This window comes from Streptomyces sp. NBC_01429, from assembly GCF_036231945.1.
Classification (GTDB): Bacteria; Actinomycetota; Actinomycetes; order Streptomycetales; family Streptomycetaceae; genus Streptomyces.
In genome coordinates this window covers 7,225,293-7,340,122 of record NZ_CP109599.1, presented here as the reverse complement: position 1 = coordinate 7,340,122, position 114,830 = coordinate 7,225,293, and the positions used below count along the sequence as shown (strand labels likewise).

At 71.6% G+C, this 114,830-nt stretch carries 100 protein-coding genes and 4 pseudogenes (2 of these 104 cut by a window edge); 61 read left to right on the top strand and 43 right to left on the bottom strand.

All coding sequences use genetic code 11. The features are described from left to right. The 3 genes from OG627_RS32350 to OG627_RS32340 form a co-directional block, all read left to right on the top strand. Positions 1–25 carry the end of an ABC transporter permease gene (locus OG627_RS32350; RefSeq protein WP_329071233.1) on the top strand. 797 nt of this gene lie to the left of the window's left edge, so 25 of the gene's 822 nt are visible here — the last part of the coding sequence; its start codon lies beyond the left edge, outside the window; it ends in the stop codon at positions 23–25. 157 nt (positions 26–182) lie between these two features. Next, positions 183–1,421 (top strand): sensor histidine kinase, encoded by a 1,239-nt coding sequence (locus OG627_RS32345; protein WP_329071231.1) that lies wholly within the window; start codon positions 183–185, stop codon positions 1,419–1,421. Further along, on the top strand, positions 1,418–2,080 hold the full coding sequence (locus OG627_RS32340) for a response regulator transcription factor (RefSeq protein ID WP_329071229.1): 663 nt from the start codon (positions 1,418–1,420) through the stop codon (positions 2,078–2,080). The genes OG627_RS32345 and OG627_RS32340 overlap by 4 nt, the downstream gene beginning before the upstream one ends. A gap of 375 nt (positions 2,081–2,455) precedes the next feature. Here OG627_RS32340 and OG627_RS32335 read toward each other — a convergent pair whose 3' ends face one another. Genes OG627_RS32335 through OG627_RS32315 form a run of 5 tightly spaced genes read right to left on the bottom strand, consistent with a single transcriptional unit; the run spans position 2,456 to position 8,199 of the window. Further along, on the bottom strand, positions 2,456–3,289 hold the full coding sequence (locus OG627_RS32335; RefSeq protein WP_329071227.1) for a carbohydrate ABC transporter permease: 834 nt from the start codon (positions 3,287–3,289) through the stop codon (positions 2,456–2,458). Further along, a complete protein-coding gene (locus tag OG627_RS32330; RefSeq protein ID WP_443073577.1) occupies positions 3,279–4,259 on the bottom strand; it encodes a carbohydrate ABC transporter permease in 981 nt (326 codons plus the stop codon). The genes OG627_RS32335 and OG627_RS32330 overlap by 11 nt, the downstream gene beginning before the upstream one ends. Beyond that, positions 4,256–5,518 carry an ABC transporter substrate-binding protein gene (locus tag OG627_RS32325; RefSeq protein WP_329071225.1) on the bottom strand — a complete coding sequence of 421 codons (1,263 nt, stop codon included), beginning with the start codon at positions 5,516–5,518 and terminating at the stop codon, positions 4,256–4,258. Before OG627_RS32325 ends, OG627_RS32330 begins: the two co-directional genes overlap by 4 nt. A gap of 39 nt (positions 5,519–5,557) precedes the next feature. After that, entirely contained in the window at positions 5,558–7,144 is a 1,587-nt protein-coding gene (locus tag OG627_RS32320; RefSeq protein WP_329073130.1) for an FAD-dependent oxidoreductase, read from the bottom strand. A gap of 5 nt (positions 7,145–7,149) precedes the next feature. Beyond that, positions 7,150–8,199: a LacI family DNA-binding transcriptional regulator gene (locus OG627_RS32315; RefSeq protein WP_329071223.1), complete on the bottom strand. Its 1,050-nt coding sequence runs from the start codon at positions 8,197–8,199 to the stop codon at positions 7,150–7,152. A 165-nt stretch (positions 8,200–8,364) separates the two neighbouring features. On the opposite strand from OG627_RS32315, the gene OG627_RS32310 reads away from it, so the two are divergent. Beyond that, complete coding sequence (locus OG627_RS32310; RefSeq protein ID WP_329071221.1) at positions 8,365–10,698, top strand: hypothetical protein; 2,334 nt, start codon at positions 8,365–8,367, stop codon at positions 10,696–10,698. A 4-nt stretch (positions 10,699–10,702) separates the two neighbouring features. Here the strand turns inward: OG627_RS32310 and OG627_RS35590 are convergent. Beyond that, positions 10,703–10,880 (bottom strand): annotated as a pseudogene (locus OG627_RS35590) (IS630 family transposase); the annotation flags it as partial. 25 nt (positions 10,881–10,905) lie between these two features. Between OG627_RS35590 and OG627_RS32305 the strand changes: the two are divergent. The 6 genes and pseudogenes from OG627_RS32305 to OG627_RS32280 all read left to right on the top strand — a co-directional run. Continuing rightward, positions 10,906–11,025: pseudogene (locus tag OG627_RS32305) on the top strand (transposase); the annotation flags it as partial. A gap of 295 nt (positions 11,026–11,320) precedes the next feature. Next, a complete protein-coding gene (locus OG627_RS32300; protein ID WP_329071219.1) occupies positions 11,321–11,677 on the top strand; it encodes a hypothetical protein in 357 nt (118 codons plus the stop codon). A gap of 370 nt (positions 11,678–12,047) precedes the next feature. Further along, positions 12,048–13,040 carry a dihydroxyacetone kinase subunit DhaK gene (gene dhaK, locus OG627_RS32295; protein WP_329071217.1) on the top strand — a complete coding sequence of 331 codons (993 nt, stop codon included), beginning with the start codon at positions 12,048–12,050 and terminating at the stop codon, positions 13,038–13,040. Positions 13,041–13,128: 88 nt separating this feature from the next. Continuing rightward, the gene (dhaL, locus tag OG627_RS32290) at positions 13,129–13,791 is read left to right on the top strand and encodes a dihydroxyacetone kinase subunit DhaL (RefSeq protein WP_329071215.1); all 663 of its coding nucleotides are present in this window, start codon (positions 13,129–13,131) and stop codon (positions 13,789–13,791) included. Beyond that, a complete protein-coding gene (locus OG627_RS32285; RefSeq protein WP_329071213.1) occupies positions 13,788–14,198 on the top strand; it encodes a PTS-dependent dihydroxyacetone kinase phosphotransferase subunit DhaM in 411 nt (136 codons plus the stop codon). Before dhaL ends, OG627_RS32285 begins: the two co-directional genes overlap by 4 nt. A gap of 152 nt (positions 14,199–14,350) precedes the next feature. Next, on the top strand, positions 14,351–15,928 hold the full coding sequence (locus OG627_RS32280; protein ID WP_329071212.1) for an SDR family oxidoreductase: 1,578 nt from the start codon (positions 14,351–14,353) through the stop codon (positions 15,926–15,928). 25 nt (positions 15,929–15,953) lie between these two features. Here the strand turns inward: OG627_RS32280 and OG627_RS32275 are convergent, their stop codons facing one another. The 5 genes from OG627_RS32275 to OG627_RS32255 all read right to left on the bottom strand — a co-directional run bounded on the left by OG627_RS32275 (position 15,954) and on the right by OG627_RS32255 (position 20,207). Next, positions 15,954–16,961, bottom strand: a complete 1,008-nt coding sequence (locus OG627_RS32275) for a M56 family metallopeptidase (protein ID WP_329071209.1) — start codon at positions 16,959–16,961, stop codon at positions 15,954–15,956. A gap of 5 nt (positions 16,962–16,966) precedes the next feature. Next, entirely contained in the window at positions 16,967–17,449 is a 483-nt protein-coding gene (locus tag OG627_RS32270) for a BlaI/MecI/CopY family transcriptional regulator (RefSeq protein ID WP_329071207.1), read from the bottom strand. A 257-nt stretch (positions 17,450–17,706) separates the two neighbouring features. Continuing rightward, positions 17,707–18,990 (bottom strand): cation:proton antiporter, encoded by a 1,284-nt coding sequence (locus OG627_RS32265; RefSeq protein ID WP_329071205.1) that lies wholly within the window; start codon positions 18,988–18,990, stop codon positions 17,707–17,709. Between the two features lie 6 nt (positions 18,991–18,996). Then, a complete protein-coding gene (locus tag OG627_RS32260; protein ID WP_114625400.1) occupies positions 18,997–19,482 on the bottom strand; it encodes a cation:proton antiporter regulatory subunit in 486 nt (161 codons plus the stop codon). Between the two features lie 428 nt (positions 19,483–19,910). Then, entirely contained in the window at positions 19,911–20,207 is a 297-nt protein-coding gene (locus OG627_RS32255) for a DUF3040 domain-containing protein (RefSeq protein ID WP_329071202.1), read from the bottom strand. A 371-nt stretch (positions 20,208–20,578) separates the two neighbouring features. Between OG627_RS32255 and OG627_RS32250 the strand changes: the two genes are divergently transcribed. From OG627_RS32250 to OG627_RS32240, 3 genes are all read left to right on the top strand, one after another. Next, a complete protein-coding gene (locus OG627_RS32250) occupies positions 20,579–21,691 on the top strand; it encodes a HAMP domain-containing sensor histidine kinase (RefSeq protein ID WP_329071200.1) in 1,113 nt (370 codons plus the stop codon). Then, positions 21,688–22,347 (top strand): response regulator transcription factor, encoded by a 660-nt coding sequence (locus OG627_RS32245; RefSeq protein ID WP_329071198.1) that lies wholly within the window; start codon positions 21,688–21,690, stop codon positions 22,345–22,347. Before OG627_RS32250 ends, OG627_RS32245 begins: the two co-directional genes overlap by 4 nt. Before the next feature lie 137 nt (positions 22,348–22,484). Beyond that, a complete protein-coding gene (locus OG627_RS32240; protein ID WP_329071196.1) occupies positions 22,485–23,369 on the top strand; it encodes an ABC transporter substrate-binding protein in 885 nt (294 codons plus the stop codon). A gap of 43 nt (positions 23,370–23,412) precedes the next feature. Here the strand turns inward: OG627_RS32240 and OG627_RS32235 are convergent, their stop codons facing one another. After that, positions 23,413–24,120, bottom strand: coding sequence for a TetR/AcrR family transcriptional regulator (locus tag OG627_RS32235; protein WP_329071194.1), 708 nt, complete (start codon positions 24,118–24,120; stop codon positions 23,413–23,415). 84 nt (positions 24,121–24,204) lie between these two features. On the opposite strand from OG627_RS32235, the gene OG627_RS32230 reads away from it, so the two are divergent. Continuing rightward, entirely contained in the window at positions 24,205–25,146 is a 942-nt protein-coding gene (locus tag OG627_RS32230) for an aldo/keto reductase (RefSeq protein ID WP_329071192.1), read from the top strand. Between the two features lie 60 nt (positions 25,147–25,206). On the opposite strand, the gene OG627_RS32225 is transcribed toward OG627_RS32230, so the two are convergent. After that, positions 25,207–25,686 (bottom strand): ATP-binding protein, encoded by a 480-nt coding sequence (locus tag OG627_RS32225; RefSeq protein ID WP_329071190.1) that lies wholly within the window; start codon positions 25,684–25,686, stop codon positions 25,207–25,209. A gap of 400 nt (positions 25,687–26,086) precedes the next feature. Between OG627_RS32225 and OG627_RS32220 the strand changes: the two genes are divergently transcribed. The 4 genes from OG627_RS32220 to OG627_RS32205 all read left to right on the top strand — a co-directional run bounded on the left by OG627_RS32220 (position 26,087) and on the right by OG627_RS32205 (position 30,985). After that, entirely contained in the window at positions 26,087–28,276 is a 2,190-nt protein-coding gene (locus OG627_RS32220) for a discoidin domain-containing protein (protein ID WP_329071187.1), read from the top strand. Positions 28,277–28,380: 104 nt separating this feature from the next. Continuing rightward, the gene (locus tag OG627_RS32215; protein ID WP_329071185.1) at positions 28,381–29,310 is read left to right on the top strand and encodes an oxidoreductase; all 930 of its coding nucleotides are present in this window, start codon (positions 28,381–28,383) and stop codon (positions 29,308–29,310) included. A gap of 198 nt (positions 29,311–29,508) precedes the next feature. Then, the gene (locus OG627_RS32210) at positions 29,509–30,003 is read left to right on the top strand and encodes an NUDIX domain-containing protein (RefSeq protein WP_329071184.1); all 495 of its coding nucleotides are present in this window, start codon (positions 29,509–29,511) and stop codon (positions 30,001–30,003) included. 202 nt (positions 30,004–30,205) lie between these two features. After that, a complete protein-coding gene (locus tag OG627_RS32205; RefSeq protein ID WP_329071183.1) occupies positions 30,206–30,985 on the top strand; it encodes a glycoside hydrolase family 75 protein in 780 nt (259 codons plus the stop codon). Positions 30,986–31,059: 74 nt separating this feature from the next. Here OG627_RS32205 and OG627_RS32200 read toward each other — a convergent pair whose 3' ends face one another. Together OG627_RS32200 and OG627_RS32195 are read right to left on the bottom strand one after the other, a co-directional pair. Further along, positions 31,060–32,598 (bottom strand): amino acid permease, encoded by a 1,539-nt coding sequence (locus tag OG627_RS32200; protein WP_329071181.1) that lies wholly within the window; start codon positions 32,596–32,598, stop codon positions 31,060–31,062. Between the two features lie 183 nt (positions 32,599–32,781). Then, positions 32,782–33,789 (bottom strand): hypothetical protein, encoded by a 1,008-nt coding sequence (locus OG627_RS32195; RefSeq protein ID WP_329071179.1) that lies wholly within the window; start codon positions 33,787–33,789, stop codon positions 32,782–32,784. Positions 33,790–34,895: 1,106 nt separating this feature from the next. On the opposite strand from OG627_RS32195, the gene OG627_RS32190 reads away from it, so the two are divergent. Beyond that, the gene (locus OG627_RS32190) at positions 34,896–36,638 is read left to right on the top strand and encodes a TIGR03767 family metallophosphoesterase (RefSeq protein ID WP_329071178.1); all 1,743 of its coding nucleotides are present in this window, start codon (positions 34,896–34,898) and stop codon (positions 36,636–36,638) included. Here the strand turns inward: OG627_RS32190 and OG627_RS32185 are convergent. Next, positions 36,628–37,212: a TetR/AcrR family transcriptional regulator gene (locus OG627_RS32185; RefSeq protein WP_329071176.1), complete on the bottom strand. Its 585-nt coding sequence runs from the start codon at positions 37,210–37,212 to the stop codon at positions 36,628–36,630. The genes OG627_RS32190 and OG627_RS32185 overlap by 11 nt on opposite strands. After that, entirely contained in the window at positions 37,209–38,690 is a 1,482-nt protein-coding gene (locus tag OG627_RS32180; RefSeq protein WP_329071174.1) for an MFS transporter, read from the bottom strand. The genes OG627_RS32185 and OG627_RS32180 overlap by 4 nt, the downstream gene beginning before the upstream one ends. 242 nt (positions 38,691–38,932) lie before the next feature. On the opposite strand from OG627_RS32180, the gene OG627_RS32175 reads away from it, so the two are divergent. Further along, positions 38,933–40,186, top strand: coding sequence for a DUF4032 domain-containing protein (locus OG627_RS32175; protein WP_329071172.1), 1,254 nt, complete (start codon positions 38,933–38,935; stop codon positions 40,184–40,186). A gap of 58 nt (positions 40,187–40,244) precedes the next feature. Here OG627_RS32175 and OG627_RS32170 read toward each other — a convergent pair whose 3' ends face one another. From OG627_RS32170 to OG627_RS32160, 3 genes are read right to left on the bottom strand one after another with little or no spacing between them, the layout of a single operon-like run. After that, positions 40,245–41,288, bottom strand: coding sequence for an NAD(P)/FAD-dependent oxidoreductase (locus OG627_RS32170; RefSeq protein WP_329071171.1), 1,044 nt, complete (start codon positions 41,286–41,288; stop codon positions 40,245–40,247). Positions 41,289–41,297: 9 nt separating this feature from the next. Continuing rightward, positions 41,298–41,849: an isoprenylcysteine carboxyl methyltransferase family protein gene (locus OG627_RS32165; protein ID WP_329071169.1), complete on the bottom strand. Its 552-nt coding sequence runs from the start codon at positions 41,847–41,849 to the stop codon at positions 41,298–41,300. A 45-nt stretch (positions 41,850–41,894) separates the two neighbouring features. Beyond that, a complete protein-coding gene (locus OG627_RS32160) occupies positions 41,895–42,965 on the bottom strand; it encodes a type III polyketide synthase (RefSeq protein WP_329071167.1) in 1,071 nt (356 codons plus the stop codon). Positions 42,966–43,145: 180 nt separating this feature from the next. Between OG627_RS32160 and OG627_RS32155 the strand changes: the two genes are divergently transcribed. Both OG627_RS32155 and OG627_RS32150 read left to right on the top strand, forming a co-directional pair. Continuing rightward, complete coding sequence (locus OG627_RS32155) at positions 43,146–44,042, top strand: UbiA family prenyltransferase (RefSeq protein WP_443073576.1); 897 nt, start codon at positions 43,146–43,148, stop codon at positions 44,040–44,042. A gap of 122 nt (positions 44,043–44,164) precedes the next feature. Continuing rightward, on the top strand, positions 44,165–44,341 hold the full coding sequence (locus OG627_RS32150; protein ID WP_329071163.1) for a hypothetical protein: 177 nt from the start codon (positions 44,165–44,167) through the stop codon (positions 44,339–44,341). Between the two features lie 57 nt (positions 44,342–44,398). Here the strand turns inward: OG627_RS32150 and OG627_RS32145 are convergent, their stop codons facing one another. After that, positions 44,399–45,103 (bottom strand): dienelactone hydrolase family protein, encoded by a 705-nt coding sequence (locus OG627_RS32145; RefSeq protein ID WP_329071161.1) that lies wholly within the window; start codon positions 45,101–45,103, stop codon positions 44,399–44,401. Between the two features lie 188 nt (positions 45,104–45,291). Between OG627_RS32145 and OG627_RS32140 the strand changes: the two genes are divergently transcribed. Then, positions 45,292–45,747 carry a tellurite resistance TerB family protein gene (locus OG627_RS32140; RefSeq protein ID WP_329071159.1) on the top strand — a complete coding sequence of 152 codons (456 nt, stop codon included), beginning with the start codon at positions 45,292–45,294 and terminating at the stop codon, positions 45,745–45,747. 89 nt (positions 45,748–45,836) lie between these two features. Here the strand turns inward: OG627_RS32140 and OG627_RS32135 are convergent, their stop codons facing one another. After that, positions 45,837–46,958, bottom strand: coding sequence for an acyltransferase family protein (locus OG627_RS32135; protein ID WP_329071157.1), 1,122 nt, complete (start codon positions 46,956–46,958; stop codon positions 45,837–45,839). 198 nt (positions 46,959–47,156) lie between these two features. On the opposite strand from OG627_RS32135, the gene OG627_RS32130 reads away from it, so the two are divergent. Next, positions 47,157–47,957 carry an MgtC/SapB family protein gene (locus OG627_RS32130; protein ID WP_329071155.1) on the top strand — a complete coding sequence of 267 codons (801 nt, stop codon included), beginning with the start codon at positions 47,157–47,159 and terminating at the stop codon, positions 47,955–47,957. Positions 47,958–47,965: 8 nt separating this feature from the next. Here the strand turns inward: OG627_RS32130 and OG627_RS32125 are convergent, their stop codons facing one another. After that, complete coding sequence (locus tag OG627_RS32125; RefSeq protein ID WP_329071153.1) at positions 47,966–48,940, bottom strand: SRPBCC family protein; 975 nt, start codon at positions 48,938–48,940, stop codon at positions 47,966–47,968. Between the two features lie 229 nt (positions 48,941–49,169). On the opposite strand from OG627_RS32125, the pseudogene OG627_RS32120 reads away from it, so the two are divergent. Continuing rightward, positions 49,170–49,577, top strand: a pseudogene (locus OG627_RS32120) (hypothetical protein); the annotation flags it as partial. 175 nt (positions 49,578–49,752) lie between these two features. Here OG627_RS32120 and OG627_RS32115 read toward each other — a convergent pair. Then, positions 49,753–50,700, bottom strand: coding sequence for a M56 family metallopeptidase (locus OG627_RS32115; RefSeq protein ID WP_329071151.1), 948 nt, complete (start codon positions 50,698–50,700; stop codon positions 49,753–49,755). Further along, positions 50,697–51,071: a BlaI/MecI/CopY family transcriptional regulator gene (locus OG627_RS32110; RefSeq protein WP_329071149.1), complete on the bottom strand. Its 375-nt coding sequence runs from the start codon at positions 51,069–51,071 to the stop codon at positions 50,697–50,699. Before OG627_RS32110 ends, OG627_RS32115 begins: the two co-directional genes overlap by 4 nt. A 115-nt stretch (positions 51,072–51,186) precedes the next feature. Between OG627_RS32110 and OG627_RS32105 the strand changes: the two genes are divergently transcribed. From OG627_RS32105 to OG627_RS32095, 3 genes are all read left to right on the top strand, one after another. Beyond that, positions 51,187–51,849: a DedA family protein gene (locus OG627_RS32105; protein WP_329071147.1), complete on the top strand. Its 663-nt coding sequence runs from the start codon at positions 51,187–51,189 to the stop codon at positions 51,847–51,849. Continuing rightward, positions 51,846–52,490 (top strand): phosphatase PAP2 family protein, encoded by a 645-nt coding sequence (locus OG627_RS32100; RefSeq protein ID WP_329071144.1) that lies wholly within the window; start codon positions 51,846–51,848, stop codon positions 52,488–52,490. Before OG627_RS32105 ends, OG627_RS32100 begins: the two co-directional genes overlap by 4 nt. Before the next feature lie 94 nt (positions 52,491–52,584). Beyond that, positions 52,585–52,956 carry a VOC family protein gene (locus OG627_RS32095; protein ID WP_329071142.1) on the top strand — a complete coding sequence of 124 codons (372 nt, stop codon included), beginning with the start codon at positions 52,585–52,587 and terminating at the stop codon, positions 52,954–52,956. Positions 52,957–52,968: 12 nt separating this feature from the next. Here OG627_RS32095 and OG627_RS32090 read toward each other — a convergent pair whose 3' ends face one another. Then, positions 52,969–53,457, bottom strand: coding sequence for a GNAT family N-acetyltransferase (locus tag OG627_RS32090; protein WP_329071140.1), 489 nt, complete (start codon positions 53,455–53,457; stop codon positions 52,969–52,971). 218 nt (positions 53,458–53,675) lie between these two features. On the opposite strand from OG627_RS32090, the gene OG627_RS32085 reads away from it, so the two are divergent. After that, a complete protein-coding gene (locus OG627_RS32085; protein ID WP_329071138.1) occupies positions 53,676–54,032 on the top strand; it encodes a PRC-barrel domain-containing protein in 357 nt (118 codons plus the stop codon). 56 nt (positions 54,033–54,088) lie between these two features. Here the strand turns inward: OG627_RS32085 and OG627_RS32080 are convergent, their stop codons facing one another. Next, entirely contained in the window at positions 54,089–54,607 is a 519-nt protein-coding gene (locus tag OG627_RS32080) for a nuclear transport factor 2 family protein (protein WP_329071136.1), read from the bottom strand. 173 nt (positions 54,608–54,780) lie between these two features. On the opposite strand from OG627_RS32080, the gene OG627_RS32075 reads away from it, so the two are divergent. The 5 genes from OG627_RS32075 to OG627_RS32055 all read left to right on the top strand — a co-directional run bounded on the left by OG627_RS32075 (position 54,781) and on the right by OG627_RS32055 (position 59,445). Next, complete coding sequence (locus OG627_RS32075; RefSeq protein ID WP_443073575.1) at positions 54,781–55,953, top strand: hypothetical protein; 1,173 nt, start codon at positions 54,781–54,783, stop codon at positions 55,951–55,953. 77 nt (positions 55,954–56,030) lie between these two features. Next, entirely contained in the window at positions 56,031–56,681 is a 651-nt protein-coding gene (locus OG627_RS32070; protein ID WP_329071132.1) for a DUF1796 family putative cysteine peptidase, read from the top strand. Beyond that, positions 56,678–57,427: a PIG-L deacetylase family protein gene (locus OG627_RS32065; protein ID WP_329071130.1), complete on the top strand. Its 750-nt coding sequence runs from the start codon at positions 56,678–56,680 to the stop codon at positions 57,425–57,427. The genes OG627_RS32070 and OG627_RS32065 overlap by 4 nt, the downstream gene beginning before the upstream one ends. 86 nt (positions 57,428–57,513) lie before the next feature. Beyond that, entirely contained in the window at positions 57,514–58,401 is an 888-nt protein-coding gene (locus OG627_RS32060) for a YhjD/YihY/BrkB family envelope integrity protein (RefSeq protein ID WP_329071128.1), read from the top strand. Positions 58,402–58,524: 123 nt separating this feature from the next. Then, positions 58,525–59,445, top strand: a complete 921-nt coding sequence (locus tag OG627_RS32055; protein ID WP_329071126.1) for a DMT family transporter — start codon at positions 58,525–58,527, stop codon at positions 59,443–59,445. Positions 59,446–59,520: 75 nt separating this feature from the next. Here the strand turns inward: OG627_RS32055 and OG627_RS32050 are convergent, their stop codons facing one another. From OG627_RS32050 to OG627_RS32040, 3 genes are all read right to left on the bottom strand, one after another. Beyond that, positions 59,521–59,976, bottom strand: a complete 456-nt coding sequence (locus OG627_RS32050) for a tellurite resistance TerB family protein (RefSeq protein ID WP_329071124.1) — start codon at positions 59,974–59,976, stop codon at positions 59,521–59,523. A gap of 122 nt (positions 59,977–60,098) precedes the next feature. Further along, positions 60,099–60,677 (bottom strand): TerD family protein, encoded by a 579-nt coding sequence (locus OG627_RS32045; protein ID WP_329071123.1) that lies wholly within the window; start codon positions 60,675–60,677, stop codon positions 60,099–60,101. 70 nt (positions 60,678–60,747) lie between these two features. Further along, positions 60,748–61,323, bottom strand: coding sequence for a TerD family protein (locus OG627_RS32040; RefSeq protein ID WP_329071120.1), 576 nt, complete (start codon positions 61,321–61,323; stop codon positions 60,748–60,750). 185 nt (positions 61,324–61,508) lie between these two features. Between OG627_RS32040 and OG627_RS32035 the strand changes: the two genes are divergently transcribed. The 6 genes from OG627_RS32035 (at position 61,509) to OG627_RS32010 (ending at position 68,131) form a co-directional block, all read left to right on the top strand. Further along, the gene (locus tag OG627_RS32035; protein WP_329071118.1) at positions 61,509–62,000 is read left to right on the top strand and encodes a BlaI/MecI/CopY family transcriptional regulator; all 492 of its coding nucleotides are present in this window, start codon (positions 61,509–61,511) and stop codon (positions 61,998–62,000) included. 3 nt (positions 62,001–62,003) lie between these two features. Beyond that, a complete protein-coding gene (locus tag OG627_RS32030) occupies positions 62,004–62,933 on the top strand; it encodes a M56 family metallopeptidase (protein ID WP_329071117.1) in 930 nt (309 codons plus the stop codon). A 90-nt stretch (positions 62,934–63,023) separates the two neighbouring features. After that, positions 63,024–64,475: an LCP family protein gene (locus tag OG627_RS32025; protein ID WP_329073125.1), complete on the top strand. Its 1,452-nt coding sequence runs from the start codon at positions 63,024–63,026 to the stop codon at positions 64,473–64,475. 209 nt (positions 64,476–64,684) lie between these two features. Continuing rightward, positions 64,685–66,019, top strand: coding sequence for a hemolysin family protein (locus OG627_RS32020; RefSeq protein ID WP_329071115.1), 1,335 nt, complete (start codon positions 64,685–64,687; stop codon positions 66,017–66,019). Next, positions 66,016–67,047, top strand: coding sequence for a hemolysin family protein (locus OG627_RS32015; RefSeq protein WP_329071113.1), 1,032 nt, complete (start codon positions 66,016–66,018; stop codon positions 67,045–67,047). The genes OG627_RS32020 and OG627_RS32015 overlap by 4 nt, the downstream gene beginning before the upstream one ends. Positions 67,048–67,234: 187 nt before the next feature. After that, positions 67,235–68,131, top strand: coding sequence for an ion transporter (locus OG627_RS32010; RefSeq protein ID WP_329071111.1), 897 nt, complete (start codon positions 67,235–67,237; stop codon positions 68,129–68,131). A gap of 38 nt (positions 68,132–68,169) precedes the next feature. Here OG627_RS32010 and OG627_RS32005 read toward each other — a convergent pair whose 3' ends face one another. After that, positions 68,170–68,925 carry an SAM-dependent methyltransferase gene (locus OG627_RS32005; protein ID WP_443073662.1) on the bottom strand — a complete coding sequence of 252 codons (756 nt, stop codon included), beginning with the start codon at positions 68,923–68,925 and terminating at the stop codon, positions 68,170–68,172. Between the two features lie 411 nt (positions 68,926–69,336). Here OG627_RS32005 and OG627_RS32000 point away from each other — a divergent pair, with 411 nt between their 5' ends. The 3 genes from OG627_RS32000 to OG627_RS31990 all read left to right on the top strand — a co-directional run bounded on the left by OG627_RS32000 (position 69,337) and on the right by OG627_RS31990 (position 72,162). After that, positions 69,337–69,972 (top strand): RNA polymerase sigma factor, encoded by a 636-nt coding sequence (locus OG627_RS32000; RefSeq protein ID WP_329071108.1) that lies wholly within the window; start codon positions 69,337–69,339, stop codon positions 69,970–69,972. 5 nt (positions 69,973–69,977) lie between these two features. Beyond that, complete coding sequence (locus tag OG627_RS31995) at positions 69,978–70,721, top strand: hypothetical protein (protein WP_329071105.1); 744 nt, start codon at positions 69,978–69,980, stop codon at positions 70,719–70,721. 202 nt (positions 70,722–70,923) lie between these two features. Next, entirely contained in the window at positions 70,924–72,162 is a 1,239-nt protein-coding gene (locus OG627_RS31990) for an MFS transporter (protein ID WP_329071103.1), read from the top strand. Positions 72,163–72,224: 62 nt separating this feature from the next. On the opposite strand, the gene OG627_RS31985 is transcribed toward OG627_RS31990, so the two are convergent. The 3 genes from OG627_RS31985 to OG627_RS31975 all read right to left on the bottom strand — a co-directional run bounded on the left by OG627_RS31985 (position 72,225) and on the right by OG627_RS31975 (position 78,368). After that, on the bottom strand, positions 72,225–73,244 hold the full coding sequence (locus OG627_RS31985; RefSeq protein ID WP_329071101.1) for a glutathione S-transferase family protein: 1,020 nt from the start codon (positions 73,242–73,244) through the stop codon (positions 72,225–72,227). Positions 73,245–73,428: 184 nt separating this feature from the next. Then, positions 73,429–74,985: a M4 family metallopeptidase gene (locus OG627_RS31980; protein ID WP_329073123.1), complete on the bottom strand. Its 1,557-nt coding sequence runs from the start codon at positions 74,983–74,985 to the stop codon at positions 73,429–73,431. A 425-nt stretch (positions 74,986–75,410) separates the two neighbouring features. Continuing rightward, a complete protein-coding gene (locus OG627_RS31975; RefSeq protein ID WP_329071099.1) occupies positions 75,411–78,368 on the bottom strand; it encodes a glycoside hydrolase family 48 protein in 2,958 nt (985 codons plus the stop codon). Between the two features lie 259 nt (positions 78,369–78,627). Between OG627_RS31975 and OG627_RS31970 the strand changes: the two genes are divergently transcribed. The 6 genes from OG627_RS31970 to OG627_RS31945 all read left to right on the top strand — a co-directional run bounded on the left by OG627_RS31970 (position 78,628) and on the right by OG627_RS31945 (position 88,772). Then, positions 78,628–80,100 (top strand): cellulose binding domain-containing protein, encoded by a 1,473-nt coding sequence (locus OG627_RS31970; RefSeq protein ID WP_329071097.1) that lies wholly within the window; start codon positions 78,628–78,630, stop codon positions 80,098–80,100. Further along, the gene (locus OG627_RS31965; RefSeq protein WP_329071096.1) at positions 80,097–81,830 is read left to right on the top strand and encodes a glycoside hydrolase family 6 protein; all 1,734 of its coding nucleotides are present in this window, start codon (positions 80,097–80,099) and stop codon (positions 81,828–81,830) included. The genes OG627_RS31970 and OG627_RS31965 overlap by 4 nt, the downstream gene beginning before the upstream one ends. 186 nt (positions 81,831–82,016) lie before the next feature. Beyond that, positions 82,017–84,704 carry a class III lanthionine synthetase LanKC gene (lanKC, locus tag OG627_RS31960; protein WP_329071095.1) on the top strand — a complete coding sequence of 896 codons (2,688 nt, stop codon included), beginning with the start codon at positions 82,017–82,019 and terminating at the stop codon, positions 84,702–84,704. A 15-nt stretch (positions 84,705–84,719) separates the two neighbouring features. Beyond that, positions 84,720–84,848, top strand: a complete 129-nt coding sequence (ramS, locus tag OG627_RS31955) for a mycelium formation morphogenetic lantipeptide SapB (protein ID WP_114622539.1) — start codon at positions 84,720–84,722, stop codon at positions 84,846–84,848. Between the two features lie 190 nt (positions 84,849–85,038). Continuing rightward, a complete protein-coding gene (locus OG627_RS31950; protein ID WP_329071094.1) occupies positions 85,039–86,865 on the top strand; it encodes an ABC transporter ATP-binding protein in 1,827 nt (608 codons plus the stop codon). A gap of 62 nt (positions 86,866–86,927) precedes the next feature. Beyond that, entirely contained in the window at positions 86,928–88,772 is a 1,845-nt protein-coding gene (locus OG627_RS31945; protein WP_329073121.1) for an ABC transporter ATP-binding protein, read from the top strand. Between the two features lie 104 nt (positions 88,773–88,876). Here OG627_RS31945 and OG627_RS31940 read toward each other — a convergent pair whose 3' ends face one another. Beyond that, the gene (locus tag OG627_RS31940; protein ID WP_329071093.1) at positions 88,877–89,482 is read right to left on the bottom strand and encodes a response regulator transcription factor; all 606 of its coding nucleotides are present in this window, start codon (positions 89,480–89,482) and stop codon (positions 88,877–88,879) included. A 389-nt stretch (positions 89,483–89,871) separates the two neighbouring features. Here OG627_RS31940 and htpX point away from each other — a divergent pair. Beyond that, positions 89,872–90,734, top strand: a pseudogene (gene htpX / locus OG627_RS31935) (zinc metalloprotease HtpX). 111 nt (positions 90,735–90,845) lie between these two features. Then, a complete protein-coding gene (gene pspAB, locus OG627_RS31930; RefSeq protein WP_329071092.1) occupies positions 90,846–91,430 on the top strand; it encodes a PspA-associated protein PspAB in 585 nt (194 codons plus the stop codon). 24 nt (positions 91,431–91,454) lie between these two features. On the opposite strand, the gene OG627_RS31925 is transcribed toward pspAB, so the two are convergent. After that, on the bottom strand, positions 91,455–92,024 hold the full coding sequence (locus tag OG627_RS31925; protein ID WP_329071090.1) for a TetR/AcrR family transcriptional regulator: 570 nt from the start codon (positions 92,022–92,024) through the stop codon (positions 91,455–91,457). Between the two features lie 116 nt (positions 92,025–92,140). Between OG627_RS31925 and OG627_RS31920 the strand changes: the two genes are divergently transcribed. Continuing rightward, the gene (locus OG627_RS31920; RefSeq protein WP_329071088.1) at positions 92,141–92,878 is read left to right on the top strand and encodes an SDR family oxidoreductase; all 738 of its coding nucleotides are present in this window, start codon (positions 92,141–92,143) and stop codon (positions 92,876–92,878) included. 22 nt (positions 92,879–92,900) lie between these two features. On the opposite strand, the gene OG627_RS31915 is transcribed toward OG627_RS31920, so the two are convergent. Further along, positions 92,901–93,752, bottom strand: a complete 852-nt coding sequence (locus OG627_RS31915; RefSeq protein WP_329071086.1) for an SMP-30/gluconolactonase/LRE family protein — start codon at positions 93,750–93,752, stop codon at positions 92,901–92,903. Positions 93,753–93,880: 128 nt separating this feature from the next. Here OG627_RS31915 and OG627_RS31910 point away from each other — a divergent pair, with 128 nt between their 5' ends. Next, on the top strand, positions 93,881–94,504 hold the full coding sequence (locus OG627_RS31910) for a DUF2975 domain-containing protein (protein ID WP_329071085.1): 624 nt from the start codon (positions 93,881–93,883) through the stop codon (positions 94,502–94,504). Then, entirely contained in the window at positions 94,504–94,746 is a 243-nt protein-coding gene (locus OG627_RS31905; RefSeq protein WP_329071083.1) for a helix-turn-helix domain-containing protein, read from the top strand. The genes OG627_RS31910 and OG627_RS31905 overlap by 1 nt, the downstream gene beginning before the upstream one ends. Before the next feature lie 48 nt (positions 94,747–94,794). On the opposite strand, the gene OG627_RS31900 is transcribed toward OG627_RS31905, so the two are convergent. Then, positions 94,795–95,790: a LacI family DNA-binding transcriptional regulator gene (locus OG627_RS31900; RefSeq protein ID WP_329073120.1), complete on the bottom strand. Its 996-nt coding sequence runs from the start codon at positions 95,788–95,790 to the stop codon at positions 94,795–94,797. Positions 95,791–96,129: 339 nt separating this feature from the next. Here OG627_RS31900 and OG627_RS31895 point away from each other — a divergent pair, with 339 nt between their 5' ends. The 5 genes from OG627_RS31895 (at position 96,130) to OG627_RS31875 (ending at position 103,752) form a co-directional block, all read left to right on the top strand. Then, positions 96,130–97,053 (top strand): carbohydrate ABC transporter permease, encoded by a 924-nt coding sequence (locus OG627_RS31895; protein WP_329071081.1) that lies wholly within the window; start codon positions 96,130–96,132, stop codon positions 97,051–97,053. A 2-nt stretch (positions 97,054–97,055) separates the two neighbouring features. Beyond that, a complete protein-coding gene (locus OG627_RS31890) occupies positions 97,056–98,003 on the top strand; it encodes a carbohydrate ABC transporter permease (RefSeq protein ID WP_329071080.1) in 948 nt (315 codons plus the stop codon). An 88-nt stretch (positions 98,004–98,091) separates the two neighbouring features. Then, the gene (locus tag OG627_RS31885; protein WP_329071078.1) at positions 98,092–99,435 is read left to right on the top strand and encodes an ABC transporter substrate-binding protein; all 1,344 of its coding nucleotides are present in this window, start codon (positions 98,092–98,094) and stop codon (positions 99,433–99,435) included. Positions 99,436–99,549: 114 nt separating this feature from the next. Continuing rightward, entirely contained in the window at positions 99,550–101,601 is a 2,052-nt protein-coding gene (locus tag OG627_RS31880) for a beta-galactosidase (protein WP_329071076.1), read from the top strand. Positions 101,602–101,712: 111 nt separating this feature from the next. After that, positions 101,713–103,752, top strand: coding sequence for an RICIN domain-containing protein (locus OG627_RS31875; RefSeq protein ID WP_329071075.1), 2,040 nt, complete (start codon positions 101,713–101,715; stop codon positions 103,750–103,752). Between the two features lie 80 nt (positions 103,753–103,832). On the opposite strand, the gene OG627_RS31870 is transcribed toward OG627_RS31875, so the two are convergent. The 5 genes from OG627_RS31870 to OG627_RS31850 form a co-directional block, all read right to left on the bottom strand. Then, a complete protein-coding gene (locus OG627_RS31870; protein WP_329073118.1) occupies positions 103,833–106,316 on the bottom strand; it encodes a CBM35 domain-containing protein in 2,484 nt (827 codons plus the stop codon). 114 nt (positions 106,317–106,430) lie between these two features. Continuing rightward, on the bottom strand, positions 106,431–107,246 hold the full coding sequence (locus tag OG627_RS31865; protein WP_329073116.1) for a carbohydrate ABC transporter permease: 816 nt from the start codon (positions 107,244–107,246) through the stop codon (positions 106,431–106,433). 92 nt (positions 107,247–107,338) lie between these two features. After that, positions 107,339–108,262, bottom strand: a complete 924-nt coding sequence (locus OG627_RS31860; protein ID WP_329071074.1) for a carbohydrate ABC transporter permease — start codon at positions 108,260–108,262, stop codon at positions 107,339–107,341. Positions 108,263–108,375: 113 nt separating this feature from the next. Next, positions 108,376–109,698: an ABC transporter substrate-binding protein gene (locus tag OG627_RS31855; protein ID WP_329071072.1), complete on the bottom strand. Its 1,323-nt coding sequence runs from the start codon at positions 109,696–109,698 to the stop codon at positions 108,376–108,378. A gap of 45 nt (positions 109,699–109,743) precedes the next feature. After that, positions 109,744–110,802, bottom strand: coding sequence for a LacI family DNA-binding transcriptional regulator (locus OG627_RS31850; protein ID WP_329071071.1), 1,059 nt, complete (start codon positions 110,800–110,802; stop codon positions 109,744–109,746). Positions 110,803–110,857: 55 nt separating this feature from the next. Here OG627_RS31850 and OG627_RS31845 point away from each other — a divergent pair, with 55 nt between their 5' ends. Continuing rightward, positions 110,858–113,278, top strand: coding sequence for a glycoside hydrolase family 36 protein (locus OG627_RS31845; protein ID WP_329071069.1), 2,421 nt, complete (start codon positions 110,858–110,860; stop codon positions 113,276–113,278). A 137-nt stretch (positions 113,279–113,415) separates the two neighbouring features. Further along, a protein-coding gene (locus OG627_RS31840; RefSeq protein ID WP_329071068.1) for a glycoside hydrolase family 43 protein crosses the window boundary here: on the top strand, positions 113,416–114,830 show its 5' portion. 382 nt of this gene lie beyond the right edge of the window; only the first 1,415 of its 1,797 coding nucleotides appear in the window; it begins with the start codon at positions 113,416–113,418; its stop codon lies beyond the right edge, outside the window.

Sequence of the window (114,830 nt, the reverse complement as noted above, 5' to 3'; positions counted from 1 at the left end):
TGCGCTGAAACGGCGGGACGCGTAGTGGTCGGCATGGGCGCGGCCGGATTCGGCAACCGACGGGGGCGGGCAGGCGAGGACAGGCGAGGACGCCGCCTCCCGACCGCCCGGACACCGGAGCGAGTCAACAGGGGGCCTGTCGCCGGAATGCTGGCCACAGGCCGGTCCAGGCCGGGCAGCCGATGACGGCGACCGCGCCCGCCACCACGCGGGCCAGGCGTCTGTGGCGCACCCTGGCCCGGCGGGCCCGGCTGCTGCGGGCGCGTGCCCAACTTCCGCCGGTGGCGGTGGACTCGACTCTGGTGTCCGCGCTCTTCATCCTCACCGCCCTGGCCGTCCGCATCGACCTGTACGACCGGCCCTGGCTCCTGATATTCCAGGCGGGCCTGCTCCTGCCCCTGCTGTGGCGGCGCCGGGCGCCCCTGACAGTGTTCGCCGTGGTGGCCGCGGCAGCCTTCGCCCAGTGGCTCGTCGACGTCCAGCTACCGGCCGACGTCGCCCTGCTGATCGCCCTCTACACGGTGGCCGCACACGCCGGCCGCCGGCAGGTGCTGCTGGCTGGTGCCGTTTCCGAAGCGGGAATCCTGATGGCCTCCGTGCGCTGGTCGACCGAGGGGAGGTTCCTGGGCGCGGCCGTGACCCTGAGCGTCGTAGCCACCGCGGTCACGGTCATCGGCACGAACATGCGCACCAGGCGTGCCCACCTCGCGTCCGTGGAGGACAGGGCGGTACGGCTGGAGCGTGAGCGCGACCAGCGGGCTCAGCTCGCGGTGGCTGAAGAACGGGCCCGTATCGCCCGAGACATGCACGACATCGTCAGCCACAACTTGTCCGTGATGATCGCACTCGCGGATGCCGCCGTCTTCGCCCAGTACCGCACCCCCGACAAGACGACCACCGCCATGCGGCAGGTCTCCGACAGCGGGCGGCAAGCCCTCACCGAGATGCGAAGATTCCTCGGGATCCTGCGTGCCGGGGAACCGGACGCACTGCGCCACCCGATGCCCGGCATCGCCGAACTGCGGTCCCTCCTCGACCAGGTGCGCGCTGCCGGGCTGCCGGCCCGCCTCCGTCTGGCAGGCGATCCCTCCCACGTCCCCACGGCCGCTCAACTCACCGTCTACCGCCTGGTACAGGAAGCCTTGACCAACACCCTCAAGCACGCTCCTCCCGGTACCCGCGCCGAGGTCCGGGTGCACTGCTCTCCCGAGAGCATCTCCATCGACGTCACCGACGACGGCCACGGACGCACCGTGCGGGCTCCCGACCCGCGGCACGGGCACGGAATCCCCGGTATGCGCGAGCGCACGGCCGTGTACGGCGGAACGCTGCGGGCCGGCCCGCTCCCGGGCGGCGGCTGGCGGGTCTCGGCCCACCTCGACCTGAACGCGGCCGGAACAGCGGGGACCGGTGCCGCATGACGATCCGTATCCTGCTCGCCGACGACGAACCACTGCTGCGCATGGCGTTCACCATGGTCCTGGAGGCCCAGCCGGACATGGAGCCGGTCGGGGAGGCCGGCGACGGAGCCGAAGCCGTGCGACTTGCCCGACTGCTCCGCCCCGATGTCGTCCTGATGGATGTCCGGATGCCCGGTACCGACGGCATCGAGGCGACCGGCCGGATCATCCGGGACTGCCCGCGGACCCGGGTCCTCGTCCTCACCACCTTCGACCTCGACGAGTACGCCTTCGCCGGACTCAAAGCCGGGGCATCGGGCTTCCTCCTGAAGAACGCCCTGCCAGGGGAACTCCTCGCGGCCATCCGAAGCGTCGCCGCCGGCGACGCGGCGGTCTCCCCGCGCATCACTCGTCGCCTGCTGGAGAGCTTCGCCCACCTGCTCCCCGTAGACCGCGAGCAGGTGGAGGACGAGCGTCTGGAGCGGCTCACAGCACGCGAACGCGAAGTACTCGTCGAGGTGGCCCGCGGCCTGTCGAACACCGAAATCGCCGCCGCTCTGCACCTCGCGGAGGCCACCGTGAAAACACACCTGAACCGGATCCTGACGAAGCTGGAACTGCGCGACCGGGTGCAGGCCGTCGTCTTCGGCTACGAGACCCGGCTCATCCGCCCGGCATGAGGAACGGCCGGGGCGGCGGTGGATGAGCAGGACCGGCATCAGGCGCCGTGCATGGCTGTCGGACGGCCCGCCGCGTTCTCGGAGGAGCGCAGCACCGCGGACGATCCCACCGTACGGCGGCCTGCGACGCCTCAGCTGTCGTCGGCGGTGTCCGTACTGTCCGTCGCCTCGCCCGCCGGCCGTTCTCGACGGCGGTGCCGTCAGGTGCGGTGAGGACCGTGTCCGGCCGGCGCACCGTGGACGTCCGGCCGTTCGCCCGTCGAGCTTCGTCCGGCGCGGACACCGCAGCCGTGCGGAGCAGCAGACGGGCCTCGGCGGGCGCCCGGCGGTCCGAGGGTTTCGTTCTCCCGGCACGAGGTGGCCGGTGGCGTGGTGTCATTTGAGGCCGGAGTGGGACAGCCCTTCGATGAAGTGGCGCTGGGCCAGGACGAAGACGATCAGCATCGGCAGGACGGTCATGGTGGCGGCGGCGAGTTGGGTGTTCCACATCGGGCCGCCGTAGGAGTCGGTGAAGCGGGTCAGTGCCTGCGGCAAGGTGAAGAGGTCTGGTGAGGTGAGGTAGACCGTGGGTTCCAGGTAGAGGTTCCAGGAGGCGAGGAACGTCAGGATCGCCACCGCCGACAGGGCCGGTCTGGCCAGCGGCAGGCAGATCCGCCACCAGATCGCGGGACGGCCGAGGCCGTCGAGGCGGCCGGCCTCCTCCAGTTCGACGGGGAGGGCGATGAAGAACTGCCGCATGATGAACGTGGCCAGCACGCACGGTCCGGCCAGTGCGGTCACCAGGATCAGCGGCCAGTGCGTGTTGATCAGGCCGGCCGATTTGAACAGCTGGAACAGCGGCACGATCGTCACTTCGCTCGGTACCAGCATCCCGGTCAGCACCACAAGGAACAGGGCGTTCGCGCCGGGGAAACGGATCCGGGCGAAGGCGTACCCGGCCAGACTGGACACCAGCAGAGTGATCAGTGTGACCAGCACGGCGATGTAGATACTGTTGAAATACTGCCGGGCAAAGGGCTGGAAGCTGAATGCCTCGCGGTACGCGGACAGTGTCGGCGAGTCTGTCCACAGCGACGGCGGGGCCTTGAAGATCTCGGCCAGTGGTTTCACCGACGCGGCGACCATCCAGATCGTCGGCACCACGAACGGGATCGCCAGCACGCTCAGAGCGACCACCAGCACTACCGACCGGACTCTGTCAGTCCTCATAGAACACCCACTTACGGCGCAGCTGCCATTGCAGCAAGGTGAGCAGCATGACGAAGGACAGCAGCATCAGGGCCAGCGTCGAGCCGTAGCCGATGTTGTTGAACTCGAAGGCCTGCTGGAACACGTAGTACACGAGGACGGTGGTGGACAGCCCTGGCCCGCCACCGGTCAGGACGGCGATCTGGGCGAAGGACTGCAACGCCCCGGCGACCGTGACGATGACGGTCAGCAGCACCGTCGGTGAGATCATCGGCAACGTGATCCGGGCGAAGACCGTGCGGCTGTTCGCGCCGTCGATGCGGGCGGCCTCGTACAGTTCCCGCGGCACGCCCTGCAGGGCTGCCAGGAACAGCACCATGTTGACCCCGACGCCGCGCACCACTTGGGTGAGGATCACCGACAGCATCGCGGTGTCGCCCTTCTGCAGCCAGTTCGGCCCGTCGATCCCGACCGTGTCCAGCAGGGCGTTGATGCCGCCGTTGTCCTGGAGCAGGAAGCCCCAGACCAGGGTCCAGGCGACCACGGAGACCACCACTGGGGAGAAGAACAGCGTCCGGAACACCGTGGCACCGCGGAACTTGCGGTTGAGCAGGACGGCGATCAGCAGCCCGAGTGTGACGTTGGCGATCACCACCCCGCCCGAGAAGAGCGCTGTCGCCAGCAGCACCTTGGGCAGTTGCGGGTCGTGAGCCAGGGCCGCGTAGTTGTCGCCGCCGACGAAGGTCTGCTTGCCGGTGAAGACGTTCCGCTTGTTCAGGCTGTACCAGATCGCCATGCCGACCGGCAGCAGGACGAACACCGCCACTCCGAGGAGCTGCGGCAGGATGAACAGGTAGCCGGTCAGTACGTCCCGTCGGCGGGTCGTCCAGAAGCCTGGCCCGGATGCGCGTGCGGTCTCGGCGGCAGTCTGCGCGACCGCCTGCCCGGTGACCTGCGGGGTGGCCCGCTCTGCGGCCTCTGTCCTGGTCACTTGGCCAGAATCGGATCGAGCGCGGCGCAGACCGACTTCAGGACGGCCGGGATGTCGGCATCAGCGCGCCACATCGCGTCGAGCGCCGTCTTGCCCTTCTGGGCGATCTCCGCCGGGCTGGTGTGGTTGGGCAGTGTGACGGCGTCCGGCAGCTGGTCCACCACCGCGTCCTGGAGCTGGGACGCGCTCAGGACCTTGTTGTTCGCGGCGAGCTTGTCCCCGGTCAGCAGCGACTTCCGCGGCGGCGGGAAGTACTGGGCCAGCTTGGCGGCATTCTCCGGATCGGTCAGGTAGGCGAGGAAGCCCGCCGCCTGCTTCGGGTGCTTACTGGAGGCCAGCACGCCCATCCCGGCCTGGCCGAGGACGGAGTAGGTGCCCTTGGGGCCCGCGGGCAGCGGGTACAGCCCGAACTTGAACTTGCCGGTCAGCAGTGAGGCGCGGGAGACCTGCGCGACGGTGAAGGCGGCGTCGCCGGCGAAGAAGTCGGCGGTGGTGCCCGGTCCTGGCATCGCCCGGGTCTTGAACGCCGCGTCGTGCAGGAAGGTGAATGCCTTCTGCATCTCGGGGCTGTCGAAGGTGCAGGTCTTGCCGTCCGCGCTCCACGCCGACCCGCCCCAGCCGGTCCACACGGTGGCCAGTGTGTTCCACGCCTTGTAGTCGAAGTCGCGGATGACGAAGCCGGCATTGCCGGTCTTGGCGTGGGCAGCCGCTCCGGCTGCGGCGACCTGGTCCCAGGTCAGGGTGGCCGGGTCGATCTTCTGTCCGGCCTTGGCCAGCAGGTCGGTGTTCACGTAGAGCGCGTACGGCGAGTTGGAGAACGGGTAGGCGTACAGCGTGCTGTCGTGGCTGTACTCCGCTGTCGCGCTGCCGAGCAGGTCGTCGTACTTCCAGCCGGGGGTGGACTTGAACGTGTCGGTCAGCCCGACGAGGGCGTCGGAGGCGATGAGGTCCTGCGACAGGTCGCCCATCCAGGCGAGATCCGGGGCGTTGCCGCCGGCGATCTGTGTGGTGAGCGTCGTGTTGTAGTCCTCGAACGGGAGGCTCTCGAAGGTGATCTTCGAGACGTCGGGGTGGTCAGCGCGGTAGGCGGCGGCGATGCTGTTGAAGAGCGCCAGCTGGGCTTTGTCCGAGGTCCAGACCGTCATCCGCAGGTCCACTGCCGTGTCCGAGGTGCCGGACGAGGACCCGGAGCAGGCGGCGCAGAGTGCGAGAACCGTCGTCATGGCGACGGCGCCCAGCACCTTTCTGGTTCTGATCATGGGGTGGTTCCCTTCGATGTACGGGGTGTCCGGTCCGGCTCAGTAGCCGACGACCTCGGGCCAGTGGAGTTCGACACCGGCCTCGGTCAGGCGGCGTTGGAGCTGATCGACGAGTGCGGGGTCGGTGGCGACCTGCCGTGGGCTCAGTCCGCGGTCGAGGCAGAACGCGGCGAGTTCGCCCGCGGACTCGCCGACGTTCCACTCGACCGGGTGGAGCCGGTAGGCGCCGTTGGTGATGTGGGTGGTGCCGATGTTCTTGGCGGCGGGGATCAGGTTCTGGGTCCGGACCGGGACCAGGGCACCCAGCGGGATCTCGAACGGTGCCGACTCGACGTCGATGTAGTTGTCGCCGCCAGTGGAGGGGTGCAGGTCGATCCGGTACATCCCCACCCCGACGGACGCGTCGAACCGGGCCGGCGCGCCGGACCCGCGGGATGCGACCGAGATGTCCTGCTCGCGGACGGTGGTCAGCGCCTTGATCCGGCGGGATTCCCGGATGTACGGGGCCTGCGCGAAGCCGTCGTCGGTGCCCACCAGGTCCCCGCGCAGCCTCAGTCCCGGCCAGCCCCGGCCGCCGTCGGGGCGGGGCGCCTCGGTCTGCAGCCAGTGGACGTAGGCCCGGGACTGCGCCTTCGCCGCGGCCAGGTGCCGCTCTCGTTCGTCGGTGTCGATGATCGAGCCGCCGACGTAGTCCAGCTGAGGCCAGTTGGCCAGCACGATGTCGCTGTCGTACAGGCCGTCGATGAAGGTCTGACGGGCGGCGATCCGCCGGAACTGCCACAGGTCCTGGTCCCCGGCGTCGAACCGCGGATCGCCGGAGACGTCCTGCGCCGGGTTCACGATCATGGTGCGCTGCTCCGGTGCCAGGGTGCGCGGATTGGGCGCGGTGAACGACAGCATCGGTGCGCCCCAGTAGGGCAGTTCGAACGAGCGCCAGTCGTCGTAGTCGTCGGGCCGGGCGATCGTGTGGTCCCCGGGGGCATGGTCGAAGACGAAGCACCACGCGATCGACTGCACGTTGGCCGGGTCGGCGACCTCGGGAGCGCCCGGCTCACCGGTGTCGGACCGCGCCTCGGCGCCGACGACGTACTCGGTGCCGGTCAGCGGCAGCAGGTCACCGGTCTCGGTGCCGTCCAGCACGAACTCCGCGGTGATCACGCTCTGCGCCCCGGTCCGCGGATCCTCGACCGTGACCGTGCGGACCACCCCGTCCACGGTGTCGGCGCCGACCGGGACCGCCGGTTGGAGTACGGTCAGCCGGCCGCTCGACCGGTAGGGCGCGAGGAGTGCGTCGATCACCGCGAGCGCCACCCGCGGCTCGTGGCACAGCCGGCTCACCCGGCCGCGCCCCGGGTTGAGTTCACGGTCCGCGCGGGCCGCGTCCGAGAGCGGGTAGTGGTCCCGGTAGTAGCGGCGGATGTTCTCCCGCAGGCTCCGGTAGCGGGCGGTCACGCCGAACTGCTCCACCCAGATGTGCTCGTCCGGCGGCACCGCCTGGGACGTCAACTGGCCGCCCAGCCACGGGTACTCCTCGGTCATCACGACCCGGTGTCCGCGCTGGAGCAGCGCGAGGGCAGCTGCCACCGATCCGAGTCCGCCGCCTATGACCGCCACCTCTGTGGCGATCCTGTTCACGACTGTCCTGCCGATCGGACGGCGATGGTGTCGCCCGCTTCGACCTCGGCCACCAGGAGCCGCTGGATGTCCAGTCCGGCCCACTCCTGCGGGTCAGTGGTGATCAGCTGCTGGAGCAGTTCCAGTGCTTCGGCGGCGACCTGTTTGCGTGGCACGCGAAAGCCCGTCAGTGCTCGTCCGTCGGAGCGATGACCGCGGACCTCACCGAAGGCGGCGACCGAGATCTCGCCGGGTACATCCACCCCGGCACCGACCAGCGAGAGGATGACGTCCTCGGTGAGGAAGGCGTCCTCGGCGATGATCAGCGTGGCGTCCGTGGACCGGGCCAGCCGGGGCAGCTCGGCGACGCGCTCCTCGCCCACCAGCATGAACGCCATGCGGCCCGCCGCCGAAGCGGCCTCGACCGCGCCGCGCCGGTCCCGCGCGGTGGCGGTGTCCCGGCCGCGGTGCACGTACAGGGCCTGGCGGTGTCCGCTGTCCGCGGCCAGGTCGATCAGGGCGTGCGCCGGAGTGACGTAGTCGACGCCGACGTACGGCACGGCCGCGGCCGTCTCGTCCCTGCGGCCGACCGCGACGAACGGGAACTGCTCGGCGACCAGCCGTTCCAGCTCGGAGCCGACCATCTGCTGGCCGAGCAGGACGCAGCCGTCGGTGAGCCGCAGCCGGGTCTTGCGGTGGAACAGGCTGCGGGTGCCGTTCTCGACCGGCGAGGACGTGAAGAACAGCAGGTCCCAGCCGACCTCCTCGGCCGTACGCTCGATCCCGTTCAGCAGCGGGCCGTAGAAGTCGAGGCTCTCCGGCGACAGGGCTTCCTCGTAGGTGAAGACGCCGATGATCTGGTTGTCCAGACCGGCCAGCCGGCGGGCCGCGGGATCGGCGACGTAGGTCGCCTGCTCGATCGCCGCCTTGACCCGCGCCCGGGTCTCTTCCGGGATGCGCACGTTCGTGCCGTCACGGTCGTTCAGCACCACCGAGACGGTGGTCTGACTGACCCCCGCGATCTCGGCGATCTCGCGCTGGGTGACCCGGCGCGGCTTCGTTGGCATCGATCCTCCGTGATAATGCGTAACTTCATCGGACGCCGGTGACGTTAAACCGCCCGAAACAAAAGCGCAATACCCCTTGACCAACGGCCTGTGTGGTTGAGACCGTCCGTGTCACGCTTTTGAAGATACGCATTATCGCAATGCGTGCCCAGACAGGAGCAGACGATGACCACTCCCCATGCCGAAGGCGCCCACCTCAGCCGTCGCCGCCTTCTCGGCGCGGCGCTCGCGGCCGGCGTCGTACTGATCGCCGAGCCCACCGCCGTGACGGCCCACGCCGCGACCGGCGATGTCACCCTGACCGCAGGCGGGATCAGCCTGCTGGCGAGCGTCGGCGGCCGACTCGCCATCCGCGACGCCGCCGGTGTCACCCGCAGCGCCGGGTCGAAGTTCCAGATCAAGGACCAGGTCACCGGCATCCACCTGTCGACCGGCGGCACCCCCGCACTGGCCGCCCTGCCGGACGGGACACCGGCGATCCGGATGGACTACACCTTCGACGCCGCCGCCGGGGCGACCGCCATCACCGGCTGGTTCAGCGTCAGCACCGGTCACGCCCGGCTGGAGTGGCGGATCACCGGCGCGGACACCCTGGTGCCGGACGGCTTCCTGTTCAGCCGGGCGGTCCAGGCGCCGACCGCGCCCGACGACTACATCGCGATCACCGAATGGGTCCGCGACACCGGCGGCGGCATCCCCTACGAGGAAACCGCCGGCGTCGCCCACACCTCGACCTGGGGCAGCCTGCACGGGCTGTTCCTGCTGGACCGCTCGCGCCAGGCCTGGACGAACGCGACCTGGATCCACGCTCCGGGAACGGCCGACCCGGCCGGCGGGTGGACCAGCGCGGCCGACTTCTTCTTCTCCGAGACCCGACCGTCGGCCACGGCCACCATCGGCCGGGGCGTCGAACTCGGCCTGGAGCTGACCACCGACAGCGACTTCAACCTCTACGACGCACCCGGCGAGCCGATGCGGCTCACCGCCCTGGTGGCCAACGGCGGGGCCGCCCGTACGGCCGAACTGAAGCTGTCCGTAAGGGACTTCGACGGCGCGCAGCTCGCCGCCACCACGGTGACCGGCAGCATCACCGCGGCGGGCACCTGGCAGCACACCTTCACCGTGCCCGCGCCGGCCGCCGGCATCGCGTTCGCCGAGGTCGTCGTACGGTCCGCCGGCGACGAGGCGTTCGCCCGGACCAACCTCGCGACCCTGCCGACGTTCACCTACCAGGCCGGCGCGGACAGCATGTTCGGGGTCGCCAACTACCCCTGGCTGCAACGGCCCAGCGCCGACGCCGTACTCGACCTCTGGCAGCGGGCCGGCATCTCGCTGGTCCGGATCGCCTACGACGGCGGCCCGGGCCTGCCGCCCTCGGCCTTCGACGCACGGGGCATGCGCCACAACATCGAACTGCAGCCGTCGCTCGACGCGACCGACACCGAGGCCACGGCCTGGGCGGCCGACAAACTGGCCGTGGCAGAAGGCGCCGGAGCCCGCTATTTCGAGGTCGGCAACGAACTGAACCGGCCGTTCAACACCGGAACAGCCGCCCAGGCATACCTGGACAAGGCATTGCGCCCGGTCTTCGACCGGCGGGCCGTGACCGGCGACGCCGTCAAGCTGATGAACAACGGACTCGCCGGGATGGACAAGCCCTGGGTGGAGAACTTCATCGCCGCCGGCGGCTGGGACCTGATCGACGCGTTCGCCTACCACCCCGGCCGCGGCAACTTCACCCCGGACTACATACCGCCGGGGAGCGACTGGGACACCGGCGCCGAAGGCACGTACTGGAACTTCTACGGCGGTCTGAAGCAACTGAAGGCGCTGATGGCGCAGCACGGCGAGAAGGAGATCTGGCTGACCGAGGCCTACGCGCCGACCAAGCCGAACAGCTGGTGGCACGACACCTACCGGCACGCCGCCGAGAACGTCCTGCTCACCCTGGCACTGGCGAAGGCCGAAGGCGTCACCTGCGTGTGCTGGTACCAGTTCCACGACAGCGTGCTGGGCATGCCGCAGGTCGCCGACCCGGACAACGCCGAATACCACTACGGGCTGATGAACCGCGACCTCAGCCCGAAGCCGTCCCTCCTGGCGTACGCGACCGCGGCCCGCGCACTCGACCAGGCCACGTTCCAGGGCCACTTGGCCTTCCCCGACCCGCAGACCTTCGGCCTGTGGTTCGACACGCCCGACGGCCCGGCGGTCGTCCTGTGGAACCGGGCCGACGGCTATCTGCTGAACACCTCCGGCACACGCACCGACTGGCACTTCCCCGCGCCCGAGGTCTGGACCGACCCGTGGCCGACCAAGACCCTCCTCAAGGTCACCGCAGACGACTCCGTGCGCGAGGTGGACGCCATCGGCCGCAGTCGGCAACTGCCACCGGCCCGGGGCCAGGTGACACTCACGCTCGACGGCGCGCCGCGCGTCTTCTACGGCCTGACGCCCATAGCCGGGCCCAGCGCCAACACCCTGCCGGGCTGCTGCTGACGACAGTGCCTATGAGGCAGCCGTCGATGAGGTGTGGTCGGTACTGGGTCTTCTTGAGGCTGGACTCCACGGCGGTGACGAGCTGGTCAAGGCCCGCCTTCCTGCGGGTTGAGGTCAGGTGCGTAGGACGGAAGGTGGAAGACGGTCAGCCAGTCCTCGTTCGCTGCGATGAATTCCTTCATCTGCGGCATGTGAGGTTCCCCCGTCCAGTGGCAGGCCGGGAACCCGGACTTCGTGATCGTGGGCGATGCGGGCTATGACGTCACCCGCCTGGCCTGGGTCCTGCGTGACCTGCCGGTCGAACTGGTCGGCCGCGTCCGCTCCGATTTCTCCACCACATACGGCCACGACCTCACCAACTGGCCGGGCCTCCCCGTACTCACCAGCCTCCGCGACCTCCACACCCTCGGCACCTTCATCCGCCGCACCGAACAAGGCGACACCGAGGCCGCTGCCCAGCTCGCCGTCCGGCTGAACACCCTGGATCACGGCCATCGCACGGCAAGCTGGGCGACGCGCTGAGGGCCCTGCGCGGGCACCCCACAGTCAGCCTCGGACCTCCCTGACCACGGGCTCCCTGCTCCGCCCGTCCCTGTTCAGGGCGGCGTGAAAGCCTCCGGGTATGAGCTACGACCTTGCTGTCCGGGAAGGCGAACGGCCGGCGGACGACAAGACCGCCGGTCAGGTCTTCAGCAATCTGTACGACCGCTACATCGACGGCGAAGCCGAGGAGTCGGCGTCCGAACGCATCACGGCCTACGTCACCGCGCTTCCTCAGCGGTGGTCCGACATTACCGAGGACGAGGAGGACACCTCGCCCTGGTCGTCCGGCCCGTTGACCGACGAGGCCAGTGGCCCGTTCATCTACTTCGCGATGCGGTGGAGCATGGCCGAGGATGCCTCGGCCTACGCGGCAGCCCTGGCGAATTCGATGGGGCTGATCTGTTTCGACGTCCAGCAGGACCAGCTCCGGCCCTGAGCGGCAGGTACTGAGCAGGGTGGCCACTCGGCGGTAACCGATGAGCAACGCAGCCATGCCGACCTGTTCACGGTCGATGGGCCCGTGGGAACCAGCCGACACCTCGCCCCGCGACCAAACCCTGACGTCGTATGCCGTGCCACTCGGCCGGGTTCGATCGATACTGGAACCGGGCGGCAAACCGCCGCGCCGCACCGCCTCCCAGGGAGCTGACCATGCACCAGAGAAGTCGGCACGAGGTCAGCACCGATACCGCCGGACCCGGCTCCGCAGCACCGGGCACCGCCCAGAGCACAGAGCGCCCACACACGACCTGACCTGCGCGAAGTCTGGCCATAGGCACAGCCGTCAACCTACCCAGGAGGCACCCATGAAGATGCTCATCAATGTGCCGGAGACCGTCGTCGCGGACGCGCTGCGCGGGATGGCCGCCGTGTATCCGGGGCTCACCGTCGATGTGGACAACCGGGTGGTGGTACGGCGGGACGCGCCGGTGGCCGGGAAGGTGGGGATCGTCTCCGGGGGCGGTTCGGGGCATGAGCCGTTGCACGGGGGGTTCGTGGGGCCGGGGATGTTGTCGGCCGCTTGCCCCGGGGAGGTCTTCACCTCGCCCGTACCCGATCAGATGGTGCGTGCCGCCGCGGCGGTCGACAGTGGGGCCGGGGTGCTGTTCATCGTCAAGAACTACACGGGCGACGTACTCAACTTCGACATGGCCGCCGAGCTGGCCGAGGACGAAGGCGTCCAGATCGGAAAGGTGCTGGTCAATGACGATGTCGCGGTGACCGACAGCCTCTTCACGGCAGGACGGCGCGGTACGGGCGCGACCTTGTTCGTGGAGAAGATGACCGGGGCGGCGGCCGAGGCGGGGGCGCCGCTGGAACGGGTCGAGGCGATCGGCCGGCGGGTGAACGCGAGCGCGCGGAGCTTCGGGGTCGCCCTGAGCGCCGTCACCACGCCCGCCAAGGGCAGCCCCACCTTCGACCTGCCGCAGGGCGAGCTGGAGCTGGGCATCGGAATCCACGGCGAACCGGGCCGCGAACGTCGCGCGATGATGACCTCCCGCGAGATCGCGGACTTCGCCGTGGACGCCGTACTGGAGGACCTGCGCCCGTCGGGTCCGGTGATCGCCCTGGTCAACGGCATGGGCGGGACGCCGCTGCTGGAGCTGTACGGGTTCACGGCCGAGGTGCACCGGGTGCTGGGCGAGCGGGGAGTCGCGGTGGCCCGTACGCTCGTCGGCAACTATGTGACCTCGCTCGACATGGCGGGCTGCTCGGTGACCCTCTGCGAGGTCGACGAGGAGCTGCTGCGGCTCTGGGACGCGCCGGTGGAGACCGCCGCGCTCCGCTGGGGCCGCTGAAGCCCGCTGCGGCCGGACGGAGAGGGCAGCAGCACCCGCAGGAGCCGCGAAGACGACACGGACGGACCGTACGGGGCGAGGAGATCACGTGGCCGACCAGACAGCAGACCAAGAAAACGAACAAGCGCTCGATACCGCCTTCTTCCTCCGCTGGCTGACCACCGCCGCGGAGGCCGTGGAACGCGAGGCGGCCCAGCTGACCGAGCTGGACTCCGCCATCGGCGACGCCGACCACGGCAGCAATCTCCAGCGCGGCTTCCGGGCGGTCACGGCCACGCTCGCCGAGGAGCCGCCGGCCTCCCCCGGCGCTGTGCTGGCGCTGGCGGGCCGACGGCTGATCTCCACCGTGGGCGGCGCGTCCGGACCGCTGTACGGGACGCTGCTCCGGCGTACGGGCAAGGCCCTCGGCGACGCGGCCGAGGTGACGCCCGCGCAGCTGGCCGAGGCGCTGCGCGTGGGCGTGGCGGCCGTGGCCCAGCTGGGCGGCGCGAGGGCCGGGGACAAGACGATGCTGGACGCGCTGGAACCGGCGGCCGGGGCGCTCGGCTCCTCGTACGCGACGTTCGCCACGGCGGCCCGGGCGGCCCGGGACGGCGCCCTCGCCACCGTGCCCCTCCAGGCGCGCAAGGGCAGGGCCAGCTACCTCGGTGAGCGGAGCATCGGCCATCAGGACCCGGGGGCGACCTCCTCCGCCCTGCTGATCACCGCGCTGGCCGATACGGCGGAGGCGCCGGAGGATGAGAGCCGATGAGCATCGAGGCGCCGGTCGGGATCGTTCTCGTCTCCCACAGCGGTCCGGTCGCCACCGCCGTCGCCGCGCTGGCGCGCGGGCTGGCCGGTGGCGGGGAGACCGCCCCGGTGGCGGCCGCGGGCGGCACGCGGGACGGCGGACTCGGCACCAGCTCCGACCTGATCGCGGCCGCGGCGGCGCAGGTGGATCGCGGCGCGGGCGTGGCGATCCTGGTCGACCTCGGCAGCGCGGTCCTGACCGTGAAGGTGCTGCTCGCCGAGGGCGACGAACTGCCGGAGGGGGCACGGCTCGTCGACGCGCCCTTCCTGGAGGGAGCGGTGGCCGCGACGGTCACCGCGACCGCGGGCGGGGATCTGGACGCGGTGGAGGCCGCCGCCGCGGAGGCGTACCGGTACCGCAAGGAGTGACCCGCCGCGCGGTGAGCCGGTACGGAGCAGCGTGCAGGTACGGAGCCCCGTACCCGCCACCGCTCCCCCGGCACCCGCATCGCCCGCCTTGCTGATCGTCCGTTCCGGGCTCAGGCTCGGTCTGGGGCGACGAGACGGGAGAGTGTGCGCGCATGAGGTCGGCCGGAACGTCTGACGGATCACCGGGCGGGCCGTTGCGCTGCCTGGTCACCGGAGCCACCGGGTACATCGGGGGCAGGCTCGTGCCCGAGCTGCTGGACGCGGGCCACACGGTGCGCTGTCTGGCCCGTACCCCGCAGAAGCTGCGCGACCACCCCTGGGTGGAACGCACCGAGGTGGTACGGGGCGACGTCACCGACACCGCGTCGCTCGCCGCGGCCATGGAGGGCGTCGACGTCGCGTACTACCTGGTGCACGCCCTGGGCACCGGACCGGACTTCGCGGCCACGGACCGGCTGGCCGCCAGGACCTTCGCCGAACGGGCGAAGGCCGCCGGGGTCGGGCGCGTCGTCTATCTGGGCGGGCTCACCCCCGCCGGGGTGCCGGAACGTGCCCTCTCCCCGCATCTGCGCTCGCGTGCGGAGGTCGGCCACATCCTGCTCGGCTCCGGGCCGCCGACCGCGGTGCTGCGGGCGGCGGTCATCATCGGCTCCGGTTCCGCGTCCTTCGAGATGCTGCGCTATCTGACCGAGCGCCTGCCGGTGATGGTGACGCCCAGCTGGGTGCGTACGTCCATCCAGCCGATCGCCGTCCGGGACGTGCTGCGTTATCTCGTCGGCTGCGCCACGCTGCCCGGCACGGTCCACCGGGCCTTCGACATCGGCGGGCCCGAGGTGCTGACGTACCGGGACATGGTGCAGCGGTACGCGGCGGTCGCCGGGCTGCGCAAGCGGCTCATCGTTCCCGTCCCCGTGCTGACACCGACCCTCTCCAGCCACTGGGTCGGTCTGGTCACCCCGGTCCCCCGGTCGATCGCCCGGCCGCTGACCGAGTCCCTGCGCCACGAGGTCATCTGCCACGAGAAGGACATCGCGCGCTACGTGGCCGATCCGCCGGGTGGTCTCATCACCTTCGACCGCTCGGTCGAACTGGCGCTGCGCCGCATCCAGGACGCGCGGGTGGCGACCCGCTGGTCGTCCGCCGCGCTGCCGGGCGCGCCCAGCGACCCGCTGCCCACGGATCCGGACTGGGCGGGCGGCAGCCTGTACACCGATCGCCGCCGGATGACCGTGGCCGCCTCGCGGGCGGCGCTGTGGCGGGTGATCGAGGGCATCGGCGGGGAGAACGGCTGGTACTCCTTCCCGCTGGCCTGGGCGGTACGGGGTTGGCTCGACCGGTTCGCGGGCGGTGCGGGGCTGCGCCGGGGGCGGCGGGACGCCCAGCGGCTGCGGGTCGGTGACTCGCTGGACTTCTGGCGGGTGGAGGAGATCGAGCCGGGCCGGCTGCTGCGGCTGCGCGCGGAGATGCGGCTGCCGGGGCTCGCGTGGCTGGAGTTGCGGGCGGACCGGGACGACGACGGCCGTACGGTGTTCCGGCAGCGCGCGCTGTTCCATCCGCGGGGGCTGCTGGGGCACGCCTACTGGTGGAGCGTATGGCCCTTCCACGCGGTGGTGTTCGGCGGGATGGCCCGCAATATCGCGCGAGCGGCCGGTGCGGCGGAGAACGGGGCCGGAACCGGCGGTGGTCCGGCCGGCGGTCCGGGCTGCGGCCCGCCGGCCGGACCGGTGTGAGCGGCGCACACCGTCCGGGACCAGGTCACAGCTGGGTGGCGGCCCGCAGCACGAGGAAGAGGGCCACGGCCGCGTTGGCCGAGGAGAGCGCGGACGAGAGCGTCCCCGCCGCCGCCGCCCACACGGCCAGGCCCGCCGCCGTACCCACCGGCGGCCAGCGCACCGCCGAGGGCGCCGGTCCCAGCAGGGCCGCCACCCGGCGCGGGACGGGTCCCGGTTCCGGCGGGGCGACGCCGGCGAGCGTCGGCGCGGGCGCGGGCCGGGAGACGAGGGCGGCCTTGCCGATGGCGCGCGCCACCACCGTACGGTTCTCGGTCGCCCCGGCCGCCTCCTCGTCCGCCCACCGCTCCGTGGTGTAGGCGACGGCCGAACCCAGCGGGCGCAGCAGCGGGTTGGCCCGCGCGGCGAGCCGTACGGTCAGCAGGAAGCGGTGGTGGCGCCCGGCGAGATGCGCGCGTTCGTGCGCGACCAGCGCCTCCCGCTCCCTGGCGTCGAGACACGCGAGCATGGCCGTGGACACCACGATGCGCCCGCGTCCGCCGGTCGCCGTACGCGGGCGGGCTCCCGTGCCCGGTCGCGTACCTGGTTCCGTGCCCGGTCCCGGTAGGGCGCCGGGCAGCGCGTAGGCGTACGGCGCCTCGTCGGTCAGTACGGCGAGTTCACCGGCGGGCAGCCCGGCGAGGGCCGCCCGCGCCCCGCGCAGGACGCGGCGGTGGCGCAGGACGACGGCCGCGCAGCAGACGGCGACCGCGGCGAGGGCCGCCATGGCCGCCTTGCCCGCTATCCGGTCGTACGGGACGGCCCGCCGCACCTCCGGGTCGGACCAGGCGTCGGGCAGGGGGTTGCCGGCCAGCTGCGCGGTGCCGACCACCACCAGCAGCCCCAGACAGAGCGTGCTGCACACCGCGAGGACGGCGGCGAGGACGGAGAGCAGCCGGGTGGCGAGGCGGGGGTGCAGATGCAGCTCGGCCAGGCGCGCCACGGGCAGCGCGGTCAGGGGCAGGACGAGCGGAAGGTAGACGAAGACCCCCATGCCCGTCAGCCCTCCGTTCCGTCCCCGTGCAGCCCGGGTCCGTCCCCGTGCAGCCCGGGTCCGTCCTCGGGGAGCCCGGTTCCGTCCTCGGGGAGCCCGGTTCCGTCCTCGGGGAGCCCGAGCAGGTCGCGCAGCAGCCGTTCGTCGTCCGGGGAGAGCGTGGTGACGAACCGGGCCAGCACGGCGCCGCGATCGGCCTCCGCGTCCAGCACCTTGCGCATACGCAGGGCGGCCAGCCCCGCTCCGTCGGAGGCCGCGCGCCACTGGAAGGAGCGGCCCGCGCGCTCCCGGGTGACGGCGTGCTTGGCGTGCAGCCTGGTGAGGATGGTCATCACCGTGGTGTAGGCCAGGCCGCCGCCGAGCCTCCCCCGCACCCAGGCCGCGTTGACGGGCCCCGGTGCCTGGCGCAGCGCGCCGAGGACCTGGGCCTCCAGCTCGCCCTGGCCGCGCCTGCGGGGACGTTCGTCCCGACTCGTCTGCGTCCTCACGGTCGTCTCCCTCCGGCCACGTGGCCGCACACCACGGGCAAGCGGTACATGGTACGGAGGCGGCGGGCCGGCGGGCGGAAGCGCACCGGACGTGCCGCCGGTGGCGGCCGTACCTCTCCTGCCGACCGTACCGCCCTACCGTCGTACCGCCGCGTCCGTACGGCCCGTACCGCCGTTACACGCGACAAGCCGTGCGCGGACGTCGACGGAAGTGTTCGCGTCGGTGCCCGCGCACGGCTCGGCGGTTCTGGCCGCGGTCAGCCGTGGCTGGGTGCCGTGTCGTTCGGCTCCGGCGCGGCGCTCTCCGCCACACCGGTGTCCGGCAGGGGCTTCTCCAGGATGGAGGGCTCGGCGGCAGCGGCGGCCGGAGCGAGGGGCGCCGCGGGGGCGGGCGTGCGCGTCAGGCGCCGGGCCAGCGGTTCCGTCCAGCGGGCGGCCAGCGGGCCGAGGATCACGAGGATCAGTACGTACGCGGTGGCCAGCGGCCCGATCCGCGGTTCCACGCCCACGGCGAGACCCGCGATGACGATGGAGAACTCACCGCGCGCCACCAGGGTGCCGCCGGTGCGCCAGCGGCCCGCCGTTCTGACTCCGGCGCGCTTCGCCGCGTACCAGCCGGTGCCGATCTTCGTCAGCGTGGTGACGGTCGCCAGGATGAGCGCCGGGACCAGCACCGGCGGAATGGCGGCCGGGTCCGTGTTGAGACCGAAGAAGACGAAGAAGACGGCCGCGAACAGGTCACGCAGGGGCGCGAGCAGATTGTGCGCGCCCTCGGCGACCTCGCCCGAGAGCGCGATGCCGACGAGGAACGCGCCGACGGCCGCCGAGACCTGGAGCTCCTGGGCGACTCCGGCGACCAGCACGGTCAGGCCGAGCACGACGAGGAGCAGCATCTCCGGGTTGTCGGAGGACACGGCGCGGCTGATCAGCCGGCCGTGCCGCAGGGCCACGTAGAGGACCGCGCCGACCGTACCGAGCGAGATCAGCAGGGTGAGGCTGCCGCCCGCGAGGCTGAGCCCGGCGAGCAGGGCGGTGAGCAGGGGCAGGTAGACGGCCATCGCCAGGTCTTCTATGACCAGGACGCCGAGGATGACGGGGGTTTCCCTGTTGCCGAGCCGGCCGAGATCGCCGAGGACCTTGGCGATCACCCCCGACGAGGAGATCCAGGTGACACCCGCCAGGGCCACCGCCGCGACCGGGCCCCAGCCCAGGATCAGCGCGGCGGCGGCGCCCGGTACGGCGTTCAGTACGAAGTCGACGATGCCCGAGGGGTACTGGGTCTTGAGGTTGGAGACCAGTTCGGACGCGCTGTACTCCAGACCCAGCAGGAGCAGCAGCAGGATCACGCCTATCTCGGCGCCGGTGGCGACGAACTCCTCACTGGCGTTGAGCGGGAGCAGGCCGCCGTGCCCGAAGGCGAGTCCGGCGAGGAGATAGAGCGGGATGGCCGAGAAACCCACGCGGCCGGCGAGCCGGCCAAGGATTCCCAGGCCGAGGATGATGGCCCCGAGTTCGATGAGCAGTGCGGTGGTTTCGTGCACGGGCGCTTATCCTCCGGTGATCAGTTCGGCGACGGCGTCCACGCCTTCCCTGGTGCCGACCACGACGAGCGTGTCCCCCAGAGCGAAGCGGAAGTCCGGGGTGGGCGAGGGGAAGGCGTCGGTGCGGCGCAGGACGGCGACGATGGAGGCGCCGGTGCGGCTGCGCACCTGGGTGGCACCGAGGGTCCGGCCCACATAGGGGGACCGCTTGGTGACCGGGATGTGCTCGGTGAGCAGGTCGATCTCGAATTGCTGGTGCAGGTGCGCGACGGGGTCGGGCGCCAGCAGCTTGGAGAGCGCGCTCGACTCGTGCGGTGCGAGCGGCGCCGCGTCCCGGCAGTTGTCGTCGTCCTCGGGGTCGTGGAAGGCGAGGATGCGGCGCCCGTCCTGGTGCACGACGACCGACAAGTGCTTGCCCGCTTCGGTGTTCAGGTCGTAGCGGGTACCGACCCCGGGCAGGGCGGTCTTGCTGACGTGAGCTGTGGGCTCCATAGGAAATGCTCCATGCGGGCGTGGGCGTGACGGTGTACGGGCATGACGGCCCCCGATGCGGCGGGCGGGCGGTGGGGCTGGATGCGTTGCCCACCGCCGGACAGGGATTCTCCATCATGCGCCGCGGTGAAGCACCGGTAAGGGCACCCTCGACGGGATCGACGCGGCACGGGCCGACCTGGTGCGGCGGTACAGCAGGGGTGCGCGCATGTGGAACCGCCCCTCCGCCCCCGCGTAAGTCGACTGTCAGCTCTGCGATCCGAGTAATGGGGAAGCCATCGCTCAAGGCAGCGTTGGTCACCCGAACGCCATTTTAACGTAAAATAATTTGTACGCGTTGGTCGGCTATACGACGAAAAGGGCCTCGGTGTCGAGGCCCTTACCGTCAATTTCCCGTATGAAGTCTTGCTCGTCCTACGGAGCGGTGCTCATCTCTCGTCGGGGTGCGGCGCGATGCCCTGCCGGACCAGGTCCCGGTCGGGGTCGAAGAGGTGCGCGGCGGCTCCTGCCAGTACGAGCCCGGCCGCTATCAGCAGTCCATGACCGATGACGATGCCCAGGGCGAGTCCGGCGAGCGCGACGGCGAGCATGGTCCAGGCCGTGCCGCGGCGGTATTCGCGCGGGCTGCACGGGGTGCCGGTCCGCAGGGCGTGCGCCAGGCGGGGGTCGTCCCGGCGCAGCCGCTCGGCCAGGTCGCCCAGCCGCTGGTCCTCGTTGGTCGTCATGACCCGTCCTCCCCTGCCCGTCTCCATCTGCCGTCGTCGGTGCCGTCCCGTGCCGCCCTGTGCCGTGCCGCCCTGTTTCGCCCGCTCGCCCGGCCGTACGTCGCGTGGCCCGCATCCCGGCCGCCCACCGCGTTCCCGTACACCCGTCCGCCCCGCTGTTCCCGTAACTCCGCCCCTACACGATCACCCGCCGGGGCGTCCGGGCACCATCCGCACCGGCACCCAAATACGGGGGTGGCCGACATGTAGACGAGGGGGGTGGGACCCCCATCGCGGCGGGCGCGGCGGGCGGGCCCGAGGAGCCGTTGTCGGGACGGCCGCCCCGGGCGGGCGATAGTGGGGGGCCACCCACTGTGAGGAGGCCGTGCCCCGTGTCCCTGTTCTGGCGGATCTTTCTGCTCAACGCCGCGGTGCTGTTCGCGGCGACCGCCCTGCTGCTCCTCGGCCCCGTCACCATCTCCGCCCCCGTCCTGCTGACCGAGGCGCTGATCATGTCGCTGGGGCTGGTGGCCATGCTGGTGGCCAACGCCGCGCTGCTGCGGATCGGGCTCACTCCGCTGCAACGGCTCACCCGGGCCATGACCACCACCGATCTGCTGCGTCCCGGACGCCGTCCCGTGGTGTCGGGACACGGCGAGATCGCCGAACTGATCATGACGTTCAACACGATGCTGGACCGGCTGGAGGCCGAACGGGCGGCCAGCAGCGGCCTCGCGCTCTCCGCCCAGGAGGCCGAACGCCGCAGGATCGCCCAGGAGTTGCACGACGAGATCGGCCAGACCCTCACGGCGGTCCTGCTCGAACTCAAGCGCGTCGCCGACCGGGCGCCCGCGCCGCTCAGGGCCGAACTGCACCATGTGCAGGAGACCACGCGGGGCAGTCTGGACGAGATCCGCCGGATCGCCCGGCGGCTGCGCCCCGGGGTGCTGGAGGAGCTGGGGCTGATCAGCGCGCTGAAGGCGCTGACCAACGAGATCACCACGCACAGCCGGCTGACGGTCCGGCACGGCTTCGACAGCGCGTTGCCGCCGCTGGGCGAGGACGTGGAGCTGGTCGTCTACCGGGTGGCCCAGGAGGGGCTGACCAATGTCGTACGGCACGCCGACGCGCGTCAGGTCGAGTTGACGCTCCGGCGCACGCCCTCGGGCGTGGAGCTGCTGCTCAGGGACGACGGCCGGGGCATCGGTACGGCGACGGAGGGCGCGGGCATCCGCGGGATGCGCGAACGGGCCCTGCTCATCGGCGCCGACGTCTCCGTGGAACGGGGTCCGGGGCGCGAACGCGGTACGGACGTACGGCTGTGTGTGCCGATCAGCGCCGCGGGCACCGGCACAGGCCCCGGCACCGACACCGGCCCCAGCCCGGACCCCGGCACACCCGGGGAATCACACCGTGCGCACGGGCCGGCCGCTCTCGGCGGACCCGGCCCGCTCGGCCGGGACACGAACGGAAACAGCACAGGAAACGGGGACAACCGACCATGACCGAGACGACACCGACCCGCATCCTCCTCGCCGACGATCACGCGCTGGTCCGCCGGGGCGTCCGGCTGATCCTCGACAACGAGCCGGACCTGACGGTGATCGGGGAGGCCGGCGACGGCGCCGAGGCCATCGAGATGGCCCGCGCCGACCGGCCCGACCTGGCGATCCTGGATATCGCGATGCCCCGGCTGACCGGACTCCAGGCCGCCCGGGAACTCTCCCGGCTGCAACCGGAGACCCGCATCCTGATGCTGACGATGTACGACAACGAGCAGTACTTCTTCGAGGCGTTGAAGGCCGGGGCCAGCGGCTACGTCCTGAAGTCCGTCGCCGACCGCGACCTGGTGGAGGCGTGCCGGGCGGCCATGCGCGACGAGCCGTTCCTCTACCCCGGGGCGGTGACGGCCCTCATCCGCAACTACCTCGACCAGGTTCGGCAGGGTGACAGCGTGCCGGACAACGCCATCACGCCACGTGAGGAGGAGATCCTCAAGCTGGTCGCCGAGGGGCACACGTCCAAGGAGATCGCCGGAATGCTGCTGATCAGCGCCAAGACCGTCGAACGGCACCGCGCCAATCTCCTCCAGAAGCTGGGCCTGCGGGACCGGCTGGAACTGACCCGTTACGCGATCCGATCCGGCCTCATCGAGCCGTGAGGTTTGACGGGCGTTTCCCGGCGCGCGAAAAAGGGTCCGCGCGCCTCGTGTTGGGCAGAGAGTGGGTGGCGCCCGTACGAACCCACGTACGGATGCGCGCTCAGCACCGCACCAACACAAGCGGAACGAGGCGAGGCATGAACCCGGGCACCAGTTGGGAGTTCACGGACGACCGTGGCCATCTGACCGTGGCTGACCACCATCCGGCGCGGGTGGTGGCCTATATACAGGCGGGCGCGACGCTGTGGGACCACGGTCTGCGTCCACTGGGGATCTTCGGTTCCCACCATGACGGAGACACCCCGGATCCGGCCAAGGCCGGCGACCTGCCCCTCGCGGAGCTGCGCCACTTCGGCGCGGGCAGCGCCCTCGACCTGGACGCCCTGTACGCGGCCGAGCCGGACCTGGTGGTCGCCGTCAGCTACGGCGGCGGACAGGTGTACGGCATCGACCCGGAGGCGGCCAAGCATCTGGAGGAGCGGATCCCGGTGGCCGTCATCGAGGTGGGCAAGGACCGCTCGCTCGACGGCGTCAGGGACCGGTTCAGCGCGCTGGCGCGCTCGTTGCGCACCCCGCTGCGGCCCGCTGAGGCGGACCTGGAGCGCGCGGAGCAGCGGCTGCGCGCGCTGACGGAGCGGCCGGGCCGGATCCGGGTACTGGCGCTGTCGGCCGCGGGACCGGACACCGCGTATCTGGCCCGGCCGCTGACCTGGCCCGATCTGCGGTCCCTGACCGAGCTGGGGGTCGGACTGATCGAGCCCGCGGCGGAGGGCGGGGCCAACTGGCGTACGGCCGAATGGTCCGAGGCCGCCGAGCTGGCCCCCGACCTCGTGCTCACCGACGTACGCGCGAACGCGGCGCCGCGCGACCGGCTCCGGGGCAACGCGCACTGGCGCGCGCTGGAGGAGCGCGCGCGGATCGTCCCGTGGAACCCGGAGGCGCCGAGCAGCCACCGGGCGCACGCCCGGTTCCTCGACACGGTCTCCGACGCCCTGGAGGCGGTCACGGCGGACGGCGCGTAGGACCCGTCCGCGAGCGGCCGGGCGGCCGGCGGCCGGGGCGGCGTCAGGCGCCGGTCGACCGGGCGTCGGCCCCGCCCCGGCCGCCGGTCTCGCCGCCGCCGGTCTCACCGCCGCCGGTCTCACCGCCGCCGGTCGGGCGCAGTGCGTCGATGACGAGGTCGAAGAGCCGGCCGGCCCGCTCCGGAGTGTCGCTGGCCGTCGTGGAGAGGAAGACCCCGAGGAGCATCGCGGTGACGTCCTCCGGTTCGACGTCCGCGCGGAGCGACCCCGTCCGCGCCCCGTCAGCGAGGATCGTCGCGAGCACGGCGGTGACGCGTTCCCGCGTGGTCGGAGTCGCCATGGTCCCCGACGCCCAGCCGGCGCGAAGCGTGTCGACCATTCCGCGCTTGGTCGCGACGAACGCCGCGTAACGGTCCACCCACACCCGGAGGGCGACCTCGGGAGGGAACTCGGCGAGCAGGGCGGGGGCGCACGCGGTGACGTCGTCGAGTTCGGCCGCGTAGACGGCTTCGACGAGTGCCTCGCGGGTGGGGAAGTGACGGTAGAGCGTGCCGATGCCCACCCCTGCGTCGCGGGCGATGGCTTCGAGCGCGACCGTACCCTCGGCGGCCACGAAGGCGGCCCGGGCGGCGGCGAGCAGCTTTTCGCGGTTGCGCCGCGCGTCGGAACGCGCCGGACGTCCGGCGTCGACTGCGGCGGCTGGGGCGGGGGCGGCTTGCGAACCGGATGGAGTTGGCTCGGACGGACTCAAAACGGAGGCACCTCCGGTAGTGCTACAGTCGTCATAACGGATGCTCCTCCGCTTTCCCTATCGTCGCACGAAGATGGGATTCCCATGCCTCCCACCGGTACCCCCTCCGACGAGACCACGGCCACCGGCGCCCCGCGCCCCGCAGGCCCCGGCCGGCTCGCCGGCCGCACCGTCTCGCGCATCGGCTACGGGGCGATGCAGCTGGGCCCGCGGCTCGACCGCGCCGCCGCTGTCGCGATCCTGCGCCGCGCGGTCGAACTGGGCGTCGACCACATCGACACCGCCCACTTCTACGGCGACGGCTTCGTCAACGGCCTCATCCGCGAGGCGATCCGGCCCGAGGACGGCGTCCTCGTCGCCAGCAAGGTCGGCGCCACCCCCGACCCCGGCGGCGTCCACTCACTGCGGCTCGCGCAGCGGCCCGAGGAGCTGCGGGCGGGCGTCGAGGACAACCTCGCGAGCCTGGGGCTCGATCGGATCCCGCTGGTCAATCTGCGCCGTACGGACTCCGGGCCCGGCCTGCGGGCCGAGGGTGACCAGGTGGTCGGTCTCGACGACCAGCTCGCGGTCATGGTCGCGATGCGCGACGAGGGCAAGATCGGCGCGATCGGACTGAGCAGCGTCGACCTCGGCACGCTGAGCCGGGCGCTCCCGGCGGGCATCGCGTGCGTGCAGAACGCCTACAGCCTCGTGTCGCGCGACGACGAGGACGTGCTGAGCCTCTGCGTCGCCCAGAACATCGCCTGGGTGCCGTACTTCCCGCTGGGCAGCGGCCTCCCCGGGCTGCCGAAGGTGACCGACGAGCCGGCCGTCGTGGCCGCGGCGCGGTCCCTGAGCAGCACGCCCGCGCAGGTCGGCCTCGCCTGGCTGCTCCATCAGGCCCCGAACGTCCTCCTCATCCCGGGCACCGCGAACGCCGAACACCTCGACGCGAACGTCGCCGCGGGTGCGATCACGTTCGACGACGCGACGCTCGCCGCGCTGGATGCCGTCCCGTCGCGATCGGGAGACATCGCGCTCGGATAGCCGCCTCTACAGCCGCCTCTGAACTTTCCGGACATCGGGCCCGGGCCCGGCCGCCCCGCCTCAGCAGGCCAGAACGGCCTGGACGGTCTTGCCGCCGCCGGGCGACCCGAGCACCGAGAAGCGGCGGGACAGCTCACGGACCATGGCGATGCCCCGTCCGTCCTCCCGCAGTCCGCCCACGTCGCCGCTCTCGCCCACCCCGTCGGCCGCGTCCCGGACGGTTGCGTCCCGGACGGCCGCGCCCGTCGTACGCAGCCGGGGCGGGACGGGGCTGTGGTCGTGGACCTCGACCGTCACCCGCCCGTGGTCCACGCTCAGCCGCAGCCGGCAGTTGCCGCGGCCGTGCCGGGTGGCGTTGGTGACCAGCTCGGAGACCACGAGCCGCGCGTCGTCCACCTGATCGGCGGAGACCCGCTGGCCGCAGCCCCGGGTGAGGTAAGCGGCCGTCAGATGCCGTGCCCAGCGGGCGGATGTCTCCGAGGGCGGCAGGATGTACGAGGCGCGTACCGCGCGCCGCAGTACATATCCGTGCGCACGCATGGAGATCACTCCCTCCGTCGGGGACCGGCCGGGCCCGGGCGGATATGGCCGCCGGGGCCCTTGTGCGATGGCCCGTCCGTTCTCTGCCTTCTGGTGCCCGGGTTGTGTGATCGGCAATCACCTCCCGTGCGTGGAGGTTCCGCCGAGGCCGCTCCCGCGCCCCGCGACCGCCATCAGATCCTGAAACGACGTCCGTCCGAGACACGGAACAAATACCCGCATCCATCGCGTCCCGGCCGTGATTTCTTGTTCCCAGCCGAACGGGCAGGGCCGTCTCGTGCACAACTCTTGACGTGTACGAAACACGGGAGAAGCATCTCCCCCACCGAGAGAGCGCTCTCCCGCCCTCTTGTCCCCCTCCCCACCCGCCCGTCTGTCCGACGAATCAGGAGACCTGCCCATGCACGCTCCTCCGCCCCTTTCGCCGGTGCTCCGCAGACCAGCACCGGCCTATGGACGAGGGCTGGCCGCCGCCATCGCCGCCACTCTGATCGCCTCGCTCCTCCTCCTCATCCCCCGGACCCCCGCCCAGGCGGCTCCCGCCCTGATCTCCCAGGGGAAGCCGGTGACCGCTTCCAGCCAGGAGAACGGAGGCACTCCCGCGTCCGCCGCGGTCGACGGTGACAACGGGACCCGCTGGTCGAGTGCGGCGGCCGACCCGCAGTGGATCCAGGTCGACCTCGGCTCCACCGTCGCGGTCAGCCAGGTCGTGCTGCGCTGGGAGACCGCGTACGCCACGGCCTACCGGATCGAGTTCTCCACCAACGGCACCACCTGGACGACCGCCTACTCCACCACCACGGGCCCCGGCGGCACCGAGACCCTGAACGTCTCGGGCAACGCCCGCTACGTACGGATGTACGGCACCGCACGCGCCACGCAGTACGGCTACTCCCTCTGGGAGTTCCAGGTGTACGGCGAAGGCCAGGGCGGCGGGGGCCCGATCCAGGGCGGCGGCGACCTCGGGCCCAACGTGCTGGTCTTCGACCCGTCGACGCCCAACATCCAGGGCACGCTGGACCGGATCTTCCAGCAGCAGGAGACGGCCCAGTTCGGCTCCGGCCGCTACCAACTGCTGTTCAAGCCGGGCACGTACAACAATCTCAACGCCCAACTCGGCTTCTACACCTCCATCTCCGGTCTCGGACTCTCACCCGACGACACCACCATCAACGGTGATGTGACCGTGGACGCGGGCTGGTTCAACGGCAACGCCACCCAGAACTTCTGGCGCTCCGCCGAGAACCTCGCCCTCAACCCCGTCAACGGCACCAACCGCTGGGCGGTCGCGCAGGCCGCGCCCTTCCGCCGTATGCACGTCAAGGGCGGACTCAATCTGGCGCCCGACGGCTACGGCTGGGCCAGCGGCGGGTACATCGCCGACAGCAAGATCGACGGTACGGTCGGGCCCTACTCGCAGCAGCAGTGGTACACCCGCGACAGCTCGGTGGGCGGCTGGACCAACGCCGTCTGGAACATGGCGTTCTCCGGAGTCCAGGGCGCCCCGGCGCAGAGCTTCCCCGACCCGGCCTACACCACGCTGGAGACCACTCCCGTCTCGCGCGAGAAGCCCTTCCTGTACCTCGACGGGGCCGACTACAAGGTGTTCGTCCCCGCCAAGCGCACCAACGCGCGCGGCACCACCTGGGGCAACGGCGCCCCGCAGGGCCAGTCCCTGCCGCTCGACCGGTTCTACGTGGTCAAGCCGGGAGCGACCGCGGCGACCATCAACGCGGCGCTCGCCCAGGGGCTCCATCTCCTCTTCACCCCGGGCGTCTACCACATCGACCAGTCGATCAATGTGAACCGTGCCGACACCGTCGTGCTGGGGCTCGGCCTCGCCACGATCGTGCCGGACAACGGGGTCACCGCGATGAAGGTCGCCGACGTGGACGGGGTGAAGCTGGCCGGCTTCCTCATCGACGCCGGTCCGGTGAACTCCCCCACGCTGCTGGAGGTCGGCCCCGAGGGCTCGGCGGCGGACCACTCCGCCAACCCGACCACGGTCCAGGACGTCTTCGTCAGGATCGGCGGCGCGGGCCCCGGCAAGGCCACCACCAGCATCGTGATCAACAGCGACGACACCATCATCGACCACACCTGGATCTGGCGCGCCGACCACGGATCCGGCGTCGGCTGGGAGACCAACCGCGCCGACTACGGCCTGCGGGTCAACGGTGACGACGTGCTGGCCACCGGGCTGTTCGTCGAGCACTTCAACAAGTACGACGTCGAGTGGAACGGCGAGAGAGGACGGACGATCTTCTTCCAGAACGAGAAGGCGTACGACGCGCCGAACCAGGCCGCCATCCAGAACGGCTCCATCAAGGGATACGCGGCCTACAAGGTCGCTGACTCCGTCAACGACCACGAGGGCTGGGCCCTGGGCAGCTACTGCAACTACACCTCCGACACGAACATCCGCCAGGACCACGGCTTCCAGGCACCGGTCAAGGCGGGGGTGCGGTTCCACAACCTGCTGGTCGTGTCCCTGGGCGGCATGGGCCAGTACAACCACGTGATCAACAGCACCGGCTCGCCGACCTCCGGGTCCTCGACGATCCCGTCGACGGTGACCTCCTTCCCGTAGCAGCGCCGAGAACCGCGTGAGCCCGGCCTCCGTGAGAGGCCGGGCTCCGTCGTGCGGTGTGCGTGGTCTGTTGCCGCGCGGTGCGCATGGTCTATGAATGGGTCATGCGCGCCTGGAGCACGGACGACATCCCCGACCTGACCGGCACCACCGCCGTGGTCACCGGAGCCAACAGCGGAATCGGCGCGGCGACCACGCTCGCGCTGGCCCGCGCGGGGGCGCTGACGGTGCTGGCCTGCCGGAGCCCGGAGCGCGGTGAGCGGGCGATGAAGCGGGTACGGGCGGCGGTGCCGGGCGCCGAGGTCCGCCTCGTCCCGCTCGACCTCGCCGATCTGGCCTCCGTGCGTACCGCCGCCGACACGCTGGCGCGGACCGTGGACGGACAGCTCGATCTGCTGGTCAACAACGCCGGGGTGATGGCGCTGCCGCTGCGGCTGACGGCCGACGGCTTCGAGTCGCAGTTCGGCATCGACCACCTCGGGCACTTCGCGCTGACCGGGCTGCTCCTGCCGGTGCTGGGCGCGTCCGCGCCGTCCCGGGTCGTCACGGTCTCCTCGCTCGCCCACCGGATGGGCCGGATCGACTTCGGCGATCTCCAGGGCGAACGCGGCTACCGCAAGTGGCCCGCGTACGGTCAGGCCAAGCTCGCGAATCTGCTGTTCACGGACGAGCTGGAGCGCAGGGCGCGCCACTCCGGCCGCGACATACGGGCGCTGGCGGCCCATCCCGGGCTCTCCGCGACCGAACTCGGCCAGGCGGGGCCTCTCATGGCGGGCAGGACCTGGGCCGCCAGACTGGAGCGGCTCACCCGCCTCTTCACCCAGACGGCTTCGGCGGGCGCCCTGCCCGTCCTGCGCGCGGCCACCGACCCGGCGGCGCGGGGCGGGGAGTACTACGGGCCGCGCCGCCCCCTTGAGGTACGGGGCGCCCCCGGCCTCGCCCGGCGCTCCGCACGCGCGCGCGACGCGCGGACCGCCGGAGCGTTGTGGGAGGAGTCCGCCCGGCTGACCGGTGTGACCCCCGACTTCGGCTGACGCCCGGCCTCACCGCCCCCGTACGGCGCAACCGTTCATACGATCGGCCCGGTGGCGCTGCCCGGACTGTCCGACGCGTCCTACCCCGTCGGTGCCCGCTCCGTGTCTGCGCCACGCCGGACCGGCGGTGAGCCGTGAGCGGCGTTCCGCGGCGGCGTTCGAATGGCGACGCGGTTTGCCCGTGCACAGACTGACGGCATGTCGGGCAAACGCAGCGCGGGACTTCTCGTGTACCGGGTCGGGGACCTGGGCTTCGAGGTGCTTCTCGGCCATATGGGCGGACCGTTCTGGTCCGGCCGGACCACCGCTGCCTGGTCCGTCCCCAAGGGCGAGTACGAGCCGGGGGAGACGCCGGAGGCCGCCGCGCGCCGGGAGTTCCGGGAGGAACTGGGTCTTGAGCCGCCCGAGGGGCCCTGGACCGCGCTCGGCGAGTCCCGGCAGCGCGGCGGCAAGACCGTCACCGTCTGGGCCGTAGAAGGGGATGTCGATCCCGACCGGGTCGTGCCCGGCGTCTTCACCATGGAGTGGCCGAGGGGATCGGGCGTCCTGCGCGAGTTCCCCGAGCTGGACCGCGTCGCCTGGTTCCCGGCGAAGGACGCGGTGCTGCCGCTGGTGGCGGGTCAGCGCGTGTTCCTGGAACGGCTGGACGGGTTCATAGCCGCCGGCCGCCGCACGCCGCCGCCCGGAAGCTAGCGCCCTTCCCAGCCGTACCCGCCCCGTGGCGGCGACCGGCCCCCGTCGCCGGGCCCGGTCCGGTGGATCGCGTCGCCGCCCGTGCTCCCACCCGCTCCCCGTCCCGGGGGCGTGTCCCTTCGGGAGCCGCGGGGGCCCGCCCGGCCCCGTTCGTCACTTCCGTCTCTCCCGTCCCGTCCCACACCGGAAAGGGATCTTCTTCGTGCACCCTCGCACCCAAGCCTCCATCGCCGTCGGTACCGCGCTGCTGGCGGCGGCGATCATTCCCGTCACCGTGCTGCCCGCCCTGGCCGTACCCACCCCGGCCTCGCCCACCACCGAGCCACCCCCACGGCAGGGGGCGCCGGGACCGCCCGCCCGGAAACACGCCGTCCGCCCCGGCGGGATCACCCCGGACGGCACCGTCAGCGCGGCGGCCCTGCTGGCCAGGGCCGGTGAGTGCGACCAGATCTCCAAGGGCCTCTACCGCGCACGCGACGACACTCCGGCCGACATCCCCGTCTGCGACGCCAAGGGCGCCGTGTTCTTCAAGGCGGACATGGACGTCGACTGCGACGGCGAGATCACCGAGCGGTGCAACCTCGACGCCGATCCGTACTTCCAGAACTCGACGGCCTACACGCAGTCCGACGGCCGGCCGCTGAACGCGGAGAAACTCCCCTACATCGTCGTGCCGACCCCGAGCGGGATCTGGAACTACCGCTCGTCGGGCATCAGGGGCGGCTCCGTCGCGGCGGTCATCCACGGCAACAAGGTCGAGTACGCCGTCGTCGGCGACGTGGGGCCGCCCGGCATCATCGGGGAGGCGTCGTACGCCACGGCCCGCGCGCTGGGGATCACCGCGGACCCGGCCGGCGGTGGCGTCCCCTCGGGCGTGACGTACATCGTCTTCAAGGACGCCAAGGTCCCGGTCCTGGAGGATCACGACGCCACCGTCCGGCTCGGGGACGAGATGGCGCGGAAGTTCGTCAGGGAGAACTGAGCCAGGACCCACCGACGGCTGCGGGGGCCGGTCCTGGGACCGGCCCCCGCAGCCGCACCGCCGCGCGGCGCGGATCAGACGATGCCCTCGGAGATCTCCGACTGCTCGCGGGCGTTGCCGTACGCCTGCGGCGTGCTGTACGAACCGCGGGCCACGTACCACCACACGGTCGCGAGGATCAGCACCACGGCCAGAGCGATCACGGCGTAGTTCATGGTGTCGACGTTCACCGGATTCGACTGCGGCAGGCAGAAGAGCACCGTCACCACCGCCACCCAGACCACGGCGATCCACCCGATGGGCTTGCTCCAGCGGCCCAGGCTCCACGGGCCGGGCTCGAAGCGGCCCTTGGCGCGCAGCTTCAGGAAGATCGGAATGGCGTAGGCGGGGGTGATGCCGATGACGTTGATGGCCGTCACCGCGCCGTACGCGGTCTCGGAGTAGAGCGACGGCACGGCGAGCAGACCGGCCACGATCACCGAGAGCCAGACGGCGGGCACCGGGGTCTGGGTACGGCCGCTGACGCGCCGCCACACCGCCGAGGCGGGCAGGGCGTTGTCGCGGCTGAAGGCGAACACCATCCGGCTGGCCGCGGCGACCTCCGCGTTGCCGCAGAACAGCTGGGCGACGATCACGAGCAGCAGCAGCGCCGTGGCGCCGCTGGTGCCGAGCGCGTCGATCAGGATCTGGGCGGGCGGCACGCCGGTGGCGCTGTTCTGGGCGCCCGCGTAGTCCTGGATCGCGAAGGTGAGCCCGGCGAGCAGCGCGAAGCCGGCTATCCAGGAGACCCAGATGGCGCGGACGATCCCGCGCGCGGCCGTGACGGACGCGTTCGAGGTCTCCTCGGAGAGGTGCGCCGAGGCGTCGTACCCGCAGAAGGTGTACTGCGCGAGCAGCAGACCGATGGCGGCCACGTAGAGCGGGTTCTGCCAGCCGGTGTCGTTGACGAACTCGGTGAAGACGTACGAGGCCGACTGGTGCTGGTCGGGGACGATCGCCAGGGCGCCGACGATGACCGCGACACCGATGAGGTGCCACCAGACACTGATCGAGTTGAGCACACTGACGAGCCTGACGCCGAAGAGGTTCAGTACGGCGTGCAGCAGCAGGATGCAGAGGAAGATGACGAACGTCGAGCCGGGGCTCGGGCTGAAGCCGAACTGGAGGTTCAGGAAGGCCCCGGTGAAGAGCGCGGCGCCGTAGTCGATACCGGCTATCGCCCCCAGCAGGCCCAGCAGATTGAGCCAGCCGGTGTACCAGCCCCACTTGCGGCCGCCCAGCCGGTCCGCCATGTAGTAGAGCGCTCCGGAGGTGGGATACGCGCTGGTGACCTCAGCCAGCGCCATGCCGACGCAGAGCACGAACAGGCCGACGCCCGCCCAGCCCCAGAGCATCACCGCGGGACCACCGGTGCCCATGCCGAATCCGTACAGCGTCATGCAGCCGGAGAGGACGGAGATGACGGAGAAGCTGATGGCGAAATTGCCGAAGCCGCCCATCCGGCGGGCGAGGACGGGCTGATAGCCCAGCTCGCGCAACCGCTGCTCTTCGTCCATCTGTGGCGCCGGTGCGGACGGCTCGGCCTTCGACCAGGTCGGAGGGGACGCGGACATGGAAATACCTCCGGTGCGGAAATACAGGTGGGGGACGGGGATGAGACGGGAGGGAACACGGAACGTGCGGACGAACGGCGGACACGGGACCCGCGTGACGCGCGAGGCGTACCGGACTCCGGGGACGTGGAGAGCGGCGGAGTTCACCACGTCGTCGCGTCACCGCGTCGCGACGGGCTCGGCTCAGCCGGACGGCCCGCCCCGCGCGTCGCGGGCCGCCGCGAGACAGCGGCCGCGGGCACGGAGGAAGACCTCCTCGGCCTGGCCCCCGTCGCCCTGGTTTCTCGTACGGTACGCCCACGGCAGGACGGCGTAGTACGGGCCCAGCGCTTCGAAGACCCGGGCGCCCTCGTCGAATTGCAGCGAGCCCCAGAGGGCGTGCGCGAGATGGTTGAGGTCGAGGAGCGACGCCTCGGCCAGGACCGCGTGGTCGAACCAGAGGTTGAGGGCGCGCAGGGCGTCCCTGGTGGCGTCCTCCGTGACCCAGTGCAGGTCGAGGGCCTTCTCGTGGCCGTTCTCGCGGCGGTAGCGCTCCACTCTTACGAAGAGGGGCAGGACGTGCAGCGCGGAGCCCTCGGGCGCCGAGGAGGCCGCCCACTGGACGAAGTTGACGGCTTCCGACAGCGATCCGTCGGCACGCCGCGCGTACACGAACTGGAGCATGCGGTGGTACGCCTCGCGGTTGTACGGATCGCGTTTGTCGGCCTCGGCGAGCAGCGCCCAGGGGCCGGGGAACAGCATCGGCCCCGGCGGCGGCAGCCGGTGTTCCTCCAGCCGCTGCCGGGCGTCGAGCTGGGACAGCGCCAGCAGACAGACCCAGGGCACCGGGTCGGCCGGGGCGCGGCGCGCCGCGGTGCCGCACGCCTCCCACGCCTGCTGCCACAGCTCCTGGGTCCGTGGGTGCCCCTCGCGGTGGGCCCGGATGGCGCGCTCCACGCTGACCCGGGTCTGCATCACGGTCGCCGCGACGCTGCGCGGCTCCTCGGCCAGCCAGGTCTGCACGGTGTCGGAACCGGCGGCGACGGCGGCCAGTACCTGGGTGCGCTGGGTCCACAGCGTCCAGTCCGGCGTCCGGTCCAGCAGGTCGCGCATCGCGACCCAGCGGCCGGTGCGCAACTCCTGCACGGCGGCGCGCAGGTCGTTGTCGTGACCCGCCGGGTGGTAGACGGGGCGGAAGTTGTCGCTCGCCATCAGTTCCGCTCCTTTCGCACGCGCGCCCAGGACCGGGTGCGCGACCGGACGCCTAGCACCGGTCCCCCGCCTCCGGTGGCCCCGGGACGCGTACGGGCAGCGTGCTCCCGTGGTCCGGTGGTCCGGAGCTCCGGTGCCCCCCGGGCCCGGACAGTGCGCGAGCCTTGCGTGGCCGGGCACGACCGAGGACGCGCCCGGATGAAGTGGTGATCGTCATAGATCCTCTAGTGACGTGGGGGGTGGTGCGGTCCGGCGTGGTGGCAAGGACATGGACCTGCCATGCCCGCAGGCGGAGGAGTCTGATCGAAGGCATCCTCACGCTGCGGCGATCAGTGTAGGGCGCCGATCACGTGGCTCGAACACTTTGCTGATCTTTGGCAACTCTCTGTTGATCATGGGGGGTTGCTCACCGACCGGTGGGTATGACGCACAGATTTCCCGAGAGCCGGGTCAAGTCGCCCCAAACCACCCGTCTCTGTCGCCCGATCAACGGACCGTACGGCGACCGGTTGACCAGAGAGGCGCGCCGGGCGCGCGGAATGTGACCTAACTGGGATCTGGCAAGTACGCAGCGCACACAGCCCTGTTCCGGGGCGGCGAAACCACTGTCCGGCACGTCTCGTTGCGGACGCACACATCGACGTATGCCAAGGGCAACCGGGTGGCGGAGGGCGGGCGGGAACAAGAGGCAACACCGACTGGAGCGGGAAAGGGGGGTGGCCCCACCGACGAGGGGGTGCGCCGGTGGGGCCAGGAGAGCTCATGCGGCCAGCGGGGGGAAGGCCGTGAGCTTGGCTCGAAGAGGCGTGTGCCCCCTACCGCACGACGTATGCCTGTCGAAGGCATGCGAGTTTCCGGGCAGGTGGGCCGTCCCGCGCGCGCCCGCCTTCCCGCGACGGTGAACGGTGGGTGACCGGCTCAAGGCCGGGGGCCGTGGGGCGGGCGACGGCTGCCCGTCCTCGGTGATCCCTGTGCGGAGATGGGCGCGGACCGTTGGAACGTCGTTCACACGCAGGCCACGCCGGGTGCCGACCATCGAAGGGCAGCCAGGAGGGGCCGTCCCTCCGGTGTCGTCGCTGATGTGCCGGAACCCGGGAGACCGCACCATGACACGCATACGCTCCGCAGTCACCGCCGTCGACCGCCGCTCCTTCCTCACCGCGACCGGGGCGGTCGGCGTCTCGGCGGGAATCGGACTGGCGCTCGGCGCGGGCGGTGGTTCCGGCGAGGCCGCCGCCGCGCCCGGGGCGACCGCGGCGCCCGCCGTCCCGGCGCCCCGTACCGGCGCCTCCGCCGCACCCATCCGTACCGGCCCCGCCCGTACGACGCTGGAGTCGGTCGCCGCGCCGCGTGACACCTCGGTGGCCTTCCGGCGGCTGGACGACGGTCCCGGCTGGCGCCGGGTCGTACGGGAGCAGCTCGCGGCCCCCCGGGCCGGGCGCGCCGGCCGGCGTACCGTGCTCAGCTCCTTCGTACAGCTCACCGATCTGCATCTGGTGGACGTCCAGCACCCGGTGCGCACCGAGTACCTGCGCTCGCAGCAGCTCTCCGGGTGGCGGCCGCAGGAGGCTCTCACCGTGCCGGGGGCGGTGGCGCTGATCGAGCAGATCAACGCCCTGCGGGAGGGGCCGGCGACCGGGGCTCCACTGTCCTTCGCCGTGACGACCGGTGACAACACCGACAACAACTCGCGTGCGGAACTCGACTGGTTCCTGACGGTGATGAGCGGCGGACGCGTCGTCCCCAACACGGGTGACCGGCGGAGCTACGAGGGGGTGCAGAACTCGGCGGAGCGGTTGTTCTGGCACCCGGAGGACGCCCTGCGCGACACCGACAAGCGGCTCGGCTATCCGCGCGTGGACGGCTATCTCGCCGCCGCGGTCAGGGCGGTGAACAGCCCGGGGCTGCGCATCCCGTGGTACTCGACCGTCGGCAACCACGACGGTCTGGCCAGCGGCGCCATGGCCGACCGGACCGGTTTCCTCGCGGAGTTCGCCGTCGGTTCGAAGAAGCTGTACGGGATCCCCGACGCCGAGGCCAAGGAGATGCTGAGGCTTCTCTCGAAGGGCGGCGACCCCGGCGGCGCGCACCTGATCGAGCTGCTGCGCCGCTCCAAGCGGCTGATGCGCTCGGTCACCCCCGATCCGCACCGGGCGCCGTTCACCCCGCACGACTATCTGCGCGCCCACCTCGATCCGGCGCGCGCGGGCGCGGGGCCCGTGGGCCACGGCTATACGGCGGCCCACCTCGGCAGCGACACGCTCTACTACACGTTCCCCATGGGCGAGAACGTCACCGGCATCAGCCTGGACACCACCGACCGGGGCGGCCACTACACCGGCTCGCTCGACACCACGCAGCTGAACTGGCTGAAGCGGACGCTCAAGGAGCACCGGGACGGATACGTCGTCGTCTTCAGCCATCACAACAGCTGGACGATGACCAACACCCACCCCGACCCGGCCCGCCCCGGCGAGGCCCGGCACAACGGCGACGAGGTGGTGGCGCTGCTGCGCCGCAGCCCTCAGGTGCTGGCCTGGGTCAACGGACACAGTCACCGCAACTCGATCCTCCCGCACGGTGGTTTCTGGGAGATCTCCACCGCGTCGCACATCGACTTCCCGCAGCTCGCCCGGGTCATCGAGATCGCCGACAACAAGGACGGCACCCTGTCCCTGTTCACCACACTGATCGAGTCGGCGGCGCCGCACCGCACCGACTTCGCCGATCTCTCGCAGACCGGTCTCGCGGCGCTCTACCGGGAGCTGTCCCACAACGCTCCCGGCTCCACCACCGCCCCCGCGGGCAAGCCGGTGGACCGCAACGCCGAGCTGCTGCTCAGCCGGTGACCAGGCGCTGGAGCGCGGGGGCGTAGAGATCGGCGAGCCGCTCCGGGGTGGCCAGCGCGGTGGCGCCCGCCCGGTGCAGACTCAGTGTGGCGCCCAGCCCCAGAAGCTGACCGACGATCAGCTCGGCGCGCAACGCGCGGTCACGGCCGGTGAGGAGCGCGGTGAGCCGTGCGGTGATCTGCTGCTCGAAGCGTTCCCGCAGGAGGGTGCGCTCGTCGTCGTTGCCCAGCGAGAAGACGACCCGCAGCAGCGGATCGCCCTGCTGCTCGCGGCGGCTGCGCACCACGGTCAGCACCAGGTGGCGGCCGAGCGCGTCCGGCGCTACGGCGAACAGCTGGTCGGCCGCCGGGCCGAAGTCGGCGACGCTGTTGAACAGCCGCTCCTTGGTGGCGAAGTGCTTCACGATCAGCGAGGCGCTCACCCCGGCGTCCGCGGCGATGCCCCGCAGGGTCACCTCGGCGTACGGCCGGAACGCGAAGGCGCGCCGCGCGGCGCGCAGGATCGCGGCGCGGCCGGTCTCCGCGTCGCCGGTGGCGGCCCCGGCGGCCGTCGGCTCTGTTTCCCGCGCCTTCACGCACCCTCCTGAACGAGCGATGTCCTGTGGTCACGCCCGACGCTACCCGTGGCGGCGGGCCGCTGCCGCGGCAGACACAGCGTGACGGCCAGCGCGAGGAGCGCGGCGCCGCCCGCCATGAGGAAGACCAGCAGATACGCGTGGAGGGTGGGGGCGGTGCGGCCGCCCGCCTCGAAGGTGACGTTGGCGAGTACGGCGGCGACGGCGGCGCTGCAGAACGCCTGCCCGACCGAGCGCATCAGGGTGTTGAGGCCGTTGGCCGCGCCCGTCTCGCTCACCGGCACCGCGCGCATCACGAGCGCGGGCAGCGCGGAGTAGGCGACGGCGGTGCCGGCGGCGACGACGGTGGCGCCGAGGACGATGGTCCACAGCTGATGGCTGGTGAAGAAGCGCACCACGTAGCCGACGGCGAGGATCGAGGAGGCGAGCGCGAGGGTGGTCTTGGGTCCGTACGCGGCGGAGATCCTGGCCGACACCGGTGACAGCGCGACCATCGTCAGCCCGCCGGGCAGCAGGCACAGCCCGCTGACGACGATGGACGCGCCCAGGCCGTAGCCGGTGCTCGTCGGCTCCTGGACCATCTGCGCGGTGGACAGGGAGTTGGCGTAGAAGGCGAAGCCGATCAGCAGGGCGGCGAGGTTGCTCAGCAGGACGGCGGGACGCGCGGACACCCGCAGGTCGACCATCGGGGAGGTGACCCGCAGTTCGTACCGGCCCCAGAGCAGTCCGATCACCACGGCGAGCACGAGCAGTCCGAGGGTACGGGGCGAGGTCCACCCCCACTGCCCGCCCTGGGTGACCGCCAGCAGCAGGCTGACCAGCGCCGCCGACAGGCCGAGCGCGCCCACGGCGTCGAACCGGCCGCGCGAGCGCGGCGGCGACTCCGGTACGCAGAGCAGCACCAGCACGATGTCGAGGAGTCCGAGCCCGGCCGAGGCCCAGAACATCGTGTGCCAGTCGTAGTGCTCGACGACCAGCGCGGCGACGGGCAGCCCGACGGCCGCGCCGATCCCCAGCGTCGAACTCATCAGGGCGACGGACGGCAGGACGCGTTCGGGCGCCAGCTCGTCGCGCATGATGCTGATGCCGAGCGGGACGACGGCGAGGGCCGCGCCCTGGAGCGCGCGGCCCGTGATCAGCACGCCGATCTGGGAGCTGACCGCGCACAGGACGGACCCGGCGACGAGCACCCCGAGGGAGGCGAGCAGCACTCTGCGCTTGCCGTACATGTCCCCGACCCGGCCGAGTACGGGGGTGCAGATGGCGCCGGTGAGGAGGGTGACGGTGACCAGCCAGCTCGCGCCGGTCGGGCTGGCGCCGGTGAGGGCGGGGACATGCGGCAGCAGCGGTACGACCAGCGTCTGCATGACCGCCACGACCACCCCGCAGAACGCGAGCACGGCGACCAGACGGCGGGGGTGCGGGGCCGGCCCGGGGGCCGTGTCACCGGCGGCGGGCTCGGATATCGCTTCGGGCATCTCTCTCCGTACGGTCTGGAAGCGGCGGACGTCGGGACGCGCGGCACGGGTGCGGCCCTGGGGTGCACACACGTTCACCCCAGGGTAAACGGCTGTGCACCCCCGAGGGTATGGAGGGGTGCACAGGCGTTCACCCCGGTCCCGGCCGTCACCTGGTACCGCCCCGGTCCGGGCGACCCGGCACACTGTGTCCTCGGCGGCCCCGCGTCCAGCCCCGCCCGACGACCGCCGTGGGAGGCACGATGGCGCTCCAGATCAGCGCGACCAATCCCGAGCAGCCCGCCGTACTCCTGGACCTGCCCTGGAACACCCCGCTCGACCAGTGGCCCGAGGAGTGCCTCGTCGCGCTGCCGCGCGGCATCTCGCGCCATGTCGTCCGCTTCGCCTCGGCCGGACCCGAGGTGGTGGCGGTCAAGGAGATCTCGGAGCGGGGCGCGGTGCGCGAGTTCGGGCTGCTGCGCGATCTGCACCGGCTGGGCATCCCCGCCGTCGACCCGGTCGCGGTGGTGACCGGGCGGCTCGGTCCCGACGGCGAACCGCTGGAACCGGCGCTGATCACCCGCCATCTCAAGGGTTCGCTGCCCTACCGCGCCATGTTCGAGTCGACGATGCGTCCCAGCACCGTCAAGCGGCTCATGGACGCGCTGGCCGTGCTGCTGGTACGGCTGCATCTCACCGGATTCGCCTGGGGCGACTGCTCGCTGTCCAACGTCCTGTTCCGCCGGGACGCCGGGGCGTACGCCGCCTATCTGGTCGATGCCGAGACGGGCCAGATCCAGCAGAACCTGAGCCGGGGCCAGCGCGACTACGACATCGAGCTGGCCCGGGTGAACATCGCCGGGGAGCTGATGGACCTGGAGGCGTCGGGCGCGCTGCACCCCTCCGTCGACCCGGTGCCCTTCGGCGCGGCGATCGTCAAGCGCTACGAGGACCTCTGGCACGAGGTGACGCGCGAGTCGGTGTACCCGGTGGGCAAGCGGCACTACATCGACCGGCGGATCCGGCGCCTCAACGACCTGGGCTTCGACGTGGCGGAGATGCAGATCAAGCGCTCACCTCAGGGAGACACCGTCACGTTCCTGCCGAAGGTGGTGGACGCGGGCCACCACCAGCGCCAGCTGCTGCGGCTGACCGGTCTGGACGCCGAGGAGAACCAGGCCAGGCGGCTGCTCAACGACCTGGAGAGCTGGATGGCCGGTGAGGACGACTACGCGCCGGGCGATCCGCTGGGGGCCAGGCCCGAGGTGCTGGCGCACCGCTGGGTGCGCGACGTGTTCCGGCCGACCGTACGGGCCGTGCCGCTGGAGCTGCGCGGCGAGATGGACACGGCGCAGATCTACCACGAGGTGCTGGAGCACCGCTGGTACCTGTCGGAGGCCGCGGGGCGCGACGTGGGCATGGAGGCGACGATCGCGGACTATCTCGTGAACGTACTGCCGCACACGGTCGGCGCGATGAAGCCGCGGGGGACGGACCCGGCGGACCTGTCCCCCTGACCGGCCGCGCGCGCTGTTCGTTCCGGTCGGCGGAGGGCGCTGTCAGTGGAGGGCGCTGTCACTGGAGGGCGCGTACGGCTGCCGCGAAGACCGCGGGCATCCGGGCCGCCGCCGGGACGATCAGCCGCGCGCCCGCGCGGTGCCCGCCGATCCGCACCAGCGCCTGCGTCAGCAGCCGGTGGCGCCGCGAGAGGGCGCGCCACCGGGCCTCGTACTCCTGCGGTCTGCCCGCGCGCAGACACCGTACGGCCGCCTCGGCCGAGGCCAGCGCGAGCGCGACGCCCTCGCCGGTGAGGGCGTCGACGTAGCCCGCCGCGTCGCCCACCAGGAGCACCCGCCCCGCCGTTCTGCGACGTACTCGGCGGCGCAGCGGCCCGGCGCCCCGTACCGCCGTCGCCGGCTCGCCGTCCAGCCGGGCCAGCAGCTCGGGGAAGTGGGCGAGATGGTCGTCGTAGCCGCGCCTGACCGTGCTCAGGACGGCCACCCCCACCAGATCGTCGCCCACCGGCGTCACATACGCCTCACCGGCCACACCGCCCCCGGGGCCGTCGTCTCCCCGCGCCCAGTGCACCTCCACGAAGTCCGTCCACGGCCGCACCCGGTAGTGGCGCCGCTGGCCGTAGCGCCGGGGCCCCCGCTCGGGCAGCTCAAGACCGAGTCCGCGCCGTACCGGTGAGTGCAGGCCGTCCGCCGCCACCAGCCAGCGCGCCCGCAGCCCGCCCGCGGTGACCGAGTCGGCGCTCTGCTCGACCGCGCCGGCCCGGCCGGTCACCGTCCGCACCCCGGCCTCCTCGGCCCGCCGCGCCAGCGCCGCGTGCAGCTCGGTGCGGCGCACGCCGAGCCCCGTGCCGTTGTCGAACGGCGCCTGTGCCCGATGGGGCCCGCTGACGTAGCGGATGCCGCGCAGCTCGCGGCCGGCGGGGAGGTCGAGCCCGAGCGCGCGCAGGGCGCTTACGCCGCTGGGCATCACGCCCTCGCCGCACGCCTTGTCCACCGGCGTGGCGCGCGGTTCGATCACCACCGTCTCCAGCCCGGCCAGCGCCGCGTGCACCGCTGTGGCGAGTCCGGCGGGCCCGCCGCCCACCACCAGCAGATCGATCACGCCGGGCGCCTAGGCCCGGTCCGCGCCCGGCAGGGGTGGCCCGGCGGGGCCCGGGGCCGCCGTGCCGAGCGCGCCGTTCTCGCAGCGCAGCCGGACGGCCAGCAGGGCCGCGTTGAGGAGCGTGAACACCAGCGCGGTGACCCAGGCGCCGTGCACCAGCGGCAGCGCCACGCCCTCGGCCGCCACGGCGACGTAGTTGGGGTGCCGCAGCAGCCGGTAGGGGCCGCCCGTCACCAGCGGCAGACCGGGGACGACCAGCACCTTGGTGTTCCAGCGCGGTCCCAGCGTACGGACGCACCACCAGCGCAGCGCCTGCGCGGCCAGGACGACGGCGAGCATGGTCCAGCCGACCGGCGGGTCGAACGGCCGGTCGGCCAGCCGCACTTCGGCAAGGCAGCCCAGCAGCAGCGTGGTGTGCAGGGCGACCATGGGCGGATAGTGCCCCCGGCCGTACTCGACGGCGCCGCGCTCCCTGCTCCAGCGCTCGTTGCGCCGGGCCACGACGAGTTCGGCGACGCGCTCGGCGCCGACCGCCAGGACCAGCGCGGTGTACCAGATCATCTCTCTCCCCTGGCTCTGTGACCGATGGGCTGACCGGCCGCGCCGCTACCAGCGGAGCAGCACGAGTTCCGAGCAGAAGCCGGGCCCCATGGCGAGCAGCAGACCGGCGCTCCCCGGGGGTGGCCGTCGCTCGGCGAGTGTGTCGCGCAGGACGTGCAGGACGGAGGAGGACGACAGGTTCCCCACCGCCGCCAGCGAGCGCCAGGTGACGTCGAGGGCTCCGGCGGGCAGGTCGAGCACCTCCTCGACCGCTTCCAGGACCTTGGGGCCGCCGGGATGGCAGACCCAGGCGGTGATGTCCCCGCGGGTGAGTCCGTGGTCGGCGAGGAGACCGTCCACGTCCGCGCCGAGGTTCTTGCGTACGAGGTCGGGAACGCTCGCGTCCAGGACGATGCGGAAGCCGGAGCCGGTGATGTCCCACCCCATCACCTGTTCGGTGTCCGGGTAGAGATGGCTGCGGGTGTCGACGACGACGGGCCCCGCGTACGTGCCGTCGGCCGGTGCCCGGCGGCGGGCGCCGCAGGCCACGACGGCGGCGGCGCCGTCGCCGAAGAGGGCGGTGGCGACGAGGTTGGCCGGTGAGAGGTCGTCGCGCTGGAAGGTGAGCGAGCACAGCTCGACCGAGAGCAGCACGGCGACGTCGTCGGGCCGCCCCAGCAGGTAGTCGTGCAGCCGGGCGATTCCGGCCGCCCCCGCGACACACCCGAGGCCGAAGACCGGCACCCTTCTGACGTCGGGCCGCAGTCCGAGCCGGCCCACGAGCCGGGCGTCCACGGAGGGGGCGGCGATGCCCGTCACCGAGGTGAACATCAGGAAGTCGATGTCGCGGGGTGAGAGCCCCGCCGCGTCCAGCGCGCCGGTGACGGCCTCGGCGCCCAGTGGCAGGGCCGCCGCGATGAAGGCGTCGTTGACCGCGCCGAAGTCCTTGAGACCGGCGTACCGGTCGAGCGGCAGGGCCGTATGACGGGTCGTCACGCGCGCGCTGCCGTGCAGCCGGTCGAGGACCCGGCGGTCGGCGCCCTCGGGCAGACACGTCCTGGCGACCATGTCCGTGATCTCGTGTTGGCTGTACCGGTGGGGAGCCAGGGCTCCGTGGACGGCTGCGATGCGGGTCATCTGCGGTCCGGGGTCGGGGGCGACTGACGTGTGCCATTCCTGCCCGCGCACCACCGCGCCACACGCGAAGTCGCCTGGACGGCCCTCGGCGGTGGGCGTACGGCCGGTCCGTGGCCGGGACACGCACCCGGACGGGCGCGACCCGGAGGCACCGTTCCGGGCCGCGCCTACGATGAGCGCGTGGACGCTTACGAGCAGCCGGGCACCACGGCGGATCCCCCGCGGGTCCCCGGCGCGCCGCCCCGGGCCCGCCACGTCCGGTGGCCGCGCCGGGCCGCGGCTCTGGCGGCGGCCTGCCATCCGGGGCCCACGGTCGCGGTGACCCTGCTGGTCGCCGGGCTCGCCGTGGCGGCCGGGCAGGACGCGTACGGCTGTGTCCTGGCCACCACCGCCGTGCTGGCCGGGCAGTTGTCCATCGGCTGGAGCAACGACGCCGTGGACGCGGCGCGCGACAGGGCCGCGGGACGCGGCGCCAAGCCCGTGGTGGGCGGCGCCGTGGAGGCGCGGACCGTGCGGACCGCCGCCCTGGTCGCGCTGGCGCTCTGCGTGCCGCTGTCCCTCGGGTACGGGGTGCTCGCCGGCGTGGTGCATCTGGTGGGCGTGGCGGCGGCGTGGGCGTACAACCTGCGGCTCAAGCGGACCGTCCTGTCCTGGCTGCCGTACGCCGTCGGCTTCGCGTCCCTGCCCGCCTTCGTCTCGCTCGGTCTGCCGGGGCAGCCCCGGGCGTCCTGGTGGATCGTCAGCGCCGCCGCGCTGCTGGGAGTGGGCGCGCATCTGGGGAACGTACTGCCGGACATCGAGTCCGATCTGGCCCTGGGGGTACGCGGCTGGCCGCAGCGCCTGGGGCCGGCCGCCGTCCGGCTGCTGCTTCCGGTCCCGCTGGTGGCGGCCACGCTCCTGCTCGCGCTCGGCCGGCCGGGCCCGCTCGGCGCCGCCGCCGTGGGACTCGCGCTGGCCGCGGCGACCGGCGGGTCGCTGATGGGGCGTCACCGGCCGAGGCTGCCGTTCCTCGCGGCGGTCGTGGTCGCCGGTGTGGATGTGGCGCTGCTGCTGTGGCGGGGCACCGGGTCCGGCTGAGGCGCGGCCGTCTCCGTACCGGTGTGAACGACTGATCGAGGCGTCCGGGGGCACTCGGCAGGCTACGGGCACGGACACCGCGCTCAGCGGCGACCGGCCGTCGAATCCTCGGGAGTGGAACCATGTTGGGCTTCGCAGCAGCAGTACTCTTCGGCGTCGCGTTCCTCATCAACGCCACCAACACCTCGGTGGACGCCGTCTTCGCGCCCACCAGTCTCTCGCTCCTCGGGCTGGCCCTGCTCGCCCTCCATGTGGCGGGTGTCGGGGCGGGCTGGGCGGCGCGCGGCCGGCGGCGCTGACCCCGCGCGGCGGCGTGGCCGCCCGGCCCGTCCGTACCCGCGCCGGAAGCCCCGCGCTCAGGCGGTGGTGGCCAGCCGGTCGCGCAGGAAGGCGAGGGTGCGCTCCCAGGCCGCGCCGGCGGATCGCGCGTGGTACGCCTCGGGGCGCCCGTCGTTGAAGAAGGCGTGGCCCGCGCCCGGGTAGACGTGGAAGACGGGGACGATGCCCGACTGGTCCTGGATCGTGGTCCGGAGCTCTTCGAGGGCGGCGAGCGGCACGGTCTCGTCCTGCTCACCGTAGTGGCCGAGGATCTCCGCCTTGAGGCGGCCGAAGTCGGGTACGCCGTCCTTGTTGACGCCGTAGAACGGGACGGCGGCGGAGACCCGCTGGTCCTCGGCGGCGAGGCTGAGGACGAATCCGCCGCCCATGCAGAAGCCGACGGTCCCGACGGTGTCGCCGTCGGTCTCCGGCCGGGCGAGCAGATAGCCGACGGCGCCTTCGAGCAGCTCCACCCCGCGCGCGGTGGGCAGTTCGAGCATCATGCGCAGCGCCTCGTCGGCGTCGTGCGCGACCTCGCCCCCGTAGAGATCGGGGGCCAGCGCGACGAAGCCGGCCTGGGCGAGGCGGTCGGCGACGTCCTTGATGTGGGAGGTCAGTCCCCACCACTCCTGGATGACGATGACACCGGGGCCGTGTCCGGCCGGGGGTACGGCGAGATAGCCGTACGCGGTGGTCCCGGCGCTCGGGAAGGAGACGTTCTGGAGGTTCGGCTCGGTGGACATGGGGGTGCTCCCAGCTGTTGACGGGTGACGTCAGGATCGTACGGAAGCGGGCGTGCGGACGGCGCGCGCCCCTCCGGGTGTCGCAGGTCACCCGCCGGATCGCGCCGAACTCTCCGGTACGGGCACGCGGCGGCGGTCCTGCGCGTTGAGCCGGTTGGTTCGTGTGACACCAGAGGAGAGATGACGGAATGGCCCTGTGGGACCGGTTCAAGGAATCCGCCGCGACGATGCAGACGCAGCTCGTGGCGAAGAAGAACGACCTCAAGAGCGGTGCCTTCCGCGACGCGAGCATGGCGATGTGCGCCCTGGTCGCCGCGGCGGACGGTTCGGTCGACCCGTCGGAGCGGCAGCGGGTCGCCGCGCTCATCGCCAACAATGAGGTGTTGCAGAACTTCCCGGCGGAGGACCTCCAGCGGCGCTTCGACGACTGTCTGAACAAGCTGGCCGCCGATTTCGCGTTCGGGAAGGTCGGTCTGCTCCAGGAGGTCGCCAAGGCGAAGAAGAAGCCGGCGGAGGCGCGGGCCGTCATCCAGATCGGCATCGTCATCGGTGGCGCCGACGGCGACTTCGACAAGACCGAACAGGCCGTGGTCCGCGAGGCGTGCTACGCGCTGGACCTGCCGCCGCACGAGTTCGACCTCTGATTCGACGGCTGACAGCACCGGTTCACGGTGAGCGCGGGGCGGTGGCGGAAAGCCACCGCCCCGCGCGTTCTCCGTCCGGCGGACACTCCCTACGACCGGGGCTTCGTGTCCCGGCCCGCGCGTCCGGCGCTCTCGCGTCTGAAGGCCCAGGCCATCTCGGGCTCCAGGGCGAAGCGGAAGACCCGCTGGACCGGAGGCGTGCAGAGCGCGGTGACGATCGCGGCGGCGAGGACGGTCACGAAGACGGCGCCCATGGGCTCGTGCAGCCACCGCGGGTCGTACCAGTGCCAGGTGGAGGCGGACTGGGCGAGGAATCCGTGCAGCAGATAGCCGCAGAGCGTGCCCGCGCCCAGGACCGTGAACCACATGGGGCGGCCGGGCACCCACGCGTAGAAGCAGGCCGTCAGGATCAGTGAGCAGCCGAAGAGGCCGAGCGACATCAGGATCCCGACCCACCAGGGCGCCCCCAGCTCCTGGGCGCTGTCACGGTGGAAGAACCAGTCCATGTTCATCCGGGTGACCGCCCAGTAGGCGAAGGCGACGGTGGCCGCGAAGACCGGAACGGCCAGCAGACGCACCTCCCTGCGGCGCACCAGCTGGAAGTGTTCCGGCTTCAGCTGGAGACCGAGCACGAAGAACGGCAGGAACTGGAGGACCCGCTGGAGGTCGAGGTCGTCGCCGATGTCCGGCGAGACGACGGCGAGCGCGGCGATCACCAGCGCGAGCGGGAGCGGCCACCGGACCAGACGCCAGATGGGGGCCGTCATGCGCCAGATGAAGAGGGCGAGCAGGAACCAGGTCAGGTACCAGGGATCCAGCAGGCTGATCTCCATGGACGGATCGTTGTCCGTGTACCGGTGGAAGAGGCTGTAGCCGACCTCGAACACGATGTACGGGACGGCTATGCCGGTGATCAGCCGGCGCACCCGGTCGGGGCGGAAGTCGAAACTGCGGGAGAAGTAGCCGGAGATGATGATGAACGCCGGCATGTGGAAGGTGTAGACGACGACGTAGAGCGCGGAGACCGCCCGGCTGCTGTCCCGCAGCGGCTCCCAGGCGTGCCCGACGGCGACCAGGACGATCGCCAGGTACTTCGCGTTGTCGAAGAACGCGTCCCTCTTCTTGCCCGGTGTCCCGGCCGTCGCGCCCGCCGCCGGGGCGGCCGTCGGAGCCCCGGTCCGGTCGGCGTGTTGCTCTGTGGTCTGCGTCATACTGCCTCCCGGAGGGAACGCGGGAGATCACGGACGCCTCTTAGCAAGTTCGTGGGGGGAAACCGCGAAGGAAACATTCAAGGCACCCTAACGAGGTCTGCCGCCCGCTCTCCACCCGGGTGGCCGGGACCGGACCGGCCACGACCGATGCCGGCTCCCCCGGTACCGTCGTCGGCACTCCACGGTGAGGAGGATCCGTTGCCCATCGCGTCCGTCACGTCCGTCGCATCCGTCGCGCATCCCGTGCTGGCCGTTCCGCTGTTCGATCCGGACGCGGGACAAGGCGCGCGCCAGTTCGCCGAGCTGGGTCTCGCGCTGCTGCTGTCGAGCCTGATCGGAGCCGAGCGGGCCACCCAGCAGAAGAGCGCGGGGCTGCGTACCCACACCCTCGTCGGTGTGGGCAGCGCACTGTTCATGGTGGTGTCGCAGCACGGCTTCAACGCGGTGCTCGGGCTGGAGAACGTCTCCTTCGACCCGTCGCGCGTCGCCGCGCAGATCGTCTCCGGCATCGGCTTCATCGGCGGCGGGCTGATCTTCGTACGCCGGGACGCCGTACGGGGACTGACCACCGCCGCCACGGTCTGGCTCACCTGTGCCATCGGCATGGCGTGCGGCGGCGGGCTGCCGCTGCTGGCCATCGGGGCCACCCTCGTGCACTTCCTCGTCATCCAGGGCTACCCGTGGCTGACCCGGCGCGTCCCGGCCCTCGCCAGCACCGAGCAGACACGGCTGCATCTGTCCTACCGCGTGGGTACGGGGGTGCTGACGCGGGTGCTGGAGCACATCGCCGGCCAGGGCTTCGAGGTGGCGCGGATCCGGGTGGACCGGGCGGCCACGCTCCCCGCCGACCAGGACGAACAGGAAGATCTCCACGCCGGGACCGCCCTGGTGTACGTCGATGTCGAGGGCACCGGCAGCGTCCATCAACTGGTCGCCGAGGTGGCGGAGTTCGACGAGGTGCTGAGCGTGTCGTCCCTGGAGGCCGAGATCGGCGACTGACCGTACGCTCAGCGGTCGAGGAGCGCCGCCGCGAGCCGCTCGATCCTGGCGTGCCACACGGTCAGGGCGGTGTCCGTGTCGAACCCCTCCGGACCGGTCCGGGTGAGGACGAGCCGGGCACCGTGGCCGGTGCCCTCGCCCAGTTCCCAGCTGACCGCCGCATCGGGTTCCCACTGGTACGTGAGGGAGACCGGCGGCCGGACCTCGGTGACCGGGCCCGCCGGGACCTTCTCGGCGGTGAAGCCCTCCGGGACGGGCAGTCCGGCGACGGGCTCGATACCCGCCGACAGGACCTCCCAGACGGTCTCGGCCGGCCGGACCAGCTGGCGTTCGAAGCGGACCCGCCGCACGGAGCCGCCCGCACCGCCCGCCGCACCGCCCGCCGCTCCGCCCGTACCGCCCGCTCCGCCCGCAGGCTCGGTCTCCGGCGCGGGTACGGTCTCGACGGTGCCGCGGTCGAGGCCGAACGCGTGCAGGTACGACTCGTGCAGCGCTCCGGTGTCCCGGCCGGGCGAGACGGGCGCGCCGTCGAGCAGCTGGGCGAGCGCGGTGACGCAGAGATGCCAGCCGGAGGCGAAGCTCGCGGCGCCGGGCAGATCGCCGAAGGTGTGGACGAGGGTGAGCCGGGACCCGGCGCCGTCGGGGGCGATGGACCAGCTCAGATGGTCGGTGCCCCAGGTGAAGGCGAACAGCCGGGGCTCCTCGGCATCGGTGACGGTGCCGGTCATCCCGTCGGCCGCGGCATCGGCGCCGGGGAAGCGGAAGTCCATCCGGCCGCCCGGGGCGAGGTCCAGCGCGACCGTGGCGGGGAACCACTTCCCCAGCGCGGCGGGATCCGTGAGGGCGGCCCAGACCCGCTCGGGCGGATGCGCGAGCCCGCGCTCCATCCGCAGCGCGGTACGGCCGTCCGCCGTGGTCAGGGTGGCGTTGTCCAGACCCGGGTCCGGATCCGGGTGGGGGCGGGGGTCGGGGTTCGTGTTCATGGGATGTCGTCCTCCGTCGCGTCGACAGCGGTGCGAACTCTGGCCGGAATTTCCTGGTGACAGCTCGTCACCAATTCCCGCATAGTTGTAGGTTCGGGCATTCGGAGGCCGATCTCCGCCATACGGCGGAATCGATCTGCGCATTCGCCCCGCGAGACCGCGCGACGTCACTGAACAGCACTGCGGCCCAGGCCACCAGGCACGACAGAACGGCGCAAGGAGAGCGGCCGTGCATGACGAATTCCTGTGCCATGTCACCGCGTACGGAATCTGCGGCGGACAGCGGATCGGCGTACCCCTGGGCACCTATCGCGCCCCCACTCTGCCTCTTGCACTGTGGTGGTTGCGGGACCGGGCGACCTGGATAGCGGAACGGCTCGACCCCAGCCCGGAAAGGGACCACTTTCCGGCCAGGGCACTGACTCCGGTCGGGGAGAGCGTGCCGGACGTACCGGCCACCCTGCGGGCCTGGCGGGACGACGTGGCCCATCAGGACATGATCGCGGAGCAGTTGGCCGCGGGGCGTCTCATTCGTGTCGCCACCCGCGACGACACCACGGAATACGAATTGCTCGCGGAATCCGTGGACGCGCTGAGAATGGACCGGGCGCTGCCCGTTCTGATCACTCCCGTAGCGCTGCCCGGGAGATCCCTGCTGGAACCCTCTCTCACCGCTCCGGCCCCGCTCGCGTACGGCGAGCGGGGCGAATACCTCGGGGGCCCGCTGCCCTTCGGCCCGCTGTACGGATGATGGTCCGCTGTACGGATGATGATCCGGTGACGGAGGCGATCCGGCGCGCGGGTGTACGGGGTCAGCGCGCGGCGTCCGCCGCCGTTTCCCCCTGGGCGATCTCGATATGGGTGTGCAGGTCGTCCGCCGCGCCGATCGCCGTGGCGCCGGAGGCCGCCAGACACACCAGCAGCGCGCCGGCGACGAGCCGGCCGGTGCGGGGCAGGACCGGCCGCCCGGCCGTGGCGGTGTCGAGCAGCGCGGCGACCCGGCGCGGCACGGGCCCCGCCGTCGCCGCGCGGACAGCGCCCGGTCTGGCGGGCAGCGGCGCCCTGGTGGCGAGCGCGGCCCTGCCGATGGCGCGGGCGGCGAGCCGGCGGTCGCCGACGGCCGCCGCCGCGGATTCGTCGGCGGTGCGCTCCAGCGCGTAGGCGAGGGGTTCGCGCAGGGCGCGCAGCGCGGGATGGCAGCGGGCGGCCAGCTCCACCAGGACGAGCAGGAGATGGTGACGGCCGCGCAGATGGGCGCGCTCGTGGGCGAAGAGCGCCTCGCGCTCGGCGGGCTCCAGGGCGCGCAGCATGCCGGTGGTGACGACGATGCGGCCGGGGCGGCCCGGCAGCGCGTACGCGTCGGGCCGATCGTCGCGCAGGACGGCCAGCTCGTCCCGGGTACCGGCGACGGCGGCCCTGGCCCGGCGCAGCTCGGCCCGCTCGCGCAGCGCGGCGGCGGCCACCAGCGCCGTACGCCACAGCAGCAGGCCCCCGGCGGCCAGCGCGAGCGCCACGGCGACCGGGGGCGGTCCCGCGGTCAGCGGCTCGACCAGATCGCCGAGGACGGCGACGAGGGGCAGGTAGGACGCGCCCGGCACGACCAGCACGGCGAGGGCGGCGGAACTGCTGGCGGCGAGGGTGAGCGCGACGGCGGTGAGCAGCCAGGCCGCGTGGCGGGGCGCGAGCGCGGCGGCGACCCGGCGGGCGGCGGGGACCGCGAGGAACGGCATCAGCAGCGGTACCCAGACGAGGAGTGTCATCGGGCCTCCCCGCCGTCCAGCAGGGAGCGCAGCAGCGCCTCGTCCTCGTTGTTGAGCTGGGAGACGAACCGGGCCAGGACCGCGCCCCGGTCCTCGTCCTTCGCCAGCTCCGTGTGCATCCGGCGGGCGGTGAGCCCCGGGGCGTCCTCGGTCGGTGTGTACGCGTAGCCGCGGCCCGCCCGCACCCGGCTGACGCTGCCCTTCTCGTACAGCCGCGACAGGATGGTGGTGACCGTGGTGCGGGCGAGCGACACACCGAGCACCCGCTGCACCTGGGCCGGGGTGAGCGGCTCGGCCGCCGCCCACAGGGCCGCCAGCACACCGGCCTCCAGCTCCCCCGCCGGCCGCCGCTCCGCGCTCCGGTCGCCCATGGAACGCCCCTCCCGTTTCCTTCGTCTACAGTGAAGTAGACCGTCTACAGAATTGTAGTCAATCGGATCGTCATGCAGGTTCCCCCTGCCCACCATTATGGGAGCAGCCCCTCTTATGGCCGTATCCGCGCTGGCGGCGATGCCGCAGGCCGTGAATCCCCTCGACGCGGGCTCGCTGCTCGCCGCCTTCGGTGCCCTCGGCATCGCCGTCGTCCTCTTCGCCGAGACCGGCCTGCTGATCGGCTTCTTCCTCCCCGGTGACTCGCTGCTGTTCACCGCCGGGCTCCTCTGCGTCCCCGGCATCGGCGGCGCGGTGCACCTCTCGCTGCCGCAGGTGCTTCTCGCGGCGGTGGCCGGCGCCCTGCTGGGGGCGCAGACCGGCTTCTGGATCGGGCGGCGCGGCGGCCGGGCGCTGCTGGCGCGCGGCCGGGCCCGCAAACTGCGCGAGGGCGCGGCGCGCGCCGAGGAACTCCTCGAACGGTACGGCCATGCCAAGGCCATCGTGCTGGCGCGCTTCGTCCCCGTCGTGCGCACCGTGCTCAACCCGCTGGCCGGGGCCCTGAACGTACCGGCGCGTGTCTTCACCCTCTGGCAGGTTCTCGGCGGCGCGCTCTGGACGGTCGGGCTCGTGCTCGCGGGCTACGCGCTGGGGTCGTCCGTGCCGAACGTCGACCGCTATCTGCTGCCCGTCGTCGCGCTCGTGGTGGCCGTGTCGCTGCTCCCCCTCGCTCTCGAACTGCTGCGCTCGCGGCGCGCCGCCCGGGGGAGCACCCGATGACGGCGAGCGGCGCGGCCGCGTTCGTCGGCGACGACCACTGGTTCGACGACGGCCTGTACACCTCGGTCACGGAGCTGGCGCACCGCTCCCCCGGCCCGCTGGACACCGCGATCTCCCTCTGGTCGGCCTACGGGCTCGCGCTGTTCGGTGCGCTGCTGCTGGCCGTGTGGTGGCGCGCCCGGCGCCCGGCGTCGGGAGCGCGGGACGCCGCGGGTCCGGCGCGGGCGATGCTGGCGCTGGCGGCGCCCGTGGTGGTGCTCGCCGCCTTCGTCGTCAACAGCGCGCTCAAGTCACTGCTGCGGGAGCAGCGCCCCTGCCGGACGCTGCACGTGGTCACCGTGGAGGCGTGTCCCGCGCTCGGCGACTGGTCGCTGCCGAGCAACCACGCCGTCATCGCGGCGGCCGCGGCGACGGTCCTGTTCTTCACCGACCGCAGGCTCGCGGCACTCGCCGTACCCGCCGCGCTGCTGATGGCGGCGTCGCGCGTGTGGGTGGGGGCGCACTATCCGCACGACGTGGCCCTGGGGCTGGCGGTGGGGGTTCTGGTGTCCTGGCCGCTGATGACCGCCGCCCGCCGCACCGCGCCGCTGGCGGGGCGGCTGCGGGAGACCCGGCTGCGGCCCCTGGTCGCCAGACGGTGAGCCGTCCCGACCGGCCGCCGGGCGGCCGATGAGTCCCGGGCCCGGCGGGCGTCTACCGTGAGGAAGAGAGTCCCGAGCGAGGGAAGGACCTGCCATGTTCGGCACGACCAAGGCATTCAGCGGATTCGCCGTGGACGACATCGAGAAGGCCCGGCGGTTCTACGGCGAGACGCTCGGGCTGGAGGTGTCCGAGGAGTACGGGCTGCTGCGCCTGCACCTCGGCAGCGGCGCCGTCGTGCTCGTCTACCCCAAGCCCGGTCACTCCCCGGCGTCGTTCACCGTCCTCAACTTCCCGGTGGACGACATCGAGGCGGCGGTGGAGGAGCTGGGCGGCAAGGGGGTGCGCTTCGAGCGCTACCCCGGCATGGAAGCGGACGAGAAGGGGATCTTCCGGGGCGGCGGCCCGTACATCGCCTGGTTCACCGACCCGGCGGGGAATGTGCTGTCCGTGCTCCAGGACCGGTGACCGCGCGGGCCCTCAGAGCCTGAGATGCAGGATGCGCAGCCCCACGTAGCCCTCCGTCGGATGCCGGAAACCCTCCGGCAGTGTGCCGATCACCTCGAAGCCGAGCGACTCGTACAGCTTCAGCGCGTGGGTGTTGGTCTCCACGACGGCGTTGAACTGCATGGCGCGGAATCCGGCCGCACGGGCCCACTCGATGGAGTACGCGCACAGGGCCCTGCCCACACCGCGTCCCGCGTGCGCCGGGTCGACCATGTAGCTGGCGCCCGCTATGTGCGAGCCGTTGCCCAGGTGATTGGTGTTCATCTTGCCGGTGCCCACGACCGTTCCTGCGTCGTCGACCGCGACGACGGTGCGGTTCGGCGCGGCCTGGGTCCACAGGTCGCGGCCCTCCGTCTCCGTCAAGTCGGCCGGATAGGTGAAGGTCTCGCCGTCGGCGACGATCCGGTGGAAGAAGGGCCAGATGGCGGGCCAGTCCCCGGGGGTGGCTTCCCTGATCAGCATGGGCACAGGATGCCGTCGCCGGCTCCCTCGCCACCAGTGTTTTTCGCCCTGGGCGTGACACCGCGACGGGCCGCGCCGGGCGTCGCGGCCCGGTTTCGCGGGAGCGCGTGCCGGGCCCGGTACTCTCCGGAAAACCGGGTACCCGAGGACCGGCGGCATCGTCGCCCCACCCGGACGTACCACCCGGCGGATTTCAGCAGACAAGAGGCGGGAAGCGCATGTTCGAGGCCGAAGACATCCGGGAGTGGCGGGGCCACGATGTGGTCGACTCCGAGAAGAAGAAGATCGGCTCGCTGGAAGCCGTGTACGTCGACACGGCGACGGACACCCCCTCGTTCGCGACGGTCACCATCGGTCTGCCCACCCAGCGGCGCCTGGTCTTCGTCCCGCTGACCGACGCCACCGTGGGACCGGGGTACCTGAAGGTCGTCTGGGACAAGAAACTGGCCAAGGAGGCGCCGTCGATCGACCTCGACGGCGAGCTTCTCGCGACGGACGAGCCGGCGGTCTTCGCGCACTACGGACTGCCCTATGCCACGGGCGCGAACGGCGAACGGCGGCTCGGCCGCCGCTGAGCCGCACGGCCGGGCCGGTGAGCCGTACGGCCGGGCCGCCGAGCCGCACGGCCGGGTCAGGAGGAGGGCGCGGCGAGCCGCTCCGTGCCCCCTCCGAACGGCAGGAACGTCGTCCGGGTGGCGAGGAGCCAGCGGCCGCCCTCCTTGCGGAAGGTGTCCTCGTAGTGGCCGATATTGGCCGGCAGCCGGGTCGGCACCATGCCGCCCTGGTAACCGTCCACCCGGTACGTGGCGAAGTACGTGGTGGCCGAGGCCGTGGTCGGGGAATCCAGGGTGACCAGGATGTTCGTACACATCCGGCGCGACAGCCGGTCCGCGGGCCGGGAGCCGAAGTAGTCGCGCAGCGCGTCCCTGCCGGTCACCCGGCGGTCGTCGTACGGCCATTCCCAGACACCGTCGGGCGTGAACAGCTCCGCCACGGTGCCGGGTTCGCCGAGATCGAGCCTGCGGACGAACTCGATGATCAGACGCTCGCAGGCCCGCTCGGCCAGCAGCCGTTCCACCGGGTCGATCCCGTTCCCCGCCGTATTCCACGGGTCGTGCGCCGTCGCGTCCGCCGGCTGATCGTCTGTCATGACCACTTCCTACCAGCACGGCGCCGTCCCCGTGCGGCGGTGGCCGAAATGCGGCGACCGTAGGCCCGATTGGTCTGGACCACACCTCGCGCGACCGCTAGGGTCCCTGCATGCCGACGCCCGGTGTCATGTCCCCTTCCCTCCGTCAGCCGCGTACCGAGGACCGAACCGCCGTGATGGATATCGTTGTCGTGCTCCGGGCCGAGGACGCCGTCCTCGACTTCCTGTCCGTACTCACCGACGAGCGCGGTGGCGAGATCCGGGTGATCCTCGGCGACCGCGCCGGGACGCTCACCCTCGCTCCGGGGACGGACGCCGCCGAGCGCCTCGCTCTGCTCGCGCCGCGTGTCGGGCCCGTGACACCGGACATCGTCTCGCCGGGCCCCGCGGCCATCGCCGCGCTGCTGCGCGACGCGGCGGCCGGGGGGACGCCGCGGATCTGGACGCACTCCCCGGCGGACAACCGCCGCGGCCGCGGCCGGCTCGGGCGCGACACCGCGATCGCCGCCACCGTCCTCGGCAGCGCCGGGGCCGAGGTCCACCACGCCGTCGGCCACTCGCCGTACCTCCAGTTCCTCAGCGATCTCGACCGGCCGCTGGACCGGGAGCGGGTCGCGGCGAAGCTCGGGTTCGTCAACGGCCCGTGCGCACACCTGCTGACCGAGCCCGATCCCGAGTTCGTGGTGGAGACGGCGCGGATCCCCGCCACGGAGCGCTTCTTCGACGCCGACCCCGACCAGCGCGAGCGGCTGTACGCCCTGCTCGCCAGCCTGGACGAGGAGGCGGCCTCCGTCGTGGACCCCTGGGAGTTCGGGAGTTCGCCGTACGAGGCACAGCGGCTGGACGCCACGGCCCGGTGGATACGGGAGCGGTGCCCTGCCGGAGGCGGCGGGGTGGTGGAGGTCGGGGCCTGCGAGGGCGCGCTGACCGGCCGGCTCGCGGCGGCGGGCCTCGCCGTGCGGGCCACCGAGCCCAATCCGGTCTTCCTGCCCCGGCTGACCGCCGCGCTCGCCGGGACCGGCGGGGTCACCGCGGACGGCGCGGATCTCGCCGCGCTGGCCAAGGAGGACACCGCCCCGGCCGCCGCGCATCTGCTGATCGAGATGCTCTACTACGGCCAGGACCTGGCGCTCCTCGACGACCTGCCCACCTCGCTCCTCTTCGTCGCCCTCGAACCCGAGGCGCTGCGCACCCGCGTACGCCCGTGGCTGGAGCGGTCGGCGGTGTGGCGCGCCGATGAGGAGGTCGTGCTGGCGCCGCCGCGGGTCGAGGCGGTCTGCGCGGGACGCGCCTATCTGAGCAAGCGCGGCAGCACGGGCCTGCTCCTGCGGCGGATCAGCCCCTGAGGGAGCGCCGAAGGAGCGCCGCCGTCGCGCCAGGAGGCACCGCGGCCACCACCGCCATCGCGTCCGGGAGGGCAGAGATGTACGACAGCTGTGTCGGGCTGGGCTACCACTGCGAGTCCACCCACCAGATCCGGCGGATCACCGGCAACGACCGCGCGCACTTCTTCGACTGGCTCGATCTCGAATTCGAGTCCGTCGTGGAGACGATCGCCGGGGACTTCGCGCACGTCCTGCGGCCCGGGATGGTCGAGCCCTTCGGCGACGGCCACTGCGCGCTGGACCGGGGCAGCGACATCCGCTTCTTCCACGACTTCCGGCCCTCCTCCGGCGCCACGCTCACCGCACCGGACATCGAGCGTCAACTCGCCGGTGTCCGAGCCAAGTTCCAGGCACTGGCCGATCGCTGGCGCACCCTCGCCGGATCGTCCGCGCGGGTGCTGTACGTCCACCACGACGCCTTCGACGAGCTGGCCGCCGCCGATCTGCGCCGACTGCGGCTGACCCTCGCGACGGCGCATCCCGGCCACCGGTTCGATCTGCTCTGGCTGCGCCGCACCCCGCCGTCGGACGCCGCCGGGCTGGGGCCCGGGATCCGCTGGGGCACCGTGGCGGCTCTCCCGGGCCGGTGGCAGGGCGACGACGCCGCGTGGGACGCCGCGTTCCAAGGGGTGCGGTTCGCCGGCCCCCGTCCCCGTACGACCGCGAACGACAGGAGCGACTCCGTATGACCACGCCACCCCCCGCACCGGCAGCGACCGTGATCATCTCCCCGCACTTCGACGACGCCGCGCTCTCGCTGGCGGGACTGATCCCGGCGCTGGACTCCCCGGTCACCGTGGTGACCGTCCACGGCGGCGCGCCCGCTCCGGGACACGAGGTCTCCTGGTGGGACCGCACCTGCGGGTTCTCCTCCGCCGGGGAGGCGCACCTCGCCCGCCTCGCCGAGGACGCGCGGGCCTGTGCGGTGCTCGGTGTGGAGCGGGTCGTCCTGGCCCATCCCGACGGCCCCTACGGGTACGGGAGCGACGGCGCGCCGGACGAGATCGACGCCTTTCTGGCGGACCTCGATCCGGCCGCCCGTGTGCTGATCCCGCTGGCCACCAACCAGCCCGACCACGCGAAGGTCCGCGACCGCGCGCTGGCCGTCCTGGAGAAGCTCGGCAGGCCGCTGCCCCTCGTCTACGCCGATCTGCCCTACACGGGCCATCTGCCGGAGTGGGGCACGGCCGGGACGGACGCCGCCCTGCTGGAGAACAAGGACTTCGGGGTGGCGTACCGGGAGATCGCGGGCCGCTTCCGTACCCGTATCGCCCACGACGCGGTCCTCACGGACCGCCAGTGGGCGGCCAAGCGCGCGGCGGTGCTCTGTTACGCCTCGCAGCTCGCGCCGCTCGCCGTCGACCACGGGAGCCTGCTGGCGCGCGGGGGGCCGCTGCGCGCCGAGCGGGTCTGGGAGCTGACGGGGCCCGCGTGAGCCGGTGAGCCGCGGCACGTCCGGCGGCACGCCCATCCGGGGGCCGTTCCCGGGACGCGGGGTCCCCGCGGGGTAGTAGACGAGACATGACCCGAAAGCGTTTCGGTACGCCGGGGACCGGGCAGCGGCTGCGGAGCCTGTTCCACCAGGCCCTGGCCGCGCCCGCCGTGCTCACCTGGAACCGCGGGCGCGACATGGAGCTGATGCACCGGGCCATGAGCTTCGCCGCGCTCGGTTTTCTGACGCTGGTGCCCCTGCTGATCCTCGTCGCGGCGGCGGACCCCGCGAGCGGCCACGGCTTCGCCCGCTGGCTGGGGCAGGGGCTGGGGGTGTCCGGGGCGTCGCAGGAGGAGATCCAGCAGCTGTTCGGCAGACCGGGGCAGGCGTTGCAGCGGACCACGGCGCTGGGTCTCGCCGCGCTCGCCGCGTTCGGTCTGACGTTCGGGGGCGCGGTGCAGACGGGTTACGAGCGGGTCTGGGAGCTGCCGACGGCCCGCTGGCACACCATGTGGCGCCATGTGCTGTGGCTCGCGGTCCTCGTCGTCTTCCTGCTCATCTTCGTCAACACGCCGGTCACGTCCGACTCCCCGGTCGCGCTGGTGCTCGCCACGGTGGGCGATCTGGTCGGGACGTTCCTCTTCTTCTGGTGGTCCCAGCACCTGCTGCTCGCGGGCCGGGTCCGCTGGCGGCCCCTGCTGCCGGGGGCGGTGGCGATCGCGCTGGGCCTGCTCGGCCTGCGGTTCTTCTCCCGGGTCGTCTTCTCCCCGCTGATCGCCTCCAACGCCGTCACCTACGGGCCCTTCGGGACGGTGCTGGTGCTCCAGTCCTGGCTCGTCGGCGTGGGCTTCGTCGTGTACGGCGGGGCGCTGGTGGGGCGTCTGTACCACGACCACCGCACCCGGCTGCGCCTGGGGCGGCGGCTCGTCGAGGGGGACGGCGCCCAGGGGGCGCGGGGGGACGCGGGGGGCCGCTGAGCGGCGGTCCGCCGGTCCCTCCACTTCCCGGCCGGAGCGAACGCGGGTACGGTGATCGCTCCGCGCGAGCCGCCGCCGTCTCCGCAGCCCCGTGCCCCTCGCACCCGCTGGAGACCGTCCCCGATGTCGTCGCTCGCCGCCTCCTCCGTGTCCCTGCCCGCGCCGCGCCGGGCCTGGGCGACCGATCTGCCGGTCCTGCTGGTCGCCGTGGTGTGGGGCGCCAGCTATCTGACCGCGAAGGGCATCACCACGGGCACGACGGTGCTCGCCGTGCTCGTGCTGCGCTTCGCGGTGGTGCTGCCCGTGCTGGTGGTCGCCGGGTGGCGCGGGCTGCGGGCGCTCAGCGCGGCGCAGTGGCGGGGCGCCGGGGCGCTCGGGCTGGTGCTGAGCGGGATCTTCCTGCTGGAGACGTACGGTGTCGTGCACACATCGGCGACCAATGCCGGGCTGATCATCAGCCTCACCATGATCTTCACCCCGCTCGCCGAGGCCGCCGTCACCCGGGTCAGGCCGCCCGCCTCGTTCGTCGCCGCGGCCGGGCTGTCGGTCGCGGGCGTGGTGCTGCTGACCCAGAGCGGCGGATTCACCACGCCGTCGGTGGGCGATCTGCTGATGCTGCTGGCCGCGCTGGCCCGTACCGCGCATGTGCTGGCCATGTCCCGGAGCCGGGCCGTGCGGGGCGCGGACTCGCTGTCGCTGACGACCGTGCAGCTCGGCGGCGCCGTCGCGGTGTTCGCGGTGCTGGCCGCGCTGCCCGGCAGCGGACCGGCGCCGTGGACGGTGGCCGCCGGGTTCGGGGCCCGGGAGTGGGCGGCGCTGCTCTTCCTGTCGGTGTTCTGCACGCTGGCCGCGTTCGCTGTCCAGATGTGGGCGGTCCGCCGCACCTCGCCGTCGCGGGTCAGTCTGCTGCTCGGTACGGAACCGCTGTGGGCGGCCGCGGTCGGGATCACGCTCGGCGGCGAGCGGCTGGGCGCGGCCGGGCTGCTCGGCGCCGTACTGGTCCTGGCGGGCACGTCCTGGGGCCGGCGCGCCGCCGGCCGCTGAAACCCGCCGGCCGCCGAAACGGCCGGAGCCGTGCGGGCGTGCGCGCGGCACGCCGGCACGTCCCCGGCCCGGTTGTCAGAGGTCGAACTCGCTCGGCGCGATACCGACCGCGAAGCACGCCTCGCGCACGACCGCGCGCTCGCTCGCGTCGAAGTCGCCGTCGGCGCCGCCGATGACGATGCCGATCTGGATGACCGCGCGGGCCTCGGTGGGCTTCTTCGCGACCTTGCCGATGGTCTGGAGGATGGCGACCTTGCCGAAGTCGAAGTCGGCCGTCAGCTTCTGGCAGTAGTCGTTGAACCGCGTCTGGAGATCCTCGGCGGGGAAGTTCTGGAGCACATCGTTGGTCATGATCAGCGCGGCGACGCGCTGCCGCTCCGACGCGTCGATGGACCCGTCGGCGGCGGCGACCAGGGCGCACATGGCCATGCTCGCGTCACGGAACGCGCCGCTCTTGAGGTCGTTCTTCTTCGCGTTCAGCTGCGTCTGCATCGACGAGGCCGAATCCTTGATGCGGTCCCACAGGGCCACGTGAAATCTCCTGAATAGTGGTTCAGCGATGGATGGACGACCGGCCGGCCTGCCGCTCCCTGACCGGGAGCGGCAGGCCGGTCCGGAAGTTCTCGTGCCGGAAGGGCTCTACCGGAAGGGCTTCAGAGGTGCGGGGTGACCGCGGGCATCAGGTCCTGGAAGGTGCGTCCCTCGGCGGGGCTGCCGATGGCGGACATCTGCCAGCCACCGCCCGACCGGTAGACCTTGGCCATGATCTGCGCCGTGTAGCGGCCACCGCCGTCGAGCGTGTAGCGGGCCAGCTCCTGGCCGGTGGTCTCGTCGACCAGACGGCAGAAGGCGTTCTGCACCTCTTCGAAGGTCTGGCCCGTGAACGAGTTCACCGTGAAGACGATCTGGTCGACGTGGACGGGCACACGCTGGAGGTCCACGACGATCGACTCGTCGTCACCGCCCTGGCCCGCGCCGCCGACCCGGTTGTCACCGGTGTGCTGCACCGAACCGTCGTCGCTGGTCAGGTGCTGGAAGAAGACGACATCGACGGCTTCCTTGCCGGCGAAGAGCAGCGCCGAGGCGTCCAGGTCGATCTCACGGGCGGTCATACGGGCGAAGAACCCCTTGCGCGCGGCCTGCCAGCCCAGACCCATGCGGACGACGGTGAGTTCACCCCCGCCGGACTTGGTCAGGCTGATCTGCTGGCCCTTGGCAAGATTGACGCTCATCGTTCGCTCCTGGAGGTTGTACCGGCCCGGCCTCGACGCCGCTGCCGGACTCAGGGGTCGGATACGGGTGTCAGACGTTGACGCCGTAGTCGGACGCGATGCCGGCGAGACCGGAGGCGTACCCCTGGCCGATGGCGCGGAACTTCCACTCCGCCCCGTTGCGGTACAGCTCGCCGAAGACCATCGCGGTCTCGGTGGAGGCGTCCTCGCTCAGGTCGTAACGGGCCAGCTCGGCGCCGCCCGACTGGTTGACCACGCGGATATAGGCGTTGCGGACCTGGCCGAAGCTCTGGCCGCGCGACTCGGCGTCGTGGATCGACACCGGGAAGACGATCTTGGAGATCTCGGCGGGGACGGCGGACAGGTCGACCTTGACGATCTCGTCGTCGCCCTCGCCCTCGCCGGTCAGGTTGTCGCCGGTGTGCTCGACCGAACCGTCCGGGCTCCGGAGGTTGTTGTAGAAGACGAAGTGCTGGTCCGAGGCGACCTTGCCGGAGCCGTCGCACAGCAGGGCGCTGGCATCCAGGTCGTGGTCGGCCCCGGTGGTGGTCCGCACGTCCCAGCCGAGAGCCACCAGTACGGCGGTCAGACCGGGAGCCTCCTTGCTCAGCGAGACGTTGCCGCCCTTGGCGAGGCTCACACCCATGTTGTTTCCTTCCGTCCGTCCCAAACCGGGCACGCCGGACGCCCCGACGCGCCTCGTGCCTTATGACACGATCTCAAATCTACAACACTGTAGAAATTGACCGTCGTGAAGGTGCGGTGGGATCGCTGGTTAGGATGCCCCGGCGCCAGGGCGGCTGGGGCGGCAGCGCGGGAGGAGGCCACTTCGTGGTCGGGAACAGAGACGACGGGGACCGGACGTCCCCTGCCCGCAGACGCGGCCAGGGGCAACTGGAGGCCCAGGTGCTGGCGGTCCTGGGGTCGGCGACCGCTCCCGTGGCCGCGACCTGGGTGCAGGAACGGCTGGACGGGGAGCTGGCGTACACCACCGTCATCACCATCCTCACGCGTCTTCTCGACAAGCAGGCCGTGACCCGCAGCCGGTCGGGCCGCTCCTTCCTGTGGACCCCGGTCGCGGACGAGGCCGGGCTGACCGCGCTGCGGATGCGCCGGCTGCTCGACGAGCGGGACGACCGGGACGCGGTGCTCTCCAGCTTCGTGTCGGCGCTCTCGCCCCACGACGAGCAGGTGCTGCGCTCACTGCTCAAGGAGGCCGGTACCGGCCCGGGTCCGCTCTCCGGTCACGGCCCGGGCGCCGGTTCCGGCCGGCACGCCGGCGCGCGCCCCGGGTGTACGGCCGCGAACGAAGCGGAAGGTTGACCCGTGGGCGTCTTCGTCTTCCTGCCGCTGATCCTCCCGCTCACCGCGCTGCCGATCGCCCGCCTCGCCGAACAGCACCTCCATCCGCGCAGCGCCGCGCTGTTGCTGACCTTCGTCACCGTGGTGCTGGCCACGTGCAGCACGTTCTGTCTCGGCCTGCTCATGGTGGTCGGCACCGCGCAACTGCCGGGCAATCCGCTGCCGGACAGCTGGTCCGACCCGGAGGTGCGGGACGCCGTGCCGTACGACGAGGTGGCGGGCAAGACCGCCATCCTGGCGCTGACCGCCGTCGTCGTGGGGTGCGGGCTCACCGTGCGGCGGCATGTCCGCTTCCGGTCCCGCGCCCATGGCGCGCTGGCCGGGCTGCCGCCCTCCGAACTGGCCGTCCTGGACGACGAACTGCCGTACGCCTACGCGCTGCCCGGCTCCCCGGGCCGCGTCGTGGTCTCGACGGGCATGCTGTCCTGTCTGAACGAGGGGGAACGCGCGGCGCTGCTCGCCCACGAGCGCGCGCATCTGACGGGCCGCCACCACCGGCTGCTGCTCGCGGTCCGGCTGGCGGGGTGCGCGAATCCGTTTCTGCGTCCACTGCGGGCCGCGGTGACGTTCAGCACCGAGCGGTGGGCCGACGAAGCGGCGGCGCAGGCCACCGGCGACCGGCGGACCACGGCGCGCGCGGTGGGCAAGGCCGCCCTGTTCTCGGGTCCGGGCACGCCTCCGGGGCTGGCCGCGTTCGCCTCGGCGGGGCCGGTGCCGCGCCGGGTGGCCGCGCTGCTCGGGCCGGTGCCGCCGCGCAGGAACTGGCCGCCCGCGCTGACCAGGGCCGGGATCGCGGCGTACTTCGCCGCCGCCGGTACGGCCGCGTCCACCGTGTCCGCGCTGAACGCGGCCTCCGCGCTGTTTCTGGTGCTCGAAGCCGCGACGCCGCTGTGACCACCCGGGGGAGGGAACGGTCCCGCCCATCGCCTTCTACAGGGCTGTAGAGCCAGTAGAGTGCACGCGTCGCACACGGCGATGACCGGCATGTCCGACGCGAGGACCGCCGAGAACGGGGCACGGAGGATCAGCGTGGGCAGGCAATCCAGGGGACGGCGGGGCGGCGGTGCCGGTACGGGGCACCGCGCGGAGCGGGCGGGCGGCCGGACCAGGCTGACCCGGCGGGGGCGAATAGCCGTATGGTCGGGCGGCGCCCTGGCGGTGCTGCTCATCGGGGTGGCCGGGGCCGGCACCTGGGTGTACCAGAGCCTGGACGGAAACATCCACTCGGCGGACGTCGACAACAAGATCGGCGGCGGCAGGCCGGTCAACGCGAGTCCGGGGTCCAAGAACATCCTCGTCGTCGGCTCCGACTCGCGCGACGGCGACAACGGCAAGTACGGCAAGGGCCTGACCACCATGCAGTCGGACACTCTGATGGTCATGCACCTGGCCGCCAACCGGAAGTGGGCCACGGTCGTCTCGCTCCCCCGCGACTCGTGGGTGAACATCCCGTCCTGCGACCGGGGCGACGGCAGCACGTCGGATCCGCACCACTTCAAGATCAACGAGGCGTTCGCCATCGGCGGCACCGGCGGCGAGGTGGCCGACGCGGCCGCGTGCACCATCCGGACGGTGGAGCGCAACACCGGGCTGCGCATCGACCACTTCATGTCGGTCGACTTCCAGGGCTTCAAGGGCATGGTCAACGCGCTGGACGGCATCGAGGTCTGCCCGGAGGCGCCGATCCACGACACGAAGGCCCATCTCGATCTGGAGGCCGGCTGCCAGACGGTCAAGGACGAGAAGGCGCTCGGCTATGTCCGTACCCGCTACAGCATCGGGGACGGCTCCGACCTGGGGCGCATCGGCCGCCAGCAGGAGTTCATGGAGGCGCTGGCCGCCAAGGCGCAGCAGAAGCTCACCAGCCCCAACGCGCTGTACGGCTTCCTCGACTCGGCCACCAAGTCGCTGACCACGGACAAGGACCTGGCGGGGATCAAGCCGCTGACCGGGCTGGCCAACGAGATCAAGGACATCCCGGGCGACCGGCTGACGTTCCTCACGGTGCCGAACTACGCGCGCGAGGCCGATGTGCCGACGGACAAGGCGAATATCGTCTGGCAGTATCCGCAGGCCGCCGCGTTGTTCGCCTCGCTCGGGAAGGACCGGGAGGTCGACAAGGAGGAGCTGGAGGCCGACGCCGAGAACCCGGTGTACGCGCACACCGTGCGGGTGCGCGTCCTGAACGGGACCGGGATCTCGGGACAGGCGGCGAAGGTCGCCGAGGAGCTGCGGTCGGCCGGTTTCACGGTGACGGAGATCGGCAACGCTCCCGGGAGCGCGCAGCGGACCACGGTCGGCTATCCGCAGGACCAGGCGGAGCCGGCCCGGGTGCTGGCCACCCGGGTGCCGGACAGCACCGCGCGGCAGGACGGTACGGCAACGCCGGGTGTGGTCACCCTGACCGTGGGCAAGGACTTCGACGGGGTCCGCTGAGCCCCCCGGCCCGGCCGGGGGCCGGTGTGATGGCAGATACCCGCCATCACGTTGCACTGTTTTGCGATTCCTTTACTATTGATGGACGGGGTGCCCGCCCCGTCCCGAACGTCTGATCCGAGAAGGAGCTGCGGTCCCGCAATGGGTGAGCCTCCCAGTACGAGCCGTGCCATTCCCGTCCCGTCGAGTCCAGGGCCGGAGGTGGCACGGTGACCGAAGTGCTTCTGCTGTTGCTCGCCCTCGCGCTCACCCTCGCCTGTGCGGTGTTCGTCGCGGCCGAGTTCTCCCTGACCACCGTCGAGCGCGGCGAGCTGGAACGGGCCGCCGAGGCCGGTGAGCGCGGCGCCGCCGGTGCGCTGGAGGCGGCCAAGCGGCTGACCTTCCAGCTCTCCGGCGCCCAGCTGGGCATCACGGTGACCTCGCTGGTCATCGGCATGCTCGCCGAGCCGTCCCTCGCCGTGCTGCTGCGCGGCCCGCTGGAGGCCGTCGGCCTGCCCGGGGGCGCGGTGTCCACGGTGGCCACCCTGCTCGGGGTCGCGCTGTCGACCGTGGTGCTGATGGTGGTCGGCGAGCTGGTCCCCAAGAACTGGGCGATCTCCAGTCCGCTCGCCGTCGCCAAGGTCGTGGCGGGACCGCAGCGCGGCTTCACCGCCGCCTTCGGCCCGCTGATCCGCCATCTCAACAACACCGCGAACCGTCTCGTGCGGCGGATGGGCCTGGAGCCCGCCGAGGAGCTGGCCTCCGCCCGTACCCCCGAGGAGCTGGTCGCCCTGGCGCGCCACTCCGCGCGGGAGGGTGCCATAGAGCCGGACTCCGCCGAGCTGTTCGTACGGACCCTGCACCTGGCCGAGCTGTCCGCGGAGAACGTGATGACGCCGCGGGTGGACGTCCGGGCGCTGGAGGCGCATGCCACGGCCGCCGACGCGGCGCTGCTGGCGCTGGCCACCGGCCTGTCCCGCTTCCCCGTCTACCGGGACAGCCTGGACGAGGTCATCGGCACCGTCCATATCCGCGACGTGCTGGCCCTGGAGGAGTCCAGGCGCGCGCACACCCCGGTCACCGAGCTGTCCACCGGCCCGCTGCTGGTGCCCGACTCGCTGCCGGTGGACCGGCTGCTGCGCCGGCTGCGGGAGTCGCGGACGATGGCCGTGGTCATCGACGAGTACGGCGGCACCGCCGGGGTCGCCACCGTGGAGGACATCGTCGAGGAGGTCGTCGGCGAGGTGCGCGACGAGCACGACCCGGACGAGATCCCGGGGCTGGCCGCCGGCGACCCGTCCCCCGACGGCCGGGGCGTCTGGGAGGCGGACGGCTCCCTCCGGCTCGACCAGCTGCGCGAGATCGGCTTCGACGCGCCGGAAGGCCCGTACGAGACGCTGGCCGGGCTGCTCGCGACCCGGCTGGAGCGACTGCCCGTGCCGGACGACACCCTGGAGATCGACGGCTGGCGGTTCGCCGTCCTGCGGGTCGACCACCACCGGGCCGACCGGGTCGGTGTCACCGCGCCCGCTCCGGCCGCGCAGCTTCCGGAGGATGCCCGATGACCGCCCTTCAGCTCGCCATCGGCGTGCTCACCCTGTTCACCAACGCGTTCTTCGTCGGCGCCGAGTTCGCCCTGATCTCGGTACGGCGCAGCCAGATCGAGCCACTGGCGCTCAAGGGCAGCCGACGGGCGACGAGCACCCTGTGGGGGCTGCGTCATCTCTCCGCGGCCATGGCCACCGCGCAGCTCGGCATCACCATCTCCTCGCTGGTGCTGGGCGCCGTCGCCGAGCCCGCGATCGCGCATCTGCTGGAGCCGCCGTTCGAGGCCATCGGGATGCCCTCGGCGCTGATCCACCCGATCGCGTTCGTGATCGCGCTGACCCTGGCGACCTATCTGCACATGCTGATCGGCGAGATGGTGCCGAAGAACATCGCGCTGGCCGCGCCCGCCCCCACGGCGCTGGCGCTCGCCCCCGCGCTGGTCGCGCTGACCCGGGCGCTGCGGCCGGTCATCTTCGGGATCAACGCGTTCGCCAACTCGATCCTGCGGCTGCTGAAGGTCGAGCCCAAGGACGAGGTCGCCTCGGTGTTCACCGACGACGAGCTGGTCCGGCTGGTCACGGACTCCAGCGAGGCGGGGCTGCTGGACCCGGCGGACGGCGAGCGGCTGCGGGACGCCCTGGAGCTGGGCACCCGCCCGGCGGGCGAGGTGATGGTCCCGCTCAGCCGGACGATCACCGTCGACCACCTGACCACCCCGCAGCAGTTGGAGCGCGCCGCCGCGTCCTCCGGGTTCTCCCGGCTGCCGGTCACCGGACCCGACGACACGATTCTCGGCTACCTGCACATCAAGGACGCCCTCGGCGTCACGGAGCGGACGCGGCCCTTCCCGCGCGCCGCGCTGCACACGGTGATCAGGGTCGAGATCGACACCCCGCTCGACGACACGATGACGGCCATGCGCGCCGCCGGAACGCACCTCGCCGCCGTCACCGGTGACAAGGGGACGGTCATCGGCTTCGTGACCATGGAGGACGTGCTGGAGGAGCTGGTCGGCCCCGCGGCGGGATCGCCCGCCACAGACTGACAGCCGGCGCGAGCGCGCTGACAGTGGTCATCAGCACCCACCGGCCGGCGGCCGGTGCCCCGCCCCGGGCACCGGTCGCCGACCCGTTCCGTGACCTCCGTATCTTTGTGCGCACACGATCCGCGTGCATCCCTGCACGTCCGCACGCCCGCACGTCCGCACGTCGCTAAGAAAACAGGTTCAGCTCATGTCCAACGGGACGAGTCGATTACGGCCACCCGCTCTCGCCGCTCGCAGCCGGCACGTCGTGGAGTCCGACGGCTTCCAGCTCGTGGTGTTCTGTCTGATCGTCGGCAACGCCGTTCTGCTGGGCGTCGAGACGTACACCGGCGCGGTCCATCAGTGGCGCGATGAACTGAAGACCGCCGAGTATCTGTTCCTCGCCGCGTTCACCGGGGAGATCCTGCTGCGCGCCGCCGCCTGCGCGGACCGCCCGAAGGACTTCTTCCGCGACCCGTGGAACATGTTCGACCTCGTGGTCGTCCTGCTGGCGCTCGCGCCGTTCGCCCGCGACAACGCCACCGCGCTGCGGCTGCTGCGGCTCGCCCGGGTGCTGCGCGCGGCCCGGTTCCTGCCGCAGCTGCGCATCGTGATCGTGGCGGTCGGCAAGAGCCTTCCCGGCACGCTGAGTTTCGTACTGGTGGGCGCGCTGCTGCTGTACGTGTACGCCATGGTCGGCTGGGTCTTCTTCGCCCGCTCCGATCCCGAGCACTACGGCTCCCTGGGGCGCGCCGCGCTCACACTCTTCCTGCTGATCACCCTCGACGGTCTCGGTGACGCGGTGCGCGGGGGTCTTGAGGTGTCCCGGTGGACGATCCTCTACTTCGCCTCGTTCGTGCTGCTGGGGTCGTTCATTCTGGTCAATCTGCTGATCGGAGTGGTCATCAACTCCCTTGAGGAGGCGCGGGAACTCGAAAACGAGCGGGCCGGCGACGTGCCTGCCCCGCCGGCCGGTGCCGCCGAGCACCCGACGGTGCTGCTGGCCCGGATAGCCGCGGCGCGCCACGCGCTGGACGAGATCGAGGCCGGGCTGACGGCGCGCCGTGACGGCGGTGTGCTGGACGACGTGGGTCCGCGTTCCTGACCGCCCGGGGGCCGGGGCCGCCGGGGGCCCGCTCCCGGTCAGGGTTTGCGGGCCACGCCCACGTAGCAGGCCGCCTCCTTGAGGGTCACCGGCTCGGTCGACTCCTCGGGATCGGGACGCCATTCGTGCGACGGGGTGATCCCGGGGCCGAGGAGCCGCCACCCGGTGAAGAAGCGGTCGATCTCCTCGCGGGTGCGCGCCTGGCCGGGAGTGCCGGCGGCTTGGTACGCGGTGGTGAGTCGCGCCATGCCCTCCGGGTCGAACTCGGTGGTGGCATGGGCTATCGCGAGGGTGGAGCCGGACGGCAGCGCGGCCTTGAGGTGCTCGACCACGGCGTACGCGTCGTGTTCGTCCGTGACGAAATGCAGCAGCGCGTTGAGACTGAGGGCGATCGGCCGGGTGAAGTCGAGCGTCTCGCGCAACTCCGGCGCCGCCAGCAGGACTTCGGGCTCGGTGACATCCCCGTGGACGTAGGCGGTACGCCCCTCGGGGGTGCTGCGCAGCAGGGCGCGGGCGTGGGCCAGCACGATCGGATCGTTGTCGGTGTAGACGACGCGTGCGTCGGGGACTTCGCGCTGCGCGACCTCGTGCAGGTTCGGCGAGGTGGGGATGCCGGTCCCGATGTCGAGGAACTGCCGCATGCCCTCCCGGGCGAGGAAGCGCACGGAGCGGTGCATGAAGCGCCGGTTGATACGGGCGGTGGCCAGGATGGAGGGGAAGGCCGACATGGCGCGCGCCGCGGCCTCCCGGTCGGCGGGGAAGTTGGTCGTCCCGCCCAGGTAGTAGTCGTACATCCGGGCCGAGTGCGCCCGGTCCAGCTCCAGGTCCACCGTGCCGCTGTCGCCCACCGCTCGCCCCGTCCTCGTCACCGGATGGCCTCCGGGTAACTGCCCAGCTTCGTATACGGACAACCGTACGACGTACACCAACCCTCTTTACAGAAGGGCCTGCTGAGGAGTGAGGTGGAGGGACATCCGGAACACACCCACCCCACCCTTGAGTAGTCGTATGATCACTATCGGCGAAAAATACCGGGCGTGCCCTGCACATCGACGGCGCATATCCGGTTGGCTGACAGGTGGGAGGAGACACACCTCCCGCACCGACGCCCTCTGCCGTGGAGCGGCGTGGTGCCCAGTGAACGGGGCCTCAGTGCACGTTGATCCGACCATCCTGGCCGCACGCGCCACCGCCGGGTGCGGCTCGTGAGGGCGCGCGCCACCCGGGCCGTCCAGGGTGTGGGCGCCTTCGGCGCGGCCCTCTCCCCCGGTGAACCGCCCGAGCGGCGGCTGGCGTTGACCTTCGACGCCTTCGACGCGCACCACCACCGGCTGTGGCTGCGCTACGCCCACACCCAGGTCGGCAGCCGGGCCGCGGCGGAGAGCGTGGTGGACGCGACCTGTGCCCGGCTGCTGGAACACTGGCCCCATGTCCTGATCCAGGAATCGGTGGCCCAGTACGCGTGGGCCGTCCTCAAGGAGGAGGTGGCCCGCTGGCTGGACGCGCGCGGCCTTCAGCCGGTGCTGGTCGACACCGCCGCCTTCCAGGCCGCGATCCGCAAGCTCCTGCTGTACGAGTCCCGCGATCGGTTCGCCGTGCTCCAGGGCGAGATCGGACTCTACGCGGCCATCTCCCGGCTCCCCGAGCGGCAGTACGACGTGATCGTGCTGCGCTACGTCCTGCGGATCCCGGACGAGGTCGTCGCCGAGTACCTGGGGGTGGAACTGGCCACCGTCCGCTCCCATGTACGGCACGCGAGGCGACGGCTGGCCAAGGATCTCGGCTTGACCGGAACCGGGACTGATACGGATACGGAAGACGAGACGGAAACGGGAGAGTAGCCACCGTGCGCCGCACGAACGACCCCACCCCCAGCGCTCCGAGGACGCCCGCCGCCGCGGTCGACCTGCTGCTGGAGGACGCGGAAGTCCTCGACCACACGTACGACGACTACGACGAATACGACGCCGAGGCCACCCGCAGACGTCTGACCGCGCGCCGTACCGACGGCACGGCCGCCGCGCGCCCGCCGGGACCGGCGACGCCTCCCACCCGCTTTCCCTCGGCCCACGAGCAGGCCGCGCACGATCTGAGCCTCGCCGTCTCCCTCGTCCTCAACGCGCCCGAGGCGGCCGGCGCGCTGACCCGGCTGGTGGCGCACGACCGTATCGATCCGGAGGGCGCCGTCGTCTTCGCCGCGCTCCTGCATCTGACCGGCCACCGGGACGCGGCGCAGTTCTGGTGGCAGTTCGCCGCCGGGGGCGGCAACCGGACGGCCGCCTTCTGTCTCTTCCTCGCGCACCAGCAGAGAGCCGAGTTCAGGGACGCCGCCCACTGGCGCGACCAGTCCCGCCGGCTGCCGGGAGCCGGCCGTGCCGCGACGCCGGCCGTGCTCTCCGCGCTGCTGCCGGAGGCGGTCGGGCACGATCTGCTGAGCCAGTGCCACAACGGCCGCCGCCCCACCCTGCCGGCCTCGCTGGAGGCGGTGATCAACCGGCTGCGGGTGGACAGCGACGACGAGGACTTCGGCGAGGTTCCGCAGCCGGGCGCCGGGCTGCCGCGGGAGCTGTCCGCCCGGCCTGCCGACTGACCGACGGTACGCGCGCGTACGTCCCGGCTCCATCCCTCCCGCACCGCTCGGCCCCTTCCCTCTTACGCCGGTCCCGGATGGTGCGGGGGACCGATGTGGGGGTTGATGGAGCCAGGCGCGCGCCCTCGCGGCGCGCGGTGACCTGATGGGCGCGGGGGCCCGCCCGACCCGCGTGGAGTTCCGCCGAGGGGGCGTGTTCCCGATGCACCGCCAGATGGACCACGGCCGCGGCCACCGGCGCCCGGGATATCCGGTGGCCGCCGGGATCTTCGCCGTGGGCATGGCCGGTACGACCCTGCCCACCCCGCTGTACGGGCTCTACCGCGCCCAGCTCGGCTTCTCCGAGCTGATGGTGACGATCGTGTTCGCCGTCTACGCCCTCGGGGTGATCGCCACGCTGCTGCTGGCGGGCAACGTCTCGGACGAGGTGGGCCGCCGGCCGGTGCTGCTGTGCGCGCTGGGGCTGTCGGCGGCCAGCGCGCTGTGCTTCCTGTTCGAGGGCGGGCTCGTGGCGCTCTTCGCGGGCCGGCTGCTGTCGGGCTTCGCCGCCGGGCTGCTCAGCGGGGCGGCGACCGTCACCGTGATGGAGCTGGCGCCGCCGGGCCGCGAGGCGCGCGCGGGGCTGGCGGCCACGGCGGCGAACATGGGCGGTCTGGGGTGCGGCCCGCTGCTGGCCGGGCTGCTCGCCCAGTACGCGCCCTGGCCGCTGCGGCTGCCGTTTCTGGCGCATCTGGCGCTGGTGGCGGTGGCCGGCGTACTGACCTGGTACCTGCCGGAGACGGTCGCGCGGAAGAAGCGGGCCGAGCAGGACCAGGGGCAGAGGACGCGGGGGCGGTGGGGGCCGCTGCGGCCGCAGGGGCTGGTGGTGCCGCCGCAGGTCCGTGGGGTGTTCGCGTCGTCGGCCCTCGCCGCCTTCGCCGGGTTCGCGCTGCTGGGGCTGTTCACGGCGGTGGCGCCGTCCTTCATGGCCCAGACGCTCCAGGTGCGCAATCTCGCGGTCTCGGGCGCGGTCGTCTTCTCCGTCTTCCTGGCCTCCACCGTCGGCCAGTCGCTGCTGGGACGGGTGGGGGTACGGGCGGCGCTGCCGGGCGGCTGTCTCGTGCTGGTCGTCGGGCTGGCGCTGGTGGGCGCGTCCCTGGCCGTACGGTCGCTGCCGCTGCTCGTGGCGGGCGCGCTCTGCGGCGGGCTCGGCCAGGGGCTCGCCTTCCGGGCCGCCATGACCGCGGTCAGCGGCGCCGCGCCGCCCGAGCACCGGGGCGGCACGGTCTCCGCGTTCTTCGTCGTCGCCTATCTGGGCATCTCGCTGCCGGTCGTCGGCGTCGGAGCGCTGACCCTCTGGCTGGGCCTGCGGGGCGCGGGGATGACCTTCACCGTCGTCGTGCTGGCACTGGCGGCGGGCGTCGGGCTGTATCTGCTGCGCCGGCCCCCGGCCGGGGGCTGACGGCGGCGCTCAGCGTTCGGCTTCTGTCGACCGGAAAGCCGCCCGAAGGCCGCCCGACAGCCTCAGGGGCGCCCTGCGGGCGGGATCTCCTCGCCGGGCGGCACCGGGCCCGGGGGTGTCCCGTCCCCGAACGGCCGGCCGCCCAGCTCCGCGCGGTGGTGCGCGGTCAGCCAGCCCGACAGGTCGGGGCCCAGGGGCACGATGCCGGTCGGGTTGATACCGGTGTGGACCTGGTAGTAGTGGCGCTTGATGTGGTCGAAATCCACCGTGTCGCCGAACCCGGGCGTCTGGTAGAGATCCCTGGCGTAGGCCCAGAGCACCGGGTTCTCCGTCAGCTTGTACCGGTTGCACTTGAAGTGTCCGTGGTAGACGGCGTCGAAGCGCACCAGCGTGGTGAACAGCCTGATGTCCGCCTCGGTGAGGGTGTCCCCCACCAGGTACCGGCGGTTCGCCAGCCGCTCGGAGAGCAGGCCGAACCGGCGGAACACGGCTCGGTAGGCGTCCTCGTACTCGCTCTGCCCCGTCGCGAAGCCGGCCCGGTACACGCCGTTGTTGACATCGCGGAAGACGCCCTCCATGACCTCGTCGATCTCCTCGCGCAGCGGCTCGGGATAGAGGTCGGGGGCGCCCGGCCGGTGCAGCGGCGTCCACTCGGTGGCCAGGTCGAGGGTGATGCGCTGGAAGTCGTTGGTGACCAGCTGCCCGCTGGGTACGTCCACGATCGCGGGCACGCTGACCCCGCCGGGGTAGCCGGTCCGGCGCGCGTCGTACGCCTCGGCGAGGAAGCGGATGCCGAGGACGGGGTCGCGGCCGTCCGGGTCGAGGGTGAAGCGCCAGCTGCGGTCGTCCTGGATCGGGTCGGCGACGGCGACCGGGAGGGCGCTCTCCAGCCCGAGGAGGCGCCGCGAGACGAGGGCGCGGCTCGCCCACGGGCAGGCGCGGCTGACCACCAGCCGGTAGCGGCCGGCCTCGACGGGCCAGCCGTCGCGGCCGTCGGCCGTGATCCGGTCCGCGAAGTGGCTCGTGGAACGCTTGAAGGGATTCTTCCCGTACTGCCGGTTGCCTTCGGTGGACGCGCTCATCGCCGGTCTCCTTCGCGGGTGGGGACGGGGGACACTTCGGACCTGTCGTACGGATCCGGCACCGCACCCTACTGCCCGTGCCCGGCCCCGGCGGGGCGCACACGCGCACGGGCCCGCGCGTGGTGAACGCGCGGGCCCGTGCCCGGTGAGCGGTCAGCCGGCCGGGACCGGCGGACCGCCTCGGTCAGCTGACGTTGATCGCGGTCCAGGTGGCGGCGACCGCCTTGTACTCGGTGCTGGTCGTGCCGTACAGGGCGCCCGCCGCGCTCAGCGTCGCGGTGCGCGCGCCGGCGTACTTGGTGGTGGACGTCATGTACGTCGTCAGGGCCTTGTACCAGATCTGGATGGCCTTGTCCCGGCCGATACCGGCGAGCGTGGAGCCGTCGTACGTGGGGCTGTTGTAGCTCACGCCGTTGACGGTCTTCGCGCCGCTGCCCTCGGACAGCAGGTAGAAGAAGTGGTTGGCGGGGCCGGAGGAGTAGTGGACGTCCACGTTGCCGAGGGTGGACGACCAGTAGTCCTTGGACGCGCCGTCCTTGCTCGGCTTGTCCATGTAGCGCAGCGGGGTGCCGTTGCCGTTGATGTTGATCTGCTCGCCGACCAGGTAGTTGCCCGGCGCGCTCGGGTTGTTGGCGTAGAACTCGACCGCCGCGGCGAAGATGTCGGAGGTGGCCTCGTTGAGGCCGCCGGACTCACCGCTGTAGTTGAGGTTGGCCGTGGCGGCGGTGACGCCGTGGGTCATCTCGTGGGCGGCCACGTCGAGCGAGGTGAGCGGGTTGCTGTTGCCCGAGCCGTCGCCGTACGTCATGCAGAAGCAGCTGTCGCTCCAGAACGCGTTGACGTAGCTGTTGCCGTAGTGGGCGCGGGAGTAGGACGCGACACCGTTGTTCTTGATGCCGTTGCGGCCCACCACGTTCTTGTAGAAGTCCCAGGTGGTGGCGGCGCCGTAGTGGACGTCGACACCGGCGGTCAGCCGGCCGCCCGCCCAGGTGTCGGTCGAGTTGGTGAAGAGCGTGCCGGTGCCGGAGGTGCCCTGGTTGAGGTCGTATGTCTTGTGACCGCCGCGGCCGCTGTCGGTGAGGTTGTACGTGGTGCCGCTCTTGGTGGTGCCGATGGTCACCGAGCCGTTGTACTTGCCGGTTCCGGTGCCGGTCTCGATGGCCTCGTCCTTGAACAGCTCCTTGCCGGTGGCCGCGTCGGTGACGACGTGCAGCTCGCTCGGCGTGCCGTCGGGCTGGAAGCCCTCGACGACGGTCTCCCAGGCGAGTACCGGGGTGCCGTCGGCCGCCCAGATCACCTTGCGGGGCGCGCCCTCGGCTGCGGCCTCGGCGGTCTTCTCCGCCTTGGCGGTCCTGAGCGCGGTCGACTTGGCGGCCGAGGAGGCGACCTCGGCGGTGGTGGAGGCCACGGCTATCCGGGCCGAGACCGCCTTGGTGACGCTGGTCTTCCCGGCGGCGGGCTCATGGACGACGAGGTCGCCGCCGAGTACGGGCAGACCGGCGTAGGTCCGCTCGTAACGGGTGTGGACCGTACCGTCGGCGTCCTTGATCACATCCCGTACGACCAGCTTCTCCTGGGCGCCGAGGCCCAGGGACTTCGCCTGGCTCGCGGTGTCCGCCTGCGCGTCCTTGATGGCCTCGACACGCTGGCTGGGCGTGAACGCCACGGCCGCGGCACCGCTCTCGCGGGCGGTGTCGGGCTGGGCGCTCGCGGTGCCCGACTGCACGCCGACGACGACCATGGCCGCGGAGGCGACGAGCGCGGCGACGCGCAGGGGGGTCTTGCGGGAGGTGGTGGTGCGGGGGGAGGAAGCTACGAGTCTCACTCAGTCTCCAAGAGTGTCGGGCCGCCGATGAGCGGACCCTCTGTGGGGAAAGCGGGGGCCGTAGGGGTGCGGCCACCGCCCAATGGTGCTGAGCTGTGCATGTCATGAAGCAGCCCGCCGTGCGCTCTACGCGCGGTGAGCCGTCCAGAGAGTGACATCCATTCGACCCGCTCGGACAGGTCGGAAACCAGGATTTGACCTTGTGTTGTCAAATCCGTGTCCCAAAATCGCATCAAACGGTCGTAACGACAGGGGTGTTCGGGCAGCGAACATGAGGACGGAGAGTCCCGGCGGGCGACAGCCGGGACCCTCCGCGTCGGGGGCGTGGGAGATGGCCCGCGCTATTCGAAGAGATCCCCGTACGAGCCGAGCGCCAGCGCGATGTCCGCCTGCGCCCAGAACCGGTGATAGGTGAAGGTCGGCGCGGCGCCGCCCTTCAGATAGGCCTCGACCTTGGACCAGGCCGGGTCGCTCTTGTAGAAGGAGCGGATCGAGGCGAAGGTGGAGGCGGAGCCGATCGCGTCGCCGTTCGGCATGGTCCCGGTCCAGCCGCTCGGTACGTACACCGGCTCGTTGAAGCGGCTGTAGTCGGCGCGGGTCTCGGGGACCGCGATGCCCAGGGCGTCCTGGTGGTGGTCCCACATGCCGTCGAGCAGGGCCTTGGCCGTGGTCCTGGCGGCCGTGTTCCCCGACTTCGCCGCGTAGTAGGAGAGGGTCTTGGCGTACGCGGCGGCCACGCCGACGTCGTTCGTGTAGTCCGCGACGGTGACGTGCAGTCCGGTGTTGGCGCCGGGCGTCGTGGCGTTCCAGGTGTCCGGCTTGCCGGACCACTGGAGGGTCGACGGGATCTGATACGTACCGTCCGGGTTGATGGTGGTCTTGGACAGCGCCCAGCTCACCCACTTGTCCAGCACGGCCTTGGCCGCGCTGTCACCGGTCTGCTGGTAGTACTCCGCGACGCGCTCCATGGACCACGCCTGGAAGCCGAACCACTGGTTGGACGGCGGGTCGTGGTAGACGGGGGCCTCGTCGTAGTACATGCCGTAGAAGGTCGGGGTACCGGCCGGCGGCTGGGCGTAGCGGCCCTGCCAGCTGTTGGTCGCGCCGCCCGCGATGCCGCCCTCGGCGGACTGGAGCCAGCGGTAGAACTCGACCTGCCGCTTGAGGCTGGTGGTCCAGTCCTGCTGGCCGGTGGCCGACTTGGGCTTGAGGTCGGCGTACGAGCTGAGCGCCCAGGCCGCCATCGGGTTCTGGTAGCCGCTGTGGCTGAAGCTGGATCCGATGCGCCAGGCCCAGCCGGCCGAGGTGTCGGTGGCGCCGCCCCAGGCGTAGTACCACGAGAGCAGATAGTGCGAGCTGTTCTTGCCGCTGCCCGCCGGGCAGGCGGTCTCCCCCACGCAGTCGCCGACCTTCTTGAAGTACTTGTCATACATGGCGTAGCGGAGGTAGTCGCCCATCTTGGCGGCCTTCGCGACATTGGCCGCGACCTGGCTGCCCTTGCCCTGCTCCTTCGCCCACTCCGAGGCCCAGTACGCGGCCTGGACGACCCGGGCGTCGGCGTCGGGGGCGTTGGTGAACTTCCACTGCTTGGTGTAGGAGGCGTCACCGGTGAACAGGTCCAGATAGCCGTTCTTGCCGCCGTACTTGAAGGAGTCACAGGTCGGCTGGGTCACGGTCTCCCAGACCGACTCCTGCGGTCCGCGCTGGAAGGTGTTGATGTAGGAGGGACCCTTGTCCGCCGGGCCCGCCTCGCACTTGCCGGGCGAGTTGCCGAAGCCGTAGACGTTGTCGACGTCCTGGATCCAGTGCATGCCGTAGATGTCGTCGGTGCCGTAGGCGCTCTTCAGCTCGGCCGCGATCGGGTCGTTGCCGACCGGGACGTTGCTGTTCAGCTGGGAGGGGTACTGCGAGGGCAGATCCCACTCGGGCGCGTAGGTGGCCGGTTTCGACGCGGTGTAGAAGCTGTTGGTCGGCTGGTCGGCGTGGGTGGGGATCATGTACTTCTCCATGATGTCCCAGGCGCCGTTGAACTTGGTCCAGTCGCCGGTGACCTTGCCGTACATGGCCTGGAGCCAGATCAGATAGCTGTACGCCTCGGAGGTCGTCTCGTGGCCCTGGTCGGGCGCCTCGACGATGAGGGTCTCCACCGAGTGGTACGGGATGCCGTCGGGCGAGAAGTAACCGGCGGCCGGGTCGGTGATCTTGCCGTACAGCTCCAGGAACCGGGCGTCGGAGGTGCTCGCGGCGGCCAGCTGGGTGACGGTGACGTCCGCCTTGGCCTGTCCCGGCGCGGTCGCGGTGAAGGTGGCGGCGCCGGTGCCGGTGGCCGCGGCGGTGATGGTCACCTGCTGGGCGGTGTTCCAGTTGGCGGTGGTGAAGGTGAGGCTGCCGCCGCCGGTGACGGTGAGGCCGGTGTTGCCCGCGGTGCGGGCGACGGCCACGTTCACACTGGCCGTCGGCTGGGCGGAGAGCTTCACCCCGAAGGTGCCCGTCTTCCCCTGCTGGACGCCCAGTTGGGCCGGGGTCGCGACCAGCGAGGGGCCCGCGACGACCCGTACCCCGACCGGGGTCGACTCGGACGAGGCGGCCTGGCCGTCGTACGCCTTGGCGTACAGGGAGTGATCACCGGCGGGAACGTTCGTGTAGTCGAAGGTGTACGGCGAGGTGGTGTCGGTGCCGAGCAGCGTCGTGTCGCTGTAGAACTCGACCTTGGTGATCCCCGCGCCGTCGGCGGCCGCCGCCGTGGCGGCCATCGGGATGGTGCCGCCCGCGGTGAACACGGCGCCGGGGGCCGGACTGCTCAGGACGGTGATGGGCGGCTGATGGGCGCCGGCGCAGGTGACACCGTTGACGGCGAAGACGGTGGGCGCGGCGTTGGCGCCGCTGTAGGTGAAGTTGGCGCCGGTGGTCGCCGCCGCCCCTGGCGCGATCGACCCGTTGTGCGAGGCGTTCTTGACCGTGACGGTCTTGCCGGACTGCGTCCAGGTGCCGTTCCAGCCGCTCGTGAGGGTCTGGTTGCCGGCGTAGCCGTAGGTCAGCGTCCAGCCGTCGAGGGCGTCCGTACCGCGATTGGTGATCGTGAGGTCGGCGGTGAAGCCGGAGCCCCAGTCATTGGTCTTGTAGTCGACGCCGCACTGGACCGCCGCGGCCCGCGCGGGCGTGGAGCCGATCGCGGTCATGGCGAGCGGGAGGGACAGGGCGGCCGCCAGGGCGGTGAGCAGCCGCCGGGTGCCGCGTCGGCGGCGGGGTCCGCCGAGCGATGGTGGTGCGCCTGGTGGGGAGCCTCGTAAACCGAGCATGGAGGGGTCCTCCTCGCGGTCCGGTGCGGGTGGGGGGCGGGGATACGAACCAGTGGGAGCGCTCCCAAGCGTTGAGCGGGTACGTGCACCTGTCAAGACTTTGAACAAGACGCACGTCCAGCCGACTCCGGAGGTAAAAGAATTCAACTGGACTGTTGACTCAGGCCACTTCGGCGCTACCGTCGAACACAACCAGTGGGAGCGCTTCCATCAGTCATACGTCGCGTCAGGCGGCGTATCGGCCCTGAGGAGTCGCTCCATGCGAGCACCACCGCGCCTCTGTGCGCTGCTGGCCGCCGCGGCCCTGGCCGTGGCGGGCACAGCCTTGGTTCCGCAGTCGGCCGCGTCGGGAACCGCGGCCACCTGCACGGTCGAGTACAGCGCCACGAGTCAGTGGGACGGCGGCTTCCAGGGCGGCGTCACACTGACCAACAACGGATCGCCGGTCGCGAGCTGGAGCCTCACCTTCGACTTCCCCGGAAGTCAGCGGGTGACCCAGGGCTGGAACGGCAAGTGGTCACAGTCCGGCCGGACGGTGACCGTCGTCAACGAGAGCTGGAACGGCGCAATTCCGACCGGTGGCTCGCTCAGCGCCGGGTTCACCGCCTCGTGGTCGGGGTCGAACCCCGCTCCGGCCGCCTTCAAGCTCAACGGCACGACGTGCGACGGGCAGCCGGGCTCCGGTGACCCGACCGACCCACCCACCGACCCGGCCGGCGCTCCACCGAAGCTCCACGTCTCGGGCAACAAGCTGGTCGACGCGAACGGCGCCACCCGCCGCATGCTCGGAGTCAACCGCTCCGGCGGTGAGTTCATGTGCATCCAGGGCTACGGCTTCTTCGACGGACCGGTCGACGACGCGTCCGTGAAAGCCATCGCGGACTGGAAGGTGAACACCGTACGGGTACCCCTCAACGAGGAGTGCTGGCTCGGGCTCTCCCATGTCAAACCGGAGTACGCCGGGGCCAACTACATCAACGCGGTGAAGGATTACGTGGCCGGACTGGAGGCGCACGGCATCACCCCCGTGGTCGAACTGCACTGGACCAACGGGAAGTACACGGGCGGCGACAGCCACTGCCCCGACACCGAGTACGCGACCTGCCAGAAGCCGATGCCGAACGCGAAGTACACCCCGGCGTTCTGGAGTTCGGTCGCCGAGACGTTCAAGAGCGATCCGGCGGTGGTGTTCGACCTGTTCAACGAACCCTTCCCGGACCGGGCCACCTCCAGCCTGGACGCGGCCTGGACCTGCTGGCGCGACGGCGGCAGCTGCCCCGGGATCGACTTCCAGGTGGCCGGAATGCAGTCCCTGGTGAACGCGGTACGGGCCACCGGCGCCCAGAACCTGGTGCTGGTACCCGGTCTGGCGTACGCGAACGACATGCGCCAGTGGCTCCAGTACCGGCCGAGCGATCCGGCGGGCAACCTCGCCGCCGCCTGGCACACGTACAACTTCAACACCTGTTCCAGCGAGAGCTGCTGGAACGAACAACTCGCCCCGGTACTGGCACAGGTGCCGCTGGTGGCGGGCGAGATCGGCGAGAACACCTGTGCGCACGGCTATATCGACCGGGTCATGGCCTGGCTCGACGGCCGCGGCGCCTCGTACCTCGGGTGGACCTGGAACACGTGGGACTGTTCCTCGGGCCCCGCCCTGATCAGCGACTACAACGGCACGCCGACCACCTTCGGCGTGGGACTCCGTGACCATCTGAAGGGACTCTCATGAGCCGCACCACCTCTCCACCGCGCCGGACCAGGACGGCGGTCCTGGCCGCGTTCGCCCTGGTCGCCGGGGTCGCCGGCACGACGACCGCGCTGAGCGGGCCCGCCAGCGCGGCGGCGGCGGGCTGCACCGTCGACTACAAGATCCAGAGTTCCTGGTCCGGCGGCTTCTCCGCCAATGTCGCCGTCACCAACACCGGTGACACGGTGAGCAGTTGGAAGCTGGAGTGGGGATTCGCCGGCAACCAGCAGGTGACCCAGGGCTGGAACTCCACCATCACCCAGAGCGGCACGGCGGTCTCCGCCACCAACGTCGCCTGGAACGGCACCCTGGCCACCGGCGGGTCGGCGAGCTTCGGCTTCAACGGCAACGCCACCGGGACCAACGCGATACCGACCACGTTCAAGCTCAACGGGGTGACCTGCAACGTCTCGGGCGGCGGCGGCGGTGGCGACGGCGGCGGCGGAACCGACGGGCCGAGCGCCAAGGTCGACAACCCGTACGCCGGTGCCAAGGTGTACGTCAACCCGGACTGGTCCGCGAAGGCGGCGGCCGAGCCGGGCGGCAGCAAGGTCTCCAACCAGCCGACCGGTGTGTGGCTGGACCGGATCGCCGCCATCCAGGGCACGAGCAGCGCCCGCGGGCTGCGCGCCCACCTCGACACGGCCCTGACCCAGGCGGCCGGCAGCCCGCTGGTCGTCCAGCTCGTCATCTACAACCTGCCCGGCCGTGACTGCTCGGCGCTCGCCTCCAACGGGGAGCTGGGCCCGACGGAGATCGGCCGCTACCAGACCGAGTACATCGACCCGATCGCGGCCATCCTCGCCGACACCAAGTACGCGAGCCTGCGCATCGTGACGACGGTCGAGATCGACTCGCTGCCCAACCTGGTCACCAACGTCTCGCCGCGGGCCACCGCCACCCCTGAGTGCGACGTGATGAAGGCCAACGGCAACTACGTCAAGGGCGTCGGCTACGCGCTGCGGAAGCTCGGCGCCGTCCCCAACGTCTACAACTACGTGGACGCGGGACACCACGGCTGGCTCGGCTGGGACGACAACCTCATTCCGTCCGCGCAGATCTTCAAGCAGGCCGCGACCACCGAGGGCGGCACGGTCGACAACGTGGCCGGCTTCATCGTCAACACCGCCAACTACGGTGCGACGAAGGAGAACAACTTCACCATCAACGACAGCGTGGCCGGCAAGTCGGTCCGTGAGTCGACGTGGGTGGACTGGAACCGGTACGTCGACGAGCAGTCCTTCGCCCAGGCGTTCCGGCAGGAACTCGTCGGCGTCGGCTTCAAGTCGGACATCGGCATGCTGATCGACACCTCCCGCAACGGCTGGGGCGGCACGGCACGGCCCACCGGACCGGGCGCCCAGACCAGTGTGGACACCTATGTGGACGGTGGACGCTACGACCGCCGCATCCACCTGGGCAACTGGTGCAACCAGTCCGGAGCCGGGCTCGGCCAGCGGCCGACCGCTGCGCCCGCCACCGGGATCGACGCGTACGTCTGGATGAAGCCCCCGGGCGAGTCCGACGGTGCGAGCAAGGCCATCCCGAACGACCAGGGCAAGGGCTTCGACCGGATGTGCGACCCGACGTACACCGGCAACCCGCGCAACAACAACCACCTGTCCGGGGCGCTGGCCAACGCACCCCTCTCGGGTGACTGGTTCTCCGCGCAGTTCCAGGAGCTGCTGAAGAACGCCTACCCGGCGCTGTAGAAGCACGCGTTCCGCCGCTCCACCGTCCCACCGGCACCAGGACCGGCGGGCCCCGTCCAGGGGTCCGCCGGTCCGTCGCGCCCGGGTTACCTGTGCGTAGTCCACGGGCGGGAGGTGACATCGGCGACTGTCTGACGTTTCCGGGGGATGACACGGTTGGCCCTGTCATCAGCCGAAGGAGCGCCTGTGAACAAGGGCTACGCCGTATTCTGCGACGCGGACCGGCACTTCTACGACGCACCGCACCGGACGGCGTCCACCGACGCCACCGGGCAGGGCGCGCTGTACGAAGCCGCCGAACGGCCGGCGCCCGTCGGCTGGCAGCGCCACCGCGCCGGGGACTGGCTGGCCTGGCGTCCGCTCGACCGCCCACTGCCCGCCCAGGGCTGGAAGATCCATGTATCGGCGCGTCTCGACAACGCCGAATCGGTTCTCGCCCGGGTCATGGAGTACTGCGTACCGCGCCGCGTGGCCTTCAAGTTCGTACCGAGCCGCTATCTGCTGCACAACCGCAACGCCAAGTACGCGGACCGCGCGGCCAGCGGCAAGTTCATCACCGTCTATCCGGCGGACGACGAGCAGTGCGGTGTGACGGCCGCCGAACTGGACGCGCTGCTGACCGGCGAGGACGGCCCGTACATCCTGAGCGATCTGCGCTGGGGCGCGGGACCGGTCCATCTGCGCTACGGCAGCTTCACCGAGCGGAACTGTTACGACGCCGAGGGGCTGCTGCGCCCCGCCGTGGAGAACGCCGAGGGCAGACTCGTTCCGGATCTGCGCGGTCCGGTCTTCCGCATACCCGAGTGGGTCACGCCGCCCGCCTTCCTGCGTCCGCACCTCGTGGCCAGGGACGCGATGAGCGTGGCCGGGCTGCCGTACCGCGTGGAGCGGGCGCTGCACTTCTCCAACGGCGGCGGTGTGTACGTCGGCCGGCATCTGGAGACCGGCGAGCAGGTGGTGCTCAAGGAGGCGAGACCGCACGCGGGACTCGCGGCGGACGGCGCCGACGCGGTGACGCGTCTGGGGCGCGAACAGGCCGCGCTGGAAAGGCTGTCGGGGCTGGGATGCACCCCGGAGGTCCGGGACAGTCTCGAAGTCGGCGGCCACCACTTCCTGGTCCTCGAATTCATCGAGGGCAAGCCGCTCAACTCCTTCTTCGCCCGCCGCCATCCGCTGATCGACGCGGAGCCGGACGCCGAGCGGCTCGCCGAGTACACCGCGTGGGCGCTGCGGATCCACCGCCTGGTGGAGGAGGCCGTGGCCGCCGTGCACGGGCGCGGAGTGGTCTTCAACGACCTGCACCTGTTCAACATCATGGTCTCCGAGGACGAGTCGTCGGTGGTCCTGCTGGACTTCGAGGCGGCGGCGCGCGTCGAGGACAACGGGCGCCAGACGGTGGCCAATCCGGGGTTCGTGGCGCCGCCCGACCGACGCGGATTCGATGTCGACCGCTACGCGCTCGCCTGTCTGCGCCTCGCTCTGTTCATCCCGCTGACCAGCCTGTTCGCCATCGACCGCGGGAAGGCGGCGCATCTGGCCGAGGTGGTGGCGGAGCAGTTCCCGGTGGATCGCGCGTTCCTCGACGCGGCGGTGGCGGAGATCCTGCGCGAGCCCGGCGCGGCGGCGGCGCGCGGGCCCGGCGGCACCGAGGAAGCGGCGGAGGGGCGACCCCGCCCCGGCGCGTATCTGCCGGTGGCGCCCGGCGACTGGCCGCGCAGCCGCGACTCCCTGGTGAAGGCCATCCTGTCCTCGGCCTCACCGGACAGGGAGGATCGTTTCTTCCCCGGTGACATCGCCCAGTTCGGAACGCCCGGCGGCGGCCTGTCGTTCGGATACGGGGCCGCCGGGGTGCTGTACGCGCTGGACCTGAGCGCGGCCGTGCGCAGCGCCCCGGCCGAGGAGTGGCTGCTGCTGAGGGCCAAGGAGCCCGCGTCGGGCACCCCGCTGGGTTTCTACGACGGGCTGGCGGGGGTCGCCTGGAGCCTGGACCGGCTCGGTCACCGTCAAGCGGCCCTGCAATTGGCCGATCTGATGCTCGGTCAGTCATGGCAGGACATGCCGCCCGATCTGCACAGCGGCGCCGCCGGGCTCGGTCTCGCGCTCGACGCGCTCGCCGCGGCCTCCGGCGAGAGCGCGCTGCGCGACGCGTCCCTGCGCTGCGCGGAGCTCGCCGCCGCGTCGCTGGCGGGCGGCGCCGATCGGTCCGGCGGCCCAGGACGGCCCGGTGGGGGTCTGCCCCGCGCCGGTCTGCTGCACGGCGCGAGCGGCGTCGCGCTGCTGTTCATCCGGCTGTACGAGCGGACGGGCGACGGCGCCCTGCTGGACCTGGCGGCCGACGCGCTGCGCCGTGATCTGGCCCGCTGCAAACAGGGCATCGGCGGCGCGCTCCAGGTCGACGAGGGATGGCGCACCATGCCGTACCTGGGCGCGGGCAGTGTGGGCATCGGGATGGTGCTGGACGACTATCTCGCCCACCGCGCCGACGACGCGTTCGAGCGGGCGCGCGGCGAGATCGTACGGGCCGCGCAGGCCACGTTCTACGCGCAGCCGGGGCTCTTCCGCGGCGCCGCCGGAATGGTGCTGTACCTCAGCCGCACCACGGCGGCCGGGCCCGGCACCGGCGCGGCCGACGTGCGGCGTCAGGTCGACGCCCTCAGTTGGCACGCCATGACGTACCGGGGCCAACTGGCCTTTCCCGGCGAGCAGATGATGCGGCTGTCCATGGATCTGTCGACCGGCACCGCCGGCGCGCTCCTGGCACTGGCCGCCGCCTCCTCGCCCGACCGGCAGGCATGCCTGCCGTTCCTCCCGCCGCTCCGGCGGGCCCATGAGCCGGCTCATCCCACGAGCCGTGGCAAGACAACGTCCCCATGAATGAGAGGAACAATCATGAACCTTCTCGACCTGCAGTCGCTGGAGACCCCGAAGGAAGAGGCCATCGGCGACGTCGAGACCGGAAGCCGCGCGAGCCTGCTCCTCTGCGGCAACAGCAGCCTGAGCATCACCACCTGTAACTGACGTACGGCGGGGCCCCGGGCGCGTGAGCGCGCCCGGGGCCTCCCCCGCGTCACGGATCGGCGGGTCCGGCGCACGATCCGCCCCACCCCACACCCTCACTCCCCCTCACTCCGAGCCCAGAACCCCGACCCCTGCCCCCGCCCCTCGAACACCCCGTTCCGGTCCCGCTCCGGAGGAGGACTTCTCCCCGATGGTGTTCTCACCTCGTGGCGCCCGCGAGCAACGCGCCGCGGCGAGCCCCGGCACCGGCCTGCTGCTCGGCGCCGCCCGGCACAGCGCGGGCCGTACGACGGCGGTGTTCGTCTGCTCCGCCGCCTCGGCGGGCGCGTCCCTCGCGCTGCCCGCGGTCCTCGGCCGGACGCTCGATCTCTCGCTCGGCCGGGACGGCGCGGCCGGATCCTGGCTGGCCGTATGCGTCGCGCTGATCACCGCCGAGGTGCTCCTCGACGCGCTGGAGGCCCTGCTGAGCGGGGTGACGAGCGCCAGATCGACCGCCTGGCTGCGGATACGCGCGCTGACCGGGCTGCTGGCCGCCCCGCCGGAGCGCGCCGCGCGGCTGACGCCCGGCGACCTGGCGACCCGGCTGTCCGCGAACGCCACGGAGGCCGGTACGGCGCCGGTGAGCGCGGCGGCGCTGGCGGCCTCGCTGCTGGCTCCGGCCGGGGCGATCGTCGCGCTGTTCCTCATCGACGTGTGGACGGCCGTCGCGTTCCTGGCCGGGCTGCCCCTGCTGGCGCTGGTGGTGCGCGCCTTCGCCCGGGGCACCTCCGACAGCGTCGCGCGCTACCAGCTGGTCCAGGCCGACATCGCCTCCCGGCTGGTCGAGGTGGTGGACGGCGCGCGTACGGTGGCCGCCGCCGGTACGGCGGAACGCGAACGCGACCGCGTCCTGGCGCCCCTGCCCGAACTCGCCGTCCAGGGGCGGCGGATGTGGAGGGTGCACGGCCGGGCCGTCGCGCGCGGCGGTGTCCTCATGCCGCTGCTGACGACCGGCGTGCTGGCAGTCGGCGGGGTGGCGCTCACGGCGGGCCGGATCAGCGTCGGCGACCTGCTGGCCGCCTCCCGCTACGCGACGCTGGCCGCCGGGATCGGCGCGGGGGCCGGGCTGATCGGCGCGCTCGTACGCAGCCGCTCCGCCGCCCGCAGAACGGCCGGGCTGGCCGAGCTGCCGGTCATGACGTACGGCGCCGAAACCCTCCCGGCCGACGGTCCTGGCACGCTCGAACTGCGGGGCGTACGGGTCGTACGGGACGGCCGGCCGCTGCTCACCGAGGTGGACGTGACGATCCCCGGCGGCGTCTCGGCGGCCGTGGTGGGCCGTTCGGGCGCCGGCAAGTCGACGTTCGCGGCGGTCGCCGGACGGCTGACCGATCCGGACGGGGGCCGGGTGCTGCTCGACGGCGTACCGCTGGAGTCCGTGGCGTACGGGCCGTTGCGCCGCGAGGTCGGTTACGCGTTCGAGCGGCCGGTGCTGTTCGGTGACTCGATCGGCGAGGCGCTGGCCGCCGGGGCCGAGCGGGCCTCCCCCGGCCGTATACGGTCGGCGGCCCGCGCGGCGAGCGCGGACGCGTTCGTCACTCTGCTGCCGCGCGGATACGACACCCCGCCGGGCGAGGCGCCGCTGTCCGGCGGGGAACTGCAACGGCTGGGGCTGGCGCGCGCCTTCGCGCACGCCGGACGGCTGCTGATCCTCGACGACGCGACGTCCAGCCTGGACACCGTCACCGAGCGCCAGGTGGAGCGGGCGCTCGCCCGGGACGTACGGGCCGGCACCCGGCTGATCATCGCCCACCGGCTCTCCTCGGCGGTCCGGGCCGATCTGGTGGTCTGGCTGGAGGAGGGACGGGTACGGGCGGTGGGGCCGCACGCGGAACTGTGGCGGATCCCCGCGTACCGCGCGGTGTTCGCGGTGCCGGAGGCGGAGACGGGTACGGGGACGGATACGGATACCGGGACGGACGCGGCGTCGGACGCGGCGTGCCCCGGCCCCTTGGCGCACGGGGAGCGCGGCCGGTGACGGCCCCGGCCCGGACGGGCGTGGAGAAGGGGCCGCGGGACGGCCGGGGGACGCTGCGCCGGATGCTGCCCGAGGGCCGTCGTTTCCTGCTGCGCAGGAAAGGCGCGCTGATCAGGCTGGGCGGCTGGTCGCTGCTGGAGTCCGCGCAGACCTTCCTGGGCGGCTACTGCCTGGCGCGGGCGCTCGACCGGGGCTTTCTGGCAGGGGACACCCGGACGGGCCTGATGTGGCTGGCCGTCGCCGCGGCGGCGATCCTGGTCGGCGGACCGCTGGTGCGCGGGGTCTTCGCCCAACTGGCCGCGCTGGTGGAGCCGTTGCGCGACGCGCTGGTGCGCAGGGCGGTGAACCAGTATCTGCGCCGGGCGATGGCCGACCCGGCGCGTACCGACAGCGGCGCCGTCTCGCGGCTCACCCATCAGACGGAGATCGTCCGGGACAGCTTCGCCGGACTGGTGCTCACCGCGCGCTCCTTCGTCTTCACCGCCGTGGGAGCGCTGGCCGGGCTGCTGGCGCTGGCGCCCCAGCTCCTGCTGGTGGTCGTGGGTCCGCTGGCGCTGGGGCTGGCGCTGTTCCTCGCCACGCTGGCCCCGATGGCCGCCGCGCAGCGCGCCTTCCTGGACGCCGACGAGGCCGTCGCCGACCGGGCGGGCGCGCTCGGCGCGGGACTGCGGGACATCGCGGCCTGCGGTACGCGGGCGGAGGCGGCCGACCGTACGGAGAGACTGATCGCGGCCGGGGAGCGCACATCGCGCGTCCTGGCCCGCTGGGCGGCCGTGCGCGCGCTGGCGCTGGGTGTGGCCGGTCAACTGCCGGTGGTCGTGCTGCTGGTCGCCACCCCCTGGCTGCTGCGGCAGGGCATCACGGCCGGGGCGCTGATGGGGGCGCTGACCTATCTCGTACAGGCCCTGCTGCCCGCGCTGCACACGCTGATGACCGCCCTCGGCGCGGCCGGTACGCGGCTGCTGGTGGTGCTGGAGCGGTTCGAGGACGCGGCGCCGGACGCGCCCCTCATGAAGCCGCCAACGCCGGGGACGCCCGCGCCGGCCGTATCACCGACACCAGCGGTACCACCGGCACCAGTGACTCCAGCGGTGCACGCCGGGCCACCCGCGCCGAGACGGGGCGGTACGCGGCCGGATCCCCTCCCCCACCGCCCGCCCGTCCCTCCGGCGGCGGAGATCCGCTCCGTCACCCTCGCGTACGGGCCGGGCGCGCCGCCGGTCCTGGCCGGGCTGGACCTGGCTGTCGGGCCGGGCGAGCACATCGCGGTGGTGGGGCCGAGCGGCATCGGCAAGTCGACGCTCACCGGCGTCCTCGCGGGGCTGCTCGCGCCCGACCGGGGAACCGTCCTCCTGGCGGGAGAGCCGGTGGCCGGCCGGACGCCGTCCGAGCTGGCGGCGCTGCGGGTGCTGATCCCGCAGCAGGCGTACGTGTTCACGGGCACGGTGCGGGAGAACCTGCTCCAGCTGGCGCCAGGGGCGTCGCCGCCGGCTCTGGTCCGGGCCGTCGAGGCGCTGGGCATCGGCGAGCTGATCAGCAGGCTGGGCGGGCTGGACGCCCTGGTCGAGCCCGCCAGGCTGTCGCAGGGAGAGCGCCAGTCACTGGCGCTGTGCCGCGCCTATGTCTCCCCCGCCCCGCTGATGATCCTGGACGAGGCGACCTGCCATCTGGACCCGGTCGCGGAGGCCCGCGCGGAGCTGGCCCTCGCCGAGCGGCCGGGGACGCTGATCGTGGTCGCGCACCGGCTGTCGTCGGCGCGCAGGGCGGACCGTGTCCTCGTACTGGACGGGACCAGGCCCGCGTACGGGACGCACGACGAGTTGCTCACACGGTCGGCTCTCTACCGCGATCTGGTGGGGCACTGGCAGGGGGCCGGGGACCGGAGCGCCGCGGGCCCGGCAGGCTGAGCAGGGAGCGGCCGTGCGGGAGAGCGGTCGGCCGTCGCGACGGGCGCGTGTCCGGGCGGCGGGCGCGTGTCCGGGGCCGTCCGGGGCCGGGCGGTCCGGGCGGTTCACAGCCAGCCCGCGCCCTGTGAAATGCGTATGGCGTCCAAACGGTTCCGGCCGCCCACCTTCCGTATCGCGGCGGCCAGATAGTTGCGTATCGTGCCGTTGGACAGATGCAGTGATCTCGCGATTTCATCGATCGGGGCCCCCTCCGCGGCCAGCGCGAGGACGCTGAGTTCTCTCGGGGTCAGCGGCATCTTCGCCGCCTGGAGAAAATCGAATGCCAGTGCTTCATCGACGAATCGCTCGCCTCGCGCGACTTTGTGGATGCCTTCCACTAATCTCCCCGGCTCCCCGTCCTTGCTGACGTATCCGAGCGCACCCGCGTCAAAAGCTTTGCGCAAAGCTCCTGGTTTCCGTGAGCTTGCCAGGACCAGAAGGGCCGGATCGTAGCCCAGGTCATCGCGTGTGAGACCGGTCTCTTCCTCGTAGCCGGGAGAATCAAGACAGTCGATGTCGGCCACATAGACATGCGGGGGAACACCGTAGGCCCCGCGAAATGCCGTACGCCCCGACGCCGACGACACATCGAGAGTCGTCTCGGGACGGAGTAACGCCACCAGGGCCGAACGAAACAGACCCAGTTTGTGCACCACGAGAACTCTGATCATGCGCACCTCCTTATCGCCTTCACCTACCCACACACATGGTGGCCATTTACCTACACCGCGCCTACCTCAATGCCCGGCCCCATAAAGTGAGGAACACAACACCGGCAGCACGGGAGGCACTTCTCGCCACCGCGCGAGCCCCCGCGTACAGCAGTGCGCCACTGTGCGCCCCTGGCAGACGGGCCGTCCGTGCCTCTAGAGACGGGCGACGCAGGGGCGGCCCGCTCCGGGCGGGACAGGAGCGTCACCGGGCCTTCCGTGGCCCTTCCATATCCTCCGTTTACTCCGTTTCGCCGGAAAGGGAGGAAAATGGCAGCAGTGAGAGCTACAGGAGGCGGAAGATGACGACGAAGAACCGCTACACCCCGGACCGCGGTCTGACCACGCGCATGGTGACCACCATGTTCCTGATCGCGGCCTGCTGTACGTGGTCCTGATCGGGGTACTGCTGGCGGTGCTGAACCACGCGTGGCCGATCATCCTGATCTTCGCGGGCGGTCTGTTCATCGCGCAGTTCTGGTTCAGCGACAAGATCGCGGCCTTCAGCATGGGCGCGCGGGAGGTCACCCCCGAGGAGGCGCCCGAGCTGCACGGCGCCGTGGACCGCATCTGCGCCCTGGCCGACATGCCCAAGCCACGGGTGGCCATCGCCCAGAGCGATATCCCCAACGCGTTCGCCACCGGCAGGAGCGAGCGCAGCTCTCTCGTCTGCGCCACCACCGGGCTGCTGCGCCGGCTGGAGCCCGAGGAGCTGGAAGGCGTCCTCGCGCACGAGATGTCCCATGTCGCGCACCGCGATGTCGCGGTGATGACCATCGCCTCGTTCCTGGGCGTGCTCGCCGGCCTGATCACCCGGTTCGCGCTCTACAGCGGACTGGCGCGCGGCAGCAGGAACGCCGGCCCGGCCGGTATCGCGATCATGCTGATACCGCTGGTCAGCGCGGTGGTGTACGCGGTCGGCTTCCTGCTGACCCGGCTGCTCTCGCGCTACCGCGAGCTGTCCGCCGACCGCGCCGCCGCCCTGCTGACCGGCCGCCCCTCGGCCCTGGCCTCGGCCCTGACGAAGGTGAGCGGGCAGATGGCCCGGATCCCCACGGAGGACCTGCGCAAGGCCGAGCCGTACAACGCCTTCTTCTTCGTCCCGGCGTTCTCCTCGAAGGAGAGCCTGGGCCGGCTGCTCTCCTCGCACCCGACGCTCGAGCAGCGGCTGGACCAGCTTGCCCGGATCTCCGCCGACCTGGCCCGCCCGTAACCGTACGCAACCGCCTCCGCCTCCAGCTCCAACTCAAACTCCAGGTTTCCCGGACGCCGGACCGCCAGAGCGCCGGACGCCGCCACCCCCGCACAGTGAGGAGCCGGCCCTGTGGGCCTTCTCGACACCATCCTCGGCCGGAGCAAGCCCGTCCGGCCCGATCTCGACCAGCTGTTCTCGCTGCCGTCCGCGGCCCTCACCCTTGAGGCCGGCGCCGGGTACACGCCCACCGGCCTGGGATCCGTCTGCTTCGCGGGCGTCGAGGGCGGCGGATTCGCGCGGATCAGGCAGGACGTGCGGGAGCTGCTCGACGCGGACAAGGACCGCTCCGGGCCGCCCGTGACGTTCAGCCAGGACTCGTACGGCTACACCTGGCTCCTCGCCCAGCGGGCGCCGGACGACACGGCTGCCCTGGTCAACGACCTGCACGCGGTCAACACGCTGCTCCAGGACGGCGGCTTCGGGCCGCAGCTGCTCTGCTCCCTGATCGGCTTCCAGGACACGGAGCAGCGATCGCTGGCCCTCGTCTATCTCTACAAGCGCGGCAGTTTCTACCCCTTCGCGCCGCTGCCCGGTGACGCCGAGAAGCGCGACAGTCCACGAGAACTCCAGGTCAGGGCCGTACTCGGGGACGATCTGCGGATCGAACCCGACCTCGCCCGCTGGTTCCCGGTGTGGGGCGCCCCGGGGCTGTGACCGGCCGGGCGGCCGGGCGGGGCCTCAGCCGCGCGTTCCGGCGCGCAGCCCGTCGATGACGATGGCGAGCATGTGTGCGCCGCGTTCCTGCCAGTCGGGTCCGCCGCCGGCCTTCCACAGGAACGACACGAGCAGCAGGACCTCGTCGGCGTCGACGTCGGGCCGCAGCCGCCCGGCGGCCTTGCCTGCGGTGAGCAACTGATCCAGTGCGGCGATGACCGGCGCGTAGTACTGGCTGCCGAGGTCAGCGCGGGTGGCGGCCTCGATGGCCAGGGACGCTCCGTGCTTGATGCGGCCGTAGGCGGCGAGGCGGTCGAACCAGAGGCGCAGCGCCTCCAGCGGCTCGTGCTCTCCGAGCAGACGGGGTGCGGCGTCGATGAGTTCCTCGACGTCGTGCCGGTAGACGGCCAGCAGCAGGGCTTCGCGGTTCACGAAGTGCCGGTACATGGTCCCCTGGCCGACGCCTGCCGTCCTCGCGATCGACTGAAGGGTCGCGTCGGGGGTGCCGGTGAAGGCGGTGCGCGCGATCTCGATGATGCGTGCGCGGTTGCCCTCGGCGTCCGAACGCGTGGCGCGTTGACGGGGCTGCTCCACCTGGTGCTCCGATCCGGGCCGTGACGAGCCCGCTTGCCTATCCGGACACGTGTCCGTTACCGTCGAATCGTACCGGACACACGTCCGCTTATACGATTCCAGAACGGTGGTACCGCATGTCGGGCATCGAGGGCAAGGTCGTGGCGATCACCGGAGCGAGCAGCGGCATCGGCTCCGCCACCGCCCGGGCACTGGCGGAGGGCGGGGCGAAGCTCGTACTCGGGGCGCGCCGCGAGCAGCGGCTCGCCGACCTGGCCGGCGAACTCCGGAGCAAAGGCCACGACGTCGAGTTCAGGGCGGTCGACGTCCGGCGCCGCGAGGACACGGCCGACCTGGTGGCGCTCGCCCAGGACACCTTCGGCCGCCTGGACGTCCTGGTCGGCAACGCCGGGATCGGGCCGGTGTCCTTCCTCGACGACCTGCGGGTGGACGACTGGGACGCGATGATCGACGTCAACGTGAAGGGGCTCCTGCACGGCATCGCCGCGGCCCTCCCCGTCTTCCGGGGCCAGGGGCACGGCCAGTTCGTGCACACCCTGTCGACCTCCGCCTTCAAGACGGTCCCCGGGCAGGCGGTCTACTCGGCCTCCAAGGCCGCCGCCCGCGCACTCACCGACGGTCTGCGACAGGAGGCCGGCCCGTCGATCCGGGTCTCGATGGTCTCGCCGGGCTTCGTGGCCACCGACTTCCTCGGGTCCGTCCCGGACCCGGACCTGCGCGCGCGGATGAGCGAGACGATGGACGACATGGCGATCCCGCCCGAGGCGGTAGCCCGGGCCATCCGGTTCGCCATCGAACAGCCCGCCGACGTCGACATCAACGAAATCGTCATCCGCCCCACGGCGCAGGCCTGAACCCGCGCGGACGAAGGACGTCCTACCCGCCGAACATCAGCGGCGCGACCCCGCCGATCCCCGGCTCGACGGTGAAGACCGCGCCCGCCGCCGGGTCCTCGCCGTCCGGTACGTCCTGGCGGGAGGTCGTGATGAACAGCCGCCCGTAGTCGTCGCCACCGAACGCACAGGCGCTGACCTGGCGGGCGTCGACCTCGACCACCTCGTCCAGCGTGCCGTCCTCGGCGTACCTGCGTACCGCCGAGCCGCCCCACAGGGCGACCCAGACGCCGCCCCGGGCGTCGAGCGTGATGCCGTCGGGGGCGCCGTCGGCCGGGTCGATGGTGACCCAGGGCTCGGGGGTGGAGAAGCGGCCGGCCTCCGGGTCGACCGTGACGCGGGCGATCGACTGGGTGGGGGTGTCGACGTAGTACGCGAAGGTGCCGTCCGGGGCCCAGGCGAGGCCGTTGGAGATGGTCACTCCGGTGTGGACGACGGAGACGGCGCCGCCCGGGGTCAGCCGGTACACGGAGCCGGCGCCGGGGCGCGCGTCGTAGGCCATCGTGCCGCAGTAGAAGTTGCCGGCCGGGTCGCAGCCGCCCTCGTTCATCCGGATCGAGCCGTCGGTCCACAGCTCCTCCCCGGCGCTGACCGTGCCGTCCGCCGCGATCAGCGCGAAGCCCCGCTCGACGGCCGCCACGACGCCGCCGGACGCCCGGGGCCGCCAGGCCGCCGCGACGTCGCCGAGGTGCTGCCGTACGTACGCGCCCCCGGCGTCGAAGGCCAGGAGGTCCCCGGCCAGCATGTCGACGATCCTCAGCTGTCCCGTGTGCGGGTCCCAGCCGGGCCCCTCGCCGTGATGGGTGACGACTCCGGTCCAGTCCTCCGCGCGCATGCCCGCCCCTCTCGCAGAACCACATCGATGATCACCGCATGCTAAGCGCAGCCACGTACTTGACACGAGGGTATCGAAAGTCGTTACTATCGATTACCGATAACAACGACTTTCGATACGAGGCTGTCATGAACACGTCCCCCTGGTACCGGGTCGAGTGGGATCGCGGCGACAACACCGCCCTGCGTGTCGTCCTCGGCGTGGGCGCGGCCCTGGTGGCCGGATTCGCCGTACTGAGCCCGCTGCTGGGGGTGTTGGGGGTGACCGGCCAGGACGGCGCCGGGCGGACCGTACCGCTGCGCGGCGCCGCGACGGTCGCGGGCTCGGGCGGCGGCGACGGGATCGCGCTGAACGGCACCAGCCAGGGGGAAGTGACCTTCGCCCACCCGGACCTGGCCCAGCGCGCGCTGCTCGCGCTGCCCGAATTCTTCAGCGGTGTGCTGCTGCTGATCGTGGCGTATCTGCTGTACCGGATCGTGCGGACGCTCGCGGCCGGCGACCCCTTCGTACCGGACAACGCGCGACGGGTACGGGCGATCGCGGTGACGGTGCTGGGGCTCGCGATCCTGCGTCCGCTGCTCGACATGATCACCACCGGGCAGCTGGTGCTGGGCACGGCGGTCGAGGACCAGGTGTCCGTCGAGGCGACGTTCAGCTCCGGGCCCGTCCTGCTCGGGCTGCTGATCGCCGCGCTCGCCGAAGTGTTCCGGCGCGGCACCCAGCTGCGCGCGGACGCCGAGGGACTGGTCTGATGCCGCCGGAGGACGAGCACCGTGTCGTGGTCCATCTGGACCGGCTGCTCGCCGAGCGCGGCATGACCCTGACCGAGCTGGCGGGACGGGTCGGTGTGACCGTCGTCAATCTCTCGATCCTGAAGAACGGCCGGGCCAAGGCGATCCGGTTCTCCACGCTCAGCGCGATCTGCCAGGCACTCGACTGCGGCCCCGGCGACCTGCTGAGCAACGGCCCCGTGCCGCCGGCCGAGCGGCGCTGAAGGTCCGCCCGCGCGGGCGCGTGCACATGCACGGCGTACGCGGGGACGTCAGCCCGCCGGCTCCGGCGGCGGCGCCGTGCTCTCGCGGATCACCATCCGGGTGGGGACGAGCGTGGTGCCGGGCTCCTCGGTGTGTTCCCGGATCTGGCGCAGCGCGCCCTCGACGCACCGCCGTCCCACCTCGGCGAAGTCCTGGCGGACGGTGGTCAGCGGCGGCAGGTACGAGCCGGCGTCCGGGATGTCGTCGAAGCCGACCACACTGACCCGGCCGGGGACCGTAAGGCCCGACTCGTGCAGCGCCCGCAGCAGACCGAGCGCCATCTGGTCGTTGGCCGCGAACACCGCCGTACAGCCCGGCTCCCGGGCCAGCCTCAGCCCGGCGCGGTATCCCGACTCGGCCGACCAGTCGCCGCGCAGCAGCGGCGGCACCTCGCGGCCGGCCGCGCGCAGGGTGGCCCGCCAGGCGTCGGCGCGGTGCTGTGCGGCGAACGACTCCTCGGGACCGGCCAGATGCCAGACCGTGGTGTGCCCCAGCTCCAGCAGATGCCGCACCGCCTCCCGGGCGCCGCCCGCCTGGTCGGTGTCGACCACGCTGTAGCGGTCGCCCGCGTTGGAGTCCACGACCACGACGCCCACGTCGGGCGGCAGCGAGACCGTGGCGGCGTCCAGCAGGTGAACCTCCATGATCACGATGATGGCATCGACGGCCAGCTCGCCCAACCGCGTGAAGGCGCCCCGCACTTGGTCCTGGGTGGGGATGGCGACCGGCAGCAGTGTGGTGGCGTATCCCTGCTGCGCCGCCGAGGTGGCGATCGCCTCCAGTGTGCGGACGTTGCCGGTGGTCGAGAGGGTGAACAGGATGATGCCGATGGTGCGGAACTCACCGCGCTTGAGCGCGCGGGCCGCGCTGTTGGGCCGGTAGCCCAACTCCTTCATCGCGGCCAGAACTTGCTCCCGGGTCTTCTCCACCACGCCCTGGTGGCCGTTGGACACCCGGGAGACCGTCTGCGAGGAGACGCCGGCGCGCCGGGCGACGTCCGCCATGGACACTCTGCGACGGCGCGGCGGTCCGCCGGCCGGGCGGTCCGCCTCGGCCGTCCCGGGGCCGGCCGCTCCGGCCTGCGACGACCGGTCGTCCGGCTCCGCGCTGTCCACGATGTCCTCCACCCGCACTCTCACGCTCCGCGGTCGACGCCGCTTCGGGGCAAAACTGACCCCGCCATGAATCTTGACGCCCTCAGGCACCCAATGTAAGCATCCCATCAACAGATGTTTACGTAAACATGTCGCCCGTGGCCACGTCGGGGCATGGCCTGTTCACGTACGTTTCCATCCGGCTGCCGGGTGCCGGGTGCCCGAGGACGACCAGCGAGGAACAAAGTCATGACGGCATTGTCACCGCCTTCCACAGCGGGACACCCCGCCCCGCCACGGGGCCCTCGACGCAGGCGGGCCCTGATCGGCTGGGGCTTCATCGGACCGTTCATGGCGGTCTTCGCCCTCGTCTTCCTGGCCCCGATCTGCTACTCGATCTATCTGAGTCTCTTCCGCACCCAACTCGTCGGCGGCACCTCGTTCGTCGGGTTCGACAACTACCAGCGGGCGCTGGAGGACCCGAACTTCTGGTCCGCGCTGGGCCGGGTGACCCTCTTCCTGGCCGTCCAGGTACCGGTGATGCTCGGGATCGCGCTGCTGGTCGCGCTGGCCATCGACAGCGGCCGGCTCTACGGCAAGAACTTCTTCCGGATCGCGATCTTCCTGCCGTACGCCGTGCCCGCCGTGGTCGCCGCCCTGATGTGGGGCTTCATGTACGGCACCCGCTTCGGCCTCGTCGGCAACATCAACGACGCCTTCGGGGTGTCGCTGCCCGACCCGCTCTCCGCCGGCCTGGTGCTCGCCTCCATCGGCAACATCGTGACCTGGGAGTTCGTCGGCTACAACATGCTGATCTTCTACTCGGCGCTCCGGGTGATCCCGCACTCGCTCTACGAGGCCGCGGAGATCGACGGCGCGGGACAGCTCCGGATCATCAGCGCGATCAAGCTCCCCGCCATCCGGGGCGCGCTGGTCATCGCCACCATCTTCTCGATCATCGGCAGCTTCCAGCTCTTCAACGAGCCGAGCATCCTCAAGAACCTGGCGCCCAACACGATCACCACGGACTTCACGCCGAACTTCTACACCTACTCGCTGGCCTTCTCCGGCCAGCAGCACAACTACGCGGCCACGGTCGCGATCATCATGGGCATCTTCACCATGATCATCGCCTATGCCGTCCAGCTCCGCGGCATGCGAAAGGAAGCGTGACGATGGGAGCCACCGCCCCGGCCACCGCCACCCCGGGCGAGGACCGCGCGCCACGCCCCGTCACCGGGCTGCGCACCCCCCGCCCCGGACGACGGCACAGTGTCAACCGCCCGCGCCGCAGTGTGCTGCTCACCGTGCTGACCGGTCTGGTGCTGGTCTACGCCCTGGTGCCACTCGTCTGGCTCGTCATCAACTCGACCAAGACCCAGAGCGGTCTGCTCAGCTCCTCCGGACTCTGGTTCGACAGCGACTTCGCGTTCTTCCGCAATATCGCGGACACCCTCACCTACAACGACGGTGTGTTCGTCCGCTGGCTGTTCAACACACTGCTCTACGTGGTGGTGGGAGCCGGCGGCGCGACGTTTCTCGCGGTGCTCGGCGGCTACGCGCTCGCCAAGTTCCAGTTCCCCGGCAAGCGCGGCATCTTCGCGGTGGTGATCGGCGCCGTCGCCGTCCCCGGTACGGCGCTGGCGGTCCCCACCTTCCTGATGTTCAGCAAGATGGGGCTGACCGACACCCCCTGGGCGGTGATCATCCCCTCGCTGATCTCCCCGTTCGGCCTCTATCTGATGTGGGTCTTCGCCGCCGAGGCGATCCCCACCGAGCTGCTGGAGGCCGCCAGGATCGACGGCGCCAGCGAGATCCGTACCTTCTTCACGGTGAGCCTGCCGCTGCTGGCCCCCGGCATCGTCACAGTGCTGCTGTTCACCATGGTCGCGACCTGGAACAACTACTTCCTGCCGCTGATCATGCTCAAGAACCCGGACTGGTACCCGCTCACCCTGGGGCTCAACTCCTGGAACGCCCAGGCCCAGACCAACGGCGGCGAGGCCATCTTCAACCTGGTGATCACCGGTTCCCTGCTCACCATCGTGCCCCTGATCGCCGCGTTCCTGCTGCTCCAGCGGTACTGGCAGTCCGGTCTCGCCGCCGGAAGCGTCAAGGAGTGAGCCGCTCGCGCATCGCCCGGTGCGGATGATCCCCCGCGTTTTCCCCAGCTGTTCGGTAGTTCTCTGACAACGAAGTGAGATGACTCTGATGTACAACACAGCGCGCCGCCGCACCGTGCGCGGTGCCGGTCTGGCCTCCGTACTCGCCCTCGCCCTCACCCTGACGGCGTGCGGTGGGTCCTCCGACGACAGCGGCTCCGACTCGGGGAGCGCCGACGACGTCAAGACGGCCCTCGAAAAGGGCGGCAGCCTCACGGTCTGGACCTGGGACTCCACCATGCCCAAGGTCGCGAAGGACTTCGAGGCCGCGCACCCGAAGGTGAAGGTCAAGGTCGTCAACGCGGGTACCTCGAAGGAGGAGTACACCGCTCTCCAGAACGCGATCGCGGCGGGCAAGGGCGTCCCCGACGTCGCGCAGATCGAGTACTTCGCGCTGGGCCAGTTCTCCCTCGCCAAGTCCGTCGCCGACCTCTCGAAGTACGGTGCTGACAAGCTGGGCGACTCCTTCTCGCCGGGCCCGTGGAACGCGGTCAAGTCCGGCGAAGCGGTCTACGGACTGCCGGTGGACTCCGGCCCGATGGCGCTGTATTACAACAAGAAGGTCTTCGACAAGTACAAGATCGCTGTTCCGGCCACCTGGGACGAGTACGTGACGGCGGCCGAGAAGCTGCACAAGGCCGACCCGAAGGCCTACATCACCGCCGACACCGGCGAGGCGGGCTTCGCCACCAGCCTGATCTGGCAGGCCGGCGGCCACCCGTACACGGTGGACGGCACCAATGTGGGCATCGACTTCACCGACCCGGGCAGTGCCACGTTCGCCAAGACCTGGCAGAAGCTGATCGACGGCAAGCTGCTGGCGCCCGTCACTTCCTGGACCGACGAGTGGTTCAAGGGGCTGGCCGACGGCACCATCGCCACGCTGGCCACCGGCGCCTGGATGCCCACCAACCTCACGACCGGCGCGCCCGCCGCGGCCGGTGACTGGCGCGTGGCCCCGCTGCCGCAGTGGAAGGCGGGCGAGAAGTCGAGCGCGGAGAGCGGCGGCAGCTCGCTGGCCGTACCCGCCGCGGGCAAGAACAAGGCGCTCGCCTACGCGTTCACCGAGTACGCCGCCGCCGGTGCGGGCGTCAAGTCCCGGGTGAAGGACGGCGCGTACCCCGCGACCACCGCCGACATGACGTCCAAGGAGTTCCTGGACACGAAGTTCGACTACTTCGGCGGTCAGGAGATCAACAAGGTCTTCGCCCAGTCGGCGTCCGAGGTCGCGCCCGACTGGTCGTACCTGCCCTTCCAGGTCTACGCGAACTCCATCTTCAACGACACCGTCGGCAAGGCGTACGTCTCCGGCACCACGTTGAGCGAGGGTCTCGCCGCCTGGCAGAAGCAGTCCCGCGACTACGGCTCGGAACAGGGCTTCACCGTCAAGTAACGCCGGCCGTCCGGACGGTGACGGATGGCGGCGCCTTCGCCACCCGTCACCGTCCGGTGCCCGCGGCCCACCGGGCCGCGTATCCACCGGCTCGATATCTCCCCGAGGAGCAAGATGACCCGCGTCCCGTCGCCCCGCTGGCTGCGCCGGCCCCACGACGACCGCACACCGCGGTTCGCGTACGGCGCCGACTACAACCCGGAGCAGTGGCCGCGCGAGGTGTGGCCCGAGGACATCCGGCTGATGCGCGAAGCCGGGGTGAACATCGTGTCCCTCGCCATCTTCTCCTGGGCCCGGATCCAGCCCGCCCCCGACAGCTGGGACTTCGGCTGGCTGGACGAGATCATGGACCTGCTGCACGAGGGCGGCATCGCGGTGGATCTGGCGACCGCGACCGCCTCCCCGCCGCCGTGGCTGACCACGCTCCACCCGGAGATCCTGCCGGTCACCGCGTCCGGCGAGACGGTGTGGCCCGGCGCCCGCCAGCACTGGCGGCCCACCTCCCCGGTCTTCCGTACGTACGCGCTGCGGCTCGCGGAGAAGATGGCCGAGCGGTACGGGAACCACCCCGCGCTCACCGCCTGGCACATCTCCAACGAGCTGGGCTGCCACAACGTCTACGACTACTCCGACGACGCGGCCCGCGCCTTCCGCACCTGGCTGAGCGACCGCTACGGCTCGGTCGAGGTCCTCAACCACGCCTGGGGAACCGCCTTCTGGTCGCAGCGGTATACGGAGTGGGACCAGATCCTGCCGCCCCGGCTGGCCGCCTCGCACCCCAATCCGACCCAGCAGCTCGACTTCAAGCGGTTCTCCTCGGACGCCCTCAAGGACTATCTGCGGGCCGAGCGCGACCTGCTGTACCGGCTGACCCCCGACACCCCGGTGACCACCAACTTCATGGTGATGGGCGAGACCAAGGGGATGCACTACGCCGACTGGGCCCGCGAGGTGGACTTCATCTCCAACGACCACTACACCCTGCCCGGACCGCAGCGCCTCGACGAACTGTCGTTCTCCGCGAACCTCACGGGTTCGATAGCCGGCGGACGCCCCTGGTTCCTGATGGAGCACTCCACCAGCGCGGTGAACTGGCAGCCGGTCAACGTGGCCAAGAGAGAAGGAGAGTTGGCGCGCGACGCGCTGCTCCATGTGGCGCACGGGGCCGACGCCGTCTGCTACTTCCAGTGGCGCCAGTCGGCGGCGGGCGCCGAGAAGTACCACTCGGCGATGGTCCCGCACGCCGGTCCCGACAGCGAGGTGTTCCGCTCGGTGGCCGCCCTCGGCGGTCTGCTGGGCGAGCTGTCCGAGGTGGCGGGCTCCCACGCGCGGCCCGCGCGCGCGGCCATCCTCTTCGACTGGGAGTCGTGGTGGGCCAGCGAACAGGACTCCCACCCGACCTCCCTGCTGCGCTACCGCCAGGAGGCGCTGGACTGGTACTCGGCCTTCCTGGCCCTGGGGGTACGGGCCGATGTCATCCACCGGGGCGCCCCGTTGGACGGCTACGACCTGGTGGTGGCGCCGGTGCTGCACGTGGTGCCGCGCGATCTCGCCAAGGAGCTGACCGGCTACGTCGAGGGCGGGGGCCATCTGGTCACCACGTACTTCTCCGGCGTGGTGGACGAGAACGACCACGCCTGGCTGGGCGGCTACCCGGGCGCCCTGCGGGAGCTGCTCGGCATCCGGATCGAGGAGTTCGGGCCGCTGCTCGACGGGCAGGACGTCACGCTCGACGACGGTTCCACGGGCACGCTGTGGACCGACCGGATCGCCGTCACGGACGACGCCGTCGAGGTGCTCGCCTCGTACCGTACGGGCGACCAGTCGGGCCGGCCCGCGATCACCCGGCGCGCGGTGGGCGGCGGGTCCGCCGCGTATGTCTCCACCAGGCTCGGCGCCGAGGGGCTGCGGGGTGTGCTCGCGCGGCTGCTCGGGCGGGCCGGGGTGGCCAGTGAACTGCCCGGGGCCGCGCGCGGCCGGGTGGAGCTGGTGGTCAGGGGCGCCGGCGACACCACGTACGCGTTCCTCGTCAACCGCACCGACGAGCCCGTCGAACTGGACGGCTTCGCCGGCACGTTGCTCGCCGGGACGGCGGGCAGCGCGCGCGATGACGCCGAGGGGCCGATCGTCCTCGGACCGCGCGGCGTGGCGGTGGTACGCCGCTGAGGTCCGCGCCGGACCGGCGCGGGAAGGCACGGGAGGGGGGTTCCTCACCAGGCACAGGCACGTCTGCGGTTCTGTCCCGATGACGCGACACGGACAAGGGAATACCTCACGATGAAGAGACCACGTACCTTCCGGTATCCGGCGGCGGCGCTGGCCGTCGTCCTCGCCGCCGGCGGTGTGCTGGCCGGCGGTCCGCAGGCCGGGACCGCCTCGGCCGTCCCGGCCGCCTCCACCGTCACCGTACGGCCCGACCCCTCCTACCAGGGGGACGCGTTCGAGGGCTGGGGAACCAGCCTCGTCTGGTTCGCCAACGCGACCGGCGGCTACCCGGCGGAGATACGCGAGAAGCTGGCGAAGCTGGTCTTCGGCGACGACGGGCTGGCCCTCAACATCGCCCGGTACAACATCGGCGGTGGCAACGCCCCCGACGTCAAGGACTATCTGCGCGCGGGCGGCGCGGTCGAGGGCTGGTGGCAGGCGCCCGAGGGCACCACCCGCGAGGACCGCGACTGGTGGTCGGCGCGCGACCCCGCCCACTGGAACGCCAACGCCGACGCCACCCAGCGCTGGTGGGTGAACCGGATCAAGAAGGACGTCACCCACTGGGAGGCGTTCTCCAACTCGCCGCCCTGGTTCATGACGGAGAGCGGCTACGTCTCCGGCAACTTCCAGGCCGGACAGGACCAGTTGCGCACCGACAGGGTGGACGACTTCGCCGCCTATCTGACCGGCGCGGTGGAGCGGCTGGAGAAGTCGAGCCGGATCAAGGTCGACACCATCGACCCGTTCAACGAGCCCAACACCTCCTACTGGGGCACCACGCTCGGCCCGGACGGCGAGCCGGTGGGCGGCAGGCAGGAGGGCGCGCACATCGGCCCCGAACGCCAGCAGCAGGTCATCAGGGCGCTGGCCGAGAAGCTCGGCACGTCGAAGACGGACGCCGTGATCTCCGCCATGGACGAGACGAACCCGACCACGTTCGCCCGTAACTGGGAGTCCTACCCGCAGGACGTACGCGACCTGGTCGCGCAGCTCAACGTCCACACCTACGGCACCGGCGGCAGGACCACCGCGCGCGACATCGCCAAGGGCGCCGACAAGCCGCTGTGGATGAGCGAGGTCGACGGCGACTGGGGCGACGGCCAGGACTTCACCAGCATGAAGCCGGGGCTGGGGCTGGCCAGGCACATCGTGGACGATCTGCGTGAACTGGAGCCCACCGCCTGGCTGTTCTGGCAGCCGGTGGAGGACTACGACAACATGAAGCCGGGCGGCGAGTCCGCGAAGGGCGGCAACTGGGGCTCCATCCAGGTGCCGTTCAGCTGCACGGCGAAGGACACCCTCAAGAGCTGCCCCGTCCTGACGAACACCAAGTTCGACACCGCGCGGAACTTCACGCACTTCATCCGTCCCGGTGACCGGCTGGTCCGGGTCGACGACACCGCCAGCGCGGCGGCCGTCTCCGCCTCCGGGCGCGAGGCCACCGTCGTCCACGTCAATGACACCGACAGCGCCCGCGACATCGCCCTCGACCTCTCCGGCTTCGCCAAGGTGGCCGGGGGCGCGAAGGTGACACCGGTCGTCACGGACGCCTCGGGCGCACTGGTCAAGCGGGCTCCGGTCGCCGTGTCGAAGGGCGGTGCGACCGTCACCGTACCGGCCCGGTCGGTGACCACCCTGCGGATCTCGGGCGTGTCCGGCGTCGCGAAGGACACCGCGCCGATCCAGCGGGGTCACACGTACGGGCTGACCGGCGTGGGCAGCGGCAAGGCGCTCGGCGTCTCCGACGACGCCACGGGCACCGTGATCCGTACCGGCGACGCGGCCGACGCCGGTCAGCGGTGGCGCGTCGAGAAGGTGACGAAGGGGACCGGCGACCGGGAGCGCTATGTGCTGCGCAACCCGGCCGAGGGCAGCCGGCTGGCGGTCGGCGCCGGTACGGCGGTGCTGGAGAAGGACCGGGGGAAGCCGGGCCTCGGCGCCCAGTGGATCCTGTCCACCACCGGCGACGGGACCTACACCTTCGTCAACGCCGCGAGCGGTGAGCTGCTGGAGGTCGCGGGGCAGTCGTCCGCCGAGGGCGCCCGGGTCTCGGTCTGGAAGCCCAACTCCGGTACGAACCAGCGCTGGAGGGTCACCGATCTGACCTAGCGCAACCCGTGTGAACGACGACCGAGGACCGGCCCCGGAGCGGGCCGGTCCTCGGTGTGTGCGGAGAGGGACGGACAGGGTCAGCCGCGCACCGGGGCCAGTTCGATCCGGTCGATGTTGGGCGCCCAGGCGGACGCGTTGGACAGGGTCAGGGTGTTGGCGCCCTGCTGGAGGGTGACCGGGACCCCGAGGGTCCAGAAGTCCTCCCAGCTCCAGGTGTTCTTGAAGGTCACCTTCCGGGAGGTGCCACCGATCGAGACGTCCGCGGTGCGCGAGACGATGTCGGTGTTGTACGCGTGGCCGTTGTCGCGCCGGTCGTTCTGGCCGTACGTGAGGACGAGCACGTACTTCCCGGCGCGCGGCGCGTCCACGGTGAAGGTGGCGGTGGCGGCGGCGCTGTTGCCCAGCCAGCCGATGTAGCTGCCCTCGGTGGCGTTGGCGCTGTCCACCAGCCGCGCCCCGCCGGCCAGCCGCGCCTGGGCGCCGTCGTGGGCGAGCGTGCCGGTGGTGGATCCGGTGCCGGTCACGTCCAGCGAACGCAGTGCGGCGCTGCCGGTGGCGGTGAGGCGGTTGTTGCCCGCCACCAGGTACAGGCGCAGGGCCTGGCCGGGGGCGGCGGTCACCGTCTCGTCGTGCAGGGCGAGCTGTACGGCGGCGGAGCCGCGCGAGGTCACCGTGTAGTACCCGTCGCGGGGTGCGTACACGTCGTAGACCGCCGAGGCGCCGGTGCGCAGCACGAGCGCGCCGGTACCGGTGCCGGACGCGTCGGTGTAGTCGTACGACACACTGCCGGAGATGTCGGCGAGGGTGGCCTCGTAGGAGACGGACGGCGTGGCGCTCGCGGTCAGGTCTATCCGGTCGAGGGTGACCTCACCGGTGCCCTTGGCGAGGGTGAGGGTGTGGCTGCCGGCGGTGAGGGAGACGGTGAGGTCCTTCTTCGCGCGGTACGTCCAGTTCTCGGTGGAGGGGTACGCGACGCTGGTCGTGGCGCCGCCGTCCACGGAGAGCAGTTGTGAGGCGGGGGCACCGGACTGGTTGCCGTACAGGACGGACAGGTCGTAGCTGCCCGTGGCGGGGACGGTGACGGTGAAGTCGACCTTGCTGGCGGCGGTGTTGAGCGAGCCGACGTCCTTGGTGCCGGAGGCGGCGTAGCCGTTGGCGTTGGACACGGTGCCCTGGGTGTAGACCTGACCGCCGGTGATGCGGGCGTCCTCGGCCTCGTAGGAGGCGGACCACGGGACGGTGGCGGCGGTGGGGGTGCCGGAGCCGGCCGGGGCGAGCACGATCCGGTAGGCGGACATCTGCTTCATGCCGGTCAGGGGAACGGTCACGGAGCCGTCGGCTGCGACGCCCAGCTTCGTACGGGACAGGACGCGCGGCGCGGCGTGCTGGCCCTCGTACCCGGACCAGGCGGCCTCGGCGACCGTGGCGGTGACCGAGGTGCCGAAGACCGCCGGGTCGACGTGCTGGACGGCCACGTCCGCGTCACCGGCCGCACCGCCGAGCAGTACCTGCGCCTGCTTGCGGGTGGTGTCGAGGGAGGCCAGGCCCTGGAGTGTGTCGACGGTGTTGAGCGAGGGCGGGGTGACCTTGACGGTGCGGCCGGTCAGCCCGGCGTACCAGCGGAAGAACCACCAGCCGCCGTTGGGGATGTTGGTACGGACGACATTGCCGTCGAGGTTGCCGGCAGCGTCCCAGTACGCCTGGTCCGCGTACACCTTGTTGCGCTCGAACATCGAGACCCACTGCACCAGTTGGCCCGGTACGGACAGGTCGCGCCGGTTGGCGTACTCGTTGATGTTGATCGTGCGGGGGGTGATCCCGACGCTCTTCTCGATGGCGCGGTAGGTGTCGAAGTGGCCCTGGAAGTCGCGCAGGGAGGAGGGGCTCAGCTCGTGCCAGGTGGTGACCTCCGGCAGGACGTTCTCCTTCTTCGCGAAGGTGAGGAAGTCGGTCAGCAGCCGGGTGTGGTACCCGGCTTCGTTGGGGCCGGCGATCCTAGCGTCCGGGTCGATCGCGCGGATGCGCTGGTAGACGGTCTTCCAGTCCTTGAGGAAGCGGTCCCGGTTGGTCTGGTACGTCGCCTGGTCGGAGACGCCCAGGTTGTACCAGATCTGGTCGGGCTCGTTGAACGGGACGTAGATGAAGTGCTCGCTGTTGGGCGCGTTCGCCACATCGCGGGCGATCTTGTCGACCTTGGTGAGGTAGTCGTCGATGCCGAGGTCCTCGTAGGGCCACTGGGCGTAGATGTCCTGCATCATCACCAGGACGTCGCCGCCGCCGTTGCGGAAGAACGACTTGGAGACGGTGACGGCGTCGCCGTTGGGGTGCTGGGCGCCGCCCTCGGCCTTCTGGGAGACGGTGGTGAGCTTGAGCGGGGCGAGCGCGGCGTCGCTCGGCACCCCGTCGTCGCTCAGTCCGTACAGCGCGCCGTTCGCGCCGCGCAGCACCTCTCCCTCGGACGCGGCGAGGTCGACGGTGACGCGCTGGGCGGCGGCGGTCCGGGTGCCGTCCGGCGCGGGCAGCTGGTCGGCGTGTGCGGCGGGCAGGAATCCGGCGGTCATGGCTGCTCCGAGCAGGGTCGCGCCGAGGATGGTCGACGCCCGGTGTCTGGTCCTTCCGGCGCCACGCGCCGGTCGGAAGGTGCGGGGGGATGTGCTCATTTGGACCTCCAGTTGCTACTTCACGGCTCCACTGGTGATTCCGGACACGATCTTGCGCTGGGCCACCAGGAACACGGCGACCATGGGCAGGCTCATCACCACGACGTACGCGAAGATGAGGTGCCAGTTGTTGAGGTACAGCTGGGCGCCGGCGACCTGGTAGAGATTGATCGGCAGGGTCGCCCCGTCTCCGCCGCCGAGGACGAAGAAGGCGTAGAAGATGTCGCTCCAGGCGTAGAGCATCACCATGATCGTCGCGGTGGCGATCACCGGCCGCAGCAGCGGCAGGATGATCCGCAGGAAGATCCGCGTGGGCCCGGCGCCGTCGATGCGGGCCGCTTCCTCCAGCTCGGTGGGGATGGTTCTGATGAACCCGGTCATGAAGAAGACCGAGGTGGACAGATACATCCCGGTGTAGACGGCGATCATGCCGGGTCTGGTGCCGGCCAGGCCGAGCTGGCGCAGCTCCATGACGATGGTGATCACGGCGGGCGGCAGCAGCAGCCCGCTGATGGTCAGGGCGTACGCGGCCGAGACGAGCTTCGAGGAGCGGCGGGCGAAGACCCAGGCCGCCCCGGCGCCGAGGATCAGCACCAGCGCCACCGAAGGCACCACGACGAGAAGGGAGTTGAAGAAGCCGCGGAACATCTCGCCCTGTCCGACGGCGTCCGCGTAGTTGTCGGCGGGCTGCCAGTGGCGCGGCGGATCGAGGTTGGGCCGTACCGCCTCGCCCTGCGGCTTGGCGGAGGTGACGAGCACCAGCCACAGCGGTACGCCGATGGCGAGCCCGGCGAGCAGGACGACCAGGGCCGGGCGGGCGCGACGCCACAGCCGCGGCCCGGTGCCGCGGTTCCCGCTGGTGCCGCTGGTTCCACGGCCTCCACTGGTTCCACTGGTTCCGGGGAGTGTGCCGAGCGTGCCGGTCACAGCATCTGCTCCCTTCGGCGCAGCCCGACGACGAGCGGGACCGCGATGACCACGACGATCAGGAAGAGGACCAGGCTCATCGCGGACGCCTGGGCGTACAGCCCCTGTCCGAAGATCCGGAACATGTAGATGTTGAAGACCTCGGTGGAGGCGGCCGGTCCGCCGCCCGTGGTGGCCTGCACGATGTCGAAGGTGTTCATCGAGCCGATGAGCGCGGTGGTGACATTGAAGGTGAGGGCGGGCGCGAGCATCGGCCAGCGCACGGACCGGAAGGTGCGCCAGGGCCCGGCGCCGTCGACCCTGGCGGCCTCCAGCATGTCGCCCGGGATGCCCTTGAGCCCGGCGAGATAGATCAGCATGGCCAGGCCCATCCACTTCCAGCCGTGGATGACGGAGACCAGGACGACGGTCCAGGTGGTCGAGCCCAGCCAGGGGATGTCCGTGCCGAGGGCGGCGTTGACCGCGCCGTCCTGGTCCAGGAGCGCCTGGAAGACATAGCCGACGGCGAGCGCCGAGATGAGCACCGGCAGGAAGAAGACGGCGCGGAAGAAGCGGTTGAAGCGGGAGTCCTCTTCGAGGAGGAGCGCGAGTCCGAGGCCGAAGCCGTTCTGGAAGAGGGCGGCGAGCGCCGCGTACAGGAGGGTGGTCCTGATGGACCTCAGCAGGGAGCCGTCGTCGGCGATCGTCCGGAAGTTGTCGAGGCCGGTGAAGGCGACGTCCGGATGGTAGGAGGACCAATTGGTGAACGGGTAGTAGAAGTTGAGCAGGTTGGGCACCAGGAAGAAGGCCGCGAAGACCGCGACGGCCGGCAGTGCGAACCACCAGGGGTGGTGGACGGCGGCACGGGGCAGCCGTCCCGGCCTCTTCCCTCCGCGGGTGGGCGGCGCGGCCCCGCGGGTGCGTATGACTGTGTCCGCCACGGCTGACATCCCTCGTACGGAAACGTGTGGAAGCGAGTGGAAGCGGGTGGGAGCGTTCGGAGACGTCCGGGAGTGTTCGGAGACGTCCGGGAGCCGCGGTCGCGGAGCGACCGTCAGAAGCCGGGCGCGCCCTGGGCCTTGGCCACCTGGGCGAACTGGTCCTGGATCGCCTGCGCCACCTGCGCGGGGGTCTTCTTGCCGTAGATCATGTCGGCGAGATAAAGGTGGGTGTCGGGCGCGACGATGGCCTTGGCCTGGAAGACACCGTTCGCCGTGGGCAGCGCCTTGATCTGGTCGAGAGAGGTCTGCGGGAGCCCGTCGGGGCTGGGTACGGCGGGCTGGACGGACGGGATCTTCATCGCCTTGATGTAGTCCGCGTAGTCGGTGTCGAGCCAGAACGCGAGGAACTGGCGGGCGGCGTTCTGCCGCTTCTGGTCACCGGTCTTGAAGGCGACCACGCCGTTGGTCTGGTCCGGCGAGTACATGCCGGTGGCGTCGGAGTTCGAGACGGGGAACCAGCCGATCTTCTGGTCGATCTCCGCCGTGCTGTACTTCGCCTGCAACTGCGTCTGGAAGGAGGTGACGTTGAGGACCATGCCCGCCTCGCCCTTCCACAGCGCGTCGGCCGAGCCGGTGAAGGTGCCGGTGCGGTAGTTCTTCTGGGCGAGCCCGGCGCCGAGCAGCTTGTCCTTGTAGGTGGTGACGGCCTTGACGACGACCGGGTCGGTCCACTTCTCCTCGTTCTTGTTGAGGCCCGCCCACCACCGCTGGTCGAGGTCGGTGAGCTGCACCTGCATCTGCCACTGCATGGGCCACTTGTCGCCGCCCGACTCGTAGAAGGCGGCGGCGTCCGTCGTGTCCTTGATCTTGTGGCCGAGCTTCAGCAGCTCGTCGTAGCTCTTGGGGAATCGAGCCTCGGCGATGCCCGCCTTCCGGAAGACGTCTTTGTTGTAGTAGACGCCGAGCATGGCGGGGCTGGTGACGATCGCGGCGTACCGCTTGCCGTCCACCACACCGAGCGACTTCTCCGTGTCACCGAGCTTGCTCACCCAGGGCTCGCTGTCCAGGGTGAGCAGATTCTGCCGGGGCTGGATGAACGGCAGTGTGGACAGGGACGGCTGCCAGAACATCAGGTCCGGCTTGTCGCCCGAGGCGAGCTTGGTCGGGACGTTCTGCTCGTACAGATCGGGGATGGCCTGGGTGTCGACCTTGGCGCCGGTGGCCTTCTCGAAGGCGTCGATGACCTGCCGGGGCGCGTTGACGGTGTTCTGGGCGGTCCACATGGTCAGTTTCACACCGTCGAGCCTCGCCGTGGGGTCGACCTTCGCGGCGGCCCCGGAGTCCGCGCCGTCGTCCGTCACCGTCGGATCGCTGCACGCGGTGGCGGTCAGGGCGGTGGCGCATATCAGCACCAGGACCGGTAGAACTCTCTTCATCGTGAGATCCGCCTCGCTGCGTAGGGGGTGGTGTGAAGGGTGCGCCTACCGCCGGGCCGGGTGGGCCGACGGCGGGCCTGAGCTTTCCCTGACGATCAGTTCCGGTACGGACACCGGATGCGGTGCCACCCGCGCCGACTGCTCCACGACGTCGTGGAGCAGCCCGAAGGCGGCCCGCCCCAGGCCCGCGAAGTCCAGCCGTACGGAGGTGAGTGACGGGGTGAGGTAGGCGGAGGAAGGCGCGTCGTCGAAGCCGGCCACACTCACCTCGCCGGGGATCGCCCGGCCCGCCTCGTGCAGCGCCCGGATCACGCCGAGCGCGAGATCGTCGTTGCCGCACAGGATCGCGGTGACGGCCGGGTCCCCGGCGAGCTTCCGGCCCGCCGCGTAACCGCCGGCCGGGCCCCAGCCGCCCTGGATGGTGCGCGGTTCGGGCGCCCCGGCCTCGCGCAGCGCGGTGCGCCAGCCCGCGGTACGCGGGGCGGTGCGACGGGTGCTGGACGGTATGGCCACGTAGTGCACGGTCTCGTGGCCGAGCGAGAGCAGATGCCGGGTGGCTTCCTCGGCCGCCGCCCGGTCGTCGGTCCACACCCAGGGGCGGTCGCCGCCGGGCGGGCTCGCCGGGGTCTCGACCACCCCCACGACCGGCAGTCCGGCGGGGACGGCCCGGAGGGCGCCGACCCCGGCCGGGTCGTACGCGATGACGACGAGCCCGCCGCCGGTGTCCGCCGCGCGCCGCACCACCGCGTCCACGGCGGTCTCGTCGGCCGACTCCAGCACCGCGATGCCCATGGAGTACGCGGCGCGGCGGGCCTCCTCCTCGATGCCCTGGAGGATGGCCGCGTAGCCGTAGTGTGTGGTGTTCGCGGTGAGTACGGTGACCGACCGGGACCGGCCGCTGGCCAGCGCGTGCGCGGTGGCGCTGCGTCGGAACCCCAGCTCCTCGATGGCGGCGAGGACGCGCTCGCGGGTCGACGGCTTCACACTGGGATGGCCGTTGATCACGCGGGAGACGGTCTGGTACGACACCTCGGCCGCCGCGGCGACGTCCCTGATGCTGGGTGCCGTGCCCGCCGGCTTCCTTGTGTGACCGGTCACATTCATGCCAGGATTGTGACCGGTCACAATGACCGCGTCAAGAGACCGTAACGATGGATTCATGGGCCGGACGCAATCCGCTGGTAGAAGCGGGATCAGGAGGGGCACGTTGACCGGACAGGCAGCGAACCACACCCGGGTGAAGTTCACTTGGGGCCATTCGGCTCTCGAAACGGAGTTCGCCACCGCCCCCGACGGCACACTGAGGATGACCCGGCTGGCCCGCCCCGACGACTCCGCCGTCCTCCCCGCTGCCCCCGGAGCGCCGCTCCCGCTGGTCGAGATATCGGCCCTCGGGCACGGCAGCGGCTGGTCGGGGCAGCGTTTCCTCGACGGCGCCCTCGGCTCCCGGCTGCGGTACCGCGCGCACCGGGCCGTACGCGAGGGTGACTGGCACCGGCTCGGCGTCGAACTGCACGACCCGGACTCCGGGTTGACGGCCGAGGTGCGCTACTCCTCCCCCGACGGGGTGTCCGTGCTGCGCGGTGAGGTCCGGCTCCGCAACGAGGGCGCGCGGCCGCTGGTGGTCCAGTCCGTCAGCAGCCTCGTCGTGGGCACCCTCCCCTCCCCCGACTCCCTGGACGTCCACCGGGCCCGCAACGACTGGCTGGCGGAGTGCCGTTGGTACCGGGAGCCGCTGCGTGACACCGTCGCGGCGCTCAACCACGAGGCCCACGAGCACGACAGCCGCGCCGCCCTCTCCCTCGCCGGACGCGGCAGCTGGCCCAGCGACGGCCATCTCCCGATGGGCGGCCTCACCGAGCACGCCGACGGCACGGACCACCGCGCGAACACCGGACGTACGGACGGCACGAGCGACACAGGCGGCACAGGCGGTACGAGCGGCACTCACCGCGCGGGCGGCGCAGGCGGCACGGGCGACACAAGCGGCACGAGCGGCACCCACCGCGCGGGCGGCGCAGGCGGCACGGACCGCACCGCCGGGCGCGCCTGGCTCTGGCAGATCGAGTCGGCCGCCGGCTGGCGCTGGGACACCGGCGAACGCGCGGGCTCCTCCTACCTGGCGCTGAACGGACCCACCGACGCCGAGCACCAGTGGCGTGAACGCCTCGGCCCCGGCGAGGAGTTCACCACCGTCCCGGCGGCCCTCGCGCTGGGCTCGGGCTTCGAGGACGCCCTCGCCCACCTCACCTCGTACCGCCGGGCGATCCGCCGCCCGCACCGTGACCACACCGCGCTGCCCGTGATCTTCAACGACTACATGAACACCCTCATGGGCGACCCCACCACCGAGAAGCTGCTGCCGCTGATCGACGCCGCCGCCGAGGCGGGCGCGGAGTACTTCTGCATCGACTCCGGCTGGTACGACGACGACGCGAAGGGCTGGTGGGACAGTGTCGGCGCGTGGCTGCCCTCGGACCGCCGCTTCCCCGGCGGCGGCATCCAGGTGGTTCTCGGGCGCATTCGCGAGCGGGGCATGGTCCCCGGGCTCTGGCTGGAGCCCGAGGTCGTCGGCGTACGCAGCCCGGTCGCCGAGACCCTGCCCGCCGACGCGTTCTTCCAGCGCGACGGCGTCCGGATCACCGAACACGGCCGCCACCAGCTGGATCTGCGCCACCCGGCGGCCCGCGCGCATCTCGACGGGACCATCGACCGGATCGTCGGCGAGTGGGGCGTGGGCTATCTCAAGCTCGACTACAACATCGCCGTGGCACCGGGGACACAGGGCCCCGGGGACATCTCGCCCGGCGGCGGACTGCTCGGTCACACCCGCGCGTATCTGGACTGGCTCTCCACCGTCCTCGACCGCTACCCGGACCTGGTGGTGGAGAACTGCGCGTCCGGCGGGATGCGGATGGACGGCGCGTCGCTCGCCGTCGCCCAGATCCAGTCGACCAGCGACCAGCAGGACCCGCTGTACTACCCGCCGATCGCCGCCTCCGCGCCGACGGCCGTCCCGCCGGAACAGGGCGCGGTCTGGGCCTATCCGCAGCCGGAGTACAGCGCGGACGAGATCTCCTTCACGCTGGGCGGCGCGCTGCTCGGCCGGATCCATCTCTCGGGCCATCTGGACCGGATGTCACCGGACCGGCTCGCCCTGGTCCAGCAGGCGGTGACCGCGTACAAGACGGTACGGGGCGACCTGCCCGGCGCCCTGCCCTTCTGGCCGCTGGGCCTGCCGGGGTGGGCCGACGACTGGTGCGCGCTCGGGCTGCGGGCGGGCGGCACGACGTATCTGTCGGTCTGGCGCAGGGACGGCTCCACCGGGCGCGTGCTGCCCGTACCGCATCTCGCGGGCCGCGACGTGCGCGCCGAGATCCTGCATCCCGCCGCTCCCGCCGGCTCCGCGCGGTGGCTGGCGGACCGCGCGGAACTCGCCGTCGAGCTGCCGGCCGCCCCCGCCTGTCTGCTCGTACGGCTGTCCGCGGCTGCTCCCGCCGAGGCCCGCGCGGGCGCGGTCCCCACGGGCGCGGTCCCCACGGGCGCGTCGAAAACTTTCGCCACGGATCGGTCCCTGTAGAACGGTTGACGCTGCGTCGAACAACTGACAACACTTCGGGACGGCAGTTCCAACAGGAACGCGCAATACCCCACAGGAACCCTCTCGGGAGGAACTCCATGCGCCCCCGCACCGCACGAAGAGCCTTCATTCCCCTGTTGTCACTGTTCCTGAGTCTGCTCGCCGTCCCCGGCGGACCGGCACACGCCGAGTCCGCCGGGAACGACGACAAGTCCGCCACCCGGCTCGCCGCCGAGGGGATCACACTCCACGGCCTCGACGACGTACGCGGTCATCTGACCCTGCCGACCACCGGCGACCACGCGACCACCGTCAGCTGGCGGTCCGACCGGCCGAAGGTCATCGGCACGACCGGGCTCGTCCACCGCCCCCGGCACGGCGCGGGCCCGGCGCGCGTCAAGCTCACCGCGACGGTCACCCGGGGCACGGCGCGCACCACCCGGGTGTTCCCGGCCACCGTGCCCGAGCTGCCGGTGCGGCAGGACTACACCGGTTACGCGTTCACCTACTTCACCGGGGACAGCGCCGCCGACGGTGAGCAGATCAGGATGGCGCTCAGCCGGGGCAACGATCCGCTGCACTGGCGGGAGCTCAACGGCGGCAAGCCCGTACTCAGTTCGGAGCTGGGCACCAAGGGGCTGCGCGACCCGTTCATCATCCGCTCCCCCGAGGGCGACAAGTTCTACCAGATCGCCACCGATCTCAGGATCTACGGCAACGGCGACTGGGACCAGGTGCAGCGCACCGGCAGCAAGTCGATCATGGTGTGGGAGTCCACGGACCTGGTGAACTGGACCGATCAGCGGCTGGTGAAGGTCGCCCCCGACACGGCGGGCAACACCTGGGCCCCCGAGGCGTACTACGACGCGTCGCTGAACGCGTACGTGGTCTTCTGGGCGTCGAAGATCTACGCCGACGACGACCCGCAGCACACCGGCTCCACCTACAACAAGATGCTGTACGCCACCACCAGGGACTTCCGCACCTTCAGCGAGCCCGAGGTGTGGAGCGACCCCGGCTACTCGGTGATCGACTCGACCGTGATCAGCCACAACGGCAGCTACTACCGCTTCACGAAGGACGAGCGGAACGCCTCCTCGACCACCCCCTGCTCGAAGTTCATCACGGCGGAGAAGTCCACCGATCTGCGCTCGACGTCCTACGACTTCGTCGCCGACTGCATCGGCAAGGGCTCGATCAGCCAGGGCGAGGGACCGACGGTCTTCAAATCCAACACCGAGGAGAAGTGGTACCTGTTCATCGACGAGTTCGGCGGACGCGGCTACATCCCCTTCGAGACCACCGACCTCGACTCGGGCAAGTGGACCATGTCGGAGAACTTCGAACTCCCGGTGAACCCCCGGCACGGCACCGTACTGCCGGTGACGGCCGCCGAGTACGAGCGGCTGCTCGGCGCCCACGCGGCCACGGCGTCGGTCGCCGATGCCACGGTGCCGGGCCTCAAGGCGTACGCGATGGTCGACGAGGCGGCGGCGAAGATCACCCTGCCGCTGGATCCCGGCACCGAACTGGACACGCTGGCACCGGCGTT

Bases quoted from the DNA above. Each gene is read 5' to 3' on its own strand.
- OG627_RS31895 (WP_329071081.1), top strand. From the start codon at position 96,130: ATGACGGCATTGTCACCGCCTTCCACAGCGGGACACCCCGCCCCGCCA.
- OG627_RS32220 (WP_329071187.1), top strand. From the start codon at position 26,087: ATGCACGCTCCTCCGCCCCTTTCGCCGGTGCTCCGCAGACCAGCACCG.
- OG627_RS31970 (WP_329071097.1), top strand. From the start codon at position 78,628: ATGCGAGCACCACCGCGCCTCTGTGCGCTGCTGGCCGCCGCGGCCCTG.
- OG627_RS32150 (WP_329071163.1), top strand. From the start codon at position 44,165: ATGTTGGGCTTCGCAGCAGCAGTACTCTTCGGCGTCGCGTTCCTCATC.
- OG627_RS32090 (WP_329071140.1), bottom strand. From the start codon at position 53,457: ATGCTGATCAGGGAAGCCACCCCCGGGGACTGGCCCGCCATCTGGCCC.
- OG627_RS31905 (WP_329071083.1), top strand. From the start codon at position 94,504: ATGCCGCCGGAGGACGAGCACCGTGTCGTGGTCCATCTGGACCGGCTG.
- OG627_RS31900 (WP_329073120.1), bottom strand. From the start codon at position 95,790: ATGGCGGACGTCGCCCGGCGCGCCGGCGTCTCCTCGCAGACGGTCTCC.
- OG627_RS32310 (WP_329071221.1), top strand. From the start codon at position 8,365: ATGACCACTCCCCATGCCGAAGGCGCCCACCTCAGCCGTCGCCGCCTT.
- OG627_RS32010 (WP_329071111.1), top strand. From the start codon at position 67,235: ATGTCCAACGGGACGAGTCGATTACGGCCACCCGCTCTCGCCGCTCGC.
- OG627_RS32040 (WP_329071120.1), bottom strand. From the start codon at position 61,323: ATGGGTGTGAGCCTCGCCAAGGGCGGCAACGTCTCGCTGAGCAAGGAG.
- OG627_RS32175 (WP_329071172.1), top strand. From the start codon at position 38,933: ATGGCGCTCCAGATCAGCGCGACCAATCCCGAGCAGCCCGCCGTACTC.
- OG627_RS32115 (WP_329071151.1), bottom strand. From the start codon at position 50,700: ATGACACTCCTCGTCTGGGTACCGCTGCTGATGCCGTTCCTCGCGGTC.
- OG627_RS32245 (WP_329071198.1), top strand. From the start codon at position 21,688: ATGACCGAGACGACACCGACCCGCATCCTCCTCGCCGACGATCACGCG.
- OG627_RS31855 (WP_329071072.1), bottom strand. From the start codon at position 109,698: ATGAAGAGAGTTCTACCGGTCCTGGTGCTGATATGCGCCACCGCCCTG.
- OG627_RS32065 (WP_329071130.1), top strand. From the start codon at position 56,678: ATGACCACGCCACCCCCCGCACCGGCAGCGACCGTGATCATCTCCCCG.
- OG627_RS32280 (WP_329071212.1), top strand. From the start codon at position 14,351: ATGAGGTCGGCCGGAACGTCTGACGGATCACCGGGCGGGCCGTTGCGC.
- OG627_RS32340 (WP_329071229.1), top strand. From the start codon at position 1,418: ATGACGATCCGTATCCTGCTCGCCGACGACGAACCACTGCTGCGCATG.
- OG627_RS32135 (WP_329071157.1), bottom strand. From the start codon at position 46,958: ATGACGCAGACCACAGAGCAACACGCCGACCGGACCGGGGCTCCGACG.
- OG627_RS32215 (WP_329071185.1), top strand. From the start codon at position 28,381: ATGCGCGCCTGGAGCACGGACGACATCCCCGACCTGACCGGCACCACC.
- OG627_RS32070 (WP_329071132.1), top strand. From the start codon at position 56,031: ATGTACGACAGCTGTGTCGGGCTGGGCTACCACTGCGAGTCCACCCAC.
- OG627_RS32005 (WP_443073662.1), bottom strand. From the start codon at position 68,925: ATGTACGACTACTACCTGGGCGGGACGACCAACTTCCCCGCCGACCGG.
- OG627_RS32160 (WP_329071167.1), bottom strand. From the start codon at position 42,965: ATGACCCGCATCGCAGCCGTCCACGGAGCCCTGGCTCCCCACCGGTAC.
- OG627_RS32180 (WP_329071174.1), bottom strand. From the start codon at position 38,690: ATGCCCGAAGCGATATCCGAGCCCGCCGCCGGTGACACGGCCCCCGGG.
- OG627_RS32145 (WP_329071161.1), bottom strand. From the start codon at position 45,103: ATGTCCACCGAGCCGAACCTCCAGAACGTCTCCTTCCCGAGCGCCGGG.
- OG627_RS31890 (WP_329071080.1), top strand. From the start codon at position 97,056: ATGGGAGCCACCGCCCCGGCCACCGCCACCCCGGGCGAGGACCGCGCG.
- OG627_RS31990 (WP_329071103.1), top strand. From the start codon at position 70,924: ATGCACCGCCAGATGGACCACGGCCGCGGCCACCGGCGCCCGGGATAT.
- OG627_RS32275 (WP_329071209.1), bottom strand. From the start codon at position 16,961: ATGGGGGTCTTCGTCTACCTTCCGCTCGTCCTGCCCCTGACCGCGCTG.
- OG627_RS31920 (WP_329071088.1), top strand. From the start codon at position 92,141: ATGTCGGGCATCGAGGGCAAGGTCGTGGCGATCACCGGAGCGAGCAGC.
- OG627_RS32095 (WP_329071142.1), top strand. From the start codon at position 52,585: ATGTTCGGCACGACCAAGGCATTCAGCGGATTCGCCGTGGACGACATC.
- OG627_RS31870 (WP_329073118.1), bottom strand. From the start codon at position 106,316: ATGACCGCCGGATTCCTGCCCGCCGCACACGCCGACCAGCTGCCCGCG.
- OG627_RS32055 (WP_329071126.1), top strand. From the start codon at position 58,525: ATGTCGTCGCTCGCCGCCTCCTCCGTGTCCCTGCCCGCGCCGCGCCGG.
- OG627_RS32200 (WP_329071181.1), bottom strand. From the start codon at position 32,598: ATGTCCGCGTCCCCTCCGACCTGGTCGAAGGCCGAGCCGTCCGCACCG.
- OG627_RS32195 (WP_329071179.1), bottom strand. From the start codon at position 33,789: ATGGCGAGCGACAACTTCCGCCCCGTCTACCACCCGGCGGGTCACGAC.
- dhaK (WP_329071217.1), top strand. From the start codon at position 12,048: ATGAAGATGCTCATCAATGTGCCGGAGACCGTCGTCGCGGACGCGCTG.
- OG627_RS31885 (WP_329071078.1), top strand. From the start codon at position 98,092: ATGTACAACACAGCGCGCCGCCGCACCGTGCGCGGTGCCGGTCTGGCC.
- ramS (WP_114622539.1), top strand. From the start codon at position 84,720: ATGAACCTTCTCGACCTGCAGTCGCTGGAGACCCCGAAGGAAGAGGCC.
- OG627_RS32300 (WP_329071219.1), top strand. From the start codon at position 11,321: ATGAGCTACGACCTTGCTGTCCGGGAAGGCGAACGGCCGGCGGACGAC.
- OG627_RS32225 (WP_329071190.1), bottom strand. From the start codon at position 25,686: ATGCGTGCGCACGGATATGTACTGCGGCGCGCGGTACGCGCCTCGTAC.
- OG627_RS32100 (WP_329071144.1), top strand. From the start codon at position 51,846: ATGACGGCGAGCGGCGCGGCCGCGTTCGTCGGCGACGACCACTGGTTC.
- OG627_RS32230 (WP_329071192.1), top strand. From the start codon at position 24,205: ATGCCTCCCACCGGTACCCCCTCCGACGAGACCACGGCCACCGGCGCC.
- OG627_RS32085 (WP_329071138.1), top strand. From the start codon at position 53,676: ATGTTCGAGGCCGAAGACATCCGGGAGTGGCGGGGCCACGATGTGGTC.
- OG627_RS32060 (WP_329071128.1), top strand. From the start codon at position 57,514: ATGACCCGAAAGCGTTTCGGTACGCCGGGGACCGGGCAGCGGCTGCGG.
- OG627_RS32260 (WP_114625400.1), bottom strand. From the start codon at position 19,482: ATGGAGCCCACAGCTCACGTCAGCAAGACCGCCCTGCCCGGGGTCGGT.
- OG627_RS32045 (WP_329071123.1), bottom strand. From the start codon at position 60,677: ATGAGCGTCAATCTTGCCAAGGGCCAGCAGATCAGCCTGACCAAGTCC.
- OG627_RS32140 (WP_329071159.1), top strand. From the start codon at position 45,292: ATGGCCCTGTGGGACCGGTTCAAGGAATCCGCCGCGACGATGCAGACG.
- OG627_RS32125 (WP_329071153.1), bottom strand. From the start codon at position 48,940: ATGAACACGAACCCCGACCCCCGCCCCCACCCGGATCCGGACCCGGGT.
- OG627_RS31880 (WP_329071076.1), top strand. From the start codon at position 99,550: ATGACCCGCGTCCCGTCGCCCCGCTGGCTGCGCCGGCCCCACGACGAC.
- OG627_RS31980 (WP_329073123.1), bottom strand. From the start codon at position 74,985: ATGGTCGTCGTCGGCGTGCAGTCGGGCACCGCGAGCGCCCAGCCCGAC.
- OG627_RS32255 (WP_329071202.1), bottom strand. From the start codon at position 20,207: ATGACGACCAACGAGGACCAGCGGCTGGGCGACCTGGCCGAGCGGCTG.
- OG627_RS31845 (WP_329071069.1), top strand. From the start codon at position 110,858: ATGGGCCGGACGCAATCCGCTGGTAGAAGCGGGATCAGGAGGGGCACG.
- OG627_RS31975 (WP_329071099.1), bottom strand. From the start codon at position 78,368: ATGCTCGGTTTACGAGGCTCCCCACCAGGCGCACCACCATCGCTCGGC.
- OG627_RS31945 (WP_329073121.1), top strand. From the start codon at position 86,928: ATGCTGCCCGAGGGCCGTCGTTTCCTGCTGCGCAGGAAAGGCGCGCTG.
- OG627_RS32335 (WP_329071227.1), bottom strand. From the start codon at position 3,289: ATGAGGACTGACAGAGTCCGGTCGGTAGTGCTGGTGGTCGCTCTGAGC.
- OG627_RS32285 (WP_329071213.1), top strand. From the start codon at position 13,788: ATGAGCATCGAGGCGCCGGTCGGGATCGTTCTCGTCTCCCACAGCGGT.
- OG627_RS32210 (WP_329071184.1), top strand. From the start codon at position 29,509: ATGTCGGGCAAACGCAGCGCGGGACTTCTCGTGTACCGGGTCGGGGAC.
- OG627_RS32190 (WP_329071178.1), top strand. From the start codon at position 34,896: ATGACACGCATACGCTCCGCAGTCACCGCCGTCGACCGCCGCTCCTTC.
- OG627_RS32080 (WP_329071136.1), bottom strand. From the start codon at position 54,607: ATGACAGACGATCAGCCGGCGGACGCGACGGCGCACGACCCGTGGAAT.
- OG627_RS31985 (WP_329071101.1), bottom strand. From the start codon at position 73,244: ATGAGCGCGTCCACCGAAGGCAACCGGCAGTACGGGAAGAATCCCTTC.
- OG627_RS31965 (WP_329071096.1), top strand. From the start codon at position 80,097: ATGAGCCGCACCACCTCTCCACCGCGCCGGACCAGGACGGCGGTCCTG.
- OG627_RS32240 (WP_329071196.1), top strand. From the start codon at position 22,485: ATGAACCCGGGCACCAGTTGGGAGTTCACGGACGACCGTGGCCATCTG.
- OG627_RS31950 (WP_329071094.1), top strand. From the start codon at position 85,039: ATGGTGTTCTCACCTCGTGGCGCCCGCGAGCAACGCGCCGCGGCGAGC.
- OG627_RS31910 (WP_329071085.1), top strand. From the start codon at position 93,881: ATGAACACGTCCCCCTGGTACCGGGTCGAGTGGGATCGCGGCGACAAC.
- OG627_RS31875 (WP_329071075.1), top strand. From the start codon at position 101,713: ATGAAGAGACCACGTACCTTCCGGTATCCGGCGGCGGCGCTGGCCGTC.
- OG627_RS32110 (WP_329071149.1), bottom strand. From the start codon at position 51,071: ATGGGCGACCGGAGCGCGGAGCGGCGGCCGGCGGGGGAGCTGGAGGCC.
- OG627_RS32325 (WP_329071225.1), bottom strand. From the start codon at position 5,518: ATGATCAGAACCAGAAAGGTGCTGGGCGCCGTCGCCATGACGACGGTT.
- OG627_RS32015 (WP_329071113.1), top strand. From the start codon at position 66,016: ATGACCGCCCTTCAGCTCGCCATCGGCGTGCTCACCCTGTTCACCAAC.
- OG627_RS32105 (WP_329071147.1), top strand. From the start codon at position 51,187: ATGGCCGTATCCGCGCTGGCGGCGATGCCGCAGGCCGTGAATCCCCTC.
- OG627_RS32025 (WP_329073125.1), top strand. From the start codon at position 63,024: ATGTCCGACGCGAGGACCGCCGAGAACGGGGCACGGAGGATCAGCGTG.
- OG627_RS31940 (WP_329071093.1), bottom strand. From the start codon at position 89,482: ATGATCAGAGTTCTCGTGGTGCACAAACTGGGTCTGTTTCGTTCGGCC.
- OG627_RS31850 (WP_329071071.1), bottom strand. From the start codon at position 110,802: ATGAATGTGACCGGTCACACAAGGAAGCCGGCGGGCACGGCACCCAGC.
- OG627_RS32165 (WP_329071169.1), bottom strand. From the start codon at position 41,849: ATGATCTGGTACACCGCGCTGGTCCTGGCGGTCGGCGCCGAGCGCGTC.
- OG627_RS31915 (WP_329071086.1), bottom strand. From the start codon at position 93,752: ATGCGCGCGGAGGACTGGACCGGAGTCGTCACCCATCACGGCGAGGGG.
- OG627_RS32345 (WP_329071231.1), top strand. From the start codon at position 183: ATGACGGCGACCGCGCCCGCCACCACGCGGGCCAGGCGTCTGTGGCGC.
- OG627_RS32315 (WP_329071223.1), bottom strand. From the start codon at position 8,199: ATGCCAACGAAGCCGCGCCGGGTCACCCAGCGCGAGATCGCCGAGATC.